This window comes from Ruegeria sp. BH6 (assembly GCF_056538105.1).
Genome location: NZ_JBQFSR010000003.1, coordinates 1 through 115343, shown reverse-complemented (window position 1 = coordinate 115343; position 115343 = coordinate 1). Strand labels below are relative to the sequence as shown.

At 55.5% G+C, this 115343-nt stretch carries 96 protein-coding genes, 1 tRNA gene and 1 pseudogene; 55 read left to right on the top strand and 43 right to left on the bottom strand.

What is annotated here, in order from left to right; all coding sequences use genetic code 11:
• Positions 1-189: 189 nt before the first annotated feature.
• The 10 genes from ACR0B8_RS08515 (at position 190) to ACR0B8_RS08470 (ending at position 11589) form a co-directional block, all read left to right on the top strand.
• A complete protein-coding gene (locus ACR0B8_RS08515) occupies positions 190-804 on the top strand; it encodes a response regulator transcription factor (protein ID WP_170350203.1) in 615 nt (204 codons plus the stop codon).
• Between the two features lie 114 nt (positions 805-918).
• Positions 919-2400, top strand: coding sequence for a GumC family protein (locus ACR0B8_RS08510; protein ID WP_226688871.1), 1482 nt, complete (start codon positions 919-921; stop codon positions 2398-2400).
• 5 nt (positions 2401-2405) lie between these two features.
• On the top strand, positions 2406-3674 hold the full coding sequence (locus ACR0B8_RS08505; RefSeq protein ID WP_480658445.1) for an O-antigen ligase domain-containing protein: 1269 nt from the start codon (positions 2406-2408) through the stop codon (positions 3672-3674).
• 443 nt (positions 3675-4117) lie between these two features.
• The gene (locus ACR0B8_RS08500; RefSeq protein WP_480658406.1) at positions 4118-5239 is read left to right on the top strand and encodes an aromatic ring-hydroxylating oxygenase subunit alpha; all 1122 of its coding nucleotides are present in this window, start codon (positions 4118-4120) and stop codon (positions 5237-5239) included.
• Positions 5236-6771, top strand: coding sequence for a choline-sulfatase (gene betC / locus ACR0B8_RS08495; protein WP_170359469.1), 1536 nt, complete (start codon positions 5236-5238; stop codon positions 6769-6771). The genes ACR0B8_RS08500 and betC overlap by 4 nt, the downstream gene beginning before the upstream one ends.
• Entirely contained in the window at positions 6768-7562 is a 795-nt protein-coding gene (locus tag ACR0B8_RS08490) for an SDR family NAD(P)-dependent oxidoreductase (protein WP_170359467.1), read from the top strand. The genes betC and ACR0B8_RS08490 overlap by 4 nt, the downstream gene beginning before the upstream one ends.
• Positions 7562-8494 (top strand): 3,5-dioxohexanoate:acetyl-CoA acetone transferase, encoded by a 933-nt coding sequence (gene kce, locus ACR0B8_RS08485; RefSeq protein ID WP_170359465.1) that lies wholly within the window; start codon positions 7562-7564, stop codon positions 8492-8494. Before ACR0B8_RS08490 ends, kce begins: the two co-directional genes overlap by 1 nt.
• A gap of 10 nt (positions 8495-8504) precedes the next feature.
• Positions 8505-9923: an aminobutyraldehyde dehydrogenase gene (locus ACR0B8_RS08480; RefSeq protein WP_170359463.1), complete on the top strand. Its 1419-nt coding sequence runs from the start codon at positions 8505-8507 to the stop codon at positions 9921-9923.
• Positions 9923-10657: an SDR family NAD(P)-dependent oxidoreductase gene (locus ACR0B8_RS08475; RefSeq protein ID WP_170359460.1), complete on the top strand. Its 735-nt coding sequence runs from the start codon at positions 9923-9925 to the stop codon at positions 10655-10657. The genes ACR0B8_RS08480 and ACR0B8_RS08475 overlap by 1 nt, the downstream gene beginning before the upstream one ends.
• Entirely contained in the window at positions 10657-11589 is a 933-nt protein-coding gene (locus ACR0B8_RS08470) for a 3-hydroxyacyl-CoA dehydrogenase NAD-binding domain-containing protein (protein WP_170359458.1), read from the top strand. Before ACR0B8_RS08475 ends, ACR0B8_RS08470 begins: the two co-directional genes overlap by 1 nt.
• Here ACR0B8_RS08470 and ACR0B8_RS08465 read toward each other — a convergent pair.
• Positions 11567-12415, bottom strand: a complete 849-nt coding sequence (locus ACR0B8_RS08465) for a GlxA family transcriptional regulator (RefSeq protein ID WP_226688868.1) — start codon at positions 12413-12415, stop codon at positions 11567-11569. The genes ACR0B8_RS08470 and ACR0B8_RS08465 overlap by 23 nt on opposite strands.
• A gap of 1112 nt (positions 12416-13527) precedes the next feature.
• Between ACR0B8_RS08465 and ACR0B8_RS08460 the strand changes: the two genes are divergently transcribed.
• From ACR0B8_RS08460 to ACR0B8_RS08450, 3 genes are read left to right on the top strand one after another with little or no spacing between them, the layout of a single operon-like run.
• On the top strand, positions 13528-15462 hold the full coding sequence (locus ACR0B8_RS08460) for a PrkA family serine protein kinase (RefSeq protein ID WP_170359454.1): 1935 nt from the start codon (positions 13528-13530) through the stop codon (positions 15460-15462).
• Between the two features lie 15 nt (positions 15463-15477).
• Positions 15478-16800, top strand: coding sequence for a YeaH/YhbH family protein (locus ACR0B8_RS08455; protein WP_170350197.1), 1323 nt, complete (start codon positions 15478-15480; stop codon positions 16798-16800).
• Positions 16793-18277 (top strand): SpoVR family protein, encoded by a 1485-nt coding sequence (locus tag ACR0B8_RS08450; protein ID WP_170359452.1) that lies wholly within the window; start codon positions 16793-16795, stop codon positions 18275-18277. Before ACR0B8_RS08455 ends, ACR0B8_RS08450 begins: the two co-directional genes overlap by 8 nt.
• A gap of 629 nt (positions 18278-18906) precedes the next feature.
• Here ACR0B8_RS08450 and ACR0B8_RS08445 read toward each other — a convergent pair.
• Entirely contained in the window at positions 18907-19800 is an 894-nt protein-coding gene (locus ACR0B8_RS08445) for a dimethylarginine dimethylaminohydrolase family protein (RefSeq protein ID WP_170359450.1), read from the bottom strand.
• A gap of 116 nt (positions 19801-19916) precedes the next feature.
• Here ACR0B8_RS08445 and ACR0B8_RS08440 point away from each other — a divergent pair, with 116 nt between their 5' ends.
• Positions 19917-20879 carry a LysR family transcriptional regulator gene (locus ACR0B8_RS08440; RefSeq protein ID WP_170359447.1) on the top strand — a complete coding sequence of 321 codons (963 nt, stop codon included), beginning with the start codon at positions 19917-19919 and terminating at the stop codon, positions 20877-20879.
• Between the two features lie 164 nt (positions 20880-21043).
• On the opposite strand, the gene ACR0B8_RS08435 is transcribed toward ACR0B8_RS08440, so the two are convergent.
• The 9 genes from ACR0B8_RS08435 to ACR0B8_RS08395 all read right to left on the bottom strand — a co-directional run bounded on the left by ACR0B8_RS08435 (position 21044) and on the right by ACR0B8_RS08395 (position 32328).
• Positions 21044-22444: a TRAP transporter large permease gene (locus tag ACR0B8_RS08435; RefSeq protein ID WP_226688866.1), complete on the bottom strand. Its 1401-nt coding sequence runs from the start codon at positions 22442-22444 to the stop codon at positions 21044-21046.
• Between the two features lie 11 nt (positions 22445-22455).
• Positions 22456-23088, bottom strand: coding sequence for a TRAP transporter small permease subunit (locus ACR0B8_RS08430; RefSeq protein WP_425082380.1), 633 nt, complete (start codon positions 23086-23088; stop codon positions 22456-22458).
• 67 nt (positions 23089-23155) lie between these two features.
• Positions 23156-24166, bottom strand: a complete 1011-nt coding sequence (dctP, locus tag ACR0B8_RS08425; protein ID WP_480658411.1) for a TRAP transporter substrate-binding protein DctP — start codon at positions 24164-24166, stop codon at positions 23156-23158.
• 125 nt (positions 24167-24291) lie between these two features.
• Positions 24292-25632 (bottom strand): sigma-54-dependent transcriptional regulator, encoded by a 1341-nt coding sequence (locus tag ACR0B8_RS08420; RefSeq protein WP_480658412.1) that lies wholly within the window; start codon positions 25630-25632, stop codon positions 24292-24294.
• Entirely contained in the window at positions 25629-27359 is a 1731-nt protein-coding gene (locus ACR0B8_RS08415) for a sensor histidine kinase (protein ID WP_480658414.1), read from the bottom strand. The genes ACR0B8_RS08420 and ACR0B8_RS08415 overlap by 4 nt, the downstream gene beginning before the upstream one ends.
• Before the next feature lie 358 nt (positions 27360-27717).
• Positions 27718-29235 carry an AMP-binding protein gene (locus ACR0B8_RS08410; RefSeq protein WP_226688861.1) on the bottom strand — a complete coding sequence of 506 codons (1518 nt, stop codon included), beginning with the start codon at positions 29233-29235 and terminating at the stop codon, positions 27718-27720.
• A 425-nt stretch (positions 29236-29660) separates the two neighbouring features.
• Positions 29661-30056 (bottom strand): hypothetical protein, encoded by a 396-nt coding sequence (locus ACR0B8_RS08405; RefSeq protein ID WP_170350186.1) that lies wholly within the window; start codon positions 30054-30056, stop codon positions 29661-29663.
• Between the two features lie 941 nt (positions 30057-30997).
• Positions 30998-31567: a chloramphenicol phosphotransferase CPT family protein gene (locus tag ACR0B8_RS08400; protein ID WP_170359438.1), complete on the bottom strand. Its 570-nt coding sequence runs from the start codon at positions 31565-31567 to the stop codon at positions 30998-31000.
• Positions 31568-31602: 35 nt separating this feature from the next.
• Positions 31603-32328 (bottom strand): TetR/AcrR family transcriptional regulator, encoded by a 726-nt coding sequence (locus ACR0B8_RS08395; RefSeq protein ID WP_170359436.1) that lies wholly within the window; start codon positions 32326-32328, stop codon positions 31603-31605.
• A gap of 402 nt (positions 32329-32730) precedes the next feature.
• Here ACR0B8_RS08395 and ACR0B8_RS08390 point away from each other — a divergent pair, with 402 nt between their 5' ends.
• The 4 genes from ACR0B8_RS08390 to ACR0B8_RS08375 all read left to right on the top strand — a co-directional run bounded on the left by ACR0B8_RS08390 (position 32731) and on the right by ACR0B8_RS08375 (position 35643).
• Complete coding sequence (locus ACR0B8_RS08390; protein ID WP_226688859.1) at positions 32731-33924, top strand: NAD(P)-dependent alcohol dehydrogenase; 1194 nt, start codon at positions 32731-32733, stop codon at positions 33922-33924.
• Between the two features lie 113 nt (positions 33925-34037).
• A complete protein-coding gene (locus ACR0B8_RS08385) occupies positions 34038-34418 on the top strand; it encodes a hypothetical protein (protein WP_170359432.1) in 381 nt (126 codons plus the stop codon).
• Positions 34419-34561: 143 nt separating this feature from the next.
• Positions 34562-35065 (top strand): outer membrane protein, encoded by a 504-nt coding sequence (locus ACR0B8_RS08380; RefSeq protein ID WP_170359431.1) that lies wholly within the window; start codon positions 34562-34564, stop codon positions 35063-35065.
• A gap of 80 nt (positions 35066-35145) precedes the next feature.
• Entirely contained in the window at positions 35146-35643 is a 498-nt protein-coding gene (locus ACR0B8_RS08375) for a GNAT family N-acetyltransferase (RefSeq protein WP_170359429.1), read from the top strand.
• Between the two features lie 271 nt (positions 35644-35914).
• Here the strand turns inward: ACR0B8_RS08375 and ACR0B8_RS08370 are convergent, their stop codons facing one another.
• Complete coding sequence (locus ACR0B8_RS08370) at positions 35915-36607, bottom strand: Crp/Fnr family transcriptional regulator (RefSeq protein WP_170350179.1); 693 nt, start codon at positions 36605-36607, stop codon at positions 35915-35917.
• Positions 36608-36785: 178 nt separating this feature from the next.
• On the opposite strand from ACR0B8_RS08370, the gene hemA reads away from it, so the two are divergent.
• Positions 36786-38009 carry a 5-aminolevulinate synthase gene (gene hemA, locus ACR0B8_RS08365; RefSeq protein ID WP_226688858.1) on the top strand — a complete coding sequence of 408 codons (1224 nt, stop codon included), beginning with the start codon at positions 36786-36788 and terminating at the stop codon, positions 38007-38009.
• Positions 38010-38065: 56 nt separating this feature from the next.
• Here hemA and ACR0B8_RS08360 read toward each other — a convergent pair whose 3' ends face one another.
• The 7 genes from ACR0B8_RS08360 to ACR0B8_RS08330 form a co-directional block, all read right to left on the bottom strand.
• On the bottom strand, positions 38066-38314 hold the full coding sequence (locus tag ACR0B8_RS08360) for a cytochrome C oxidase subunit IV family protein (protein WP_226688857.1): 249 nt from the start codon (positions 38312-38314) through the stop codon (positions 38066-38068).
• 5 nt (positions 38315-38319) lie between these two features.
• Positions 38320-38868, bottom strand: a complete 549-nt coding sequence (locus ACR0B8_RS08355; protein ID WP_226688856.1) for a cytochrome c oxidase subunit 3 — start codon at positions 38866-38868, stop codon at positions 38320-38322.
• Positions 38865-40787 (bottom strand): nitric oxide reductase activation protein NorD, encoded by a 1923-nt coding sequence (locus ACR0B8_RS08350; RefSeq protein WP_226688855.1) that lies wholly within the window; start codon positions 40785-40787, stop codon positions 38865-38867. Before ACR0B8_RS08350 ends, ACR0B8_RS08355 begins: the two co-directional genes overlap by 4 nt.
• Positions 40788-40796: 9 nt before the next feature.
• Positions 40797-41606 (bottom strand): CbbQ/NirQ/NorQ/GpvN family protein, encoded by an 810-nt coding sequence (locus ACR0B8_RS08345; RefSeq protein ID WP_226688854.1) that lies wholly within the window; start codon positions 41604-41606, stop codon positions 40797-40799.
• 5 nt (positions 41607-41611) lie between these two features.
• The gene (locus ACR0B8_RS08340; RefSeq protein ID WP_170350173.1) at positions 41612-42979 is read right to left on the bottom strand and encodes a cbb3-type cytochrome c oxidase subunit I; all 1368 of its coding nucleotides are present in this window, start codon (positions 42977-42979) and stop codon (positions 41612-41614) included.
• A 16-nt stretch (positions 42980-42995) separates the two neighbouring features.
• Entirely contained in the window at positions 42996-43445 is a 450-nt protein-coding gene (locus ACR0B8_RS08335) for a c-type cytochrome (protein WP_170350172.1), read from the bottom strand.
• A gap of 99 nt (positions 43446-43544) precedes the next feature.
• Complete coding sequence (locus ACR0B8_RS08330; RefSeq protein ID WP_170359419.1) at positions 43545-44726, bottom strand: NnrS family protein; 1182 nt, start codon at positions 44724-44726, stop codon at positions 43545-43547.
• A gap of 237 nt (positions 44727-44963) precedes the next feature.
• On the opposite strand from ACR0B8_RS08330, the gene ACR0B8_RS08325 reads away from it, so the two are divergent.
• The 20 genes from ACR0B8_RS08325 to ACR0B8_RS08230 all read left to right on the top strand — a co-directional run bounded on the left by ACR0B8_RS08325 (position 44964) and on the right by ACR0B8_RS08230 (position 65355).
• On the top strand, positions 44964-46640 hold the full coding sequence (locus tag ACR0B8_RS08325; RefSeq protein ID WP_170359417.1) for a cytochrome D1 domain-containing protein: 1677 nt from the start codon (positions 44964-44966) through the stop codon (positions 46638-46640).
• A 123-nt stretch (positions 46641-46763) separates the two neighbouring features.
• Complete coding sequence (locus tag ACR0B8_RS08320; RefSeq protein ID WP_170578418.1) at positions 46764-48548, top strand: NapC/NirT family cytochrome c; 1785 nt, start codon at positions 46764-46766, stop codon at positions 48546-48548.
• A gap of 56 nt (positions 48549-48604) precedes the next feature.
• Positions 48605-49006: a cupredoxin domain-containing protein gene (locus tag ACR0B8_RS08315; protein ID WP_480658420.1), complete on the top strand. Its 402-nt coding sequence runs from the start codon at positions 48605-48607 to the stop codon at positions 49004-49006.
• 188 nt (positions 49007-49194) lie between these two features.
• On the top strand, positions 49195-49956 hold the full coding sequence (cobA, locus tag ACR0B8_RS08310) for a uroporphyrinogen-III C-methyltransferase (RefSeq protein ID WP_170359413.1): 762 nt from the start codon (positions 49195-49197) through the stop codon (positions 49954-49956).
• Positions 49957-50002: 46 nt separating this feature from the next.
• Positions 50003-50311: a c-type cytochrome gene (locus ACR0B8_RS08305; RefSeq protein ID WP_254438747.1), complete on the top strand. Its 309-nt coding sequence runs from the start codon at positions 50003-50005 to the stop codon at positions 50309-50311.
• Positions 50308-51453: a cytochrome D1 domain-containing protein gene (locus ACR0B8_RS08300; protein WP_170359410.1), complete on the top strand. Its 1146-nt coding sequence runs from the start codon at positions 50308-50310 to the stop codon at positions 51451-51453. Before ACR0B8_RS08305 ends, ACR0B8_RS08300 begins: the two co-directional genes overlap by 4 nt.
• Positions 51454-51457: 4 nt before the next feature.
• Entirely contained in the window at positions 51458-52447 is a 990-nt protein-coding gene (gene ahbB / locus ACR0B8_RS08295; RefSeq protein WP_170359408.1) for a siroheme decarboxylase subunit beta, read from the top strand.
• Positions 52444-52893: an Lrp/AsnC family transcriptional regulator gene (locus ACR0B8_RS08290; RefSeq protein WP_170359406.1), complete on the top strand. Its 450-nt coding sequence runs from the start codon at positions 52444-52446 to the stop codon at positions 52891-52893. Before ahbB (ACR0B8_RS08295) ends, ACR0B8_RS08290 begins: the two co-directional genes overlap by 4 nt.
• A complete protein-coding gene (ahbB, locus tag ACR0B8_RS08285; RefSeq protein WP_170350163.1) occupies positions 52890-53372 on the top strand; it encodes a siroheme decarboxylase subunit beta in 483 nt (160 codons plus the stop codon). The genes ACR0B8_RS08290 and ahbB (ACR0B8_RS08285) overlap by 4 nt, the downstream gene beginning before the upstream one ends.
• Before the next feature lie 3 nt (positions 53373-53375).
• On the top strand, positions 53376-54590 hold the full coding sequence (gene nirJ, locus ACR0B8_RS08280; RefSeq protein ID WP_170359403.1) for a heme d1 biosynthesis radical SAM protein NirJ: 1215 nt from the start codon (positions 53376-53378) through the stop codon (positions 54588-54590).
• On the top strand, positions 54565-56118 hold the full coding sequence (locus tag ACR0B8_RS08275) for a nitrite reductase (protein WP_226688852.1): 1554 nt from the start codon (positions 54565-54567) through the stop codon (positions 56116-56118). Before nirJ ends, ACR0B8_RS08275 begins: the two co-directional genes overlap by 26 nt.
• On the top strand, positions 56075-56338 hold the full coding sequence (locus ACR0B8_RS08270) for a hypothetical protein (protein WP_170350160.1): 264 nt from the start codon (positions 56075-56077) through the stop codon (positions 56336-56338). The genes ACR0B8_RS08275 and ACR0B8_RS08270 overlap by 44 nt, the downstream gene beginning before the upstream one ends.
• A gap of 148 nt (positions 56339-56486) precedes the next feature.
• Positions 56487-56891 carry a DUF2946 family protein gene (locus ACR0B8_RS08265; protein ID WP_226688851.1) on the top strand — a complete coding sequence of 135 codons (405 nt, stop codon included), beginning with the start codon at positions 56487-56489 and terminating at the stop codon, positions 56889-56891.
• A gap of 44 nt (positions 56892-56935) precedes the next feature.
• Positions 56936-59059, top strand: coding sequence for a NosR/NirI family protein (locus ACR0B8_RS08260; RefSeq protein WP_174821564.1), 2124 nt, complete (start codon positions 56936-56938; stop codon positions 59057-59059).
• 16 nt (positions 59060-59075) lie between these two features.
• Positions 59076-60983 (top strand): TAT-dependent nitrous-oxide reductase, encoded by a 1908-nt coding sequence (gene nosZ / locus ACR0B8_RS08255; RefSeq protein WP_170359395.1) that lies wholly within the window; start codon positions 59076-59078, stop codon positions 60981-60983.
• A gap of 3 nt (positions 60984-60986) precedes the next feature.
• Positions 60987-62243 carry a nitrous oxide reductase family maturation protein NosD gene (locus ACR0B8_RS08250; RefSeq protein WP_226688850.1) on the top strand — a complete coding sequence of 419 codons (1257 nt, stop codon included), beginning with the start codon at positions 60987-60989 and terminating at the stop codon, positions 62241-62243.
• Complete coding sequence (locus tag ACR0B8_RS08245; RefSeq protein WP_226688849.1) at positions 62233-63126, top strand: ABC transporter ATP-binding protein; 894 nt, start codon at positions 62233-62235, stop codon at positions 63124-63126. Before ACR0B8_RS08250 ends, ACR0B8_RS08245 begins: the two co-directional genes overlap by 11 nt.
• Positions 63123-63944 carry an ABC transporter permease gene (locus ACR0B8_RS08240; RefSeq protein WP_170359390.1) on the top strand — a complete coding sequence of 274 codons (822 nt, stop codon included), beginning with the start codon at positions 63123-63125 and terminating at the stop codon, positions 63942-63944. Before ACR0B8_RS08245 ends, ACR0B8_RS08240 begins: the two co-directional genes overlap by 4 nt.
• On the top strand, positions 63941-64456 hold the full coding sequence (locus ACR0B8_RS08235; RefSeq protein WP_170359388.1) for a nitrous oxide reductase accessory protein NosL: 516 nt from the start codon (positions 63941-63943) through the stop codon (positions 64454-64456). Before ACR0B8_RS08240 ends, ACR0B8_RS08235 begins: the two co-directional genes overlap by 4 nt.
• Positions 64453-65355, top strand: a complete 903-nt coding sequence (locus tag ACR0B8_RS08230) for an FAD:protein FMN transferase (RefSeq protein WP_170359386.1) — start codon at positions 64453-64455, stop codon at positions 65353-65355. Before ACR0B8_RS08235 ends, ACR0B8_RS08230 begins: the two co-directional genes overlap by 4 nt.
• 121 nt (positions 65356-65476) lie before the next feature.
• Here ACR0B8_RS08230 and ACR0B8_RS08225 read toward each other — a convergent pair.
• Positions 65477-65566 (bottom strand) — tRNA-Ser (locus ACR0B8_RS08225).
• 115 nt (positions 65567-65681) lie between these two features.
• On the opposite strand from ACR0B8_RS08225, the gene ACR0B8_RS08220 reads away from it, so the two are divergent.
• The gene (locus ACR0B8_RS08220; RefSeq protein WP_226688848.1) at positions 65682-66107 is read left to right on the top strand and encodes a hypothetical protein; all 426 of its coding nucleotides are present in this window, start codon (positions 65682-65684) and stop codon (positions 66105-66107) included.
• Between the two features lie 389 nt (positions 66108-66496).
• On the opposite strand, the gene ACR0B8_RS08215 is transcribed toward ACR0B8_RS08220, so the two are convergent.
• The 3 genes from ACR0B8_RS08215 to ACR0B8_RS08205 all read right to left on the bottom strand — a co-directional run bounded on the left by ACR0B8_RS08215 (position 66497) and on the right by ACR0B8_RS08205 (position 68655).
• Positions 66497-67126, bottom strand: a complete 630-nt coding sequence (locus ACR0B8_RS08215; protein ID WP_226688847.1) for a hypothetical protein — start codon at positions 67124-67126, stop codon at positions 66497-66499.
• 504 nt (positions 67127-67630) lie between these two features.
• Complete coding sequence (locus tag ACR0B8_RS08210; RefSeq protein ID WP_226688846.1) at positions 67631-68383, bottom strand: BRO-N domain-containing protein; 753 nt, start codon at positions 68381-68383, stop codon at positions 67631-67633.
• Positions 68380-68655 (bottom strand): hypothetical protein, encoded by a 276-nt coding sequence (locus ACR0B8_RS08205; RefSeq protein WP_226688845.1) that lies wholly within the window; start codon positions 68653-68655, stop codon positions 68380-68382. Before ACR0B8_RS08205 ends, ACR0B8_RS08210 begins: the two co-directional genes overlap by 4 nt.
• A 434-nt stretch (positions 68656-69089) precedes the next feature.
• Between ACR0B8_RS08205 and ACR0B8_RS08200 the strand changes: the two genes are divergently transcribed.
• From ACR0B8_RS08200 to ACR0B8_RS08190, 3 genes are all read left to right on the top strand, one after another.
• On the top strand, positions 69090-69419 hold the full coding sequence (locus ACR0B8_RS08200; protein WP_226688844.1) for a helix-turn-helix domain-containing protein: 330 nt from the start codon (positions 69090-69092) through the stop codon (positions 69417-69419).
• A 177-nt stretch (positions 69420-69596) separates the two neighbouring features.
• On the top strand, positions 69597-70124 hold the full coding sequence (locus ACR0B8_RS08195; protein WP_226688843.1) for a PBECR2 nuclease fold domain-containing protein: 528 nt from the start codon (positions 69597-69599) through the stop codon (positions 70122-70124).
• A 24-nt stretch (positions 70125-70148) separates the two neighbouring features.
• Positions 70149-70508, top strand: coding sequence for an outer membrane protein assembly factor BamE (locus tag ACR0B8_RS08190; protein ID WP_226688842.1), 360 nt, complete (start codon positions 70149-70151; stop codon positions 70506-70508).
• Between the two features lie 523 nt (positions 70509-71031).
• On the opposite strand, the gene ACR0B8_RS08185 is transcribed toward ACR0B8_RS08190, so the two are convergent.
• The 15 genes from ACR0B8_RS08185 to ACR0B8_RS08115 form a co-directional block, all read right to left on the bottom strand.
• Positions 71032-72192 carry a hypothetical protein gene (locus ACR0B8_RS08185; RefSeq protein WP_226688841.1) on the bottom strand — a complete coding sequence of 387 codons (1161 nt, stop codon included), beginning with the start codon at positions 72190-72192 and terminating at the stop codon, positions 71032-71034.
• An 810-nt stretch (positions 72193-73002) separates the two neighbouring features.
• Positions 73003-73557 (bottom strand): TadE/TadG family type IV pilus assembly protein, encoded by a 555-nt coding sequence (locus ACR0B8_RS08180; protein ID WP_170397597.1) that lies wholly within the window; start codon positions 73555-73557, stop codon positions 73003-73005.
• 4 nt (positions 73558-73561) lie between these two features.
• A complete protein-coding gene (locus tag ACR0B8_RS08175) occupies positions 73562-74038 on the bottom strand; it encodes a TadE/TadG family type IV pilus assembly protein (protein ID WP_319003461.1) in 477 nt (158 codons plus the stop codon).
• 53 nt (positions 74039-74091) lie between these two features.
• Positions 74092-75750: a TadE/TadG family type IV pilus assembly protein gene (locus ACR0B8_RS08170; protein ID WP_170507026.1), complete on the bottom strand. Its 1659-nt coding sequence runs from the start codon at positions 75748-75750 to the stop codon at positions 74092-74094.
• Positions 75751-76655: 905 nt separating this feature from the next.
• Positions 76656-78071 carry an FAD-binding oxidoreductase gene (locus ACR0B8_RS08165; RefSeq protein ID WP_480658428.1) on the bottom strand — a complete coding sequence of 472 codons (1416 nt, stop codon included), beginning with the start codon at positions 78069-78071 and terminating at the stop codon, positions 76656-76658.
• 117 nt (positions 78072-78188) lie between these two features.
• Positions 78189-78446, bottom strand: a complete 258-nt coding sequence (locus ACR0B8_RS08160; RefSeq protein ID WP_010443373.1) for a DUF4242 domain-containing protein — start codon at positions 78444-78446, stop codon at positions 78189-78191.
• A 26-nt stretch (positions 78447-78472) separates the two neighbouring features.
• Positions 78473-82072: an adenylate/guanylate cyclase domain-containing protein gene (locus ACR0B8_RS08155; RefSeq protein WP_226688839.1), complete on the bottom strand. Its 3600-nt coding sequence runs from the start codon at positions 82070-82072 to the stop codon at positions 78473-78475.
• Positions 82073-82506: 434 nt separating this feature from the next.
• Positions 82507-82752 carry a hypothetical protein gene (locus ACR0B8_RS08150; RefSeq protein ID WP_480658430.1) on the bottom strand — a complete coding sequence of 82 codons (246 nt, stop codon included), beginning with the start codon at positions 82750-82752 and terminating at the stop codon, positions 82507-82509.
• A gap of 173 nt (positions 82753-82925) precedes the next feature.
• Positions 82926-84656, bottom strand: a complete 1731-nt coding sequence (locus ACR0B8_RS08145; RefSeq protein WP_226688837.1) for a cache domain-containing protein — start codon at positions 84654-84656, stop codon at positions 82926-82928.
• A 43-nt stretch (positions 84657-84699) separates the two neighbouring features.
• On the bottom strand, positions 84700-85845 hold the full coding sequence (locus ACR0B8_RS08140) for an ABC transporter substrate-binding protein (protein ID WP_217354387.1): 1146 nt from the start codon (positions 85843-85845) through the stop codon (positions 84700-84702).
• A gap of 133 nt (positions 85846-85978) precedes the next feature.
• Complete coding sequence (locus ACR0B8_RS08135) at positions 85979-87169, bottom strand: adenylate/guanylate cyclase domain-containing protein (RefSeq protein WP_226688836.1); 1191 nt, start codon at positions 87167-87169, stop codon at positions 85979-85981.
• Between the two features lie 453 nt (positions 87170-87622).
• Positions 87623-88576: a BMP family protein gene (locus ACR0B8_RS08130; protein WP_226688835.1), complete on the bottom strand. Its 954-nt coding sequence runs from the start codon at positions 88574-88576 to the stop codon at positions 87623-87625.
• 89 nt (positions 88577-88665) lie between these two features.
• On the bottom strand, positions 88666-89598 hold the full coding sequence (locus ACR0B8_RS08125; protein ID WP_226688834.1) for an ABC transporter permease: 933 nt from the start codon (positions 89596-89598) through the stop codon (positions 88666-88668).
• A 3-nt stretch (positions 89599-89601) separates the two neighbouring features.
• Positions 89602-90687 (bottom strand): ABC transporter permease, encoded by a 1086-nt coding sequence (locus ACR0B8_RS08120; RefSeq protein WP_226688833.1) that lies wholly within the window; start codon positions 90685-90687, stop codon positions 89602-89604.
• Positions 90684-92213, bottom strand: coding sequence for an ABC transporter ATP-binding protein (locus tag ACR0B8_RS08115; protein WP_226688832.1), 1530 nt, complete (start codon positions 92211-92213; stop codon positions 90684-90686). Before ACR0B8_RS08115 ends, ACR0B8_RS08120 begins: the two co-directional genes overlap by 4 nt.
• 163 nt (positions 92214-92376) lie before the next feature.
• Here ACR0B8_RS08115 and gcvA point away from each other — a divergent pair, with 163 nt between their 5' ends.
• From gcvA to ACR0B8_RS08085, 6 genes are all read left to right on the top strand, one after another.
• Positions 92377-93303 carry a transcriptional regulator GcvA gene (gene gcvA / locus ACR0B8_RS08110; protein WP_170348315.1) on the top strand — a complete coding sequence of 309 codons (927 nt, stop codon included), beginning with the start codon at positions 92377-92379 and terminating at the stop codon, positions 93301-93303.
• Between the two features lie 97 nt (positions 93304-93400).
• Complete coding sequence (locus ACR0B8_RS08105) at positions 93401-94084, top strand: DUF1989 domain-containing protein (protein WP_226688831.1); 684 nt, start codon at positions 93401-93403, stop codon at positions 94082-94084.
• Entirely contained in the window at positions 94074-95585 is a 1512-nt protein-coding gene (locus tag ACR0B8_RS08100; protein ID WP_480658435.1) for an amidohydrolase family protein, read from the top strand. The genes ACR0B8_RS08105 and ACR0B8_RS08100 overlap by 11 nt, the downstream gene beginning before the upstream one ends.
• Positions 95586-95600: 15 nt before the next feature.
• Positions 95601-96488 carry a polysaccharide deacetylase family protein gene (locus ACR0B8_RS08095; protein ID WP_226688829.1) on the top strand — a complete coding sequence of 296 codons (888 nt, stop codon included), beginning with the start codon at positions 95601-95603 and terminating at the stop codon, positions 96486-96488.
• Complete coding sequence (locus ACR0B8_RS08090) at positions 96485-97756, top strand: amidase family protein (protein ID WP_226688828.1); 1272 nt, start codon at positions 96485-96487, stop codon at positions 97754-97756. Before ACR0B8_RS08095 ends, ACR0B8_RS08090 begins: the two co-directional genes overlap by 4 nt.
• A gap of 95 nt (positions 97757-97851) precedes the next feature.
• Positions 97852-98511, top strand: a complete 660-nt coding sequence (locus ACR0B8_RS08085; RefSeq protein WP_226688827.1) for an FMN-dependent NADH-azoreductase — start codon at positions 97852-97854, stop codon at positions 98509-98511.
• Positions 98512-99220: 709 nt separating this feature from the next.
• Here ACR0B8_RS08085 and ACR0B8_RS08080 read toward each other — a convergent pair.
• Both ACR0B8_RS08080 and ACR0B8_RS08075 read right to left on the bottom strand, forming a co-directional pair.
• A complete protein-coding gene (locus tag ACR0B8_RS08080) occupies positions 99221-100225 on the bottom strand; it encodes a hypothetical protein (protein WP_226688826.1) in 1005 nt (334 codons plus the stop codon).
• 458 nt (positions 100226-100683) lie between these two features.
• A complete protein-coding gene (locus ACR0B8_RS08075; RefSeq protein ID WP_226688825.1) occupies positions 100684-100956 on the bottom strand; it encodes a type II toxin-antitoxin system HicB family antitoxin in 273 nt (90 codons plus the stop codon).
• A 700-nt stretch (positions 100957-101656) separates the two neighbouring features.
• Here ACR0B8_RS08075 and ACR0B8_RS08070 point away from each other — a divergent pair.
• Both ACR0B8_RS08070 and ACR0B8_RS08065 read left to right on the top strand, forming a co-directional pair.
• The gene (locus ACR0B8_RS08070; RefSeq protein WP_170359384.1) at positions 101657-102529 is read left to right on the top strand and encodes a FecR family protein; all 873 of its coding nucleotides are present in this window, start codon (positions 101657-101659) and stop codon (positions 102527-102529) included.
• 106 nt (positions 102530-102635) lie between these two features.
• On the top strand, positions 102636-104870 hold the full coding sequence (locus tag ACR0B8_RS08065; protein ID WP_170359382.1) for a CHASE2 domain-containing protein: 2235 nt from the start codon (positions 102636-102638) through the stop codon (positions 104868-104870).
• Between the two features lie 18 nt (positions 104871-104888).
• On the opposite strand, the gene ACR0B8_RS08060 is transcribed toward ACR0B8_RS08065, so the two are convergent.
• From ACR0B8_RS08060 to ACR0B8_RS08050, 3 genes and pseudogenes are all read right to left on the bottom strand, one after another.
• Positions 104889-108074, bottom strand: coding sequence for an ATP-binding protein (locus ACR0B8_RS08060; RefSeq protein WP_170359380.1), 3186 nt, complete (start codon positions 108072-108074; stop codon positions 104889-104891).
• 136 nt (positions 108075-108210) lie between these two features.
• Positions 108211-108981 (bottom strand): annotated as a pseudogene (locus tag ACR0B8_RS08055) (pyridoxine 5'-phosphate synthase).
• Between the two features lie 9 nt (positions 108982-108990).
• On the bottom strand, positions 108991-109641 hold the full coding sequence (locus ACR0B8_RS08050; RefSeq protein ID WP_170359376.1) for a pyridoxamine 5'-phosphate oxidase family protein: 651 nt from the start codon (positions 109639-109641) through the stop codon (positions 108991-108993).
• A gap of 93 nt (positions 109642-109734) precedes the next feature.
• Between ACR0B8_RS08050 and pdxR the strand changes: the two genes are divergently transcribed.
• The 4 genes from pdxR (at position 109735) to ACR0B8_RS08030 (ending at position 115144) form a co-directional block, all read left to right on the top strand.
• Entirely contained in the window at positions 109735-111138 is a 1404-nt protein-coding gene (pdxR, locus tag ACR0B8_RS08045; protein WP_480658439.1) for a MocR-like pyridoxine biosynthesis transcription factor PdxR, read from the top strand.
• 140 nt (positions 111139-111278) lie between these two features.
• Complete coding sequence (locus ACR0B8_RS08040) at positions 111279-113198, top strand: DUF3604 domain-containing protein (RefSeq protein ID WP_480658441.1); 1920 nt, start codon at positions 111279-111281, stop codon at positions 113196-113198.
• Between the two features lie 126 nt (positions 113199-113324).
• Positions 113325-114146, top strand: coding sequence for a peptidyl-prolyl cis-trans isomerase (locus ACR0B8_RS08035; RefSeq protein ID WP_170359370.1), 822 nt, complete (start codon positions 113325-113327; stop codon positions 114144-114146).
• Positions 114143-115144, top strand: a complete 1002-nt coding sequence (locus tag ACR0B8_RS08030) for a HupE/UreJ family protein (RefSeq protein ID WP_170359367.1) — start codon at positions 114143-114145, stop codon at positions 115142-115144. The genes ACR0B8_RS08035 and ACR0B8_RS08030 overlap by 4 nt, the downstream gene beginning before the upstream one ends.
• The last annotated feature ends 199 nt before the right edge of the window (positions 115145-115343 follow it).

Below are 115343 nucleotides of genomic sequence, written 5' to 3'. Positions count from 1 at the left end.
TAGGCGAGCATCCGGAGAGGGATCGGAGAATAGGTCTATTCAAACGACCCCGCAGCACATAGCGTGGTGAAAACGGCCCGCTGACCTATCCGATTGGATATTCACCTGTCCGTCAGGAAGGCTTCATGCCATGGGTTCAATGATTTATTAACGCATTTGGGTGTGTTTGGGGGCAGGCGGAGGTTTGAAATGAAAGTTCTTATTGCTGACGACCACGAGCTTATTTTGGACACGCTCGTTGCCTTCATAGATGCAGCAGGCGGGATCGAGGTGGAGACCGCGCCGGATTTCCCAGCCGCGAAAACTTTGATTGAGAACGACGGAGCCTTTGATCTGGTTCTTCTGGACCTGAACATGCCCGGCATGAACGGGTTGGCCGGACTTGAAACCTGCATCGCTTTGGACGGTGCCCAGCATGTGGCCCTGTTTACCGGCGACACCTCGCGTGATCTGGCGCAACGCGCGCTAGAGCTTGGTGCAGCCGGTTTCGTCCCAAAAACTTTACCGGCTAAATCTCTGGTCAACGCGATCCGCTTTATGGCGATGGGGGAACAATACCTTCCTGCGGGTTTCATGAACGCAGAGCAGCCGGAAGACTCCCACCCCATGGCTCAAAAACTGACAGAGCGTGAGCGGCAAGTTCTGAAAGGGCTGACTGAGGGCAAATCCAACAAGGAAATCGCTCGTGATCTGGATCTGTCAGAGCCGACGATCAAACTGCATATGAAGACTTTGTACCGTAAAGTTGGTGTCAGCAATCGAACGCAGGCCGCCCTGGCCGCGCGCGAGGCTGGGTTGTTCTAGGCCTCACTATCCGAAGGGATAGGGGACGCTCCCAATCCCCTCGGCCCCTAGCCTGCTGAGCGAATGATCAGCAATCAGATGCGGTGTATCACCCTTGTAAGAAAGGGTTTTTCCATGCCGCAACAGATTTCGAACTCCTCTGAGTCCACGCGCGACATGCAATTTCTGCATTGGGTGCGCATTTCCCGATCCAATTTCAGAACGCTCGGGTGGCGTCGCTTCGTAAAGGGCGGGCGCCTTAGCGATGTAGGCCGCCTGCCCCGTTACGTGGCATTATACCTTCTTGGGGCGAGTTGCATCTGGGCCCCGATCAGCGGTTATTTGGCGACCGCGCCTGTCAAATACACCTCTCACGCATCATTGATCCTGCCAGGATCTGGCGCTTCGGCATCGGTCAATCTGGCCAATATCGGTCAGGCATCCTCATACGCGAATTCCGCCTTTGCCAACGGGTCAATCAGCCCGACCGAGACGTATAAACGTTTGTTGTCGGCCGACCGTATCCTCGACGCGGCAGCCAAGGCGGTAGAGGCTGACCGGGACGCGTTTGGAAAGCCGCGGGTGCAACTGGTCGATCAAACCAGCCTGATCCATATCGAGCTTCAGGCGGCCTCTCCGGCAGACGCTCAGCAATATGGTGACGCCTTGGTGGCCGCCTTTTTCGCTGAGATTGACGCCCTGCGCGCCGATGAAATTACCACTCGCGAGGCCAGCAATACCGGCGCGATCGAGGACTACACGCGCGCAATTCAGGCCACGCGGGCCGAGATCAAACAGCTGCAGTCGCAAAGCGGTCTGATATCGGTCGCGCAATACCAAGAGCAGGTCGCCGCTAATGACCGTGCAAAGCAGGAACTGCGAAAGCAGGAGAGCGAGCTGGCACGCCAATCGGAACGTGTCGCCGCGCTTCAAGTCGCGTTGAATCTGCCCTCTGACGCAGCGGCGGCAACGCTGAAACTCTATGCTGATGCGCAGTACCTATCGTTGCTTGAGGATGTGTCGGTGGGGGCTGCAAAGCTGGCGCAAGCCGACGCGACCTACGGATCGCGCCACCCAATCTATGTGAATGCCCAAAACGACTATGAAGGAGCGCGTTCGGTTGCTTTAAGACGCGCGGCGCAGGTGACTGGTCTTAAGGTCGAGCAGCTCGGTGGACTGGATCGCGCGCCGGAAGGGCAACGGGCGCAGTTGCTCAGCGAGTTGGTGCGCGAAGATGCCTTGCGCGCCGGATTGGAAGAGCATGTCGCGACACAGCGCGCACAAGTTCGTCTGGAAACCCTGCGCCTGTCAAACCTCGCCCCCATCGCCGCTGAATTGGAGGACCGGCAGAGAGATTTCGCCGTGGCAGAAGCCGTGTTCGCCTCTGCCATCGCTCGGTCCGAGTCGAAAAAAACCGATGTCTATGCCTCCTATCCCTTGATCCAAGTGCTGGAGAACCCGTCTCTGCCGACTCGCCCGTCTTCGCCGAACAAGAAGATCTCGATTGCCGCCGGGATCGTTGCAAGCCTTATGCTGCTGATGGGTTTGGTTCTGGCATGGATCCGAAACCCGCTGATCTCAAAACTGCTAAAAGACCAGAAAGAGGCCGCAGTTTGACGCGTGTGGCCCCTCAAACGCCAGCCGAAAAGATCGTCTGGTGTACGCTGATCTGGACATGGCCGTTCTACGGGCTTGGCGCGCTGTATGTTGTCGGTCCGGTGCTAGGTTGGATGTTGGCTGCGATAGCCGCGGTGTCACTTTATCTCGGCCCGGCGATCCGCTTGGATATGCGTGCAACGGGCCCTGTACCTGCTCTGGTCTGGATCTGGAGCGTTGGCATGCTGGTGATGCTGGTCTCACTATGGGCAGGCCACGCGGATTGGAACCTCGGCACCACCAATACGATCAAATCGAGTATCGGATGGGCAAAGGGTTGGGCGCTGATCCCGTTGTTTATCCTAGCAGGGGCGGTTTTGCCAATACGGCGCGAGGTTTTGGTCAGAGGGCAATGCGTGGTGGGCCTTTGGACCTTGTGCCTTCTGCCGTTGCTCATTGCCGCCCCCTATGCCGGTTTGCCGCATATTCTGTTTACATCTCCCCTTAAAGCAGTGGGCGGCCCGGGACCTGAATATTTCTCGGTCTACCTGTATACAATCGACCCCGCCAGCGGCACGCCGCGGTGGCAGTTCTTTGCGCCCTGGTCGCCATTCGCGGCCTTGTTGGGCGTCTGCATGGTCCTATTTGCCCTGGAAGAAAAGCACCGCAGCTGGAAGGTCATCGGCTTGGCTGCCGGAGTTGTGATGATCCTTATGTCCAAGTCCCGAATGGGCATGGTTGGATTGGTGATCTGCTCGCTGTCACCCAGCCTCTTGCCACTTGTCGCCCGCAGCTCGGGGTGGATTCTTTTGTCTGCAGTCACCACCGCCGTAGCCGTTTGGGGCGCAGTCTTTGTTGAGTTCGGCAACCGAGCCCTTTACAGCTTCAAATCCGCGCGCGCCGACAGTACCCGCGTACGCGAAACTCTGCAGCGTATTGCGTATGAGCGCTGGCAATCGGATGCGGTGGTTTTCGGGCACGGCACAGTCAGACCCGGAGCGCATCTTGTTGAGTACATGCCGATAGGCAGCCATCACACCTGGTACGGGTTGCTATTCGTGAAAGGGCTGACCGGATTTACAGCGTTTCTCGTTCCTTTCCTCGTTCACTTAGCAATCGTCACCCTGGACGCCATAAAGTCGGAACGCGGGAGGCTGCCGCTCGGACTGTTGCTCACAGTTCTCCTGCTGACCTTTGGAGAGAACGTTGAAATCCAAACCTATCTCCTCTGGCCGACTCTACTGATGCTCGGATTGCATTTGCGTGAGGTCAAATCATTGCGTCTGGGAAGCTGATGTGCCGCTAGGATTGTTGCGACGCCAGCGTAGTGTCAGCGGTCACTCTATTGGGTCGGGTCCTTCACTGCTGCTAGGGACATATTGACCATGTAAAGTGAGTACTTTCACATCGGGTATCCGCCCTGTTGGTTTTTTAACGGCTGCCGCAAAGCGCGGAAAGCGGACGTTCACCTAATACACTGGAAGGCAGGTTTGTCCGCAGAGCAGACACCCATTTAAGTTGCAGCGAAGGTCCGCTCCGAGCACATACTCACCAATGCTGCGCTTTGAACAAATGACCGCTACGTAGTCACCAGTGAAATCTGGATCCGCATATGCAACCAATATCTTGACTATGATTTCGGCGGTCCGGCTCAATCTAAAAACATCAAAATTCTGACCAATTATGCATATCTCAGATTTGTAAATGGAATACTCTATGCCAACCTTGGAGGAACCACATGACAGATTCTGATACGATTTCTCTTGGCTATGACCCCGATCCATCGCGTTCCAGTTCACTGCGAGCGGAGGCCTACACGGAAGAAAAGTGGTTTGACGCTGATCTCAAGGCCATCATCTCCAAGACCTGGCAGTGGGTCTGTCATGTGGAAAAAACCCGCGAGCCAGGGTCCTACGTTACAATCGAGATTGCAGGGAAGCCTATTGCCGTTGTGCGCGACAAGGAGGGCACGTTGCGCGCTTTCTACAACGTCTGCAAGCACCGCGCCCACGAACTGCTTTCTGGCGAAGGAAACACAACTCGGATCATGTGCCCTTACCATGCTTGGGTTTACAAGTTGGACGGGCAGTTGGCCCGCGCGCCCCACACCGAGAACCTTGAAGGTTTTCGCACGGATGAGATTTGCCTCGACGCGGTGCAAGTCGAAGAGTTTTGCGGATTTGTATTCGTCAATCTGGACCCAAAGGCACCCTCTTTGGCGCAGCAGTCAGGCAATCTGGAAACTGAAGTGCGCCACTGGGCACCGGACGTGGATCAACTGACCTTCGGGCACCGATTGACCTATGACATCAAATCAAACTGGAAGAACGTCGTTGATAACTTTCTTGAGTGTTATCACTGCCCGACGGCGCATAAGGATTTCTGTGATCTTGTTGACATGGATACTTACAAGGTCACAACCTATGGCATTTATTCCAGTCACATGGCCGATGCGGGAAACAGCCCCAATGCCGCATATGACGTGTCGAACGCTACGGTCAAAACCCATGCGGTTTGGTGGCTTTATCCGACAACTTGCCTGATGCGGTATCCGGGTCGGTCCAGCATGATCGTGCTCAACATCATCCCTGTCGGGCCGGACCGGACGTTGGAGACCTATGACTTTTTCCTCGAAACGCCTGAGCCCGACGCGATGGAGCTGGATGCCATTCGCTATTTGGATGAGGTGCTGCAGGTTGAAGACATCAGTCTTGTCGAATCTGTGCAGCGCGGTATGAGCACACCTGCTTTCACCCAAGGCAGGATCGTCAATGACCCGGATGGGTCGGGCAAATCTGAGCATGCGGTGCATCACTTTCATGGGCTGGTTCTGGATGCCTACGCCAAGGGTGCAACGTGACGCGGGCAAATATCCTTGTGATCATGGCGGATCAATTGGCCCCACATTTCACGGGGGCTTACGGGCATAGCGTTGCCAAGACCCCGCATCTTGATGCGCTAGCGGCGCGCGGGATGCGCTTTGATGCGGCCTATTGTAATTCGCCGCTTTGCGCGCCGTCGCGGTTCGCCTTTATGTCGGGCCAACACATCTCCCGTATCGCGGCCTATGACAATGCATCAGAATTCAAGGCGTCTGTTCCTACCTTCGCGCATTACCTAAAGTCGCTGGGCTATCGCACGTGCCTGTCAGGTAAGATGCACTTTGTCGGCCCTGATCAGATGCACGGGTTCGAAGACCGCGTGACGACCGATATTTACCCGTCGGACTTTGCATGGACGCCCGACTGGGAAGCCCCCGATGAGCGGATCGATAAGTGGTATCATAACATGCAGACCGTCAAGGAAAGCGGTCTGGCGCATGCGACGTTCCAGATTGATTACGATGATGAGGTTGGCTTTGCCGCCAAACGGTGGCTTTTCGATGCGGCACGTGACAAAGCGCTAGGGCATGATGCGCCCTTTGCGATGGTTGCCAGCTTCATTCATCCGCATGATCCATATGTCGCCCGCCCCGAATGGTGGAACCTCTATTCAGACGACGACATCGACATGCCGGCCTTTACGCCTGCTTTGGATGATCAGGACCCGTTCTCGCGCCGCCTGATGGATGGGATCGAAGCGTCCTATGTGCCGCTGACAGAGGAAGAGGTGCGCCGCGCGCGCCGCGCATATCTGGCGAATGTCAGCTACTTTGACAGCAAGATCGGCGAACTGGTTCAAACGCTCGAAGAGATTGAAGAGCTGGACAATACAATCGTGATCGTCACGGCAGATCACGGCGACATGCTGGGCGAACGTGGGCTGTGGTACAAGATGAATTTCTTTGAACATTCGGCCCGCGTGCCGTTGGTCATGGCGGGACCTGGCGTGGCGGTTGGGACAGCGCGAAACGCTGTGTCGCTCGTGGATATGTTGCCAACGTTTATTGAGATCGCTGGCGGTAGTGAAAGCATGATCGGCGAACCTATAGATGGCCGAAGCCTTATGCCCTTGGCGCGGGGCGAGGACGACCCCGTTGATGAGGCAATCGGCGAGTATTGCGCTGAAATGACGGGCTTTCCCGTCATCATGATCCGGCGTGGTTCATTGAAATACATCCACTGCGATAGCGATCCACCACAGCTGTATGATCTGAGCGTTGATCCGTTGGAGACAAGAAATCTGGCCTCCGACCTCAGTTACAATGAGGCCGCTCAAGCCTTTGCTGATGAAGTTGCCGCGCGGTGGGATGGCAAGGCATTGCGTACAAAGATCATTGCAACCCAAAAATCCCGGCGCGCGCTGCATGCCGCGATGGAAGCAGGCGCAAGTGTGCCTTGGGACTACAACCCACCATCCGACGCGAGCAAGCAATATGTGCGTAACGATATGGATTGGACCATTGCGGCCAAGCGTTACCGTTATCCCCCTTTGAAGGACCAAGACCAATGATGCTGAATGGAAAAATTGCCCTCGTTACAGGGGCAAGGGGTGGAATCGGACGTGCGATTGTGGCGCGTTTCGTCAAAGAAGGTGCGACAGTTTACGCCGCAGACCTGACGCTCGAAGGGTCACTGGACAGGCATGACGATGACGGCAGCCACTTTGTAAAGCTCGACGTAACAAAGGAGGCGGACGCAATCGCCGCGATGGATCAGGTCCGCAACGCTCATGGCAAGCTTGACGTCTTGGTGAACGCGGCAGGGATCGAGATTGAAAAGACGGTCGAAAACACCACGCTGGAGGAATGGAACCAAAGCTTTGCGGTGAATTCCACGGGTACTTTTCTAACCTCAAAATACGCCATTCCATTGATGCGCGAAGCCGCGAAATCTGGCAACAGCGCTAGCTTGATCAACTTTGGGTCTTACGATGGGTTCATCGCTGACCCCGGCCTTGCCGCTTATTGTGCAACCAAGGGGGCGGTGCATGCGCTAACCCGTGCAATGGCCTGCGACCATGGCCCTGAGGGTATCCGCGTCAATGCGATCTGCCCCGGCTATATTGATACTCCGATGCTGCAGAGTTTCTTCAACGGTGACGGATCTGGCGGCGGGGGGGGCAACATCGAAACACTTCAAAAAGCTGTCCGGGACGTGCACCCGATGCGTACCTACGGAACGCCAACGGACATTGCCAATCTGGTCAATTGGCTGGCCAGCGACGAGGCGCGCTATGCCTCTGGTCAGCTTTGGGTTTTGGACGGGGGGCTGTCTGCACAAGTGCAACAGATGAAATTGTAATGCCCAAGTCAGTCATCATCACCTGTGCGCCAACGGGCGGCATTCACACGCCGTCAATGTCGCCCCACCTGCCGATCACACCTGCCGAAATTGCAACAGCAAGCTTTGAAGCGGCAGAGGCTGGCGCGTCTATCATCCATCTGCACGCGCGACATCCCGAGACCGGCAAGCCAGATCCCAGACCTGAATTGTTTCAGCAATTTCTGCCTGTGATCAAACAATCCACTGACGCGGTGGTGAATGTCTCAACCGGCGGCGGATTGGGCATGTCGATGGACGAACGTCTGTTGGCCGCGACTTCGACGAGCCCGGAAATGGCCTCGCTCAATATGGGCAGCATGAACTTTGGCATCTTCCCGATGCTTCAGAAATACACGGAATTTCAGCACGATTGGGAACGTCCATTCCTTGAGATGACGGAAGACTTCATTTTTCCCAATACGTTCAAGACCATTCGATATGCGATTGAGAAACTGGGGGGTGATCATGGCACCAAGTTTGAGTTTGAATGCTATGATCTGGGCCATCTCTACAACGTCAAATGGTTCGTGGATCAAGGGCTTATCAAACCGCCGTTCTTCATCCAGATGGTCTTTGGCATTTTAGGAGGCGTTGGCGCTGACCCTGATCATCTGACCCATATGCACAATACGGCGGACAAACTTTTTGGCGCTGAAAACTATGAATGGTCTGTACTGGCAGCAGGACGGCACCAAATGCCTTTCGCTACACAAAGCGCAATGCGCGGTGGCAATCTGCGTGTCGGGCTCGAAGACAGTCTCTTTATCGGCAAGGGAGAGCTTGCCACATCGAATGCCGAGCAAGTGAGCCGCATTCGCACAATCATCGAAAATCTGGGCCTTTCAGTTGCGACACCGGCAGAAGCACGCGAACGCCTCGCACTAAAAGGCGGCGATCGGGTTGGGTTTTAGAGAGGACCACATGCAGACAAAGATGTTAATCAATGGCGAAATGGTTGAAGGGGGCGGCACGCCGATCTTTGTCGTGAACCCAGCCACGGGCGAAGAGATTTGCAAGATCAATTCCGCGACGTCCGAACAGGCAAGCGCTGCGGCCGCAGGGGCCCACGAAGCCTTTGAGACATTTGGCCAGACCAGCCCTGCAGAACGTTCTGAGCTTTTGACCAATATCGCAACTGTCTTGGAAGAGCATGTCGAGGAACTGGCAGAGCTGGAAAGCTTGGATGCCGGTAAGCCCTGGCCCTCGGCTTTGGATGACGAAATGCCGTTGACGCTGGACACATTCAAGTTCTTTGCCGGTGCGGCGCGCACGATGTCTGCCGTTGCTGCGGGCGAATATGTGGCCGGTCATACCAGCATGATCCGCAAAGATCCGGTTGGCCCCGTAGCCGCGATTGCGCCATGGAACTATCCGCTGATGATGGCGGCCTGGAAACTGGCAGCGCCATTGGCAGCTGGCTGCCCGGTCACGCTGAAGCCCTCGCAGCTGACGCCGCTTTCCACGCTGAAAGCCGCCGAGCTGATCGCAGGTGTTGCGCCCAAAGGGGTGGTAAACGTGCTGCACGGCCCCGGTCGTGAGATTGGCGAGCAGATGATCAACGATCCACGGACCGAGGCGATCTCGATCACGGGTTCCAACGCGACGGGTTCTGCCGCGATGGCTGCAGCCTCTCGTCAAATCCGCCATGTGCATCTGGAACTGGGCGGAAAAGCCCCGGTCATTGTTTTTGACGATGCTGATATCGATGCGGTTGCCGAAACTGTGCGCTATGGTTCGTTCTTCAACGCCGGTCAGGACTGTGCACAGCCCTGCCGTTTGCTTGTCGCTGATGAGGTCTATGACAAGGTCGTCGCCGCCGTTGTTGATCAGGTCAGCCAGATCAAAGTTGGGGCTCAAAAGGCCGAAGGCACCGAAATGGGGCCGATCATCTCGGCCGCGCAACGCAACGTTGTAGCGGGGTTTGTCGACCGAGCGCGCGATAACTGCGACGTTGTATTTGGAGGCAACATGATCGACGGACCAGGTTTCTTTTATGAACCCACCGTGCTGATAAATGTGGCGCATGATGCCGAGGTATTCTGCAACGAGATCTTCGGTCCTGTCGTGACCATCTCGCGGTTTGGCGACGAAGAAGAGGCGCTCAAGGTGGCAAATGCAGGCCCGTTTGGTTTGGCCTCATCCGTCTGGACCAACAATACCGGTCGCTCGATGCGGATGTCTTCGAAGTTGCGCTATGGCTTTACGTGGGTGAACACGCATGGTGTTGCCACGCCTGAAATGCCTTGGGCCGCGATGAAGAGCTCTGGCACTGGTTGTGATATGTCGGTCTACGCCTTGGACGCTTATACCGCCGTGCGCCATGTGATGGTCGCGCACTGATGCGGTTGGCTGGCAAACGCGCTTTCGTTACAGGCGGCAGGCAGGGCATTGGGCGCGCTATCGTAGAGGCCTTCATGGCCGAGAGTGCGGACGTTATCACCTGTGGTCGGGGACCAAAGCCGGATGGTTTGAGTACTGATTGGATATCTTTGGATGTGTCAGATGCCGTCGCCGTTGGCGAAGCTGCGCAAGAGCTGGGTGTATTGGACGTCATCGTAAACAACGCCGGCGTCCAGGTTGAAAAGACTGTTGTGGACAGCACTGATGCCGATTGGGATTTGGTTATGGGAGCGAATGCAAAGGGCGTTTTCAATGTATGCCGGGCACTCATTCCGCAAATGCAGGAGGGTGGCTCCATTATCAACATCGGGTCGATCTCGGGCAATGTCGCGGACCCGTCGATGGCACTCTATAATGCGTCAAAGTCTTTTGTGCACGGGCTCACCAGGTCCATCGCGGTGGATCACGGACCGGCAATTCGCTGCAATGCGATCTGTCCGGGCTGGATTGAAACCGGCATGCTAGATGCAGGGTTTGAGCTTGCCCAAGACCCTCAGAAAGCGAAGACCGACGCATTGGCACGGCACGCGGTCAAACGCTTTGGCAAACCTGCTGACATAGCAGCAATGGCTTTGTGGTTGGCCTCTGACGATGCATCGTTTGCAACGGGCCAATTGTTTACTGTTGACGGTGGCATGACAGCGGCCTCTCCTCTTAATCCGGGGTTGTTCTGATGTCTCAGATTGAAAGAACCGCCATTCTTGGAGCCGGCGTGATCGGGGCAAGCTGGGCCGCATTGTTCCTCGCCTCGGGCCGGAACGTAACTGTCTTTGATCCTGACGAAAACGCTGAGAACGCCGTGCGTTCCTACGTTGAAAACGCATGGCCTGCGCTGGAAGACCTAGGCCTAACTGAGCGCGCGACACCTGACGCCATCACCTTTGTGGCGACCGCTGCCGCGGCCGTCACAGAGGCGCAATTCGTTCAGGAAAACGCGCCTGAGCGGTTGCCCATCAAGCATGCAATCTATGCGGAAATTGAGCCCGCGCTGGCTGCTGACGCAATTGTCTCCAGCTCGACATCGGGTCTGACGCTCGAAGCGCTCCAAGAAGGGTGGCGCGATCCCGCGCCGCTTATTCTTGGCCACCCCTTCAACCCGCCGCATCTGATCCCGCTGGTGGAACTGACAGCGAATAAGGCCACCGGATCAGACATTCTGGACCGCACAGAAGCGTTCTACAATGACATCGGGAAAGTCACGATCCGCATCAAGAAAGGCATGCCGGGGCATGTAGCCAACCGGTTGCAGGCCGCAGTTTGGCGAGAGGCCGTTCATATGGCCGTTGAAGGTGTTGCCAGCGTCAAAGACATAGACAAAGCGATGTGGGCCGGACCGGGATTGCGTTGGGCCGCAATGGGGCCAACCACTCTTTTTCACTTGGGCGCGGGCGCAGGCGGTTTGCAGGCTTTTTGTGACCACTTCAAAGACACGTTCAACAGCTGGTGGGACGATCTGGGTGATCCACGCTTAGACGATGATGTGATCAGAAAACTGGTCGATGAAATGACAGCGCATGCACACGGGCAAAGCACCGAGGAACTCTCAGCGCAGCGTGATGAGATGCTCACAGCTATGCAGAAGGCTACGAGACACCTTCGGACCTGATGTCAGGCTTGAACATTGGCCAGGCGCGAAACTCGAACGGCACACGACCTTCAATGCGATCAGCAGTGGGCGTCAGGCCGAACCGGTTGCGGTAAGCGCGGCTGAAATGCACTTGACCGTTGAACCCCGACGCCTCTGCAATCTCGCTGAATTTCAGCTCGGTTTGCGTGACGAGGCCACGCGCTCGATCAAGGCGGATATCTCGGTAGTATTCAACGGGTGACTTTTGGACATACTGCCGGAACAATCGGCCCAGTTGCCGCTGCGAAACGCCTAACTGTTGAGATATAGCGGGAATTGACAACGTGGTCTCCAAATGCGCTTCCATAAGGTCGATCGCATCCCGGACAACGCCAGATGTTACATACCCAAGCGGTTCCACATCCTTGGGGTTTTGTGACTGACCTTCCCCACGCACATCATGGTGAAACAGATACCGCGCTGAGGCGTTCGCGATGCTTTCGCCAGCTACGGAATGGACAAATCTCAAGCCAAGGTCGGTTGCCGCTGATCCTCCACAACATGTGAAGATCTTGCCATCTGTTACAAACATGTTCTCAGATACCGTCGTGTCCGGTGCAATTTCGGCGAAGGCATCGATGTGCTCATAATGGACCGTCGCAGTTTTGCCCTTTAGCAATCCAGCCTGCGCGAGCACAATTGCACCCGTATCCAACCCACCAACTATTGCACCGCCTGCATCCCATTTTTGAAGAGCCGCCTTGAACTGGCGTGTCCCGTGGCGTTCAGGCGTCCAGCTTGTACTTACGAGAACGAGCCAAGGCTTGCCCCTGACCACGTTTGCCAAAGGGGCAGTATCAACCACCAGGCCGCTGCTGGATTCGATGTGACCACCAACCTCCGAAACATAGGTCCAGGAAAACCGCACTAATCCTGACAGGTAATTCGCAGTTCTAAAAGGATCGATGAAAGATGTCGTTGCCGAAACGTTGAAATGCGGGCTCACCAAAACAACGATGCCTAACGTTTGATCAATTGATTTCGCCATGGCTGATTTTGTAAAGTAAGGTCCAAAAATATCAAATCGATTTCTTTTCTTTCATTTGTTTGGTGTCTCTTAGAGATCCAAAACCAACAGCTTGCCGGGGACAGAAAGCAGTCCTGCAGTAGTTTAGAAGCACCACAAGCAGACCTTGGCGCAAATTTGACGAAGGCCCGCTCTGTCCGCATAGCGGTCGTTTGTTGCAACTTGCTTGAATGTCTACTTTGCGAACAAAGCTGCCATTGATTGTCCAACGCAATCGGCACTCGAATTACCTCGGTCGGTGAGTAATCCGCATTAAACTTTTTCACTTTCCAACCGGCGTCAGTTCTATTGACACCATACTTATTGGTCACCCAGCGATATGGTAGTGTTCTCGCGCAGACAACACGTTGGATCGCGAATTGACCGTGTTTAGGTTTTCCCCTGCGAAGTATCCCCACCTATAATGGACTGCCACCAGCAAACGTAGTGGCAAGCGCTGTCAACGATGTCGTCGCCCTGGGTGGGCCCTATGCCGGATGCATGGGGCTGGAGGCCGATGCACAGAGGCACGTCAAAAACCAGAACCTAGTGTCGGATCGAATAACCTGGGAAATCGGATGGTGAAGATGGGACGCCGCCTCGCGCGCACCGCCGTTAGGGACGTCCCGCGAGAGGTCGAACTTGAGTTCGCTCGAAACTGGGCCGCAAATGTTCCGCAGCCCGATCACGAGAGGTTTCTACTCACACTAACGTTGGCGCGACCAAGCCGGCAAAAAGGGTCGCGTAGTGGAAGATATTGCAGGCGTCAAACAATACTAATTTCAAAGGAGCAACGAACGGGAAACAAATTGTGATTAGAAATTAGATAATTACGGACCAGTTTTGTGGTAGACTAGGATGAACTTAGCGCGCTGGGACGAAGGAGTACGAAACCTAGAGGAACTTTTAAAATGGAGATTTTCGAGCAGTTTGCAGAAGAGTATGGGCGGACAAAGCTCATCGAAATGACATTGCAGGACTATTTGCTGGAATGTCGTGAAGACCCAACTATGCGGGCTACCGCAGCCGAGCGGATGATCGCCGCGATAGGCGAGCCCGAGCTTATTGATACCAGTCAGGATGCTCGGCTCAGTCGCATATTTCTTAATCGAACAATCAAGCGATACAAGCCCTTCCAGGACATATATGGCGTCGAAGAAACCATCGAGCGCATCGTTGGCTTTTTCCGCCATGCCAGCCAGGGTCTCGAGGAACGCAAGCAAATCCTCTATCTGTTGGGCCCAGTCGGTGGGGGCAAGTCAACGCTTGCCGAGATTCTTAAGAACCTGATGGAGCGGCAGCCGATTTATGTACTGAAGGCGGATGACCAGATTAGCCCAATCTTTGAGTCGCCGCTTGGCCTTTTCGACCGTGCGCGGATGGGGGATATGCTAGAGAACAAATACAATATCCCCAAACGGTTGTTGAACGGATTGATTTCGCCCTGGGCTGTCAAACGCCTGCAGGAATTTGACGGCGATATTTCCAGATTTTCGGTTGTCAAACTCTACCCGTCGAAACTGCGCCAGATTTGCGTTGCGAAGACTGAACCGGGCGATGAAAACAACCAGGACATCTCTTCGCTTGTCGGAAAACTCGATATTCGCAAGCTGGAGGAATTCAGCCAGAACGACCCAGACGCCTATTCCTATTCCGGTGCTCTGAACCGCACCACGCAGGGGTTGATGGAATTCGTTGAGATGTTCAAGGCGCCGATCAAGGTCTTGCATCCGTTGCTGACCGCCACGCAAGAGGGGTCTTATGCTGGTACGGAGAATATCGGTGCTTTCCCCTTCCAGGGTGTGATAGTTGCGCATTCGAATGAAGCGGAATGGCAGCAGTTCAAAAACAACAAGAACAACGAGGCCTTTCTGGATCGGATCAGTTTGGTCAAGGTTCCCTATTGCCTACGTGCCTCGGATGAATCCCAGATTTACGAGAAGTTGCTTGAGGAAAGCAGCCTAGGTGAATCTCCCTGCGCACCCGAGACGCTGTCTATCCTGAGCCAGTTCAGTGTTTTGACTCGGCTAAAAGAGCATGAAAATTCGCCAACATTTTCTAAGCTCCGCGTCTATGATGGTGAAACACTGAAGGATACCGATCCCAAAGCGCGGTCAGTGCAGGAATATCGGGATGCGGCCGGGGTGGACGAGGGGATGACGGGCACATCGACCCGCTTTGCCTTCAAAGTGCTGTCCGAGACCTTCAATCACGACACCGAGGAAGTGGGCGCCGACCCGGTTCATCTGCTTTATGTTCTTGAACAGGCGGTGAAACGCGAGCAATTCCCCGACGAGATTGAAAGCCGGTATCTATCTTTCATGAAAGACGATCTGTCGCCGCGATACGCGGAGTTTATCGGCAACGAGATCCAAAAAGCCTATCTGGAATCCTATTCTGACTTTGGTCAGAACCTTTTTGACAGGTACATCTCTTTTGCAGATGCATGGATCGAAGATCAGGACTTCAAGGATCCGGATACCGGCCAGATTCTCAATCGCGGCGTTCTGGAACAGGAGCTTGAAAAGATCGAAAAACCGGCCGGAATTTCCAATCCCAAGGATTTCCGAAACGAAGTGGTCAAATTCGTGCTGCGCGCGCGGGCCAACAACCGCGGTCGTAACCCTGACTGGCGCAAATATGAAAAGTTAAGAAGGGTTATCGAAAAGCGCATGTTCGGCCAAATTCAGGATCTTCTGCCTGTCATCAGCTTTGGCGCTAAGCGGGACAAGGAAACCGAAGCCAAGCATAACGAGTTCATTGATCGCATGATCGGCCGCGGCTACACGCGCCGTCAGGTCAGGCGCCTGGTTGAATGGTACATGCGGGTCAACAAGGCAGGATGAGGAGTCTATGCTCAAATGGCCCATTTCATCGATCGAAGGCTAAACCCCAAGGATAAGAACCTTGGGAACCGCAGGCGGTTTCTGCGTCGGGTTCGATCTGCCGTCAAAGAGGCGGTTGACGAAAGTGTCCGGCGTCGGAAAATCGCTGATGTCGACCAGCAGGAAAACATCTCGGTATCGTCAGAAGGGATCGGGGAGCCGCATTTTCAACATGACAGCAAAGGTGGTTCCAGACACCGGGTTCTAACCGGAAACAAGACGTTCAAGGCAGGTGACCGGCTTAAGAAACCCCCGTCGGGTCAGGATGGGCAAGGTGGACGTGAGGGGGCACCCGATGGAGAGGGCGAAGACGAGTTCATGTTCGTCCTGTCGCGGGACGAGTTTCTTTCCATGTTCTTCGAGGATCTCGAACTGCCCGACATGGTAAAACGCAGTCTGAAAGAGGTTGCCGTCTCCAAACCGCACCGCATGGGATATACTGCCGCTGGGACGCCCGCCAACCTCAGTGTTTCGCGAACAATGCGCAATGCGTTCGGGCGACGTCTCGCAATGCGGCGCCCGACAAACACCGAGATACAGGCTCTTACGCAACAGGTTGAAGAATTGGAGGCGTTGGAAAAACCAGATGCGGCGCGAAAGGCGGAAAGGCAGTTGCTGCGCGAGCAGCTCGACAAGATGCTACGGCGACGTAAGATCATTCCCTACATTGATCCGCTGGACGTACGTTACAAGTATTTTGAGATGCGCCCCGAACCGGCAGCTAATGCGGTGATGTTCTGCCTGATGGACGTTTCGGCCTCGATGGGAGAGCGGGAGAAGAGCCTTGCTAAGCAGTTCTTCGTCCTGCTGCATCTTTTTCTCAAGCAACGCTACGACAAGATCGAACTAGTATTTATCCGCCACACGCAGATTGCTGCGGAAGTCGATGAAGATACCTTCTTTCACTCCCGCCAAACCGGTGGGACGGTCGTGAGCAGCGCGCTTAACGAGATGAAAAAGATTATCGAAGCCCGCTATCCGTCCGCACTGTGGAATATCTATGCCGCGCAGGCATCGGATGGTGAAAATTTCAGCGGAGATTCGCAACTGTGCGCCGACCTGCTGAACAGTGAACTGATGAAGTGGTGCCAATATTTCGCCTATACGGAGATCGTCGACGAGACCGAAGCCAATCTGATGAACAGCGAAGACAATGGTATGGAGCTGTGGCGCTCGTACCGACAGGTCGCAGAGGCTTGGCCAAACTTCGCCATGAAACGGATCGCGCGCGCCAGTGACATCTACCCTGTTCTGCACGAGTTGTTTGCGCGCAAGACGAACGGAGTTTCCAATGGCTGATCGGACCGAAGTTAGGGTGCCGCTGTTTGAAGGCGCAGAATGGGATTTCGAGACCATCCAGCGCAGCTTTGACGCGATCGAATCTGTGGCGATTGATGATCTCGAACTTGACGTCTATCCCAACCAGATAGAAATCATCTCGTATCAGCAAATGCTGGATGCCTATTCGTCGACCGGGATGCCGCTCATGTATAGGCACTGGTCCTTCGGGAAGCGTTTCGTTCACGAAGAAAAAGCCTACAGCAAGGGCGCAAACGGTCTTGCCTATGAGATCGTCATCAATTCCGATCCCTGTATTTCGTACTGCCTCGAAGACAACACTATGGCGCTTCAGGTCCTTGTGATTGCCCACGCGGCCTTTGGGCACAATCATTTCTTCAAGAACAATCACCTGTTTCGTCAGTGGAGTGATGCACAGGGTATTCTCGACTACCTCGACTACGCGCGCGGCTTTATTGCCCAATGCGAAGAACAGCACGGGGAACGCGAGGTTGAGCAATTGCTGGACGCCGCCCACGCGCTCATGCCGTCCAGCGTTTTCCGGCATAGGCGCCCGCCCCACTCATCGCTCGCGGATGAGAGAACCAGACAGCGTGAGCGGCGTATCGAGGAGGAAAGGGCGGTACACTATTTGTGGGACGCCTTCGATCATCCCACACAGTCATCGAAAACCGATGAAGAGGCGCGGAAACGCAAGCGTGAAATGGGGTTGCCAGAAGAAAACCTGCTTTTTTTCGTTGAACGCCACAGCCCGGTTCTGGAGTCTTGGCAACGTGAAGTTTTGCGTATCGTTCGCAACATAGCTCAGTATTTCTATCCGCAGCGCCAAACCAAAGTGATGAATGAAGGGTGCGCCTGCTTCGTTCACTATTACATCACCAACGAGCTGCACCGCGCCGGTCTGCTGACGGATGGCGCCATGCTGGAAATATTGCACAGTCATACCAATGTGCTGACGCAGCCCGGCTTTGACGCTCCGAACGCGATGGGGATCAACCCTTATGCGCTGGGTTTCGCGATGATGCAGGATATCCAGCGCATCTGCACCGACCCGACCGAGGAGGACCGGGAATGGTTTCCGGACATAGCGGGAAGCGGCGCGTGGCGCGATATATTAAAGGATGCCTGGGCCAACTATCGGGACGAGAGCTTCGTGCAACAGTTCCTCAGCCCCAATGTCATGCGCCGATTCCGCATGTTTTCACTGACCGATGACGAGGGGAAACCTTTCTACACAGTCGACGCAATTCATGACGAGCGCGGTTATCACCAAGTGCGCGACACCTTGGCGCACGGTTTCGACGTTTCGGAACACGATCCCGATATTCAGATCGTTGACGTAGATTTGATGGGCGATCGTCACCTCAGGTTAAATCACTCCGTGCGCAATGGTGTGCCGTTGAACAAAAAGGCGTCCGAAGCGACTTTAGGCTATCTGCAGCAAATCTGGGGTTTTGATGTGGCGTTTGAAAACTAGGTTCGGGACCCATTGATATCCGCTTTGCGGCGTGATTCATCGTTCAAAGAATGAGCGGTGACCTATCTGATCTTCTCTGGCTGAGCCATGCGCAGATGGTGCGTCTGCAGTCCTGTTTCCCAAAGCCCCACGCCAATCTTAGGACGACAGCGGACAGCGACAGTACCAAAGCATTTTGATCAAGATAATGTCGCGCGGATATCGACGCGCTATGGAAAGATTGCGCCGAGTTATTGTTATCTTCACGTTTGGGACAGCGATGCTTCTGTTGTACCGAAGGTTAATGCAACAAAACCGCGTCAAGAAACCCACCGATCTGGGGCGATCCACAGGTCACTTCAACCTAATAACTGAACGGGGCCAGTTCTTTAGCAACCCGAAGCCCATCCACTTCCGAACGGCTTAGCGCCAATTCCAGATCAAAGCTCGCTGCGCAAACGCCTGAACTCAGCATGGCAGGCGCAAACAGTGATCCATCTTCCTTGCCCCAGTTGGCAACATCTATCAGAGCGTCCGTTTAGGTATGGTGATCTTAAAAAAGTGAACAATCTCCACCAGGCTGTGCCCCGATTTATGTCATGCCCATCGGACATTGCCGCGGACGATCAACTTTAATGCCCAGATATTGGTCATGCGGCCTCGCGATGCAGGGCCTGACACAGGCAGTGAACGCCACCGCCGCCCAAGGTGAACATTGACATATCAGGATCATAGACCTGGAACCCAAGGGCCCGCATTTTTGCGTTTAGGTCGGTAGCACCAGCCATAGACAGTACCTTGCTATCCCCTAGCGCCACCAGATTAACCCCGAGGTTTTTGGCTTCGCGGAACTCGACATCAACTATTTCAATGCCCCATCCTTTGATAACATCCACCAACCAAGGCTCCATCGCGTCAATGCAGGCCACGGCAAGTTTCTCGGCCAACGGAACGATTAACCCGTCCATGTGGACAAACTCGCGACTGATCGGGGCAACGACTGCCTCCCAACCCTCGGCGCGTACAAATTCGGCTACTTGTTCCGATCCCTCTTGCTCAGACCGCTCACCACAATAGCCAATTAGAACACGGCCAGGTTCGATGATGTTGAAATCACCGCCTTCAAAGTGTCCTGCGGTCGCAAATTTCCAAATCGGGATATTGTTGTCCTGATAAAATTTTATCGCGGTGGCATAATCCGCACGCCGACACTTCAACTGCATATGGCAAATCAAAGCGCCCCAGGGGGTCATCGCCGAGCTGTCACGGGCGAAGAAATTGCGGTGAAGGACCGGATCACTGTCCAGATAGTGACAGTTCACGCCGTTTTCTTCGTAAATCGACACCATTTCAGCATGTTGTGACATCGCCTGTTGTAGATCAAAGGTCGCGCCGGTTTTGTGCGCATTGGCCAACGTCCGACCGATCAATGGGCCTGCTTCAACCCATTTGAAGTATTCAGGACGACCAAGCAGAACATCCGTAAGTTTTGCGTAGTCATTGTTGATTCCCCATTTGGGCGCATTTTCCGCGTTCAACGCCATGGTGCCATTTCCTCTGGTCTCATTCCTGGTATTGCAAAGCTTGGCACGGCAATTAAAATTATAAAATTACAAAGTAAGAGATATTACTTGCATAAGTATACAAGTAAAGGTCATGTATGCTGCCTCCTTCCTTATCGAAAGCCGACATTCATCTGCTGCACGTGTTTTCTGTCGTCGTTGAAGCACGCGGTTTCTCGGCAGCACAAGTTGTTTTGAACGTGTCCGCGTCGACGATTTCGCGCCAGATATCCGATCTCGAAATGCGCTTGGGTCTGAGACTGTGCCAGCGAGGACGCAAGGGGTTCCGCCTAACCGACAAAGGAGAAATCGTCTATGCAGCCTCTCGCAAGCTCTTTGCAGCATTGGATCTGTTTGGTGAAACCGTAGACGGGACGCGCGGGAAACTGGTCGGTCGGTTGACTATCGGAGCAATCGACAATTGGGTTTTCAATGACAACGCGCCTATCGTACCAGCTTTGTCAGAGTTTGCTCGTATTGCGCCAGATGTGGCCATCGAATTGCATTCAATTGCGCCTGGCGATATCGAGATAGGGGTTCAGGACGGACATATCGCTTTAGGCATCGGAGTGTTCCACAATAAAAAACCGGGGTTGATATATGAGCCGCTGAAAACGGAACGAATTGGCCTGTATTGTGGACAAACCCATCCTTTATTCAAAGCAGAACCGAAGGCCGCCGTTGATGAATTTCTTTCTCAGGCAAACTTTTGCAATCGTGCCTATTTGAACGAACAAAAAGTTGCGCCGGTTTCACGCGGCTTACGCTCTACAGCCAAAGCGCATCAGATCGAAGGCGTTGCCATGTTGGTGCTGACTGGTCGTTTCATCGGCTATCTTCCCGAAGGCTTGGCTGATATCTGGGTACGTCAGGGACGAATGCGCTCAGTCGGAAATGGTCGGTTCGATCAGAAGTCGCATATCACGCTCGTTCGCAAACGTGGTGACGAACCAAATCTGGTGGTTAAGACCTTCACAGAACTACTTGTACGCGCATGTAAATCTGATCTGTCTTCAGATTCCTCTCTGTGGGCAAGGTCTGCTACTCTCCCTAAAGGCTGATTGTCTTGCGCTCGCAGCGAATGACCGCTTTCCGCCCGAACTCTCACGTGTATCCAACGGCCCGAACCGGCCATTGAACAAGTCTCATGTATTCTGCAGTGCAGCTGATCGATGCAGACCTTAGCTGCACCGGCATACCGCACCCCAAAATCATTCCATGTCATTCAAACCTGACCAGGAAGCCATAGGACGATAGCAGGGAAGGCAACGAGCATCGCGATTGTTGCAGCATCCGCCAGAAAGAAAGGTGTTACACCTTTAAAAACATCCTGAACGCTTAGGTCATCACGAACGCCGGCCACGACAAAGCAATTCAGCCCAATAGGTGGGGTGATCAGGCAAAACTCGGCCATTTTAACAACCAGAATACCAAACCAGATAGCGCACATAGGCCCAGACATACCGAAGGTACTTTCGGCGGCGCTTACGGTTTCGCCACCGTTCAACGCCATGACCGCGGGGTAAACTACCGGCAACGTCAGCAGCAGCATACCTATCGCATCCATGAACATGCCCAGTACAGCGTAAGCCAGAAGAATACAGATCAGGATCAGCATCGGAGACATCTCAAGCGAGGTAATCCAGTCGGAGAACGCACTTGGCAGTTCGGCGAACCCAAGAAAACGAACGTAGACCAAAACGCCCCAGATGATCGTGAAAATCATGACGCTCAGCTTGGCAGTTTCCAAAAGCGCGTCTTTGAGCTCGGACCAGCGCATGCCTTGATACAGCGCCATCAGGAACACCACAAATGCTCCAATTGCGCCGCCTTCGGTTGGCGTACCCCAAGCATCGCCGCCGAACGGGTTGTAGACAAAGAAGATAATGGTGACGACGACAATCACGATGGGCAATGCGGGCGGCAACGAGAGGAAACGTTCTTTCCATGTAAATCCGGTGACTGCGGGACCAAATCCTTTGATCACGACGGCCATGCCAATGATCAGCAAGCCATAGATCACAGCCGAGAACATGCCCGGGATAAATCCCGCCAACAGCAGTTTGCCCACGTCCTGCTCGACGATAATCGCGTAGATGACCAGAATGGCCGAAGGCGGGATGAGCGAAGCGAGTGTACCGCCTGCAGCGACGACACCTGCAGCAAAACGCTTGTCGTATCCGATCTTCAGCATCTCGGGGATGGCGATACGGGCGAACACAGCGGAAGTGGCGACCGAGGCTCCGGATACCGCGGCAAACCCAGCGGTTGCGAAAACGGTCGAAACCGCCAGCCCACCGGGGACCCACGCCAGCCAACGCTTCGCGGCTTCGAACAGTGCCTTGGTCAGGCCCGCGTAATAGGCGAGGTAACCAATCAGGATGAAAGTCGGGATAAGGCTCAACGCCTGGCTTGAAATCTTGGAGTGCGGCACCTGCCCCGCTGTTTTGACGGCCACAGTCACAGCCTTGCCGAACCGCGCCGGGTCATAACCAAACTTGGCCCAGAAGATCCAGATTAGACCAACCATGCCAGCTGTCGCTGCGGCGAAGGCCACGCGCATCCCCAGCACCACAAGAACAAGCATACCGCCCGAGATGATCAGACCAATATCAATGGGTTCCATCAGATTAAACCTCAGTTATCGTGGCCCGAGACGTGCTCGGCTTCCATTGCAGCTTGAGTGGCTGCGTCAGCTATCAGCGGGACGGCAATAGGTGCTTGATCGGGGTGCCGGATCGCGCGACCGTAGGCCCAGAGCTGTAAAGAAAGCCTTAGGCAAAGCACGCTAAAGGCAACGGGGGCCAACAGCTTTGCGGGCCACAGCGGGATACCTATGTCGATGGAGCTGTCGCGGCTCCAGAGTGGAGCACCAAAGTCAAAGCTGCGTGCGAAATGCGCCCAGCTCCCCCAGATCAGCATGACGATCAACGCCAGAATGACAGCGGTGGTGATGAACTCAACGATATAGAGTGTCCGGCCTCTAAGCGCTCCAACAACCATGTCCATTCGGATATGACCGCCATCACGCTGCGCATAGGAAATCCCCATGAAGGCGATTAACGGCATGGCCTGCTCGATCCAGTCCACGTAACCGGGAAGTGGCGCATTGGCGAAATTCCGACCACCAACGGAGACTACGGCCATGACCATCAGCGAGAAAACCGCAAGACCGCTGATCAGGGCCAGAAAGCTTTCCAGTTTGTAGAGATGTTGATCGAGAATGCTGAGACGGCTGTCGTCAGACAGCACCTGGGATGACCCGGCCATCGTTGTACTCCGCTGTCAGGGGAAAAGGCACCCGACGCCAGCTAGGCGACGCCGGGCAGTGAGTGGATTAGCTGCCGTTTGCGATCTTCCCGGTCACAAGGTCATAAAGCTCTTGTGCTGGCAGGCCACGCTCGGTGTTTTCTGCAATCCAGGCCTCGGCCGCGGGGGCGGCAGCGGCTTCTTTGAACGCTGTGATTTCTTCATCGCTGAAAGTGACCCGTTCGATGCCGCGTTGATCCAGCTCAGGGCCCCACGCTTCCATCGTTTTGGTCTGGTAGTGGCTCACGTAGTGATCCAGTGCCTCTTCCACCGATCCCAGCAGAGCTTCGCGGTGTTCGTCAGACAGATCTTCCAGTGCCAGCGTGTTCACCACGACAGGGCAGTTGACGGTGCCGGGGTTGAGGTTCGTCGTCCACCACGTGCCATTCTCAATGGTGCCGAAGGACATATGCGCGTGTGGCGCAAAGCTGACCGCTTTGACGATGCCGCTGTCCATTGCCTGACGCACTTCGGATGCAGACATCGAGGTCGGAACTGCTCCAACCGTCTCCATCGCCTTGCCGATGCCACCAGTCGCCCGAACGCTCAGACCTTCAAAATCGGTTAGGGATTTGGGTGCTTCACCGACACCAACAAGGTTGTACTGCGGCAGCGGAGACGGCATCAGCAGAGTCGCGTCCCAGCGGGCCAGATCTTCGACAACGGCCGGATGTTGATAAACGGCCATCGACAGGTCGACTTCCTGTTCAAGGGATGTCACGCCCAAAAACGGCAGTTCCAAGACAGTGATCGAAGGGTTCTTATCGCGGTGATAGCCAGCGCAGAACTGGGCCATTTCAAACGCACCAATCGAAATCCCATCGAGGTTTTCTTTGTTCTTCGACAGGCCACCATAGCTGATGTTGAGCGTGAACTCACCGCCCGTCTTTTCGTTCACCAGCTCCGCAAGTTTCTCGACGTGTTCGGTAAAGGCACGACGCTTGCCCCACAGGGAAACGTTCCATTCGACAGCCAGTGCTTCGGATGCAACGGTCAGCGACAAAGCTGCAATGGCCGCCCGGTTAAGATGTTTGCGCATAGTGGCTCCTCCCAGATCACGCAATGTGTTTGGGCAGAGTATTCAGGATGCGCAGCAGCCTGCCTATGAAGGAAAATGCGCGAGGAATTTCTGTTTCCCTGCGGATATCCGCAGAGTGGTTTCGCTTACAACAGCGCCTCCTTATCGAGACCGAGTTTGACGATCTTTTCGTTGAGCGTCCGTCGGCCGATCCCAAGCGCTTCGGCGGCGGCATCCATGCGGCCTTTATGCGCCTTGATGGCTTTGCCGATGAGCTCGCGTTCAAAAGCAGCAACCGCTTCGCGTAGGGTATCCGGCACTTCGTCGAAGTGCTGATCGCTTTGGATGGCCTGGGCCATCGACCCTCCTCCGCGTCGGGCCGCCAAAATGCGCCGTTCGCAGACATGGCGCAATTCACGCACATTGCCGGGCCAGCTATGTGAAAGCAGAGCGGCCAAATCGTCCTGATCGAGTTCTGGCGCGTCTATCTCATAAACCTTTGCGTATTCGTTCAAGAAATGCGTTGCCAACAGAACCAGATCATCCCGTCTTTGACGTAGCGGAGGTAGAGACAGGACGACAGTATTCAATCGAAACAAAAGGTCCTGACGCAAGCGGCCTTCGTCTGCTGCCAGTACAACGTCTTCGTTGGTTGCTGATACGACTCTGAAGCTTACCGGCACCGGTGACACAGCCCCCACCGGCAGCACCTGCTGATCTTCGAGGACCCTCAGTAGCTTGGCCTGCGCCGCTGGTGGGCACGAGCAGATTTCGTCCAGAAACAAGGTCCCTCCCGACGCCGCCGCAAGCCTTCCGTCGGATTCACCCGCGATGCCGAACATTTCCGCTTCAAACGTATCGGCCGACAATGCAGCGCAATTCAGCGCCAGAAACGGTGCCTCCGGCGAGCGGCCCAAATCATGTAAAGCGTGAGCAACCAGCTCTTTCCCGGTGCCCGTATCTCCCTGCAACAAAACCGCAACCGATGTATCAGCAAGATCAAGTACTTCTTGTCGCAAGTCTGTAATGGCGTCTGTTTGGCCCAGCAGGATGCGGTCAAGGCCTGACAGCTTGAACAGCCGGTCTTTGAGGCGGGCATTGCTTCTTCGCATTCTGTTTTGTTCAGCTGCGTGCCTCAGGACCGTAAGCAATCGCCGTGGTTCATATGGCTTTTCGATGAACCCGTACGCCCCGTCCTGTATGGCCTGAACCGCCATCGGGATGTCACCATGTGCCGAAATCAATACAACCGGAGGCGCCACTTGTCTGTCCAGACTGGCCAGCAATTCAAGCCCCGACATACCCGGCATACGCACATCGGACAGAATGACATCGGGCGACGCGCTGGCCAGATACTCCATCACGTGGGTCGCGCGCGACAGGGCGCTAACAGTCCAGCCGGCGGCTTCGAGCAACTCGACAAGAGACTGTCTCATTGATTTATCATCATCGACGACCAGAACTTTAAAGGGTTGCCGCTGGGTCATTCGTTCGTTTCGTTAGTAATTGAGGCCGTCGGGAAGGTGACACGAAAAACTGTTCCGCCGCCATCACGATTTCGGGCCGTCATCTTGCCATCGTGATCTTTGACAATGCTGGTGGAAATGGCCAGTCCCAAGCCCATGCCTCTCCCGCTCTCTCTTGTGGTTACAAATGGCTCTTGCAACTCAGCCAGCGTTGCCTCACCCAACCCGTGACCGTTGTCCTGAATTTCCAACACCGCTTCATCATCAGTAGCTTTGACAGCGATATGGATTTCAGGTGCATCCACTTCGTCCATCGCGTCAATCGCATTGCGCAAAAGATTAGTGATGACTTGTTCGATCCGCAGTGCACTGCCCCGGATAAAAACCGGACCGGTCGGCGCATCAACTGAGATTTTCACCTGGCCCTGCTCGATGTTTGGCGCAACCAGAGCCAATGCGGCATTGACCGAGGTGCATAAGTCTACGTCGTCGAACGCCTCGCTCTCTGAGCGCGCGAAGAACCGCAATTGGCGCGTGATCCCTTCCATCCTGTCGACCAGACTTCCAATTTTTTGTGGTAGCTTAGACCCACTGGAAGATGAGATCTCTTCTGCCACCAAGTGATTGCGCATCGCAGCGATCGGCTGGCCCAGTTCATGCGTGACCGACGCGGATAGTTGCCCCAAAGCCGCTAGTCGGCTTGCGCGCTCCAACTCGCCCTGAGTGCGTTGGAGGCTCCGCTCGGCTGTCTTGCGGTCGTCGATTTCGATGGCGAGCCTTTCATTTGCCTCGCGTAGCTTTGCTTCTTCCTCTTCGGACCGCACCAAGGCTGCGCTTACGCGCCTTGCGCGTTGTATCTGGAAAAAGATAAATGTAAGCCCCGCCAAAAGGACAAAAACTGCAGTTACAAGCCAACTGCGCGCTACGGCCTGATCGTCACTTGCAAAATAGTGAAGCGACCAGCCATGGGGTAAATCCGTAGCTGCAAGATGCAGACGCTTCGTCCCCGCAATTCTGGCCTGATCTCCCGGCAACTCAATCCAGTCCAACGCATCTAAGTCTTGCCCCGGGAACTGCCTGGCATCTCGAATCCGTTCTTGCTGTGGTTCTGACAATGGCGTCAACGCGCGATATTGCCAGTTCGAGTTCGAAGAAAGCAGAACAACGCCGTCTTCATTGGCCAAAAGAACCTGTTCGCCCGAGTTTTTCCAACTATCCTGAAGATTGGAGAAATCGATCTTAATCGCTATGACGCCAGTTGAAGCGCCCTGGTCGTCAAGCACTGCGTTGGCGATGAAGTATCCTGGCAGACCAGTCGTTGCCCCGATGGCATAGAAGCGGCCCTGTTCACCAGAAATGGCAGTTTGGAAATACGGACGGAAAGCGTAGTTCTGGCCAACAAAGCTCCCAGTGTTGCGGTAGTTCGATGCGGAAATCGTGATCCCGTCTTCGTCCATCAAGTAGATCGCATCCAGCCCCGCCTGTTCCGCAAAATCCTCGAGGCGTCGGTTCAAAGTTCCGGTGCCGTCCCCTTCAGCTGTTCCAATTACAAAGGAATCCTGTGACAGCACATATGTGAGGTGGGAAAATCGTTCGAGTTCGCTGTTTACCGAGCTTTGGTAAAGAGAGAGCCGGCCCTGAGCTTTCGAAAGCTCCTCCGAAACGAAGTACTGGTAAGAAACCAAATAAAGGCCAATGCTGGCGGCAATGGCTATCAAAATACCTACAATATACGAAGCTGATCGCATCGAATGCCCATGAACTGCGACGGCATAGGATCACAGTAGGTATTAGCCGTCCATCCCAAGAGTACTAAACTAACATTTGGATGTTTAGGCCAAACAAGAATGACCGAGTAATTAGAGAACGCGAAGCAATGAACGAACATGCCGAAACAACTATTTGCATTCCGCAAGCAGATTCGGCCCAGAGCCGACATCCAACCATTTGTTTCGATGCTGCGGTCGCAGCCCGCATTGCAGACTTTCGCCGCGAACACAAAATCCCGTTCAAACCGAACTTACACAACGCGGGATAAACCGTCGTTCTCTGCCTGGTAGAATTGGCATGCAGTTGAACGAAGGAGCTTGCCTTCGAGAAGCTTGATCACGCACCGCTGACACTCGCTTGGCGAAGCAGAAACCTCTGAATTTTACCGCTGGGTGTCTTCGGCAGTTCTTTGACGAATTCGATAAGCCGAGGATAGGCGTGAGCAGAAAGGCGCTGTTTGACATAGTCCTTCAACTCCGCGGCCAACGCATCATTACCTTCTGTGCCATCCGCCAGTACGACTACCGCTTTCACTATTTCGGTCCGTTCCTTGTCAGGAACGCCTACGACCGCCGTTTCCGTTACAGAGGGATGTTCGATCAGAGCGCTTTCAACGTCAAACGGTCCGATGCGATAACCCGAAGAGGTGATAACGTCGTCGTTCCGACCAACGAACGTTATACATCCGTGTTCATCCCGCTCCACTGTGTCCCCAGTAAGATAGTATCCGTTCTCGATCGATTTGGTGCCCATGTTTAGGTAGCCGCTAAAGAACAAGAGAGGTGAATCCGCAATGTTGACGGCCAATTGACCTGGCTCATTGAAGTCGGCGATGCTGCCGTCCTCAGCCAGAACCTCAACCCTGTATCCTGGCATCACATAGCCAGCCGATCCCGGGCGTACCGGATGTTCGAGCCCGTGATGATTATTCACCAGCATACCCGTTTCCGTCTGCCCATAATGATCCTTAATCGGCGCATTCAGTTCGGTCTCGAACCAACGGATGACTTCGGGGTTCAGTGGCTCGCCTGCGCTGCTGATGCAACGGATCTGATCGCGCAACTGTGACGCGCGCTCGGTTCCCGCGGCGATGATTAGTCGAAACGCAGTAGGCGCGCCTGCAAAGTTAGTCACGCCCAATTTCGAAATCACGTCATATGTACTGTCCACTGTGAAAGGCCCTTCGACCAGAGTGGTTGCATGTCCCAATAGTAGCGGGCCGATCAATGCATAGTAGAGTCCATAGGCCCAGCCTGGATCGGCTATATTCCAGAAAACATCCTCATGTTGCAGGCCGATCCCTTCGACCATGTAAGATCGAAAGGCAGCCAGAGCCTTTAGGGGCACGGGCACTCCTTTGGCGGGACCTGTAGTTCCAGATGTCGCCATCATGAACATCAGATCATCGACGTTCCGCAAAACAGGGACGAACTCAGGCGATTGCGCGGCCATCACCTGGCGGAAATCAATGTCTCCCGCAATAACCCCTTGTCTCGTTTCCACAATCGTCGCGACAGGCGGACAACTTTCCACTCCGTCGAGCTTGATGCGGTTCGCGGCGTCAGTCACAACCAACTTCGCGCCACTCATGGTCAAACGGTCCTGAATGGCCTTGGGCCCAAAGGCTGTAAACAAAGGCTGATAGGCCGCGCCAGCCAAGAGGGTGCCGAGAACAACTGTCACAAGATCCGGGGTGCGAGGTAACAGACCTGCCACGATGTCACCGGGTTGGATGCCTTGTTCTTCCAGCAAGTTGGCGAAACGCGCAGCTTCTTCGCGCAACTCTGCAAAATTGCGCGTCTCATGGTGCCCATCCAATGCAACCCAGTTCAAAGCACGGGGATTGCCCTGCAAATGGGCGTCACAACATTCTACGCATGCATTTATCCCGTCGCTGAAGTTGCCAAAAAGGAAGACTTTACCAGCTCCAGGTCAAATTTCTCCACCGTTTTGGAGTATTCTGGGGAAGTCTCAGTGTCAGAACTCGTTTCCATCAAAACGTATTCCTCCAAGTGCAGCCCTTAATTACCTTGCACTTAAACAGGTCGAATTTCCACGTTGGAAATTACGCGAACATCAGCGCAACGTGAGTGGTCCATTTGTCCCGAACCAAAGCTCGGTTTGTGTTACATAGCAACCATCGGGTGTTGCGCAGCATCTGCATAGTTTCGGCTTCAGTTTGCGACGCCAACGGCCCATTTCAGACATTCGAGTAAAGCATAATTTGAGATGACCGCTTCCGCCGAGTTGACCTCCGAGTATTGCGAAATATCGGACGGCTACGGCCCTTCACAGATCAGCGGGAAGGCACCGACTTCTGGTATCGTGAGTGTGCCCACGGTGACGAAATCGTCACCTTCGACGGCTGTTATCAATCGAACCGAGGCAACGATCCGGCTATATTCAGGATCGGCGAAGTCGATGACAGTGTGCATATCGACATCGGCCCCCTGCGCCACGATGATTGGTATCGCACCATCAACTTCTGTTAAGCTCCAGTGTTTGCTGTCTGCGTGAATGGTCGCACTCACGACCGCGAGTCCAGGGACAGTTCCCAATCCGACAGCAACAACTGCGCCTGATCCATCAGGGGCTTCGCAATACAACTCAACAGTTGCGAATGCCGAGGTTGCCGAGAAGAAAGCAAACAGCGCCAGCGCAGAAGTCCTGATCATGAAGATTTCCCTTCGTTCGCAATCCGACCTAAAATACATTTTGGGTTCACTGTTCTCAACAAGCGTGTCTCAACACGGGTCAAAGACAAGGAAACACCGGCATCCACAGACCACTACGTTGCCCCAAATTATTGGCATCGAACGGCTAGAAGTTAATTGAATCCGTTAAGAGTTTGAGCATTGTAGCGGACATTCGACTTCAGCACAGCGACCGAAGCAATAATACCCCAGGCTGCGACGTGGCACGACCCAAAAGAGACGTTGGCCAAGGGCTGTGGTGTTGCAGTGCAGCTTCCCGAAAGCAGACATTTCCAGCTCACATCAAACCAACTTCACCTCGGATAGACCAGCTTATCTGCGTTTGCTGCGGCCCACTCGTGCATCGCGCGAAGCAACCCGTCACGCATGAAATACTTGTCGGAGAAGCTCTAGAGCGCGGCAGCCTATGCCACGGCTGGTGCAGATGGAATCTTTGTTCCGGGACTGACGATTGTTTTGGTGAGTGCTAAATTCCCTTTACAAACCGACCGCCGGTCTAGATATACAGACCAGCGGTCTGTATTGATGGATTCGGAAAACCACTAAAGCCTGACCGCCCTCTCACCTCGTGAGTACTTAAAACAAAAACGCCGGTCGCTCCACGACACCCATTTCGTGGACGCATTAGCTGTGCCCGAAATTGAAAGCTCGAAACATGCATCATAATACAATTCGTGCCCCGCGCAGTATTTTGGAGTTCTGCGCCCGTCAGTTGCGTCGAATTTGGCAACACTCAGGAGATTTTCGAAAAAGAAATGGCTCAGTAGGAAATCCCAACACTACAACACCATTGTCCGACCACATGCGCCGAGACGTTGGGTTGATTGAGCGAGGGCCGGATGATCGTTCGCATTGGTGGTCATATTGACGTGGTCAGCGATGGGATTGTGTATCTTCGCAACCTACAGGTTCAAATTTTCCTTTATCAACTCTGCGCATGCAATTGGCGAGGCATCTTCTGTATTCACCGATAAGTCATATTTCATCCCATCATGAACACGCTCGAATTGCCATCTGGAAAGCCCGAGCGTCCGGTCGCCTCGCTTTCGTTCCCGTGCCTCCAGCACGTCCAGCGAAGCAAACAAACCAACCATGTAAAAATCATACGGCTCCAGTAAGCTTTGATATTCAGCTACCGCGCTCGCAGACCCGGCTTCCGTGTTTCCAAACAACACTTCGTCAACAATCAAATTATTCCCGGTGCGCGCCATTGCAGCAACTGAACGGCGCATTCCGGAAAGTGCGCGACTGGCTGTTGGTCCGACCCGTGCGAAGGTCACTGCTTTCCCGCCCACCACACGCTTTTCAAAACTCAATCCATCTGGATCACCAGCAAGCCGCTCTGGCAACATTGCCAGGAAGGCATCCATTTCGATGTGAAGGAACGGTAGTGTCGTAATGTTCTGAAGCGCTTTTGCGATAGAACTTTTACCAACGCTCCCTACTCCGTTTAGGAGAATTACTGTCGCCATAGGTCTCGTGACTGATTGATCGCTGCCAAGGTCCGTTATTTGGCTGTGGAAGGGGGTGAAGGCACAGTTTCCATCGTAACATCCACCGCTTCCGGCCATCCAAAATCTGTTGTCCCATCCGGCAGACCCAGAATTCGGTCGAGTGTTAGAAATTGCATATCGATCGCCGCCTGTAAATTGCGTGCGGCTTCATCTGCTATGTCAGTTCCCCGGGCGTCGATGGCGCGCAGCAATGCAAAATCAAAGAAGTTCATAAGGAAGAGTATAAGCTCTGCCGCCGTATCAACATCGGCGACAGTGAACGTTCCTTCGTCACAGCCCTTCTGGATGATTTTGGTCAGGACCGGCATGGCACCAGTTCTGACCCTGCGCTTGAATTGTTCGAGCAGGAACAGGTTTTTGTCCTGGTTCATGATCTTGAACATCTCGACCTGGCCTGGGTAGTCATGCTCGCGCAGGTAGTTTGCCCTTAGATGGGTGAAGTTATGCAACAGATCGAGTGCCGAAGATTTCTCGTCAGAGGCAACAACAGCCATTTGCGCGAACACGCCTTCTGCCATGCCATCCAATACCCCGAACAAAAGCTCATCCTTGGATTTGAAGTGGTGATAGAAGCCACCTTTCGAAACACCGGCCAGATCCAGCACATCCTGAATGGTCGTATCTTCGAAACCTTTCGAAAAGAACAACATTTGCGCACACCCCAGTAACTGCGCGCGCCGCGCCTCTGGCTGCATATTCTTCCGCTTCGTAGGTTTCATACATTTTCCCCTTGCAAACCGACCGACGGTCTGCAATTACAGACCTGCGGTCGGTTTATATCCCGACTCATCTGGCAGGACAACGAAATTCACCTGCCGCCCCGAATTAAATGATGCGCTGATGCAGCCCAAGACCGCAAGCTACAACGCTTCGCGCGCCCAGTTGAGTTGTGTCTACTACACAGGATCGAATGCCATGAATGCTCTTGTCTGCAGGGATATTTCAATATCCGAGTTACGCCAAGCATCTCGGCTGGCTGGTATCCGGGATTTGCTTGAACTTCTGGTCAGGCTTTCCCTGGACTGGGACGAAGCCAGGCGATCTTTGTCTCAAACAAGTCCGCAGACTTGGCTCGTAAATCCGTTCTCCCTCAATTGATCCAAACCTCTCAGGAGAGAAACATGTTGGACAATGTAAGGGCGCTTTCCACGGTTTACCGCGCAGCCAAAAGCATGACGGCAATCGCTTTGACAGAGTTGCCTGAGCCTGGGAATGTCGCGGAAGCATTGCAATTGGTGAACGTGCCCGTGCCAAGACCTTCGCGCCACCAAGTCGCGATTCAGCTGTTCGCTTCATCACTGCATGTCGATGAAATTTATGCGGCTCAGGGCACCGCTCTTGGTCGTTTCTTCGGGCCTAAACGCGCTTCGGCAAATTCCCCCTACGTCATGGGGACTTCGGTGTCAGGGGTCGTTGTCGCAACTGGTCAGGACGCAACCCGGTTCAATGTTGGAGACGAAGTGATCGTCGTTCCCAACGAGCTTGGCGAAAACGGGTCTTGGGCAACCTACCGATGCGTGTCACAGGACTACGTGATGCACAAACCCCGGGCCCTGTCACATGTCGAAGCCGCAGCCGCAATGCTATCGGGTTGCGTTGCATGGGGCACGATCAACGCTGCGCGCGTCGAAAAAGGTGACCATTGCATGGTAGTTGGGGCATCGGGTGCCATCGGATCCCTGATGGTTCAGTTCCTCAAAGCAAAGGGCGCAATCGTGACCGGGGTTTGCAGCGGCGCGAATGCCGATCTGGTGCGCACGTTGGGTGCAGATCACACGATCGACTACAACGTCACCAGTTTTGGTTCGCAGGGCCAAAACACCTACGACAGGGTCTTTGATCTGGTAGGCGGTCGGGACATCGAGGCCGCAGCGTACCGAATACTGAAACGCAATGGCCGGTTCGTCACGATTGTTGGCCCAGTGCGCCACATTGGTGAACGCAAGCTGTCCAGGGCCGAGTTTCTTCTGGGTGTTGGGCACATTGTTTGCCGCAGTATCGCAACACGGTTCCGCGGTCCTCGGTATCGTTTTTGTGCCTCCTTGCCACGGAACAACGCCTATGCAGCAATACTGAGCATCGCAAAGCACAACATACGCTCTCCCATTGAAGCCGAGATTCCATTCGATCTGCCGCAAATCCAGGCCGCAATCAGAACTCTGACGTCCCATCGGACAAGAGGTCGGATCATCATCAATTTTGAGGCCGAAAAACAATTAGGCCAGGCTGCAATCGGTTTTAGACCTGAAGCGCAACTCAATCGGTCATTGTTCTGGCAAAACTCACAACCCAATCAAGATACGGTAATAATATGAAAAACCTCTGGAAATATCCGGGATCGGGAAATCCTAATTCTTCGGAATCCCCTCGCAACGAAAGTACTCCAGCTCAATGCACAGCGAACTGTGTTTGGCCCGTGCGGTCAATAGTGGTCGCGTTTACCCTTGGCGCCGCGCTGAGTGGGTGTGCCGCCAACATGGCCGCAAAAGGCAGTGATGGTCCAGACCTGAGCGTCGTCAGCCAGGAGGCCACCCGGATGGATGTCGAACGGCAGTTGGGGTCGCCTGAGCAGCTACAGCAACAAGCCAATGGTGATTGGGTGGCCGTCTATGACGTCGAACCCCGGACAAAGCCAAACCTTGCTCGGGCGGCAGGCCACGGAACGCTGGACCTCTTTACCTTCGGGCTCTGGGAGGTTGTCGGTGGGCCTTTGGAAGTGGCCCATGCGCGGCGGGTTCTCGTCACTGCACGATATGACGACGCGGGAAAACTGCTGCAACTGACCAGCAAGTCCAAACCCATCCTTTGATCTGAGGGTGGGGCACCGCCGACCTGCAATAGGCCGGCGTTAAATCCAACACCCCGACGAACAGCAAGCCATCCCCGTTGAACCATAGTGCAGGTCCAGCGGGCAGATACCCCTGTCCACACAAACAAGAAAACGGACTAAAAATGAAGACTGTAACATTGATCACACTGGCCGCTATGGCTCCCACGATATGTTTGGCAGACGAAAGCTGGACCGGCTTCAATGCTGGTTTGCAGCTATCCACGGTTGATGTTTCCCAAGACGAAAAAGACAACGGAAACGCAGCGTTGGGCCTCCACGCCGGATATCTTCAAAATTTTGACGGCTATGTAGTTGGCGGTGAACTGACTTATGATGCGGGCGCTGAGCTTGTGTCTTACAACAAAACCAAAAAGGTCGATACGATACGCCTGAAGTTCAAAGGCGGACACGTATTTGGCCGGACGTATCTGTACGGCGTCATTGGATATGCGAACATCGATGGCGGTTCCATCAGTGAAGATGGCTACTCTGCTGGCGTTGGCGTTACGTATCGCGCAACGGACAGAGTTCTGGTCGGCCTTGAGTACCTGCGAGACACATATGACACGTCAGCTGACGACATCACAGCTGACTCTGTCGCGCTTCGGGTGTCTTACAAGTTCTGACAGAAGGCGTTTGAGAGCCTGACACAAGCGGGGGACAGTCAATTGCCCCCACTCATAATTCAATTCTCGGGAGCCACCAGGTGACTGAAATACCAACGCTTGAGACTGAACGACTGCTACTTCGACCACCAATAATGGCAGACTGGCCCGACTATCTTGCGCTGATGACATCAGAGCGCTCAAAGTTCATGGGAGGCCCGGTCTCTAACCGCATGACCTGGGGGATTTTCTGTCATGACATAGCTCAGTGGACCCTCATGGGGCACGGGGCACTGATGATGGAAGACCGTGTTTCAGGAGCGTGCCTTGGGCAGGTTAGCATCAACTCCGGACCGCTTTTCCCCGAACCCGAATTGGGCTGGTTTGTCTATGCTGATGCCGAAGGAAAAGGCTATGCGTTTGAAGCTGCGCGAACGCTGCGAGATTGGGCCTGTACATGGAACGTAACCCAGTCGCTCGTCAGTTATATCGATCCGAACAACTTCCGCTCCTGCCGCCTTGCAGAGCGGCTTGGAGGAATTTTGGATTCAAATGCCGAGCGAGATGACCCCAATGATCTCGTCTACAGGTACCATTGAGCTGCGCAAACAACTCCCCGGACCATTCGTGCGAGGGTCACCTTCATCAGTCGCCCGATCAGACCGTCATCCCCAACATCCTTTGCTTTTTGATTGTCCCGGTATCAAGGGGCGCAACGCAGCCCTGTCTTCTTTTATCTGTTGGAAATACCGGATCACGGGCCGGGTTGTCGCAACCTATGTGCGGCAATATGGGGGTACAAAACCTCAGTCAGACAATGACCAGCATCCTCAGCCCCCCGCGGAAAACCCGAAACGCCCGTCGGGCTGATCATTTGTCCGACGGATCACTTTCAGCATAATCCCGCAGACGCTCGATATCAGAGATTACGGCGTGGTTGCGGTTGATTTGCACACCTACCGTTTTTAACCGCGAAAACGCCCGGCTAAGGCTTTCCGGCTTCATCCCTAGACGCCCGGCGATCAGCATTTTGTCATAAGGTAGCTCTACGTCGCAGCCATCGGGTTTGGCGTCACACAGGTTCAGAAGAAACTCTGCCACCCGCTGCGCACCCGTCTGCGCCTTGAGCTGCTCCAGCTGTGCCACCAGCGAATGCAGATGCGTGAACGTGGACGCCAGAATGGAAACGCCGATCTCGGGGTCTTCTTTCATCAACGACAACAGCAAAGGGCTTGGGATATGCATCACGTCGCAGGCCGAAACGGCCTCGGCAGAAACGGGGTAAGGGACGTTTCGCAGCGCGACGGCCTCACCAAAACTTTCGCCGCGGGTAAAGACGCTGACCACTGCCTCGGCCCCCGTTGGGGACATGCGGAACAACTTGACCCAACCGGCAAGAACTACGTGGACGGCCTTGGCCTCTTCTTCCTGTAGAAAGATCGTTTCGCCCCGATCATAGCTACGCCAAATTGCGTGGCTCAGCAGTGTATCGACATGCTGGTCCGGCAAACTCTTGAGCAAAAGCGATTGCCGCGCGATCGCTTTTTGTGCTTCGTGTGCCACGGAGTTTCCCCTTTTCCCTGGTCGATCGTCCGACCGGTACGTCCTTTTTCGCAAGGCTATGCCAAAGCTCTGCCCGGCGCGCCAGCCTTTTCCTGCTTCAACTTGACTATTGTCATGTTGCAGGCGTCACCATGCACATAAATTCGGCCCAAAGCCAGCAATCCGGGGAGCCAGTATAATGGACTACGAGCGATTTTTCACCCAGAGCCTGGACGATCTACGGGACGAAGGAAACTATCGTGTTTTTATCGACCTGCAACGCCGCTGCGGATCATTCCCAAACGCACGTCAAACCGACGGGGCGGTACAGCGCGACGTACGTATCTGGTGTTCGAACGACTATCTGGGCATGGGGCAGCATCCGGCGGTGACCGGGGCGATGCATAACGCGCTGGACCGGTGCGGAGCTGGTGCTGGCGGCACCCGGAACATCTCGGGCACCACACACGATCACGTCCTGCTTGAGGCCGAACTGGCCGATCTGCACGGCAAAGAGGCAGCGCTTCTGTTCACCTCTGGCTATGTTTCGAACTGGGCGGCCCTTGGCACCCTTGCTGCGAAAATCCCCGGCCTTATCGTTTTCTCGGACGCGCTGAACCACGCCTCGATGATCGAAGGCATCCGGCATTCGCGCGCGCAAAAGGTGATCTGGAAGCACAACGACCTTGAAGACCTCGAGGCGAAGCTGGCTGCTGCCGATCCTGACGCCCCCAAGATGATCGCCTTTGAATCCGTCTATTCGATGGACGGAGATATCGCGCCGATCCAAGAGATTTGCGATCTGGCCGACAAATACGGCGCGATGACCTATCTGGATGAGGTTCATGCCGTCGGTCTTTACGGCCCGCGCGGTGGCGGCATTGCCGAACACGAAGGTCTGATGGATCGACTGACCGTGATCGAGGGCACGTTGGGCAAAGCCTTTGGTGTGGTTGGTGGCTATATCGCGGCCTCAGCCGCACTTTGTGATTTTGTGCGCAGCTTTGCCAGCGGGTTTATCTTTACCACCGCCTTGCCCCCGTCGATTGCGGCGGGCGCTGCGGCCTCGATCCGGCACCTGAAACAGTCGAATACCGAACGCGATCAGCAGAAGTCCCGCGTGGCGCAGGTGCGTGCCCGGTTGGATGCAGAAGGCATTCCGCATCTGCCCAACCCCAGCCACATCATCCCGGTGATGGTGGGTGATCCGGTGAAATGCAAATTCATCTCGGACACGCTGCTTGAAGAATTCGGTATCTACATCCAGCCGATCAACTACCCCACTGTCCCCAAAGGAACCGAGCGTCTGCGGATCACCCCTTCTCCGGTGCATACGGACGAAGATATCAAACATCTGGTCGGCGCGCTGTCAGCCCTATGGCAACGCTGCCAGATCGCGCGGATGCCGATGGCTGCACAGTAAACAAAGCGCTCCTTGCTTGAAAAACTGCCGCCCAGATCGGGCGGCTTTTTTCTGCTTCAAACGAGGTAGAGGGCAAAGATCAGCACCGAAAACCCGGTTAGAACCATGGTGAATCCGCGCAACCAGGCTGGGCTTCTAGCAAGGTCCAGATACTGCGCAAGGATTACGCGCGTCTTGATCAGTGCAAGCAACAGAATGCCACCCCCCATGACCGCAGCCGGCACCGGCAACAAGGTCAATACCGCTGAGCCGACACTTAGCCCCAAAAGGGCAAGCCAGGCCCGTGTCAGAGTGTTGTCCCCCATCGCCCTTATCCCAACAGATAGATCACCGGAAACAGCATAATCCAGACCAGGTCGACCATGTGCCAGAACTGCGCGCCCGCCTCGATATTGCGTGCGTCATCCCGCCAGGACACCAGTATCAGAATGCCGACCCCGGCCAGAACATGGGCCGCGTGAAAACCAGTCAGAAGGTAGTAGAACAGGAAGAAGGGATGCGTTTCATAATTGATCCCCTGCGCCATTTTATCCGCGTATTCCGTGCCTTTGATGATCAGGAAAACAACGCCCAGAAGGGCCGCGCCGATCAAGGCCATGCGCGCCGCCGCACGCCGCGCGACCTGTCGCCAGTGCAGCGCCTGTGCGGCCAGATACCCCGATGTGACCAGAACCGCTGTGTTAAACGCCGCTCCAGTGCGATGCAGATGTGACTGCGCCTCGGCAAAACCCGCCGGGTCGGTCAGACGCACGCCCATAAAGGCGATCATCCCAGCGCCAAACACCAGAAGTTCCGAGACGATCAGAACCCACATCAGCAACTCGCCCGGAAGCTCGTCGATCAGAGAAGCATCGCTCATGCGCCGACCAGTTGGCGATAGATTTGCGGCAAAGCCATCGTCAGGCGGTGCGGGTCAGGGATCACCGCAAAACCGCCTTGCCCGAACATACGCGGGAACCAACTTTTGCCGGTTTTGTCGATGGTGACACCAAAGACCGATTGCCCGGCGCGACGCGCTTCGCGGACGGCCATGCACGTGTCTTCGATACCATGGCGACCCTCATAGTGATCCAGGTCGTTCGGCTTGCCATCGGTGATCACCAGCAGCAGCCGGCGCTTGCGCGATTGATCCGCCAAATCGGCCGAGCAATGCCGGATTGCCGCCCCAAGCCGTGTGTAATGCCCCGGGCGCAATGACGCAATTCGCTGTTCGACCGTTCCGCCCATTGGCTCATCAAACCGCTTGCAGCGCTGCACATAAACACGCTGACGTTTCAGAGAACTGAAGGCGTGGATCGCAAAGTCATCCCCACAAGCATTTAACCCCCACGCCAACGCGGCCAGCGCCTCGCGTTCAATATCGATCACGGCGCGGCCTGTGACTGCGCTTTCGGTGGATCGGCTGACATCCAGCAGGATCGAGACCGCCAGATCGCGAGCTTCGGGACGGGATTGCTGCCAGATGCGCTCGTTGCCTTCGCCACAAGCCAGACGTTCAGTCTCGGCACGCACGGCGGCTTCGATATCCAACTGGTCGCCGTCCAGATGGCCGCGCGTCATAACCCGACCGGGGCGCAGCGCCTCGAACTGGCGTTTCACCGCGCGGATGCGGCGGGCAGTGGCCGGGTCCTTGCCAAACTCGGCTGCGTCTTCGCGGATATCGGCATCCGACAACAGGACATTCACATGGTCTGGCAAGTACTGCCCGGTGCGCACGTCCCATTCGGGATAAAGGATACGGCCCGACAGACGCTCGCGATTCACATCCTCGGGCGCCAGATCCAGGTGCAGCTTCAGCTTGGTGGGCGGTGCCTTCGAGATTTGGCCCAGCCCGATCTCTTCCTGATCGTCGGCCGCCTTTTTGGCATTGTCGGGATCGTCATCATCGACCCGGCGGTTCAGGTTCAGAAACTCGGCCCAACTGAGGATCGCCTCGAATTTGTGCAGGATCAGGCTGTCTTTCCGCTCAGCCTGATCAGATTTACGACGGCGGGCGCGGTGGGTTTTCTCACCCGATTCCTCGGGCGGGCCTTCGGTATCGGGGTTTTCCACCTCGTTATGTTCCGAAAAGCCAACAGCGCGCAGTTCGGGCCACAGGGGGACCGGGCGAAAACGCTGATACCCGCGCGGGGCAGACAGGCTGTCATCCAGCTCCAGCAGCTGTTCCGCCTTGGCAGACAGCGATGCCGGATCACCCAGCATATGGCGAACCAGTTCTTCCAGCGCGGCTTCGACCGGCGGCAGGTTAGGGATATCACGTTGGTGCAGCAGACCCTTGCACAGTTCGGTATAAAGGGGGAGCAAGCCGGGCGCGTTTTCCAGCGTGGCCTCGACCATCTGTCGCGCAGCGATCAGCGCATGCAGGTCGGCCCGCAGGGGGTCATCCTCATCAATTCGGGTGTCGGCATGGGCCGCAACGGCTGCCAGCCAGACATATAGCGCGCCGTTGGCTTCGCGCGCCGGGAAAACGGCCAGACGGTCCGGCAGGCGCAATACCTCGCCATCGAACGAAGCACGCGGCATCAGCTCGGCCTCGGTTCCCAAGCGGCGACGCCAGCTTAACCGGTGGCGTGAAATTTCGGGTGAGACCGGGCGTAATTCAACGCCCGGACTACCCCCAAGCCCTCGGAAGAGGACTGCCAGCCGCCCCGCGACCTCAGAAAGGTCGACCGCGGCTCCAACATGCACCTCAGGTGCATCGAGGCGGCTGGCAAGGGTGTGCCACAGTTTCCCGATCGTTTCTTCGGGTTCCCATGGCTCAAAATCGATCTTGACCATTGGCCGGCCTCACCCAAAGACAGCCGTGACAAGATCGAGGAGCCCGCGTTTGATATCCTCGTCATCAGTCAGAGGTTCGATCATTGCGGCAAGAATGGCGCGGTCCGTCGACATACCCTGTGCGATCAGCGTCGCAGCATAGACAACCAGTCGGGTAGAAACGCCTTCCTCAAGATCCTGACCCTTGAGCCCCCGCAGTTTGTTCGCCAACCGGATCAGCGGTTTGCAGCGCTCAAGCGCCAGGCCACTTTCCTGGGCGACAACCTCGGCCTCCATCTCAGGCGACGGAAAGTCGAATTCCAGCGAAATGAACCGCTGCCGGGTCGAAGGTTTCAGGGTTTTCAGGATATTCTGGTAGCCGGGATTGTAGGATGCCACCAGCAAGAAGCCGGGCGCGGCTTCCAGTTCTTCGCCGGTGCGATCAATCGGCAGAATGCGCCGGTCGTCAGTCAAAGGGTGCAGCACGACGGTCACGTCCTTGCGGGCCTCGACCACCTCATCCAGGTAACAGATTGCGCCTTCGCGCACTGCGCGGGTCAGCGGGCCATCGACCCAGACGGTTTCCCCGCCTTTCAGCAAATAGCGGCCAATCAGGTCGGCAGCGGCCAGATCATCATGGCAGGCGACAGTATAAAGCGGGCGGCCAAGCTGCGCGGCCATATGGGCCACAAAGCGGGTCTTGCCGCAACCTGTCGGCCCTTTCAGCAGAACCGGCAGATCGTTGTTATAGGCGGCGGTGAACACATCGCATTCATCGCCCTGGGGCAGGTAGAAGGGGGCGTTTGCCGCCCCCGTTCCCATTTGTATGGAGCCATCCATTTGCATTACTCCGCAGGGGTTTCGGCTGCGCCGGGTTCGATGACCTCTTTCCGAGGCACCCAGATCGAGTAGACGAACAGCAGCGCACCAAGGACCACGACTACACCAGACCCAAAGCGCATCCAGTAGAAGATCGCGATCTGATCCTGCACGTCCATGAAGTAGTCACCGATCACACGTTGCATGTGCGTCTGCACGGTTCCGCCGAAGGTCAGCACGAAGGTCATGAAGACCATACCGCTGGTCATCAGCCAGAATGAACCCATGTTCAGCACCTGATTATACGGATCACGGTTTTTCAGGATCGGCATGGCATAGGTGAAGATCGCCAGGTTGAGGCAGACATAGGCGCCGTAAAAGGCCAGGTGACCGTGGGCCGCGGTAATCTGCGTGCCGTGGGTGTAATAGTTCACCCCGTGCAGCGTATGCAGGAAGCCCCAGACACCGGCACCAAAGAAGGCCAGCGTGGCACAGCCCAGCGACCACAGCAACGCGGCCTTGTTAGGGTGGTCCCGGCGGCCCTTCCAGACCATGACGAAGGCAAAGGCCATCATCGCAAAGAACGGGATCACCTCAAGGCTCGAGAAGATCGAACCGATCCACTGCCAATACGCTGGCGTACCGATCCAGTAGTAGTGGTGACCAGTCCCAAGGATGCCCGAGAACAGCGCTGCAGCGACGATGACATACAGCCATTTCTCAACCACCTCGCGGTCAACACCGGTCAGCTTCAGCATTAGGTAGGCCAGTATCGAGGCCATGATCAGTTCCCACACACCTTCGACCCACAAGTGAACAACATACCACCAGTATTGCTTGTCCAAGGCCAGGTTGCCGGGGTTGTAGAAGGCAAACAGGAACAACAGCGCCAGACCCCACAAACCCAACAAGAGGATGTTGGTGATCGCGGTCTTTTTGCCCTTCAGAACGGTCATCGACACGTTGTAAAGGAAGATCAGCGCGGCCACGACAATGCCGGCCTTGACCCATTTGGGTTGCTCAAGGAACTCGCGCCCCTCTTTGCCCAGCAGCCAGTTTCCTTCGAACAGGTTGAAGGTATAGGTCAGCACCACGCCCAACGTCCCCACAACCAGAATGATCAGTTGTAGATAGGCCAGCTTGGGTGAATGGATTTCACGTTCAGCCTCTTCCGGGATCAGGAAGTAGGCCGCGCCGAAGAAGCCCAGGATCAGCCAGACGATCAGCGCATTGGTGTGCAGCATCCGCACGATGTTGAACGGCAAAAGCTCGCTCAGGAAATTTGGTGATACATAGATCAGGCCAGCCAGAAGGCCACCCAGAACCTGTATCACGAACAGGGCCATGGCCACCGCAAAGTAGGCGTAGGCGATTTTTTGGGATTCGTATTTCATTGCTCCGTTCCCTTTCTCAGCCAGCCTCGTTGGGCGGCCAGTCCTGAGCGTCGATATTGTCCGTCCAGATCAGGAAGTTGGTCAGGTCGCGAATTTCTTCGTCGCTGAGGTTGAAATTGGGCATCTGCCGACGACCGGGAATGCCGGTCGGTTGTGCCTCCATCCAGCCCTTGAGGGATTCAAAGGCTGATTCCGGGTCGTCCAGCACACCCCAACGTGTCATCACGTTGCCGACTTCGGGGGCGAAATAGGCCCCTTCACCCAAGATCGTGTGACAGTTGATGCACGCGTGTTTTTCCCAGACGTGCTTGCCCCGAACCACACTTTCATCGAGTTTTGCCGAATTCTCGGAATTCACGATGTACCAGTGGGAATGGGCCGACAGGGCCAGAAATATTAGGATAAAGAACAGGGACCCGCCATAGAATATGTTGCGAGCCATGCTCTTGGTCATGACTTCTCGCATTGCGCTCTCCTTTGCGCAGTTTAGCTTGTCTAGCCAGAATGGCGGCTGGGCCGTAGGAGGGCCTTAACGAAAGTCAAGGCTGGCGGAAGTAAATGAAAATCATCCCTCCCGGCCCGTACGAGGGCCCGTCAGCGCAGGCCACATGGCGATCAGGTAAAGCGCAAAGGCACAGACCCACAGGCCGTCCGACAACAGCATCGCCACCATATAGCCTGCGTTCAGCTCGGCCCCGATCCAGCGTGACAGTGCAGCAACCGCCATCAGACCATAGGCCACGACCATCGGGGCGGGCGCGATTAGTGCACGGCCGCTGTGACCCAGCGCGGCGCGGCTCATGACTGCCAGGGTCATACCGCCCACACACCCTATGCCCAATACGTGCAGGGCGGCGATTTCATTGCCCAGACCCAGCACTGCCAGCCCCCACAAGATCAACCCCATCGCCAACATGCCTAGACCCAAATGCAGCGCCAGCAGAATTGGCTGCCGGGCGGCCCAGCGGCTGCGCCAATTGGCCATGCGCAGTATCTGAACCACCCCAAGGGCAAGCGCCAAAACCCCGGCCAACGGCCCTGCACCCAGCACCAGAACACCCAGCGGCAAGATCAGGGCCAGAACCATGCCTGCCTTGTCGAACAAGGCGACCGAAACCGGCCAGTCCGCCTCTGGGACCCCAGCGCGTTTCATGGCATTGCGGGTAAAGGCCGGAGTAATCCGACCACCCAAAATGGCGATCATCGCACACAACGCCAACAATCCCGCGCGCAGCCCAGTTTGCAGAGTGCCTTCAGTGATCCCAATCCATTGCAGATGTGTCATCATGTCCGCGACCCAGATCAAGCTCAGCAACAGCAGGAAAACCATGTTCTGCGGCTTGGGACGGCGGATCAGCTGCGTAGCTATTTTGGCCCCCAGAACCGGCACAAAGGCCAGATCGACCACCGCGACCAGAACTGGCGGCAATACACCTGAAAACCACATGGCCATCCGACCGGCCAACCACAGCCCGGCAGCCAGAGTGATAAAGTGCGCCCGCGCCTCGGGGGCGCCGGTCCAGTTCGGTACTGCGGTCAGAAAGAACCCGCCCAGCGCGGCCGTCGCATAGCCGAAAATCATCTCATGCGCGTGCCACATCGGCGGCGTCATACCGTAATCCGGCGCCATGTAAGGCACTGTCAGCCACAGCCCCCAGACCACGCCGACAAACAGGCCGTAGAGACCGGCAGACAGAAAGAAAACACGAAATCCTTCACCAAGAATGCGGGCGATGATTGTGGGCATGGCTGCTCTCCTCAACCGTTTTTTTCAGCCCTAGCAGCCAACCCGCGCAACGGACTTAACAAAAATCAATCCTCACGAAAAACATGCCTCTAAAACACAGATTTTATGACGGTTTTTTTCGCCATTTTTTCCTGCCGAACCCTTGAAATGGGCCCCTGGCGTTGACTTTCGTCAAGGAGCCGTCGGGCGCGATGTCTCACCCTTGGACCTGCCTCACCACGCAAATGGAGAGTGATCATGTCACTTGGAATCAGCTACAACAAAACTGGCCGCGCCTTTGGGGTCGGTTTGGCGATGCTGCTGGGCAGCGTCGCTGCGCCAACCTTCGCCGAAGAGCCAACCCTTAGCGAGGAAGCCTTTGAATCCTCCAAACAACTTTATTTCGAGCAATGCGCAGGCTGTCACGGCGTTCTACGTAAAGGTGCCACCGGCAAAAGTCTTGAACCGATGGTCAAAACCAAAAACGACGATGGCACCGTAACCGAATCCGGCACCCTAAAACTAGGTCAGGAACGGCTTGAAAAGATCATCGCCTGGGGAACCGAAGGCGGGATGAACAACTTCTCGGACATCATGACCGAGCAGGAAATAAAGGACATGGCGACCTACATCATGATGGAGCCGCCAAAGCCGCCTGAAATGTCGCTTGAACAGATGATGGCGACCCGCAAGGTCTATGTCGAAGAAGCCGATTATCCAACCGAGCCGCTGCATGGCCGTAACTGGGAAAACTTCTTTGTTGTCATCGAACGCGATGTGGGCAAAGTGGCCGTGATCGACGGCGACACGAAAGAGGTTCTGACACACATCCCGACCGGCTATGCCGTTCACGTTCTGAAAGCATCTGAACACCACGCATTGGAAGAGCCAGAACAGCCCGGGCGTTTCTGGTACACCATGGGCCGTGACGGCAAGATGACTAAGATCGACCTCTGGCAGACGCCAGACAAGATGTTGGTTTCCGAGGTCAAGATTGCCTATGACGCCCGCGACGTTGCCGTTTCTGGCGATGGCAAATACGTCATCGGTGGGGGCTATTGGCCGCCGCATTTCGCAATCGTCGACGCCCAGACCATGGAACCGGTCAAGGTCGTATCAACCCGCGGTGTGAACGTGGACGGGGATTACGTGGAAGAGGCCCGTGTGGCCGCAATCTACACAACTCCGAACGAACCCACCTGGATCGTTGCCGTGAAGGAATTGGGGCAGTTGTGGCAGGTCGATTATACCGATCTGGACAACCTGCGGATCGACAAGATCGACAGCGCCAAGTTCCTGCATGACGGGTTCTTTGACCCGACAGGCCGCTATTTCCAGATCGCCGCGAACGCTTCAAACAAGATGGTGGTTGTCGATACCGAAACCCACAAGCTAGAAGCGATGATCGACACAGCCGCGTTGCCGCACCCAGGTCCGGGTGCCAACTGGGTCGACCCAAATTGCGGCCCGGTTGCTGGTACGACACACCTTGGTGTGGGTACCGTGACCGTCTGGGGTAACGATCCCGAAAACCGCCCGGATGATGCCTGGAAAATCTGTTACGAAGTGGAAACCGACGGCCCCGGCCTGTTTGTCCGTACGCACCCGAATTCGGACTACATCTGGGCTGATCAGACCAAACACCCGGAACCTGAAGTTCAGCAATCGGTGCAGGTCATCTCGAAAGAGACCGGCGAGATCGTGAAAACCATCCAGATCACCGAAGACGAAGGCAGCGCCGCTGTTCACTTTGAATTCAACGCGGATGGTACTGAGGTCTGGGTTTCCAAGTGGAACCTGTCGGACTCGAAAGAACCTAACGGTCAGATCGTGATCTTCGACGCCGAGACGCTGGAAGAAATCGGCCGCATCGAAGGGCTTTATGCTCCGACCGGCAAATTCAACGTCTACAACCGTTCGAACCACGTAACCTGACGAGTTCGCAACCAAAACCGGAAAGGGCGGGCCCCTCGCCCGCCCTTTCCTTGTTTGACCAAACAGCCAAATCCACCGGCCTGCCACCCAGGGCCAGATAAGACAGCCAAACGGAGCCCGGATATGACTTCCGAACCGGAAAAAAAGAAACCAATTTGGCGCCGGTATTTCCTGTGGGGAATGCCCGTGGCCGGAATAGCCGTGGCCTTTGTCGCGGGCATCGTCTTTTGGGGCGGGTTCAACACCGCCATGGAAGCCACCAACACAAAGGAATTCTGTGTCTCGTGCCACGAGATGCGTGATTTCGTCTATGAGGAATACACCGGCACGATCCATGACGTGAACCGGTCTGGCGTGGGCGCGGTCTGTTCCGACTGCCACGTTCCCAAGGACTGGACCCACAAGATGATCCGCAAGATCAAGGCGTCCAAAGAGCTGTATGGCAAGCTGGTCGGCACCATCAACACCCGCGAAAAGTTTGAAGCCAAGCGCGTACATCTGGCGATGAATGAATGGGAGCGGATGAAATCCACGGACTCACGTGAATGCCGCAACTGCCACGATTTTGAATCGATGATGCCCGAGTTCCAGAAACCGCGCGCACGTCAGCAGCACCTGAATGCGATGGAGATCGGCCAGACCTGTATCGATTGTCACAAGGGGATCGCCCACTCGGACGCCCGTGATCGGGCCGATGAGGACTATCTGGAAAAGCTTGAGGCACCCAACCCGGCCTTCATTCGTGAAATCCCGCAGGAATACCTAACCAGCCTTGCGAAGATCGAAGCCAAGGAAGCTGCCGAAGCCGAGGCTGAAAAAGCAGCCAAAACCGCCCAGCAAGAGGCCGTTCAGGCACAGATCGCGGCCGCCGTAGACGCAGCCGTCGCCGAAGAACGCGCCAAGGCAAACGGCGAAGAAGCCGCAGCACCGGCAGGCGGCGGCAGTGATGTTGGCAGCAGCGTCGACTGGAATGCCGTTGCAAGCGCCGATCTGAAACTGTTCTACCCCGGGCAAGCCTCTTTTGAGTGGGTGCAGAACGGCAAGTTCCACGGCGGGGCCCGTCCCCTGACCAAGGGCGGCGATCAATGCTCGACCTGTCACGCCAAAGAACTGGATACGATCGGCAACAAGATCGTTGCGGGCGGTGATCTGGAACCAACCCCGATCCCCGGCAAACGTGGTGTGATCGATGCGACCGTGCAGGCCGCGCATGATGACGAGAACCTTTATATTCGCATGCAATGGCCGGATGCAGGCCATAACCCTGCCCCCTTCGTCGATGGCGGCAAGATGGACCCCGACAACCAGATCAAGGTCGCAATGATGATCACCGGTACCGGGATCGAGTTGGGCGATCAGGTAGGCTGCTGGGCCTCGTGCCACGCAGACAACAGCTATATGCCATTTGATCCGGGCGCTGACGCGATTGCCGCCAATGGGGATATCGCAGGCCGCCTGAGCACTCAGGACACTGTGACCAAATACATCAGCGAAAGCCGGACCGAGGTCGAAGTCAAAGGTCGCCGCGGCAAGGCATTGGGTGGCTGGGACAAGTTGGAGGCCGAGGCGCAGATCCAGCAATACCTGGCCGATGGCACTTACCTGGACCTGATGCGTGTCTATGCTGATGGCAGCGCCTCCAACGGTTATCTGTTGGAACAGCGCGTGGTCAATGACGGGGAAATTGCCGCCTCGGCCAATCTGTCCGGTGGCGTGTGGACCGTCGTCTTCTCGCGGCCACTGAACTCGGGTGCGCCCGGCGACGTGCCGCTGGAACCGGGTCAGACCTATACGGTGGGCTTTGCCATTCATGATGACTTTGCCGCCGCGCGGTTCCACCACGTTACGCTGAACACCAGCCTGGCGCTGGACGACGACAGCGCCAACATCAACGTGGTCAAACAATAACGGATAGGGGCCGGAAAACCCGGCCCCCGCCCTTTTTTGGAAAGGAGAGATGGATCATGAAACCCCACTGCCTTCTTCCTGCGCTTCTACTTCTCGCCCCACCCGTCTTGGCGGATGAAACCGCCGAGATTTGCGCCGAGGCTGAGCAACGCTATGTCGACTTGTTCGGGCAACCTTCGTCAGCCGTCGAAGACGCCGAAGTGGTGCTGATGTACAAATACAAATTCTGCCCCGGTCAGTTGACCGTGAAAGCAGGAACGACAGTGCGCTGGATGAACGTGGACAAACGCACCAGTCACAGTGTGCTGCTGAAAGGCGGCAGCGAACCCGAAAGCGACCGTTTGTTCCCTGAGGAATCCGTTGATCTGACATTCCTTACTCCAGGCCCGCAGGAATACCTGTGCGGGCCGCATTGGGAAACGCAGAACATGATCGGAATGATCACCGTAGAACCCTGAGCCGAGGCAAAAAATACAGGCAAGTCAAAGGAGCGCGGGCGCAAATCCCGCGCTCCTTAACTTTAGTCAAGGAAGCCGCGAGCAGAATCCGCCAACCTGTTCTCATGACACGCCCGGTTCGCCCAGCAACGTCCCTTTTCGCAGGCAAACCCGGGCTCGGAAGACATTCAGACCAAGCGAGTTTGCACATGAGCGGTAAGGTTTTTCTGATTGGCGCCGGCCCCGGCGACCCCGAACTCATGACCCTGCGTGCCTTGCGCATGCTGCAAGAGGCCGACGTGGTCGTCTATGACCGGCTGGTTTCGGACGACATCCTTGCCATGCATGCCGAAAAGGCGCGGCTGATTCCGGTCGGCAAGGCCCCCAAATGCCATACCGTACCGCAAGATCGCATCAATGAGATTCTGCTGGAAGAGGCCCGCGCCGGTCACACCGTTGCACGGCTGAAAGGCGGTGACCCGATGATCTTTGGCCGTGGCTCGGAAGAAGCGGCCTATCTTGTGGCCCATGGCGTCACGGTCGAGTACGCACCCGGCATCACGGCCGCGCAGGGGGCCTCCTGTTCGACCGGCGTGCCGCTGACCCATCGCGGGCTGGCAACCTCGGTCCAATATGTCACTGGCCACCGGCAGGAAGACAAGGTGCTGGACCTGGATTGGAAGCGGTTGGCCGATCCCGACTCGACGTTGGTGGTCTACATGGGCGTAGCCAACATTGGCCAAATCGCCATGGGGCTGATGACCGAGAACCTGCCCGGATCGACGCCCGTTCTGGCTGTCAGCAAAGCCACCACACGGGCCGAACGTCGCATCGTGTCCCGGTTGGACAGGCTGGCCACCGACGTGCGCAGCGCTGCACTTGAGGCACCCACTTTGTTCATCATCGGACAGGTGGTTTCGCTGTATGCCGAACGTTCGGTGGCCGAATTGATGGAACAAGCGCATGGCTAGGCTAGGTCACCGGACTGTTGCGCTTGGCAGGCAGAGCAGCCAACCGTTGACTTCGGTTCTGCTGGCCGGCGCGGTTGTGATCGCCACCTCGGCATTTGCCGCCGACACCTTGAACCCCGACGCCCTGAAACGGCTTGTCCATCAGGATTGCGGGTCGTGCCACGGGCTGTCGCTGAAGGGTGGCCTTGGTCCCGATCTTCGGTCCCAAACGCTGCAACACTATGATCCGGACGTGCTGACCGGCGTCATTCTCGATGGGATTCCCGACACGGCAATGCCCCCCTGGCGCCCCCTTATTACCGAGGAAGAGGCCGAATGGATCGCCCGTTACCTGCTGCAACAGGAGGCACAATGAAACAGCTTATTCTTGGCCTTGCCGCCACCCTGATGATGACCTCGGCGCATGCTGAACCAACCGCCACCGGTGATCTTGGTCTTGTGATCGAACGCGCCAAGGGTTCGGTCCTGTTGGTAGATCAATCCGACCGGGCCGCGCTGGCGCGGATCGAAGGGCTGGGCGATCTGTCCCATGCCTCGCTGGTCTATTCGCCCGACGAACGCTTTGCTTATGTGTTCGGGCGCGATGGCGGGCTGACCAAAGTCGATATCGTCACCCGACAGATCGTGAACCGCGTCGTACAGGCCGGTAACGCAATTGGTGGCGCAATTTCAGACGACGGACAGCTAGTCGCCGTGTCGAACTATGAACCCGGCGGCGTCCGTGTGTTCGACGCCAATACGCTTGAGTTGGTCGCAGATATCCCAACGGGTAGCAAAACAATCGGTCTGGTCGACGCGCCGGGCCGCAGGTTCGTCTTCACCATGTGGGACTCTGGCGAAACCTGGATTGCCGATTTCGCGACAGGCACGCCCGAGATCACCAAGATCCCCGATATGGGCAAAAACCCCTATGACGCGCTGATCACCGCCAATGGCCGCACCTATATCACTGGCCTTTTTGGCGAGGACGGGCTGACCGCGCTGGATCTCTGGGCCGAGGCCCCGGAACCGATCCGCGTCCTACCGGATTACGGGCGCGGGCAGGAAGAAATGCCTGTCTACAAGATGCCCCACCTGGAAGGTTGGGCGCTGACAGGCCGCGAATTCGTTCTACCCGCCGTGGGCCATCACGAGGTTCTTTGGATCGATGCCGACACTTTGACCGAAACCGGACGCACACAGACCCACGGTCAGCCGGTCTTTGCCATGGCCCGGCCCGACGGGCGGCAGGTCTGGGTGAATTTCGCCCATCCGCTGAACGATACGATTCAAGTGATCGACAGCGTCACCAAGGACATCATCCACGAATTCAAACCCGGTCCGGCGGTGTTGCATATGGAATTCACCCCGCGTGGGCACGAGGTCTGGATCAGCGTGCGCGATGCCAACAAGGTCATGGTTTATGACACGCAAACCTTTGAAAAGCTGCGCGAGATTGAAGCGGACAGCCCATCAGGCATCTTCTTCACCGCACGTGCGCACAGAACGGGGCTTTGAGACGATGGATCACATCACTGACCCGATCGACTGTCGCTTGCTGGACGAGTTTCAGCGCGATTTTCCCATAACCGACCATCCGTTTGAGGTACTTGGCGCAGCGTTGGGTCTGGACGAGGCCGAGGTCATCGATCGCCTGACCCGGATGCGCGCAACCGGTCGGATCACGCGGGTGGGTGCGACGATTGCACCGGGGGCAGTATCGGCCAGCACCCTGGCCGCCGTTGCCGCCCCCGAGGAACAGTTGGAAGAAATCGCCGCCCTGATCGACTCAGAACCCGGAGTGAACCACAATTACCAGCGCGAGGATACGTGGAACCTGTGGTTCGTTGCCACCGGGCCGGACCGGGAGCATGTGAACGATACCCTTGCCCGGATCGCCCGACGTACCGGGCTGCGGGTACTGGACCTGCGGCTGGTACGCCCATTCAATGTCGATCTTGGTTTTCGAATGTCGGGCGATTCCCGCAATGTGCCCGGCCCCCGCAAGGTGGATCGCTCGGCCATGCGGGACGGCGACCGCGCCCTGCTACAGGCGCTCAGTTCCGGCCTAGAACTGGTCGCGGAACCCTATACCGCGCTGGCCCGATCAATGAACCGATCCACGCCCGAGGTTCTGGCGCGGATCAAGGCGCTGCACGATGCCGGCATCATCTCGCGCCTCGGTGTCATCGTACGTCACCGGGCGCTGGGTTGGTCGGCCAATGCGATGGTGGTTTGGGACATGCCCGCCAGTCAGATCGACACCGCCGGCCCGGCGCTGGCCGCACATCCCGGCGTGACCCTGTGCTATGAACGTAACCCGGTCGAGGACGTCTGGCCTTACCGCCTGTATTCCATGATTCACGCCCGCTCGCGCAGCGAGGCGCAAGAAGTTCTGTCCGGCGCCGTTGCCCTGCCGGAACTGGCCGGTGCGCGCCACAAAGTTTTGTTTTCGACCCGCTGTTTCAAACAGACCGGCGCATTGATCCAACCAAAAGAGGCCGCCGCATGAGACTGGACGAAACCGACCGTGCAATCCTAAACCGAATGCAGGACGACCTGCAGTTGATCCCTCATCCCTATGCCGCGATTGCCACCGAACTTGGCATTCCGGAAAGCGAATTGCTGCACCGCCTCAGCCGCATGAAAGAGGAACGCATCATCACCCGCTTCGGTCCGTTTTTCGACGCGGCCGCCATGGGGGGTGCGTTCTGTCTGTGCGCCATGGCGGTGCCGGTCGAAAATTTCGAAACCGTCCTGACCAAAGTCAATGCGCACGCGGAGGTTGCCCATAATTATGAACGTACGCACCGGCTGAACATGTGGTTCGTACTGGCCACCGAAACGCCCGAGGGGATCGAGGCCACCGCTGATGCGATCGAACGGGAAACGGGGATCGAGGTTCTCCGTTTCCCCAAATTGCAGGAATTCTTCATCGGCTTCCGGGTAGCGGCATGATCGACGCAAAAGACAGAGAGATTATCGAGGCGCTGCAAGGCGGCCTGCCCCTGGTGCCCGCGCCCTATGCGCGGGTGGCCGAGCGTCTTGGCATGGACGAAGACGCGTTGCTGTTCCGCCTGGCCGAACTGAAATCGCGCGGCGTTATCCGTCGCATTGCCGCTGCTCCTAATCACTACAAACTGGGCATGACCTCGAACGGCATGACCGTGTGGGATGTGCAAAACGACCGTGTGACTGAACTGGGCACCCAGATCGGCGCGCTGCCCTTTGTCACCCACTGCTATGAACGCCCCCGCGCCCTGCCCGACTGGCCTTACAATTTGTTTGCCATGGTTCACGGCGCAGACCGTGACGAGGTCGAAGAAAAGCGCGCCGAGATCACCGCCATTCTCGGCGATGCATGTCGGGCTAAAGACATCCTCTATTCCACGCGCATTCTGAAAAAGACCGGGCTGCGCCTGAAAGCGAAAGGCTGAAACATGTTCCGCCTGACCGAATACATGCACCAACTCGTCACCCCGACCCCGGTGCGAAAACGCCGCCCCGGACCGGTGAAACCGGTGGTGATCTGGAACCTGACGCGGCGCTGCAATCTGAAATGCCGCCATTGCTACACCGTCTCGGCGGATGTTGCGTTCCCCGGTGAGCTCAGCCACGAGCAAGCCATGGTAACCCTTGAGGATCTGGGCCAATTTCGCGTCCCGGCCCTGATCCTCTCGGGTGGGGAACCGCTGGACCGGTTTGATTTCTTCGACATTGCCAAACGCGCCCGCGATCTGGTGCCGATGCTGGCGCTGTCGACCAACGGCACGCGGATTTACGATGAAACCGCTGATATGATTGCCGATGTGGGATTCAACTATGTCGGCATTTCGCTGGACGGGATCGGGGCCACAAATGACTGGTTCCGCGGCGTTGAAGGCGCCTTTGCCGACGCATTGCGCGGTGTGCGCGAATGTAAGAAACGCGGGATCAAAGTGGGCCTGCGATTTTGCCTGACCGAGGGCACTCAGCATCACCTGCCCGACCTGCTGCAACTGTGCGATGACGAAGGGGTCGACAAGTTCTACCTGTCGCATCTGGTCTATGCTGGGCGCGGCGACAAGAACCGGGGCGAAGATGCTGAACACCTGCGCACCCGTAACGGGCTGGACCTGCTGCTGGAGCGCGCGTGGGAGGCCGCCTCGGGCGGGCGCCCACTGGACATTGTGACCGGCAATAATGATGCAGATGCGGGGTACTTCCTGAACTGGGTGCGCACGCATTTCGATGCCGACAAGGCCGCTCATGTACGAGAACATCTCGCCGCGTGGGGCGGGAATTCCAGCGGATTGGGCGTGGCCAATATCGACAATCTGGGGCGCGTGCATCCCGATACGTATTGGTCCGACTACACGGTCGGCAACGTGAAGACCAAACCGTTCTCAGAGCTGTGGGCCAGCGAGGACCAGATGCTCTCTATGCTGCGCACCCGACCACGTCCGCTGAAAGGGCGCTGCGGGGCCTGCCAATTAAAGGACGTCTGTGGCGGCAATACTCGTATCCGGGCTTTGCAGGTGACCGGCGATCCCTGGGCCGAAGATCCGGCCTGCTATCTTTCCAATCAAGAAATCGGCGTGGATGACGCGGGCGAACGCCTTAAGGTCACGCCGTTCCGGGGGAAACGTCATGATCCGGCACATCAGTTCTTTTGACACGTTGAAAATAGGCACGCTCTGCTCGCTGCTGCTGGCTGGTTCAGCATGGGCCGACGCCCCGTCGGACTATGCCGAACACTGCGCCTCGTGCCATGGCGAGAACCGTTTGGGCGGTGTTGGCCCGGCCCTGATCCCCGAGACGCTGAAACGCATGCGCGGCCCGCGTGTGGCCGCCGTGATTGCCGAGGGGCGTACAGCCACCCAGATGCCCGCCTTTTCGCATGAACTTGACGCCTTGCAGATCGAAGAACTGGCGGGTTGGCTGAAATCCCCGCTGGAAACCAACCCCGAATGGGGCGAGGCCGAGATCATGGCCAGCCGTACGCTGGACGCAGAATACAGCCCGGTCGATGCTCCCGTCTGGGACAGCGACCCGATGAACATCACGCTGGCAGTCGAAACCGGCGATCACCACGTCAGCGTGTTGGACGGTGATAGGTTTGAAGTAATGGATCGGTTCGAAACTCCGTTCGCCGTCCACGGAGGCCCGAAGTTCAGCCCCGACGGGCGCTATGTTTTCATCATGTCGCGCGATGGTTGGGTTCAGAAATACGATATCTGGGCGCTGAAACAGGTGGGCCGCGTGCGCGCGGGGCTGAACAGCCGCAACATCGCCATGTCAGGTGATGGAAAATGGGTGGCCGTCGCCAATTACCTGCCCAACAGCCTGACCCTGCTGTCGACCAGCGACCTTTCGGTCGCCAAGGTCATCGAGATCAAAAGCAAAAAGGGCAATCCCAGCCGCGTTTCTGCCGTTTATCAGGCCCCGCCACGCGAAAGCTTTGTGCTAGCCCTGAAAGATGTTCCCGAGATTTGGGAAGTTTTTTACGGCGACAACCCGCCTCAGTTCGGACTGGGTCATGACTTCCGTATCGAAGGGCAGTTCAAGAACCCAAATCCCTTCCCGGTCCGCAAGATCACCACGCCTGACTATCTGGACGATTTCTTTTTCGACCAAAGCTATGAATACGTCATGGGTGCCTCGCGCGACGGCAAGGGCGGGCAAGTTATTGATCTGGTCATCGGTCAGAAAGTGGCTGATCTAGACCTGCCAGGTATGCCGCATCTGGGATCAGGCATCACGTGGCGGTACGGCGATACAACCGTGATGGCCACGCCGCACCTGACCGACGGCACCGTGTCTGTGATCGACATGCAGACATGGGAAACGGTCAAACGGATCAAGACCGAAGGGCCGGGTTTCTTCATGCGCAGTCATGAGAATTCTCCTTACGTCTGGGCCGATGTGTTCTTTGGACCCAACAAGGATGCGATGCACGTAATCGATAAGCAAAGCCTTGAAATCGTGAAGACTTTACGTCCAGCGCCGGGCAAAACCGTGGCCCATGTCGAATTCACCAAGGATGGGCGCCATGCACTGGTATCGATCTGGGAAGATGATGGTGCCGTGATCGTCTATGACGCGCAAACTCTGGAAGAGGTTCGCCGCTTGCCCATGCGCAAACCTTCGGGGAAATATAATGTCTGGAACAAAATCACCTTCTCGGAAGGTACCAGCCACTGAGGGCAAATGGCCGGTCTGGAAACTGGCCATCCTGCTCTACCCCGCCACGGCACTAACCGTGGCCATCAACCTGTTTCTGGCGGGTCTGGTTGCCAATGGTATGGGGCTTGGCGTGATCGCACCTGTAAGCGCAATCCTGTGGTCGATCCCGCTGGGCTTGCCCGCATCCTGGCTGGCCGGGCGCTGGTTGCGCGGGTTGATGGATGAAGCCGACGATTAGTCACAAATTTCGGATACCTGACCTAAGTCAAGTATCCGTCTGAGAGAATCCCGTAGGACAAAGGAAAGAACGCCGAGTTGGATTCTCCATGTCTGCCCCAGTCCCACTGCACACACTGTCTGTCCGCGCTTCACGCGCGGCGTGCGCCATGGCAGGCACCCTTCTTTTGCTGTTGCAACTGCTTAGTCCGGCGCTGGCGAGTCCCGGACAAAGCATGTGGGTTGAGATCTGCTCGGAGGCAGGCGCGGTCTGGGTTCAAGTGGACCTCGAAGAAGGGACCGAAGACCCAACCGCGCCCTGCCCGAAATGCGCCGACTGTGCCTTATGCGCCGTCACCGCTGCGGCACCCCTGCCAAACCTGCCGGAACTGAAGTCGGACGGGATTGTTCAGGTCGCTCGCTGCGATGACCGCAATCTAGTCAATTACTACCAAGTTAGGCGGTTATGGCCCGAAACCAGAGGCCCCCCGCACGCGCCCCAAGAAACATCCGAACGCGCCCCGCGCGCGTCCATGGCGTCAATCCAAGTAACCGGAGGTGCGCCGTGGTCGTAAGTCGCGCAACCCATATCCTGCTGGCCTTTGTCCTGTCCTGCCTGATGGCGATCAGCGCCCATGCCGACAGCCTTGCCAGCTTCCTGCCCGAGATTGAGCCCTCTGACCTTGCCCCCGGTGCCGATGCCTTTGGCCCGGTGCGCGATGACGTGCCTGTTGCTCCGGTTCTGAAAGGGGGCGAAACCGTCGCCTGGGCTTTCCTGACTTCGGATTTCGTGGGCACCACCGGCTATTCGGGCAAACCCATCCATGTGGTTGCCGCAATAAACGCTGATGCCGTGCTGACCGGTGTGCAACTGGTCAAACACTCGGAACCCATCGTACTGATCGGCATTCCCAATTCGCGCATGGTCGAGCTGACCGAAGGCTACACTGGTCTGGACTTGAAACACGAGGCCGCAACGGGTGGTGAGGGGCATGACCTCGACATCATCTCGGGTGCCACCGTGACCATCATGGTGATCGACGACAGCCTTGTGCGCGGCGGTATCAAAGTGGCCCGCGCGCTGGGTTTAGGTGGGCTGTCGCCATTACAGGCCGACGGGCCGAAACGCGAAGTCGATATGGCTAAGAACGCCATCTATGACTGGACCACCCTGTCTGGTGACGGCTCGATCCGGCGGCTGACGCTGGATGTCGGTCAGGTCAACGCCGCTTTTGAAGCTACCGGAGATCAGCGCGCCATCAAACGCCCGGAACCGGGCGAACCGGATGACACGTTTATCGATATGCATATGGCGTTGGTCTCGGTTCCCTCGATCGGGAAATCCCTGCTGGGTGAAGCCGAGTATCAAAACCTGGTCGAGTGGCTGGACGACGGCGAACAGGCCATTCTGGTACTGGGGCGCGGGGCTTACAGCTTCAAAGGCTCAGGCTATGTGCGCGGTGGGATCTTCGACCGGATTCAGCTGATCCAAGGCGACAATTCGGTCCGGTTCTTTGACAAGCAACAAGAGCGCCTAGGCAAGGTTGCGGCCGCTGATGCGCCCAGCTTCACCGAACTGGATATCTTTAAAATCCCAGCCGAGGCGGAGTTTGATCCCGCCGAGCCGTTCCGCCTGCAACTGCTGGTACAGCGGGCCGTGGGCGCAGTTGAGAAAACCTTCCTGACTTTCGATCTGGGCTACAAACTACCCGAGCAGTACCTACTGCCCGTAACCGCCCCTACCGTTGTTGACGACGCCACCGGCGAGGCCGCCGCCAAAGCCGCCCTGTGGAAGCGCATCTGGAAGGACCGCACAGTCGAAATTGGCGTCCTTGGCGTCATGCTGCTGGTCCTGACGGCGACGTTCTTCTTCCAGTTCCACGTGACGATGAACGCGAGGGTCTTCTATTGGTTCCGCATCGGGTACCTGACCATGACCCTGTTCTTCATCGGCTGGTACGCCAATGCGCAGCTGAGTGTGGTGAACCTGATGGCACTGGCTGGCAGCCTGCGGACCGGGTTCAGCTGGGACGCCTTCCTGCTGGATCCGCTGGTCTTCATCCAATGGTTTGCGGTCGCCGCCGCGCTGCTGTTCTGGGGGCGTGGGGCCTATTGCGGCTGGCTGTGCCCGTTTGGCGCTTTGCAGGAGTTGACCAATAAGATCGCGCGGGCATTGCGCATCCCGCAATGGACCCTGCCATGGGGCCTGAACGAACGGCTTTGGCCCGCGAAATACATGATCTTCCTGGGTCTTTTCGGCCTCAGCTTCGTCTCGATCCCGCTGGCCGAAACATATGCCGAGATTGAGCCCTTCAAGACCGCGATCATTCTGAAATTTATGCGCGACTGGCCGTTTGTGGTCTTTGCGCTGACCTTATTGGGGATTGGGCTGTTCATCGAACGGTTCTACTGCCGCTACCTCTGCCCGCTGGGCGGAGCGCTGGCGATCCCCGCCCGTATTCGCATGTTCGACTGGCTGCGCCGCTACAAGGAATGCGGCACCCCCTGTCAGACCTGCGCCAACGAATGCCCCGTTCAGGCCATCCACCCCACCGGTGAGATCAATCCGAACGAGTGCGTCACCTGCCTGCATTGTCAGGTGCTCTACCAGTCCGAGGACAAATGTCCCGTCGTTATCCGCCAACTGAAACGGCGGGCCAAGACAGGGTCGGTCGACCTCAAGACCCCCCTCGGACAGCCACCGGCGAACCATCCGAACGCCAAACCGCAATCCGTTTCCTAAAAAAGGAGGAACGAACATGTCGGAACATGACAACAAGCTGAACATCACACGCCGAGGGATGCTAGGTGCAACCGCAACTGGCGCGGTGCTGGCCGGGACCGGTCTGGGCTCGACCCTGATGACCGCGAAACAAGCCAGTGCTGCAGCCAACGCCAACCTGCAGCCTGGTGAGTTGGACGAATATTACGGTTTCTGGTCCTCAGGTCAGACTGGCGAGCTGCGCATCCTGGGCTTCCCGTCCATGCGCGAACTGATGCGCGTGCCAGTGTTCAACCGCTGCTCGGCCACCGGCTGGGGTCAGACCAATGAGTCGTTGAAAATCATGACCGACGGCCTGCTGCCTGAAACCAAAGAGTTTCTCGCCAAGCGTGGCATGAAAACCTATGACAACGGCGACCTGCACCACCCGCATATGTCGTTCACCGATGGCACCTACGATGGCCGCTACCTGTTCATGAATGACAAGGCCAACACCCGTGTCGCTCGCGTGCGCTGCGATGTGATGAAATGCGACAAGATCACCGAGATCCCGAACGCCAAGGCGATCCACGGTCTGCGTCCGCAGAAATTCCCGCGCACCGGCTATGTCTTTGCCAATGGTGAGGATGAAACCCCGCTGGTCAACGACGGCACAGTGCTGGACGATCCGTCGCAATACGTGAACATCTTCACTGCGCTTGACGGCGACACCATGGAAGTGGCGTGGCAGGTGATGGTGTCGGGCAACCTCGACAACACCGACTGCGACTATCAGGGCAAATACGCCTATTCGACCTCCTACAACTCGGAAATGGGTATGAACCTGGCCGAGATGACCGAGAACGAGCTGGACCACGTGGTTGTTTTCAACATCGCAGAAATCGAGGCGGGTATCGAGGCCGGTGACTATCAGGAACTGAAAGGCGTCAAGGTTCTGGACGGCCGTAAGGGTCAGAACAAGAAGTACACCCGTTACATTCCGATCCCGAACTCGCCGCACGGCATCAACACCGCGCCCGACGGCAAGCACGTCTGCATCAACGGTAAGCTGTCGCCGACCGTGTCGATCATGGACGTCACCAAACTGGACGCCTTGTTCGAAAGTGATGCCGACCCGCGGTCCTGCATCGTGGGTGAGCCGCAACTGGGTCTTGGCCCGCTTCACACCGCCTATGACGGTCAAGGCAATGCGTTCACCACGCTGTTCCTGGACAGCCAGATCGTGAAGTGGAACATCGAAAAGGCAATCGAGGCTTACGGTGGTGCTGATGTGGATCCGATCATCTCGAAGGTCGACGTGCACTATCAGCCGGGCCACAACTCGACCTCCATGGGTGAAACCAAGGATGCCGACGGAAAGTGGCTGATTTCGATGAACAAGTTCTCGAAAGACCGCTTCCTGAACGTGGGTCCGCTGAAGCCCGAGAACGAGCAGTTGATCGACATCTCGTCCAACGAGATGAAAGTGGTTCACGACGGTCCGACATTTGCCGAGCCGCATGACTCGATCATCGTTCGCAGCGACATCGTCAACCCGGTAAACGTCTGGGATCGCGCCGATGTTACATGGGAAGACGCCCGCAAACAGGCCGAGGCCGATGGCATTGATCTGGAAGAAGGCGCCGAAGAACCCATCCGGGACGGCAACAAGGTGCGGGTCTACATGACATCGCAGGCTCCGACCTTCAGCCTGGAAAAGTTCACCGTCAAACAGGGTGACGAGGTGACGGTTTACATCACCAACCTCGATGACGTGGACGACGTGACCCACGGCTTCTGCCTAGGTAACTACGGCATCGCAATGGAAGTTGCACCGCTGGCAACCGCCTCCGTCACCTTCACAGCCGACCGTCCGGGCGTACACTGGTTCTATTGCCAGTGGTTCTGCCACGCACTGCACATGGAAATGCGCGGTCGGATGTTGGTCGAACCGCAGGGAGCATAACCCATGCGTTGGCCTCTGCTCATACCGCTCCTGCTTGGCTCGCCCCTATGGGCGGCGGACTGGGATGTGCCCAACCGGGCGGGGGCCATTAATGAAACACTGGCGCAGGCGGCGGATGGGGACACCCTCCGCCTGAGCCCCGGTGTTTACACCGAAACGCTTGTGCTGGACCGGCCCGTCACCATCGATGGGCTGGGACAAGCCACCATTGACGGCCAGAGCACGGGAAGCGTCATCACCGTGACCGGACCGGGCGTGACCGTACGCGGTCTGACGGTGATCGGCTCGGGCTCAAGCCATGACGGGATCGACAGCGGCATCCAACTGACCAAAACGGCCAAAGCGCCGGTGGTCGAAGACAATGTGTTGTTGGGCAACCTTTATGGCGTCGACATTCACGGTGCCAAGGACAGCATCGTGCGTGGCAACCAGATCGAAGGTCGGCAAGACCGGCGGATGAATGACCGTGGCAATGGTGTCTATGTCTGGAACGCGCCGGGCGCGCGGGTTGAAGACAACGACATCCGGTACGGGCGCGACGGGATCTTTGTGAACTCGTCGAAAAAGAACACCTTCACAGGCAACCTGTTCCGCGACCTGCGGTTCGCCGTGCATTACATGTATGCGGACAATTCGGTCGTCAGCGACAATGTCTCGATCGGTAATGATCTCGGCTACGCGGTTATGTTCACCACAAACGTGACCGTGGCCAACAACGTGTCCATCGGTGACCGCGAACATGGCGTGATGCTGAACTACGCCAATAAAAGCACCATCACCGGCAATGTAGTAAAAGGTGCCAAGGAAAAGTGCACCTTCCTGTATAATTCAAATAAGAACGAATTCACCGACAACTGGTTCCAGGGATGCGGCATCGGCATCCACTTTACCGCTGGCAGCGAACGCAACCGCATCGTTGGCAACTCTTTCATCGGGAACCGGACACAGGTGAAATACGTCTCGACCAAATGGGTCGAGTGGTCCGAAGACGGGCGCGGCAACTACTGGTCAGATTTCGCCGCATATGATGTGGATGGCAACGGCATCGCCGATGCCCCCTATCGCCCCAACGACTCGATGGACCATGTGCTGTGGACCCAACCCTCAGCCAAACTGCTGCTCGGCTCCCCCGCCGTGCAGCTGGTGCGCTGGTCGCAATCTGCCTTTCCGGCCCTGTTGCCGGGCGGCGTGATGGACAGCAACCCATTGATGCAAGCCCCTGAACCCCCAGCTATGAAAAAGGTGCCTCATGACGGATAAGGCCCTAGTTATCGACCATGTCAGCAAGGACCGCGGAAAAACTCGCGTTCTTGACGATATCAACCTGTCTCTTGCCCCCGGACAGCGCGTGGCGCTGCTGGGCCATAACGGCGCGGGCAAGTCGACCCTGATCAAATCCATCCTCGGCCTGACGCCGATCCATGGCGGAGCCATTCGGATCGGAGACGCCACCCCCGGCAGCGAACAAGCGCGGCGCGAGACCGCGTATCTACCCGAAGCGGTGTCGTTTCATCCCGCTTTAACCGGACGGGAACAGCTAACACTGTTTGCGAAATTGTCGGGAACCAAAGCCGATGTGCCCGGCCTGCTGAACCGTGTCGGTCTCAGCGATGCGCTGGATCGCCGGATCGGAACGTATTCCAAAGGGATGCGGCAACGTCTGGGCTTGGCTCAAGTTCTGTTGGGTCAGCCGAAAGTGGCGCTGCTGGATGAGCCCACCTCGGGGCTAGACCCCATTTCGCGGCAAGACCTTTACGCCATCATTGACGAGTTGGCAGCGAAAGGTACCGCCGTCCTGATCGCATCCCACGCGCTGACCGAGGTTGAAGCCCGCACCGACCGCATCGCCATCATGCGCAAAGGCCGGATGGTGGCTGATGATACGTTGACCAACCTGTCGGCCCTAGCTGGTCTGCCGATCCGCCTGCGCGTGCGCGCAAGCACCAACCCCGAAGCGCTGGCCGCGGCATTGGGTGGCGACCGGATCAATGGCGCATCCGTTGAGTTGCTGTGTTCCCCAGATGACAAAATGGAGGCCCTGCGCCGGATCGCCGGAATGGGCGATGCCGTGGCGGATGTGGAAATGACCCCACCCAAGTTGGAAGACCTCTATCGCCACTACGCACAGGAGGATTTGCAATGACCCGCTTCCTCGCCATCACCCGCACCGAAATGCTGATCCTGCGCCGCAACCGCTGGCTGCTGGTGGCCACCCTGATCATGGTGCTGTTCGCCTTGGCGCTAACCTTTGCAGGCAGCGCGCCTACCGGTACGCTGGGCGTCGATATGCTGACCGTCTCGGTTGCCTCGATGACTACGTTGTCAGTATATCTTGCCCCCTTACTGGCGTTGATGATCGCTTTTGATGCCATCGCAGGTGACGTGGACCGGGGCAGCTTATCGCTGCTGCTATCCTATCCGGCGGGGCGTGGAGAAATCCTGTTGGGCAAATTCACCGCCCATCTGGCCGCACTTGCCTTTGCCATGACCGTCGGCTTTGGCACCGCTGGTGCAGTGGCCGCATGGTTCGGCGGCGCGGGGCCAGAAAGCCTGATGGCATTGCTACGCCTAATCCTCACATCCATCCTGCTGGGCGCCGTGTTTCTGGCGCTGGGTTACCTGCTGTCTGCCCTGGCTAGGGGCGCCACGGCAGCAGCAGGTTTGTCGGCCGGGCTCTGGCTGGTCTTTGTCGTCCTTTATGATCTGGGCTTGTTGGGAGCCGTCGTCATGGACAAGGGCGGCACCTTCACCCAATCCGTCTTTCCGTGGGTGATGGTAGCCAACCCGGCCGACGCATTCCGTTTGTGGAACATCGCCGCGACCGAAGGCGTTGCGATGGCGTCCGGCATGACCGGGGCCGCGCAGGCACTGCCCGTCTGGGCCGCTCCTGCCTCCCTGCTGATCTGGCCGGTATTGGGCTTTGTCCTCGCCCGCGCCGCGTTTCGGAGGGTCGAGCCATGAAACGTCTTGCTTTGATCGCGTTTGTCGCGCTGGCGGCCTGCAAGGAAGAGATCGCCGAGGCCCCTGACCCAGTGGACTTGACCCCCGATGCGCTAAGCTTTTTCTGCCAGATGAACATCGCTGAACATGGTGGCCCCAAAGGTCAGATCCATCTGGAAGGCTACCCTACACCTCTGTTCTTCGCCCAAGTGCGCGACATGGTGGCCTACCTTAAAAGCCCCGAGCGTGATGCACCCATTGCAGCGGTCTATGTCAGCGATATGGGCGCCGCGCCCAACTGGCAACAGCCGGGTGTTTCCAACTGGATCGCCGCCGAGGGTGCGACCTTTGTGGTCGGAGCCAATGTTGCGGGCGGCATGGGCGCGCGCGAGGTGGTGCCCTTTGCAGACCCCGCTGCCGCTGAAACCTTTATTGGCCAGTACGGTGGCAATCTGCTGCCTCTGTCCGACATTCCCGACACCGAGGTTCTGGGCCCCGTTGATCTGGACCTGAAACTGGAGACCCCCTCATGACTGCCCTCTCCCGCCGCCGGTTTCTGACCATGTCCGCCGCTTGTGCCGCCTTTCCCGCGGGTGCTAAGTCTGCCCCTACGGCTCACTGGCACGGGGTCGCGCTGGGGGCCTCGGCCAGCTTGCGACTTGAGGGGCTGACGGACACACAGGCCGCGCCAATCATCACCGCGGTCGAAGCCGAAGTGAACCGGCTTGAGAACATCTTCAGCCTGTACCGACCGCAATCCGAACTCAGCCGCCTGAACCGCGACGGGCAACTGCCAGCCCCAGCCCCCGAACTGCTGAACGTCCTCAGCCTGTGTTCGGCCTTGCACGAGGCCACAGATGGAGTTTTTGATCCTTCAATTCAACCGCTCTGGTCCGCGCTGGCCAATGGGGCGACCGCGCAAGACGTCCATTCCGCCCGAAAATCCATTGGATGGTCTCGCGTTTTAATCGGGTCCGACATGATCCGCCTGCCCCAACCCGGTGTTTCAGCACTGACGCTGAACGGTATCGCACAAGGCGCCATTACCGACCGCATCGCGGCTTTGCTGGCTTCGCACGGTCTACGCGATGTATTGGTAAATATGGGGGAAATCGCCGCCCTTGGCCATCGCCAAGACGGGCAAGCCTGGCAAGTCGGACTGGCCGGACCCAGCAGAGAAGTTCTCAAATCCATCGAATTAAGCGATCGTGCCGTTGCAACCTCGGACGCAGGCAACCTCATGCTGACCAATGATCAAGGCCACATCCTGAACCCGCAAGACGAGGTAGCAACGAACCACATAGTATCGGTCTCAGCCCCCAGCGCAGCCATCGCCGACGGGCTGTCCACGGCCTTGTGCGCGTTGCCTGAAACGCGCGTTGACGCCGCGATCAGATCATTCCCCGAGGCGCGCAAAGAAATGTACATCTGAAAAAACTTCGGTGGTCATCCTAGTAAGCGAGGCCATTGGCTTTCCAATAAGCCAAACCATCAATTGCCCACAACGGCTTACAACATAAGCCTTTGTTCCGACCGCATCTAAAAATGGTGGGTGGCGGAGACGAAGGGATTCGAACCCTCGAGACCCTTCCGGGCCTACTCCCTTAGCAGGGGAGCGCCTTCGACCACTCGGCCACGTCTCCGCCGGTGGGTGTAGTCGATAAGAGCCAATAAACACAAGGCTTTTCGCGCAAAAAAAATGAGAAAAGCTGTTTCACAGTATTTAGTGATTTTCATCTATATTCTGTGACGTTTGGAGTGCTTGCACCAAATTTTGGTGCAAAACTGGTGCAAGCGTTCCTGACCCGTTCTCGTTTTCGATCAGGCAAAAAACACCTCGCGGAGCTTGGCCTCCAGATCCGCCAAGGTTCTGGAATTGTAGAGCCTGAAGTCCGGGCGGAACTCAAACGCCTCGGAGAGATGATCGCCGAGCGCCTCGATTCGGCGGCGACCTTCCACAATTCAACTCCTGCTTTGATTTATTTTGATACGCCGCTCGTTAGCCACACCGCAGATCCGCCTGATAGAGGACTTGGTCGCTCAGGCTCCGCAAAATCGACGGAGGCCAAACCGCATCGCCAAACCCATCTGCCAACCATAGTCGAGCACCGCCGGCGCCAAGTCTTTTCCAACGAAACCCAAGTGCCGTACACTGTTTGCCAGGGCATTAGCGCGAATGTTTGATCTGGCCTTAATGTCTGGCGTTTCCACTACTCTTCTGTTTAACCAAACCATCGCCTCCAATCGCCTTTCCGGGTCTCCAAAGTGGAGAACTCTATTCAATTCCCGCGTGTTGTGAAAAAAGGCTCCCTCTCCGGTCCCAAGCGATGAGCCCCTTGTTTTTGCCCCTCCCCCACCTAAGGAGTTTTCCGAGCAGAGGGGCGGCGCAGGACACCTTGACCGGTCACTTTTTAACCTTGTCAAATCTGTTGCGCGATTGCGGTCCTACAAGTCAAAATTTTCACGACAAAGCGATCCTAACTCCGCCTCACCCGGGCTGAAAGTCCCAGTTTATCAGCGAGCAGCTCCAGTTTCTCTTCAGCGGCTTCGGTCAGCGTATCGCGCTGCTTAGACTAAACCGACCAACCAAATCGACGCAGGATCTCGGCCATTGAGAGCCCGTCGATCAGAATTCCGTTGATCAGAGCAACGGCGGTGATCGGGCGTCGCTCTGCATGCCGATCATTGCCTCGGCGCGGCAACAGCACCACGCGCGGCACACCGCGTACAAAATCCCGACAGGTAGGATCCCACTTCCAGCGGTTGACAAGGCCGTGAACCATCCGGACCAACATCACATCCTGAACACGCGATGTTGCGCCGCCATCGCTGATCCCGCCCGTTCCGCCCGAGATCTCGGCCTCAATCGAGAGTGTCGCACCTTTCATGCCGCCGATCCGCTCGACGGCAACAAGATAGCGCATCGCTGCAAGACGGCGACCGTCATGGTCATGATAGCGCGATAGGAATGAAGGGGCGCGGCGACGGACCGTCTTCTCCCCGCCTTCAGTCTTGACCTCAGCCGACCCGGAGACACGGTCGCTGATCTCGATCAGGTCCACGGCACCCGCCGCAAGGTTTGGCTCCGGGAAGTCGCCACCAACTTTGCCGACCGCCTGACGCCGGGCCGCGCCCGCCGCAATCAGATCAAGATTAAGCACCGCAATAAACCCGGCAGGCGTTGAATAGGTTGGTTGGTGCATCTCAAACCCTCATGAAGTTAACGGTCCAGAATACATCACAAAATATTGTGACTTCCACACCTTTAAATCTACACAAAGGGACTGACTTAATCCCTTTCAGGGACTAATCAGGGATTAGAGAGGGACTGACATATATTTACAAAGCATTGACTTATAATAGAAAAATACAAATCAGGGACTGACAGACTGAAAACCTCGCGCCACGCATGAGGCCGCCTCGCGTCCCGCGCCCCTACCCCTTGCAGAAGTAAAAGAACCTGCGGATTTCAGTCCCATCGGTCCCTGATAAGGTGCAACACGATGAAATAAAAAGGCAATTTCATCGAAGGTCCGTCGAAACAAGTCCCTGTTTCGGTCCCGATCAGGGACCGAAATAATCCCAACGCCGATTATTCTTTTGCAGAGGGGTGCGGGGAGTTGGCCGCGCGGCCTCGGCCGGAACTGGCCCACCTGGCCACTGCCCCGATCCGAGGGAGAGGTTAATCCCGCCCGGATCGGGGTGCGTCAGGCGCTCAGAAGCAACCCGCTATAGCCCGTGTCAGATCGCTTGTGGTGCCAAAACTGCGCACCCGTCTCCGGCTGACGATAGGCAAGCGACAGCGCCCGCAAGGCATTGGACGCCTCGCGCCGCCCCATGCGCGGCAGATCATGCGCCTCAATATAGGACAGCAGCGCATCCAGCAGATCACGTGAACGCGTGAAATCCTCATGCGATCCCGTGACCTTGCATTTATCCCTTACAAACAAGGCCAAAGGCGTGTCTGTCAGATTGTCGGGATCAGCCTCAGGATTAAAAAGATCGAGCAATTCACTATCGACCCAAAACTGCCGAGCCGCCTCGCTGCCCCAAGTCAATCGAATTTCTCTACACGCTGAGAGCGCCTGATCAATAGCATCCTCCCGGTGCAACGCAGTTGCCGAGTCAGTTGTCAGCGACGCGAACTGACCCGTTTTGCGTATCTCTGGCAGCACCTCACTCGTGACCCATTTGCGGAACCTCTTCGCCTCTGGCTTACGGCTGGAAAAAGCCAGAGAATAAAGACCGCTCTCCGGGATGATGGACATTTGCTGCTCACCACCGGGGGTGTCGGTTGAACCGACGCCCTTTTCGTCATCGTCAAGTTTCGACAACGCATCGCGACTATTTGCAATGCCAAGGACACGACACACGTCCGCCGCGACAAACCATGGCTCAGCATTTCGCTCAATTACCCGAACAAGATGGTCCTCGAATGCGAAATTGACTATTTCCTTCATTGAGAGCCTCCTTGGAATTCGAGTATTTTCGCCTGAATTTCCGGTTGGGTTTTAAAAATCTCTGTCCACAGATTGTCGGATTTTTCGTGCGCTTCAAAAAGCGCGCTCGCCAACAAACCTGACATTCCTTCAATCATGCTGAGCAATTTGGTTGGCTCTAGATTACTTTCATTTATAGCCAAATGATGGATTGCTCTGGCCTGAGCATAAGATTTGGAAAGCAAGAGAGTCAGATCTTCTGTAGTCTCAATCGGGTTAATTTTACCGCACATATGTAATCTCCTTAAGCAGGCTTTCCCGGTAGACCCCAGAAGAACACCTCTGGCGGCCAGACGAACAGGGTTGAGACTACCGCTCGTAGGATACGGCCCGCTAAAAAGCGGCCCAGAACGTCTGACCATAGAGAAAGCCGCAAAAAAGTGCGGCTTTGGGCACCTACGAAGAAACGGGGTCTCAATCCCGGCGGCGGATTCTGCCGACGCGTGGTCACGGTAGTCCGCTGATGGCTGCATGGCAAGAGATTAAAACTCGTTCTCTGTACTCATCATCATTGGCCCCAGCCGAAGCCACATTTTGGTTAGTCACAACAGTAGGGCACAATGCTCTAACGTCGCTAAGTGGTTTAGGGTATTCACTACTTTCCTGCGTAACAATATTATGTGAAAATCCCAAAACTATTCATTAACTAGCAAAATATTGTGATCCAGTGAAAAAAACTGACCCTAGATTAGAGATCGTACGACAAAACCTTCGCGTAGCTTTTGCGTTGAAGAAGACATCCGCTGCAGAAGTAAGTAAGAAAGCTGGACTCGGCATCAACACCTTAGGAACGTTCGTTAACGGGAATGGGTCTATTAGTTATACAAACCTCCTGCGGGTCTGCGACGAACTCCAAATTCCAATCGGGATTCTTCATATCTCCGGCTCGGTCACCCCAGGTAGATTGGAACTACAGGGCGCATTTGATAAATTGACTGCAGATCAGCTTGCCGACCTGTTGCTCGAGATGAAGCATCTTCAACTCAAGAAAGCTTAGACTAAACACCCTAGCGTTGGCTTTCCGCCCGGAATACTTGACCGCTCTAGATCGGCGTCCGTTCGCTTTTGATCGAAAATTGCAACCATGCCTGTTGACCTGGTCGTCGCCGTCTCACGGTGAAAAACTACCACAGCGCAAGTTTGTAGTGCGTCGGTTTCGGGTGAGCGGATCGAGGTGCCCGAGGGGGTCGACTTTGGTTTAGTTTATCAGCCGGACAATACGTGGGAGCGCGGGAGCGCACCGCTCGAGCTGCAGAAACCGTTTAACCTTACACAACCGGAGCTGGCATTATCGGTCTCGCCACCGCTCGATCAACTAGGGCGGTCGTTCACCGCACCCCAATTAGCAAAGGGGGACGAACCTGAGTTTTATGTGCGTCGCTTCCTGCAACCCTTCGATATAGATACCGGACGTGGCACGGTCTTCCGGGATCGGGTTGGGCAAGCTGTCGTTATCTCGGACCAGCTGTTCCGGAATGCAGATCGCGGTAGGAAAGTTTTGAAGCTCGGGCGTAAGGTCGATATCAAGGGTCTGACAAAGGCAATCTTTGGCCCCGGCGAAATCTGGGTTGTAGATGCCTCACTAGGGGGCAAGGCTGGGACGAAAAACGAAAGTGTATCTCGCCTCACCTTCTCAATTGATGTGGTTCTTCCACATGACAAAGACCAGCGTTCTCGGGTCGGAAAAGTCAAAACTTCATAATTTCACAATAGGGAGAGTAGTTAGTTGGCTAATACTATTGATAGTGCTGCGCTACTACTGCTGCCTGTACTGATCGCGTTAACCGGATGTCAATCGGTGAACGGTCAGGTCAAAACTGAAAATAGTTCCAGCAGTATCGCTTCAGGTGAATTCACAACGATAGCTGAAAAGCCTGTTTCTCCCGGTATGACGAGGGCTGAAGTTCTAGAAATTCTTGGGCCACCCATAGAAACCGAAAAGGCAACCATTAGCGCCGTCAGATGCGATTTTTTCGCAATAATAGACGGGGGTTCCGAAAGACATTTAATCGTCTTTTATTTGGACGATGTGGCAAATAGTGTGGTCTGGACATCTCCCGTGGGCTGTTACCTCTTCATTGTGTGAATGCCTATAAAAGCCTGCGAACAGCTTTCTGGTTTGAACCTTTTGGAAAACTGTAGATCAACAATAACGAGTGACTAATTTATAGGTGGGTTCATACCCCATCCCGTATTGGTGATTTCCGTGAAAGGCGCGGTCAGTTGAATCTACCATGATTTCGTCTCCTAAAATCAGAAGGCGACAGCGTTGAAGCATGAGTGCCAAGCGTATCGGGTATTCGACGCGGAGGCGTTGTTAGTCGGTCGGGTCACATTTCTGCCGGAAGATAAGATTTTGGCGATGGCTGAAGGTCAACAATAAGGAGCGTAGATGTCTGCTTTGCGGACAAAGCAGTCATTCGACCGAACTCGTAGGATGACCGCACCGAGCCCAAAGGGGACATGGTTGTTTCGCGAAAGTTGTGTTTTAGATCGTCACCAAAGCGGCGATAGTGCTACCCATTTCGTAAATCTGGTGCAATCCAACAGCATGCCGTAATGTGGAAAAAAGCGCCTAAATCCTTGGCCTCGGGCCTCTAACTTTACGTTTATCCGTTACTTGCAAATTCGTCTTCCGCCTCTCCACCCGGGGTTTGATCTACTTCCTCCGGTTCTCCATCAACATCATCGTCCTCCTGGCCGTCGGCATAAACGCTTCCGTCATCCGAAATGCCAAGTGTGGATTTTACCGATTCTTCATCGGGATTGGAGGCACGGACCGCGCCGAGGACGCGGTCTTGCTGTTCCTCCGCGACGATTTTGTCCTCAGAAAAGTCGCCTTTGTAATGTCCCAACAAACTGGCCTCCGCGTCATGCACCGCCTCCGCAGCCGCCAACTGATCGCCCGTCGGTTGCCCTATCGTATTTCCGTCCTCATCTGTTGTTACGTCGTGCGCATCTTTCACCGCTTGTGCGGTTTCCAAATCTTCAGGCGCAATCGTACCGGGAGTGGACGCCTCATCGGCAAGAACCTGTTCAGCTTCCTCCAGCGTCATTGGAGCCGTGTCCAAATAATCATACGCCGCAGCAATTTCCTTCACTTCTTCAGGGCTCAAGTCGTAATCTTCACCCATGACATGATTGAAATTTGCGTCGGCTACGGCAAGGCCAGCGGCCAGGCTCACCGGCCCTGTACCTTTCGCATACTGTCCGTTCGCGATATGCGCAAGTTTTGCATTTACACTGGAGTTAATAGCGCCATTCAGTTTGCCAAGGTTGCGAGGGGCAAGCGTATCATCATCAAGAATTTTTGTTTTTCTGCTTGATGGCTTCAGGGATTTGTTCACACTCGCTATATTTGTTCGCGTTGATGTGGTCCGCGTCATATTTCCTTTGAATAGACCTTTGACTCCGTTTTGCTTCAGGTTGCGGCTTAATGCCTGAAAATCTTCCTTCACAGCCCGCCCCAAACGTCTGCCATTCTTTGCCTTAAGACCCTTGCTGGCAGATTTGGTGCTTGTCCTGTTCAATGATTTTTCGGAACCCCAACCCTTTTTGGCGCCGCCATCAGCGCTTTTACCACCGCTTTTGCCGCCCTTCCCGCCACCATTGCCATCTCCATTACCCCCTTTTCCACCTCCCTTACCTCCACCTTTGCCGTTACCATTATTTGCGTATGCGTAATCGGCGGCGAAAACGGTTACGATTGGCGCGACTACAAATGCAGACAGTACGAGTGCAGAGACGCTCACTTTAAGGAAGTTTAACACGACAGAAATCCTTTTCGTTTAAAGAAATAGGAACTAGTGACGGCATAGAGACGCCCCCAAAGAAAGTGTTGCTCAAATCTGCCCAAAATACGGCAACCATCCGGCGTTAAGTAGTGGGTATTTTTAATTTATTATTAACGACTTAACCTTTATCTCCAAAAGAATCACTTAAGAAAAAATCGTTAACAATTGCAGTGTTCTAAGTTTTTTTGTTTCCAGCGACAGCCTCTAAATCCCTCAAAAATTGAAATAATTGACACGTTAACTCTCGGTTAATGTGGGATCTGAGATGAATAAATAGTTTTTTACGAGTTGACTATGGTAAAGCAAAGAAAAAGGGAGCTATTCCCACCATTAAACAATGCCGAGATCGAATCAATTGATCTGAATAGGAATAGCTCCCTAAAGCATGTGAAAAGAAAGGCTTTATTGGTTGTCCCAATATTGTTGTATTTTCTTCTATTGGTCTACTCTCTAAGTAGAGCGACCGTAGCAAGCTATGTATCGATCCTGTTAAATTGACTTTATTTACTGCGCGCTCGCAGCGCGAAAATCGACGCGTCGCATCCTTCTTAGGTTCTTGTCAAAAGGACTTGAATGGCGATCGCTTGTTCAAGGGGCTAACCTAAGAGCCCCCCTGCGCGCCTCAAGAACAAAACTGTAGGATTAGCGAAAGACAGAAACAAAGCATGTGGCTAGCAGGCTAACACTCAGTCCAGCAGATCGGGCTTGTCCTCCATGACAAACGATTTCACCTTTCAAGCCCTTTTCCTTTGACAGTGCGACGCCTTGCATCAACGACAAACTGCCTTAAACGTTCCCTTTGATATTGTTTGCAAAGCGCGGCCGGGTGAAAATGAAGTTTTCAAGTTCGATGTTGCCCAAGCCTACACTAAAAAAGGGGACAAACGTGTTGGACGTCTCGACAAGGATGAGTGTGTTCTGATCCGATATCGGGGGCAGGGCATCTTTGTATTGACCAATATTGGCGTCCGTCAGCTTTTCGGTGAAGCCACCGCGAATTGCAGACCAGTTTACCGAGTGGCTGTTGGAGGCCTCATCATAAAGAACTAACGAAATTCGGATTTTCAGATCGGTTTGATTGGCCACCATCAAGCTGAACATTTCTTCCATCGAGTCGATGTAAGTATTGTTGATTTCTCGGGTTTCGCGAGAAATCAGGTCACCAATCGTATGCGCTGCTTTGATGTTTGAGGCACTCTGCCTGTAGGCTTCGAAAAATGTGTACCCCGCCATGAGCGTCCAAAAGAGCATTGGAGTTATGATGACTGCCTCTAGGGCAATCGAGCCGTCTTCCCGTGCTCGGAATTGATTCGGGCGTCGCATTAGAAGTCGCTTGATCATGATACTAACTAGGCTCCTGCACGAAGACGGTTGTAGCGGTCAAGGCGTACTGGCCTTCTTCGTTGACCAATGCCTTGCTCATTGCGGATGTTGGAAAAATGGGGTTGATCTTGGCGCAGGCCCGAAGAACCATCAACTCGTTCTCGAGGCCGTTTTGAAAAGTTCGTACAGGGCGAGCCACTTCTGAGAGGTCAGTACAGTCGGGGACAGTTGGTACTGTGATAGCGGCAAACGGATCCTGCCGGATCATTTCCAGGCGCACGTTGGTTTCGCAATTGCTGATAAAACCGGCACGACTACAGATGAGAGCCTTGATTTCGTCGTGTTGTGGACTGACGCCGGTGTTCAGCCGGATGTCGCGCACTGTTAGATCGACGGCGCGCTCTAGTTGTGCGTGTTTCAAGGTTACAAAGCCAAGCTCTACCCCCGAAAGAACCAAAAACAAGATAGCCGGGAAGACGAGAGCAAACTCGACGGTCACGTTTCCATATTCATGGCAACGGAACCTAGCAAGAGCGGAAATCGACCTACGCATCATTGTGTCAACCTCAACATACGGACAGAGGATGCGATCGAGGTAAAGGCATCTGTGAGGTCAGGAGCCGACGCATCGTAATAATGACTGGCGGAGCTTGCGCAATTTTCCAGTACCTTTTTGCCGTTCGCCGGGGCGTTGACGCTGACACTAAAGACAATCACGCCTTCATCCTTGGCGGCCTTGCACACGTGTTTGGTGCGCTGATCCTTGGCGGTTGACTCTTTCTTGCTGAACGCACTGGCCTCCCATTGACCATAGGCACTTGGCGACTGGGTGAAAATGTTGTTCTCGATGTATTCCAACGACACGTTTTTCAGCAGCTGAACGTAGGACAATTGCACCGCTTTTCCCGGTTCGTCTTCATTCACGCATTCTGTTTTGCTGCCCTTTGTCGTACAACGCGAATTTCCATCGCCGTATGCGTGATCTTGCCAGCTATTGTCGTGCGGCCACCAGTACATGGGGGTGCCATTCGACTGATAGACCGAGAAGCGATCGGCGTCCTCATTGTACCATATATCCGACATCGTGGTGCGCATCGACGGGTTGAGCATGTGCTGGTCAGTATTGTCTCCGTCGGAAACCAGGATCAGAACCTTTAGGACGTTGCTGTTGTAAGGCAGAGGACGGTTGTCGAATGTTTCCGGAACGATACCGTCACCACCTTTGGCTACGGGGGTGGCAAGGCTCTCGATGACCGGCTGTGTACCGGGATCCAGCAGGATAAGACCCCAATTCGCGCCATTGTCCAGGCCCGAGTCCTCGTCAACAACCGGATTGGCGATCTTGGTGAGGCCGTCGACGTAGTCATGAAGCACGGTTTCATTGTTTTGGAATGGTAGGATCGCCGATCCAGCGCGGATTGGGCAGACAGGATGTTCAATCGGCTCTTTTGTCTCGGTGTAAGGGTCGAAATGAGCCGTTTGTTCCAGCACTCTGGTCAGAGAAAGATCAGGCTTGCTGAATTCGTTGTCGATAAAGTTGACACAGTGCGAGTGACCATGGAAACGGTCGAGGTTGTAGTATTTCAGCAAATCCGCGCCAGCGTTAACCTGGCTGGAATATGGGATCAGTGAGAAAGAAATCTCGTTGCTCCAACTCCCGTTTTTCGTTCCAATCTGTGAAATGATGCTTTTCGTAGCATTTTGCAGTGCTGGAAGGTCAATCGAGGTCGAAACGTCCATGGCAATTGAGATTTCGGCCAAACCGACGCTTTCCTCGGCAGTACTTGCCGCCGGGGCACTCAGTGTATCGACGCCGGAAAGGTGCATGAATTGGGTCGGAAACTCGGACAAGGCCGTCGCCGACACCTCACGATAACCAACGTCGTTGACCACATTGATGCTGGTCACATGTTCCAGAAGACCCGCCGTTTCTAGGTATGAACGAACGACAGATTCTGGTTCTCCCTTTTGATCAAGGTCCGCCGCGGCCAAAACAGACCTGTCCAGCGTGTACTGCAAGTCTGCACGTTTGTTCTCAAAGCGCATGTAATCAATGCCCATGCCCACCGTGGCGATGATGCACAAAAACATAAAGAGGGCGAAAATGGTAAGAGCACCACTCTCGTCACTGGCAAAATGTCGAACACCTTTCCGCGTGCGAACTGAAGGGGAAACGCAATTGCTTATTGATCTCTCGAAATCCATGGGCATGAGTTATCCTCTCTTGGCCGAGGGAACCGGCCACAAGATTGTTCTTAGTGAATACACCTCGACAAACGCAGGAAGTGCGATTGCGGAAACTCTTAACCGTAACAAATTTCAGCAACTTTCTGACCCGTAGAAATAAAGGCCAGCGGCGAGCTGCAACCGTCACCAATAAGCGTGTGGCTCAAAAACGGTCAAAATGTGGCGGCTCTTCGGTCATTGGGTGTGGTTATTTTTAATCGAAAATAATAGTGAGTTAATTTTGGGTTAAAGAATATAATTAGTGGTTTTAAAACAATTTATTGGAAGATATTTTATCTGCTCTCGACAGGCGAGGGAGAGAGCTGCGCCCGTTGTTAATCATGGTTAAAATCATGATAAGTTAATCGAAAAATGGCTTTATAAAATAGAAATAGGAAGAAACATTGGATTGGCTCGTCCAATATTGCAGCACTTTCTTCTATTGACCATTATTCCTTATTAAGAAGTTTGTCGCCAGCTATGTATCGATTCTGCCTTAGAAGACGCCTTTTCGCTCAGATGTACAATGGGGCCCCTCGCTTTTAGGCGCGACAACGAAAGATCACTCTGTTCGTCAGCTCTGTATGCCGAGCAATCATTCAATTGATTTTGGAGCTCTGCGCCGCAGCAAACGGCACCTATGTCCGCGTAGCAGTCATTGATGCTCTGTGCAGCGAATGGCTGCTCCGAGCCCATAGCGGACACATACGCATATTGCATTTCTTGGCCGTATCTACGGAAACCACAACCCATTGGGTGCATGATCACCAGCGCGATCGTCGCTTGGATGCTCCACTTGGCCTGAAAACTAGCCAACGAGGAATGCGGCGTGACGCCAAAGCAAAACAATCAGCATCAATCTGGATCAATTTATGCAGTTCTGAATTTCATCACGCAGGCAAGATATTGTGGTTTACCCTGAACAAGTTGGTGGGGTCGTATGTGCCCTTGATCCTAGAAAGCTTCTCACCGTTGTCCCCATATGCTCCTGCCATGTGGTCTGCTTCGTCCTCGGGCATAAAGTTGACATACGCACTTCCAGTCGCATGCGGTTGCATCTGGTCGTAAAGATCTCGCGCCCAAGCAATGCACTCGGCATCCTTGCTGGGATCCTCCCAACGCGTGTGAACATTCATGATGAAGTGAGCAGACCTTTGGGGATAAGCGGTAGAACCGGCCTCGACGCGCGCCATTGCTCCGCCCACATGGGCAATAAAAACTTCACACGCCGGGTCAGGAAGGCTGGAAATCGCTTCCAAGAGTCCTGAGATTGCATCCGAAGAAAGTGCATCGAAATCATGGCTCTTCCAGTAGTTCCTGGCGCCTGGCGTCAACAAAGGATCAAAGGCGGCCTGCCAGTCTACGAACATGTGGGGAGATATCACATCGGCGATTGGTTCACCTAGCGCGCGCAATGCCGCCATAGCTTTTTCACCTTCCTCCATCGACCCGCTATAGCAGGCTGCAAAGATCAACACCTCTCGCCCATGCCACTCAACTGGCAGGAACGGTAGAGGAGGCGCTTTTCGCATCACGCTCCAGACGGTCAGCTCATCCGGGGAATTGTCAGCAATCGTAGCAAATTCAGCGAGGAGCTCTGGCGCATTTTCTATCGGATGAACAATGAGGCCAGACAGGACATCGGGTCCTAGCTCATGCAGTTGGAATTCAAATGAGGTTACGACACCAAAGTTTCCACCCCCACCGCGGATAGCCCAGAAAAGTTCCGGGTGGCTTGTAGGGGATGCGGTTACAATGGCTCCGTCCGCAGTCACGACTTCCGCTGAGAGCAGGTTGTCGATCGTCATGCCAAATTTCCGGGTGGTCCATCCAAAACCGCCGCCAAGGGTAAGGCCCGCAATACCCGTGGTCGAGTTGATGCCAACAGGAACGGTAAGCCCATGCGCCTGGGTTTCACGATCCACATCTCCTAGCAGTGCACCCGGTCCAACCCGAGCAGTCTTGTTGACAGGATCTACGTGAACCGACCGCATTTGGGACAGATCGAGCATGACTGTTTCATCTGCGACAGCGTGCCCTGCAATCTGATGCCCACCCGACCGAACCGACATTACGAGGCCAGTGTCTCGTACGAAATTCACTGCCTTCTGCACATCGCTTGCCCCCAGAGCGCGGATCACGAAACCTGGGTAACGTTCGAACATGCTGTTCCACGTTGTTCTTGCGTCTTCGTATTCCGGGGTGCCTTTCTGGTAGACCCCGCCGCGAAGTGATGCATCAAGAGCGTCCAAGGTGTCTTGATGCACAATAGCTGTACTTCCGTCGAGTGTTTTCAGGTCAAACATGCGTAAGCCTCCCAATAGTCAGGTCAGGCTTCTTGCAGGGCTGCCTCAGCTAATTGCTATTTCCGTCGCGTTGTCTCGCGAAGTCGTTTCATTGAGGTGGGTAAAAATGGCTGCTGATCAGGCAAATATTGCCGGATCAATCCGATCCACAGGTGTTATGACATCGGCAGGAATATTCAGTCGCTCAGCCGCCTTTCTGAGGCTCTCCTCATCAGGGGCTTCGTACAAGCAGTATGTTTTGCGCTTATCTGCGCTGAGGAATGAAAAAATCCATTCGACGCCGACTTCGTCATTGATTTCTTTGATGTGAATTTTGTCATCTTCACTGACGTTTAGCTGCTCGGCAAAATTTCTTTCAATTATGTATCTAGGCATTAAGTCCCCCAAACAGTTTAAGTACCTTAACTCGCTACTCCTTCGAGCTTTGACCTTAGGGAAACCATACCCAATTTCTGCGAAATTGCCAACGCTTCCCCTTCCAGTTGAAACGCCTGTTCCACATCATTCGGGCGTCCCCGTCGCCTCAATGCGGATGCATAAGCCGCCTTGCTGTGAGCAATCCAGGGTGGGCATTTCATGCGCGTGTCAATTTCTATAGCCTTCTGGAACATCATATCTGTAGCATTCCAGTCTTTTAATACCGTGCCCAGACTGCCGAGGCGTCGCGCAGCTGCACCTGCGCATACTGTCGTTGCCCCTGCGGTGATCGTCAGCTCTTCGTACGGAGCCAGTATTTCATAGAGTTTCTTGGCATGTTCCTGATGCTCAATGGCGACACATATGTCGGCTAAATAGGATAGTGTCGTTGAATACATGGCGTCGAGTGGGAGATCGAAGCCATTGTCGGCCATTTCATTCAGTATACGTTCAGCACGTTCCTTGTACCCGAGCTCAGCTGCGATAAGGCCAAATCCTGGTTTCCACGAAATATCTTCGGGACTGTCCGTCATCAATTTCTTGATCACAGGTGCGACCTCGTGCAGCCGGTTTTGCTCGCGGCGGATAGTGAACATCTGAACCCCGTAGACGCCCTCAACATGCTCCCCATGGGTCTTTCGACCGATCTTCACGGCCTCGGTGGCGTGTTTTTCCGCTTGGCCAAAATCGCCGTCCATAATTGCAACCATGGCCTGTGCGTGTTTCTGAACCCAGTAGAGTTGCAAATGATTGTCCTTTTCCGAAATCTCGGTGAGCAAGCCCAGAGAATGGTCCATCAACTCACGGTCTGCCATCTCGGCACCTACAAACAAGCTGAGAGTCCGGTCTCGACCCTGATCGATACTGCCAAGATGCTCGGCCACACCATGCATAGCCTCCAGATTTTCGCGCCAATCGCGGGTTTCTCTTCCCTTACGCGCAACAAAGGGTGCCCCAAAATGCATCATCATTACTGAGAACTGGGATTTATAGTCGCCCAATTTTGCGGCCAGTTCCATGGATTGCTGGCCGAAGCGGGCACCTTCGGAAAACTGACCTACAAACATATGGGCGCGCGCAAGTTGGCTCATCAATCTGCACCGACGGACATCATCATCATCGGGCAAATCTTTCAGCGCATTATCGCAGAGTTCGATCGCCTCGCTGTGCCTTTCGCTGGACATCATGCATGAGTCAGCGAAGTGGTTGGCCGCGTCAGCGGCTAGTTCCACGTTGTGCACCGCCCGGGCCGCGTTGGAAGCGTCTTTAAGAACTGCTATGCCTTTAGGCAATTGGCCCAGGCTGTCATGGCTGCGGCCGACCAGGATTTTGCCTTTAATCAATTCTGTATTGGGGTCTGAGCCAAGTTTTTCAGCAGCTCTTAAAGTTTCCTTGGCGTTCGTCATCGCTTCTTGGCTGGCAGATCGCGCCAACGCCATTTCTGTCGCGGTCTGCCATTTTTCGAACGCGGCACTCCAGTCCTCAGCCTCTGAAAGGTGGCGCGCGACGAGTTCGGGGCGACGCTCGATCTCAGATGACCTTATCCCCATCAAGGCACGCGCTACGTCTGCGTGCTGTTGTTTCCGGGTTGAATTCAGCATGGATTGATAGGCGGTATCGCGAATAAGGGCGTGGCGGAAAACGAAATGCCCGCGATTGTGCCCACTTTCAAAGATCAAGCCTGTTCGAGAAAGTTCTTCGAGCCATTTGTTGATATCAGTTTCTTCAAGGCCCTTCGCGGCACATAATATGCTCGGCTCAAACTCCCGGCCAATAACCGATCCAGTAAGGGCGACCTGTTTAGCCTCTGGTGAAACTGCGTCGAGCCGCGCCATCAACGCGCCTTTCAATGACGATGGTATGTGGCCGTGCCCATGCTCGCCGGATTCGACAATGGCTCGGGTCACTTCTTCCACGAACAATGGAACCCCATCGGTTTTTTCAATTATTGTAGAGATCAGAGCGTCGTCCGGTCTCTTGCCTGTAATATTTTCGACAAGGTTTGAGACATGCGCAGAATCGAACCGGCGCAAAACCAGAGACTGAACGTGCGTGTCCCCACTATCACGGGTCAATTCCCACCCGGGTCTATGGGTTATCAGGATCATCAGAGGAAGATCGGTGCATATCGACTTAAACCGCTCCAACAAGGCTTGTGTGGAAGGATCGATCCAATGAGCATCCTCTACGCAAAGAATAACCGGGTGCACGCTTGCCCGTACCTGCACTGTGTGGATCAATGTTTGGATTGTTATGTCGCGCTGCTCTTGCGGTGACATCTCGAGCACCTTTTGGGCAAGCGCACTACGAGGTGCGACCAACGCTGCAAAGACAGGCAGAACTTGTTCCCAGTCCAACCCTGGTCGTCCTTCAAGCATTTTTCTGACATGCTCAAGGATCAGATTGTCATCAAAGTCGGGTTCAACACCCGCATCCTGGGATATTCGTTGGGCTACCGGATGAAAGGGGCTGCTGCTGAGATAGGGGGAACAGTTCAGCCTTATGACATCGACTTCGTCGTTTTCGGTGATTTCTGCAAGGAATTCCTCTGTAAGCCGCGACTTTCCTATTCCGGCTTCACCGGAGAGCAAAACAACGTCTCCGTGGCCATTCTGAGCACGTTGCCATGATTGCAGTAAAATTCCCTTTTCGTAGTTCCGCCCAACCATGACGCTGTCGACATCGTCTCGATGTGAGGCCCGAAACCGGCTTTCCGCACTGCGTTCTGACATCACTTTCTGCAGATTACGTGGTTCAGCAAACCCCTTGAGCTCTGCCTGCCCAAGAGATTTGAACTCGAATATCCGATGTAAAGCTGTCTCGGTTTCCTCAACTGACAAAACGACTGAGTTTGGCTCAGCATGTTCTTGAATCCGAGCCGCAAGGTTGACGACCGGACCAGTCATGGCCCCCTCCTCATATGTGTTTTCGCCAACGGTATCGCCGACCACAACATCACCGCTCGCAACTCCCAGTCTGACTGACAAAGGCTCTCCGTCAGGCGTTTTGAGTTCTTTGACACGGTGAACAGACTCAAGACTGGCTTTTACCGCCCGAATCGCGTGATCTTCGTAAGCCCGCGGCCATCCGAAAAACACGAGAAGACCATCGCCCAAGTACTTTGCAACGTAGCCACCATATCGGCTTACGGCTCCTGCAACGGCATCTTGGTAGTTCTGTAGCAAGTCCCGCATGTCTTCGGGATCAAAGCGATTCGTAAGTTCAGTCGAACCTACAAGATCGGCAAACACAACAGTTACATGACGCCTCTCTGCAGTAGGTGGTTCAACATGCTTTTGTTTGCGCAGATCATCACTTTGTGAATTGTCTGAGGTGGACGCTTGTTCGCCTTCGGGCGTTTTTTCACGAGCTGCTTGTGACGGGGAGGTTGCGTTCTGTTGGTCGACTAGCTCGTGAATTGCGGCAAGAATGATTTTGCGATGACCAAGGCTTACTCCGAGCTCTTTTAAGTCGTCGCCAGATAGTAGTGGCAGAACACGCGCATCGATATCGTTTTCCGCAAAAACATCTGCGTACTGACTCAGGTCGAGATCGTTTAACCATTTGTCTATTCCAGCCGACATCTTTGGATCATGCTGAGATACGCGACACTAATCAAGAAAACGCTTTCAAAATGAACTGACTATTCAATGAATGGCGTCTGTTTCATTTTTTCTTCAGGTCACTCTACAATTCCGGCTCTTGCCACCGTGTTCTAGATTTACACGACTGGCTGATTGGCTGCACTCGTTTGATGTTTTGCCTTTAAAGGCGACTTTGTCTCGCACACGAGACATCGAGTAACTTTCAACGAATGACGGCTCTGCGAGACGAAGCTACCTGACGCAGACGCAGCGAAGTTGCTTCAAACAGGTCGTACAACTTTATCAAAACACCCGGACCACACAGTTCCCTCGGGTCCAGACCCTCAGTGCCCCAGTATTCAGACCCATGAAACAACGACAAATAATTCATTGACTTGAAGCCCAGGCATCCCGATGGGTTCAGCTCAAATATCTCACTCCGGTATCTCGCAACTGAAACTGTCTGGGGAACTCGGATCGCCAGAGCCGTCATACGTCACAACGGTCGGGTGCGCACAGATGATCCGCCCGCCTTGACCGGTTGGCTCGCAGGTGACTGGATGGACATAAGCTGCATCCAAAAGCTCTGGTGCTACGCCAGTGTCCAGCCACTCTTCCAGCGCAGCGATGTAGTTGGTAGCGTCCGGCCCAGGCCCGTTCTGGCAAAGAGTTACACCCAAACCTGCCGTTGTTCAACTTCCGGTGAAGGTCCAGTTTTAGGCGTGTAAACCCGCCACCAACAAATCATTTAGACAGATTGAATTGGTTCCAATTGCTTCCGCTAGAGCTACAAGCGGCAAGTATCGAATTGAAGCGTCTGGCAATCCAGTTCCTAGTCAGATGGGATGCTAAACTAACTGTGAGAAACGCTGAATACGACGAGTTGTTTCTCGTAGCCTTTAAATCTGCGGCTACCGAGTGAGACCAACGAAAACTTTTCACGCGCAGCCTCCGCCAAAACTGGATCGAGGAGGATTTGATCATTTTCAGCAGATGAACACAGTCTCGAAGCCAAATTCACGACATTGCCGATGGCAGTGTATTCGACGCGTCCCTCATACCCAATTCGACCGACCGTTGCCTGGCCGGTCGCAAGTCCAACTCCGAACCCGAGTTCATAACCGCAGGAACGCCACTGGGAGACGAGCCTTTGAACTTCCGTCTGCATGTCGATTGCCATGTCCACCGCACGTATTGCTGGCTGTGCACATCGTACCGGCGCATTTAAAAGTATCATCAGCCCGTCTCCCGAAAAATTCGTCAACGTGGCCTCATAGCGTGTGATTATGGAGCCGAGTGTCTCATGGTAATCAGATAACACCCGCATTATCTCGTCAGGTTCTGATCTGGCTGAGAAAGCGGTAAAGCCGCGAAGGTCGCAAAAGACGACGACAACTTCCGCTCGCTGTCCTGCAAGCACGCTTTCATCTCCTGACTTTTCAACTAACTCGGCGACTTGCGGCGCGAGGAAGCGCTTCAGCCTAGCGATCCGTTCTGATCGTTCTTGAGATACAGCGAGTTCGCTGGCCATAAGATTGAACCGGTTCGCGAGCAGTTCCAGTTCATCGCCCGTGGCGATTTCAATGCGATAGCCAAAATCGCCGGCGCCGATGTGGTCAGCGCCTTTTTCTAGTTTGCCAATGGGACCGGCCATGCGCCGAGCGAGCCAATAGGCAATCAAAGCGGAGAACGCGGCGGCTGCAAGCAGCAGCCCTGCTGTACGCAACAAGGCAGAATAGATCGGTGCAAATGCTTCAGACAGTGGTTGCTCGACGAAAACCACCCATCCTGCTCCCGAGACGGCCGACATAGTAATTAAGACAGTTCCATCGAACGTGTCTTTTGCGACGACGGCATTTCCTTCCGCCTCATCAATTTTCCGTTGCAAATCGCGCATGGCGAGCAAGGTCACATCATCAGTGCCGCGCAGAACACGACTGATGTCAGGGTGTGCGACAAGCTTATAGGTTTCATCCAAAATAAAGGCTTGGCCGCTATTTCCCACTTGAATGGCCGATATTACATCCCAGATGAGTTTTAGATTGATCTCGGCGATCACGACGCCGGCAGACTTGCGATTGCCGGCCAGACCGATTGTCATGTGCGGCTCTGACTCTTGGTGATAGATGACCGGACCGTACCATAACTGTGCGGACCGCGCTCCAGATACCGCTGGATCACTGGACCGATCAATCCCACTCGCGATTCTGTTCAGTTCGATCCGGGAGACGAAGAGTTGTTCAATACCGTTACCATCTATGAGCGTGATGCTCACGACAGCTGGAACCTGGCGTAGAACTCCCAAAGCATCGAATCTGTGTTGATCGAGAGTTTCTGCTGACCAGTTTAGCCGAACGGTCCAACTGAGTTGGTTTTCGATAGTTTCGAGAAATGCATCAATCCGGGCGGCCGCTGAATTCGCCTCCGTCCGCAAAAGTGAGTTAAGCAAGGCGCGTTGGTCGCGATAGCCGAACCATGCGTCGCTCACTCCAGTTGTTAGAAGCGGAACACTGACAGCAACAAACAAAACAAAGAAGTATTTCCGGAACAGAGACCGACGTGGTTTGCCGCGCTTACCTTCCACGGCTACGCTGCACCAATCGAAGCAAATGCCCTGCAGTTGAGCTTCATTCGATCACCTCGTCCGCCAGAAGTAACAACCCTTGCGGCACGTCTACACCAAGGGTCTCTGCCGTCTTCAGGTTGATCGACAGGCTGAAAGTAGTTGGTTGCTCAATTGGCAAGTCGCCCGGATTTGCACCGCGCAAGATTTGGTCCACGTAGAAGGCGAGCCGATGGATCATCGTGTAATAATCCGAAGAATAGGCCATCAAAAAGCCAACTGGCGTGAACCAACCACCCCACCCCATCGACGGCAGACCATGATCCAGAGAGAGTTCGGCAATCTTTGTAGCTTGATTAGCAAGCATCAAGTCGGGCAGCACGAAGACTGCCTGGGCGCCGTCGGCTTTCATCTGCGAGAACGCCTCCACTATATCGTCAGGTTCACGAACTTGGTATATCGTCGCAGTGATACCTAGCCGTGAAGCGGCCCGTTTCGCATCCTCTTCAAAAGGCATGTAAGCCACGTTCGGATTGGCGAGGACGCCGACATTTGTCAGTTCTGGAAGCAACTCTACCAGTAGTTCCAGCCGCTTGGCGGTGAGTTCTGTGGCATAGTAGGTGACGCCCGTAACGTTACCTCCCGGATTCGCAAGACTCTGTGCCAGACCTCCGTCTACCGGATCGCCACTGATGATCATCACCATCGGGATAGTGGACGTTTCGGTGCGCACGGCGCGGGCCACCGGCTCCGAGTCCCCGACAATGACATCCAATGGAAGTTGCGCGAGATCGGCCGCTGCCGATGTTAGTCCTTCGTAACTTTTGCCTGCACTCCGGCACTCAATCAAGACAGATTCGCCTGGCTCGTATCCGAGCTCGCCCAGCCCTCGCAAGAAGGGACCAGAGCTATTCGACAGCCACGCCTCTTCACACGCCGACCAGGTTAGCAAACCGATCCGAGGAATCGTTTCTGTGTCAGACTGACCGACTGCGCCGCAGGGCAAAGCCACAATCAGTGCGCTTATCCAATGAAGAAATTTTTGACTGATTGGCCTCATAGATTCGAATCCCACGTGCGTCTTTTTCCGCCAGTTGCCGACGTTCAAAAAACATTGTGCTCTTGCGTGGCCGGTCAACCCAGCAATCGAAACAAATTTGTAGTTTAAGCTAACCGAGACCACCGTCTTTTGAAAGTGACGTGGTTTCAAGTATCCTCGAAGCAACGCGATAGTTGACCGTCTGGTAAGTCCGCGTCTGTTGAGTTCGAGCATGGTGCAGCGAAAGTCGGTGTTTCTCGATCCAGTCTTTCGTCCAGTGCGCGGCGAAAGTGTTGGGAGAGCCCTATGCGGAAGTTGCCCGCCCAGTAAGCCACCAGGTCTTAACCTCGCCCATACCCTTCACTTCAATGGTTCCGCGTTCTTCGAAAGTATATTCGGTCTTTAGTTCTTCGTGGGCCAGACCAGTTAACTGAATGCGGCCCGGTTCGCCGTGGCTCTCCATTCGGCTTGCAATGTTCACAGTTTCGCCCCAGACATCATAAAAAAGTTTTTTGGTCCCGATTACCCCCGCAATGGCGGGGCCGGCATGCAAGCCAATACGTAGCTGCAACCCGTCGGTAAACTCGGGCGACATGTCTTGCACGGCGGCCTGCATGTCGAGCGCCATCTCGGCGATGCACTGAACCGGGTCGCCCACGGGAGAAGGCGTCCCCGCGGCAACCATGTAGGCGTCGCCAATGGTCTTGATCTTTTCCAGCTTATGTTTTGCCGCAAGGTGGTCGAAAGTGGAAAAGATACGGTTGAGGAAGCTTACAAGATCGGTCGGTGCCATCCGGGCTGAGCACTGGGTGAAACCGACGATGTCGGCATATAAGATCGCAATGTGATCGAGGCTGTCAGCGATGATCTGATCCGGTGCGTCTTTGAGGCGTCCCGCGATTTCAGTCGGAAGCAAGTTGTAGAGAAGGTCTTCGGAACGGGCATGTTCGGCCTCCAGCGCATCGTCCGACTTGCGCATCTCTGTAACAAAGAAAGCGGTAGTCGCCGCTAGGATCAACAGCAATAAAGCTGCATTCAATATTGCCATACCCGTTTCGCTTCCGACGACAATAGTTCCGGGAAGCTGATCTCGCAAAGCCGTGCAAGCCAGATATGCCAAGCCGGAAAGGGCCGCAAAGCTATTCGCCGCGTGTCGGGCCGACCTAGGAAAGACAAGGTAGGGGATGACTGTCCCAAGCAAGAAGAACTGATGCGCACCCGAGGCATATCCAAAGGTCAATGCAACAAATAACATGTGCAATAGAAAGACTGTCGAAATCAAAAGTGCAGCGGCACCGTGCCTGTTGCGACGAAGCAGGAGCAGAGCAAGCAAAAACAAGACACTGACGATAGCGTTTTCGACAGTAACAAACCTCTCTCCCACGAAGACATTAGCTACAGTCCATATGGCGTTTGCCATAAAACCAAGAAGCGCCACAATATTCGCGGCTCGCGTGTGCTTGGCATCTCGAATTTCACTCAGAAGTACCCGCATGATTTCCGCCTCTCAGGCATTTTGTGGCTTGGCTGAATGATCCGACACAAATGTTCAGTTACACAAGACCAATAGGTCCGCATTGTCCCGCTCAGCAGACCTTGATGCCGTCTGACGCGACACGAAGACCCACGCAAACCGTCGGATGACCGCTGTGAGCCCAGTTTGACCGATGCTGCAATACGCATGGATGTCTGGTCACAGATTTTGCAAGGATGATGTTGATTGAGCGTTTTACATGGTTGGATCTTAGGCAGACCTGGATTTGTTCATTTTCCGGTGTTGTCGAACTGATAACCAGGAATAGAAAGCATAGCCAATCCGGAGAAATTGGGGGTAACGCAATCCCACGCGGTACAAGCGAAAGGCGTCAATCATTGATTTCTCTAACTATAAAAAATGCCCCCAGACTTGGGGGCGAGAGTTTTAGGAGGAGCGATTATTAGGGATGTCTTATTGTGGATGTACAACCAAAGTGCCGGACTTCATGGCGACGATCAGTTTGTTGACTTCATCCACAACGCCGACCGGGATATCTGGGTGGAACGACCCGATCCGCATGGCCAGTTCATTGCCCACATCCGCCCGGTAGAGCGCACCTTCCAGTTTTCCAGCAGCTGCCAGTTCCAGGTAAGACCGCATGTTGCCTCGGACATCCAGAATAGCGGACTGCAGGATTTCCGGCCATTCGTTGATCGCATCACGATAGATGCCGATGCCATAAACGCCTTTTTCCTGAACGGCCTGCATGGAACCCAGCGTTGCGCTGTCCATTGTCGGCCAGACGACATCGGCGCCTTGGGAAATTTGGTTCAAAGCAGCTTCCTTGCCCTTGGCGATGTCATCCCAGTCGCCAGTCCAGGTAACCAGAACTCGGATCTCCGGATTGGCCGCTTTGGCGCCCGCTTCGTAGCCGGCGACCGTGTCGGTCGTGAATTTGAACTGCTGCGCGGCGATGATGCCGATGGTGCCTGTGTCTGACATAGAGCCTGCGACGTAGCCCATCAGATAAGCGATTTGGCTGAAATAGAAATCCGCGTTGGCAATGTTGTCTTTGGTGCCCAGTCCGTTGTTCACCATGAACATGGTTTCCGGGAAGCGTGCTGCGACACGTTCCACTGCGTCCTGGAATTCTCCGCCGTGACCGATCACAAGGTCATACCCCCGGCGTGCGTAGTCGCTCAGGACTTCGATTTGTTCCGGCTGATGCACGCTTTCGGAAAAAGCGGCTTCAAAGCCAAGCACTTCACCTGCCTTGGTGAGACCTTCGAATCCGGCCTGGTTCCAGCCATTATCAGAAATCGATCCGGGCATAACGATCGCGGCGCGTTCGATCCCCTCAGCGGCCGCGGGCCCGGCCAACATCAGTGCCGCAAACCCCGCCAATAGTTTGGACTTCAATTGCATTGTTGTTCTCCCATATTGGATATGTGTTTTCAGGGTGACGGGAGGATCGCGACGTGAAAAACGATGGTTTCTCACGTCACGGCTGAGATTTATCGATGCTCTCGGTCGTAGGGCAGTCCGACGCTTGCAGGTGCGCTGGCCTTGGCGCCGAGGACCACGAGTGCGATGAGCGATGCGAGGTAAGGCAAGATCAGGAAGAGCTGATAGGGAATCTCTGGCGAGGTGAATTGCAGTTTGAATTGCACCGCATCACAGAAGCCGAAGAAAAGCGCCGCGCAGATCGCGCCGATGGGCGACCAACGTCCTAAGATGATTGCCGCAAGCGCAATGAAGCCTTTGCCCGCGCTCATGCCTTCCGCAAACACATAGACTTGCGACAAGACCAGATGCACTCCGGCCAGCGCCGCGAGGGCTCCGCTGACTGCAATCGCGAGATATTGCATGCGAAAGACAGGAACCCCGGCCAAGTCCGCGGCCTTCGGGTTTTCGCCAACGGCGCGTAGGTCCAGACCCTTGTGGGATTTCATCAGCCAGAACCAGGCTGCTATTGCCAATCCGATCAATAGGTAGAACAGCGGATCCTGGGAAAACAGGGACGGGCCAACGACGGGAAAATCTGACAAGAAGGGAATATTGATCTGCGAGAACCCATTTACCCGCGCCCCTCCGGCCTGAGCCCCGAATATCTGACGGGACAGAAAAGCTGTGAGTCCGGCCAGCAGCAGGTTGAGCGCGATACCGCCAACCAGCTGGTTGATGCGCAGCCGGATCGACATATACCCAAGTAGCAGGCCTGAGATCAGGCCGCAAATGATCCCGCATCCGAGCCCGATCATGGCGGAGCCCGTTGCGAAAGAACCAGCAGCGGCGCCAAGCGCTCCGGCGAGGATCTGACCTTCGAGGCCGATGTTGTACAGCCCGCCACGTTCCGCAATCACCCCGCCAAGGGCAGCAAAAGCAATTGGCGTACCCAATCGGGCGGTTCCGGCAAGGACGTCGCCCAGCAAAACAAGATCAATCATAGCCTATGCCTCTTTCTTTTGGCGTTGTGTTTGGCGGCGCAGCCGCAGGTTTTTTGCCAGGGGTTTCAGAATGGATGTTGACCTGGTTCGCGGTGTCACGAGGGCGGCGGCGACCAGAACCACAACGAGCCCCTCGACCACTTCGATGACGGAACTGTCGACCCCGACGGCACGTTGCATCGTTCCCGCGCCGGCAGAAAGCCCGGCAAGGAACAGCGCGGTCAAAGGCGCGACAATTGGGTTAAGAGCCGCAAGGAAGGCGACGACAATTCCGTCATAGCCGTAGCCATCGCTAAACAGGTGGAACAGGCGGTACTTCAACCCGATTACCTCAATTGCGCCGGCCATGCCTGCAAGGCTGCCGCCAATCAACATGGCGCGGATGACGGTCTTTTTCTGGTCCACACCGGCATAGGTCGCAGCGCGGGCATTGCGCCCCACAAGGTCCAGTTGGAAGCCCGATGGCGTAAAGCGCAGCCAGAAATACAAGATAACCGTCATGGCTAGCCCGAATACAAAGCCCACATGGGTATCAGATCGCGGCATCAGAATAGGCAGGCGATAGGCTTCTGAGACTTCCTCTGAATAAGGATATGGCGCGCCTTCGGCCAATAGCGGCCCGGCCACGGCGTAGCTGACGATGTGGATCGCAATGAAGTTCATCAGCAGCGTTACAATCACCTCATTCGTGCCCCGATAGGCTTTGAGATACGCGGGAATTGCCGCCCAGAACGCCCCGCCGCCGGCGGCGGCGATAAATATCAGTGGCACGCCCAATAGACCGGGCAGATCGGGGATCGCCAAAGCAAAGACGGTGCCGAACAACCCACCAATATAGATCTGCCCCTCGCCACCGATGTTGAACACACCGGCGCGCATCGGAATGATCACGGCCAGCCCTGCTAGAAGCATCGGCGAGGCTTTGACCAAAGTATTGGAGAAACCCCAGTAATTCAGGAAGGATTCCAGAAACAGAACCTTATAGGCCTCAAACGGGTTGTGCCCGTCGAGCAGGATTAGCACGCCGCCAAAGCTCAGCGCTAAAAGTAAAGCAATCGCAATCCGGCGTTGCATGATAAATCTGTTCATTGTACCTCCTCCGGCGATGCGGTCATCAAGAGCCCGATGTCTTGAAGAGTTGTGTTTTCTGGATCGACAACACCCGTGATCCGGCCAAAGGCCATCACGGCGACGCGGTCAGAGATGTCGAGCACATGTTCAAGTTCAGTGGAGATATAGAGAACCCCCACTCCGCTTTGGGCGACGGCACGGATCTGGTTCTGAACAAATTTTGTTGCGCCGACATCAAGCCCTTTAGTCGGCTGTACGACGACCAAAAGATTGCGCGCCCGGGCCACTTCGCGGGCCAGAACGATCTTTTGTTGATTGCCACCGGATAGAGCCGAGGCGTTCAATTTTGGGTCAGGGGGCCTAATGTCAAAGGCCGCGACCACGTCGCTTGCGATCTCGTGCATCGCGCGCCGGGAAATCAGACCGCCAGAAATGAACCTGTCTTCGCCAATGGATCGAAAGGCTATATTTTCTTCGACACTGAGCGACAGGACCAAGCCTTCGGCATGGCGGTCCTCGGGAACGAAGCCTATGCCATCTGCAATGCGCGAAGCGATGGAGGCGCTTGATATCTCCGTGCTATTAAGGTGGATGGCGCCGCTGGTTTGCCTTTTTAGGCCGGTGATCACCTCGCTCAACTCCGTCTGGCCATTGCCGTCGATCCCTGCGATTCCAAGGATTTCGCCAGCCTTCACGGAAAGGGTCAGATCCCGCAGGATTTCCGCGCCGCCTGGATCCATCAGGCAGACATCAGAGACAACCAGAGCGTCCGATGCTGAGCTGGTGTCGTTGCGCGTTCTTTTGGCCTTGGGCGTCTCGACCGTTTCGCCGGTCGGCTTGTCTCCCATCATAAGCGCTGACATTTGGGCCATGGGCGTGGTCGCAACCGGAAGAATTCCCTCGACACGCCCATGGCGCATTATCATGACGCGATCGGCAATTTTGCGGATTTCATCGAGCTTGTGGCTGATGAAAAAGACGAGGCAGCCGTTGGCAACTAGCTTGCGCACCCCTTTGAGAAACGGCGCGACTTCGGTCGGGGCAAGAACGCTGGTGGGTTCATCCAGGATCAGGATCGATACATCGCGAAACAGCGCCTTAAGGATCTCCACCCTTTGCTTCATGCCCACAGGCATTTCCGTGACGCGGATGTCGAAATCGACGCTAAAGTCAAAGTCGCTACAAAGCTGCCGAATGCGCGCCCGCGCTTCGGCACCCCTCTTTGTGCTGGGTAAGCCGATCAAAATGTTCTCTTCGGCGGTCATTGCGCCGACCAGGCTGAAATGCTGGTGGATCATGCCGATCCCATACTCAATAGCTTTTGCTGGGCTGGTCACCGAAACAGGTGTTCCGCCCAGTTTGATTTCACCGCTATCGGGCTGATACAGACCGATCAAAACGCTTGCGAACGTGGTTTTCCCCGCTCCGTTCTCGCCCAAAATCGCAATGCACTCGCCCTTCGAGGCCAGCAGATTGACGTTGTGCAATGCACGAACGGCGCCAAACGACTTGTCGATGCCGGTGACTTTAAAAAATGGATCCAAGACAACCTCCCAACTTTCACGCAAATTCAAGAGAGAATGCCCTATCTTCTCAAATTAGATGTTTTCACCTCACGGCTGAGAATTTCGCCCACATGTGAACTGGTAATCGGGTTAAAGTGGAGCGACGAAATAGCATCGCATCAGGAGAGAAAAGCCGCGCGTTATGGCGAAGATACCGTCGTTGAAAAGTATTCAGGCCTTCGAAGCGGCCTGCCGGCATCTGAGTTTCAAGGATGCCGCCGATGAACTATGCGTCACTCCGACTGCCATTTCCCATCAGATTAAATCGCTGGAGGATCAACTTGGGGTGCCCCTGTTTCACCGGCTGACCCGCGCCTTGAAACTGACGGAGGATGGGGCCAACTACGCGCCCCACATCATTGAGGCCTTCAAAAACATTGAAGCCGCCTCTCTCGCGCTGGAGGAAGACGACCTTGCGGGCACATTGACAATCTCAACAACCGGGTCTTTTGCCGCCAATTGGCTTAGCCCGCGGCTGCGAGGCTTTTACGAGAAATACCCGGATATCTCGGTAAGGGTTCTGTCTAGTGACCAACTGGTGGATTTCAAATCCAGCGATGTGGATGTGGCTATTCGGTATGGCTTTGGCGATTATCCTGACAGCAATGTGGCTTGGGTCTTGAATGACTGGGTGGCCCCTGTCTGTAGCGTGGAAAAGGCGAAGTCACTGGGTTCCCCCGAAGATCTTCTGAAGTCTCGTCTGATCGAATACCAATGGAGCGGGTTTTCTGATGCGGATCCGAGTTGGGAGCGATGGATGGACGCGGCTGGCTTGCAAACTAGTGACGTCGAGCCCTATGTCACCTATTCCGAGGAACACATCTGCTTGCTGACGGCAAGCGATGGTCATGGTGTGGCCTTGGTCAGCCTTTTGGCCGCCGCGCGTTTTCTGGAACGCAATATGCTGGTCGCCCCCTTTGACGCGGCATTGAAGAACAAGAGCTATTTTCTCGTCTGCCCGGAAACTTACGCCAATCGTGCACGCGTTCGTGTGTTCCGGGAATGGCTATTGGACCAAGCAGATGAGTTTCGCGACAGCGTCGTCGGTCAAAGGTTTTTTGAAGAATAGCGCGTCTGCAACGATCTAATCCGTCGCTTGAATTTTTGTCATTTCTAAATTGCCGAGAAGCATGCGTTTCTGAACCCCTAATCAGGAGTTCTTGCGCATGCATAGTTTTGACCCTTCCCAACCCGATGGTTTCAATCAAACTCTGGACAGCACGGTCTCTGCCCACGGCGTCCCGGTCATTGCAGAACGGTATACAGTGCCAGCACGTTGCGGTGTCGCGGCGCGTTTGGAAGCTGGGCAGACTTTGACCATCACCAACCCGACCGGCTGGCAAGTCTGCGATTTCTGGGCGTTCAATGCAGCAGAGCTGCATGAATATTTGTCTATGCCGCATGTGCATACGGATCTTCTTTCTGTTTTCCCAAAGGTCGGTGACAGGTTGGTCAGCAATCTGCGCAATCCACTTCTGACGCTGACCCAAGACACATCGCCGGGTGTTCATGACACAACGATCGCAGCTTGCGATGCCAACCGGTACAGGCAATTGGGCGTCACTGACTATCACGACAATTGCGCCGACAACTTGAGGCAGGCTTTGCTTGCTATCGGGAAAAAAGCACCGCATGTGCCAGCGCCCTTCAATCTGTGGATGAACGTACCAGTTCACCCTGATGGCAGCCTTTCCTGGGCTGCCCCAGTGTCAAAACCGGGGAATAGCATGACCTTCAAAGCTGAGATGCCAGTCTACGCCGTGATGTCGGCCTGCCCGCAGGATATCACTCCAGTCAATGGGGACAAAGGCAAACCGAGCGCGCTGGAATTTGTTGTTCATGACGGCTGATGGCGGCGACATATTTTCTGCCCGCTGGATCATCGAAGATGCCTTTCACAGTCACAACGACTTCGCGCTTTATGTTCTAGACGGCAGAATAGGTGGCTTGGCGCCTCTGGCCGTATTGAAGTCACGTTATCCCAGCGCAAGGGTGCACTTGGACACAAACACGGCGATCCTGCCGGGGTTTGTGAATGCGCATCACCATTGCTATGGGGTCAACCTAATCAACCAAGGGATACGGGATGACCTATTAGAGCCTTGGATTTTCGCCTCCGCTGGCACAATCGACGTTGCGCCGCGCCTCGCCACCGAATACTCGGCAATGCGCTTGCTGAAGAATGGGGTAACGGCTGTTGTGGATGCCTGCACCGCGGGTCAGACCGCGGCCCTTGCTGAAGCGAAGATAAGGGACAAAATCGCTGCATATAATGGGCTTGGCCTGTCCTGTGCCATCGCGCCGGGCGAGAGATGGCACAACCAGCTTGTGCATCCATATGGGCAAAGCCAGTCATTTCTGACCACTTTGCCAGAGGTTCTGCGATGCAAACTGCATCGCCAGCACGTTGCGCGCACACGTATTGAACCGCAAAGCTTAGTGCGGCTTCTGTCCCGGATGCATGGCGAATACGCGGCTTCTGAATGCGCTGATGTGTGGTTTGGTCCCACGGCACCGCATTGGACGGGCCGAGAGACTCTGCGCGACATCACCAGGGAGGTTCGCGAAAGCGGCCAGCGCATTCACACCCATGCCGAGGAGTCTCGGTTGCAACACCTGTCGGCTACAGCCTGGAGTTTTCAGGGTGCCATCGCAGAGTTGGGCAAAGCTGGCCTGCTCACTGACGGCTTATCATTGGCGCATATGGTATGGGCGGACGAAAAAGATCTGGCGCGAGTGGCCGAGGCGCGCGCGCATATCGTGTGCAATCCTAGCTCCAATTTGCGGCTGCGGTCCGGGATTGCACCCGCGCCATTGATGAAGCGGATGGGCATCAACCTCGCACTGGGGATGGATGGGACCAGCCTGGCAAGTGATGACGATATGTTCGACGAAATGCGTCTGGCGCAAAGCCTTTATTGGTCAAGTGATCGGGCGAACCCTAGCCTGACCGCGAAGGATGTTTTCGACATGGCCACTATGGGTGGCGCGCGTTTGATGGGAATGGATCAAAGCATCGGAAGCCTGTCCGTCGGCAAACGCGCCGACTTTGTGATCCTGCGCCTGGACCGTCTTGAAGGTCCCTGGCTGGACCCCGGCATTGATCCGGTTGAGCTGTTGGTCAGCTCGGCAAAATCCACGGATATCTATAGCGTCTTCAACGGCGGACAACTGGCCGTTTCGCACGGCGAGGCCAAAAGGTGCGACGAAAAGAAAATTCTTCAAAACATCACCGACGGCATGCAGCGCGCCGCGGATCAAAGGCTGAGTGCCAGCGAATATGCCGCCGTCAAATCCGCATTGCAGCGCTGGTATGACGATTGGCTGACGAACAACGCCCCGCAATTGTGACAGAGGAGCTAGACCATGCAGAAGAAAATAATCTGGCCAAACGGCGCACGATGCGCCTGTGCGATCACCTTTGATATCGATGCGGACAGCCTGATCCATATCGCAAAGCCGGTCGACGGGCATGATCGCCTCTATCCGATCTCCATGGGGCGTTACGGGCCGACGGTTGCCATCCCTCGGATTCTAGAAACCTACAAGCGTCTCGGGTTGAAACAATCCTTCTTCGCCCCCGGATGGGTCGTGGAGCAATATCCAGATGCTATGCAAGCCATCCTGAAAGATGGTCATGAAATCGGTCATCATGGCTATTTGCACGAAGACCCGACAAACCACAGCGCGTCTGAACAAACCTATTGGTTTGAACGCGCGCTGGAGTCGCATAAGCGGGTTCTGGGCAATGTGCCAAAAGGCTATCGCGCACCGGTTTACAATGTGACGCAAGCCGTCATCGACCTGCTGAACAAGCATGAATTCGACTATGACAGTTCGCTGATGGCGGATGATGTGCCATACCTCATGCGATCCGGCGGCCGGACTTTGGTCGAACTTCCATCGCACTGGGGGACCGACGACTGGCCGCAATTCGCCCATTTTGAGGAGATTGGCTACATGATGCCCGTCGCCGGGCCACGCGCCGGGCTGACCCCATTTTGGGAGGAATTCGAAGCCCAATACGAAGAAGGTGGCTTCTGGATCGGCATCTGGCATCCGTTCCTGACCGGGCGTTTGGCGCGGTGGCGGCAGGTGGAAGACTGGATGGAATCTATCTTGAACAGGGGTAACGTCTGGTTCGCGACTCTCGGAGAGATCGCGCAGCACGTGCGCATGCAATATAAGGCAGACCGGCAAAGCGTACGGGTTGAAGAACTGCCTTATTATCAGACTCCGGTTCTGACGGCATGAATATCCTTCAACGGGCGCGCGACTTCCTGGATTCGCTCGACGCGCATCGCGAGATATTCCTTAGCGTTGCGCCAGATAGACTGTTGCAGGATGCTCGATCCGCCGCCGCGCGGCAGGCCGAAGGAAGGCTGCTTGGCCCGTTGGACGGCCAGTTTCTTGCGGTGAAGGCCAATATCGACGTGCAAGCGCTCCGAAGCCATGCGGGGTCTTTGGCCATCGATCCTCAACCAGCAGACAATGACGCTCCAATCGTGGCCAGGCTCCGTTCTGCGGGCGCGATCATTCTGGGCCATGTGAACATGTCGGAGTTCGCCTTCTCCGGGCTCGGAGTTAATCCGCATTTCGGCACCCCTCTGAATGCTTTGGATAGCACAATGGTGCCTGGAGGGTCCTCGAGCGGATCGGCGTCAGCCGTTGCCTTGGGCTTGGCCGACATCGCCTTGGGCACAGATACCTCCGGCTCCGTGCGCATTCCGGCCGCCTGTCAGGGCTTGGTGGGGTTTCGCCCAACCATGGACCGCTACGAAGGCGCTGGGATTTTACCTCTGGCACCTTCCTTGGATACGCCAGGCTCACTCGCTTTGAAAGTCAGTAAAATATGCGCCGTGGATCGCGTTTTGTCGGATTGCAAAGAAACCGGGCACTCATGCCGTCAAATTCTGTGCCTGAGGGAAGATGCCCTCGTGGGATTTACCCCTGAAATCAAGGCAATGTACGAACAGGTCCTGCAGCATTTGTCCGAGCATGGCGTCGAATTGGAAAGGGTTGATATCCGAAGTTTCACTCGTGTCACGGAGGTCTTCCAAACCTGCGGAACGCTGGTGAGTGCCGAAGCCTTTCGTCTTCTGCCAAGTTTGGTCGGAGACCGGCAGGCCAGACTGGACCCAAATGTGCAGGATCGCCTTGCTCAGGCGGCTTCAATCCTTGGCACAGATCTGCAGGCCTTGCTGGAAATCCGGCGGGCCCTCATCCTGGACTTTGGCAAGGAACTGGCAGGGAAGATGTTGCTTTACCCGACATTGCCGTCGAACCCGCCGTCGGTTCTGGCTGTGACCCGCGATAAAGGGGTCTTTGCACGGGAAAACGCCCTTATCCTGTCGGTATCGATGAAAGCCGCTTTCCTCAATGCCCCAACAATTTCCATTCAATTTGGAGAACGGAGACCGGGGGTCAGCCTATCCCTGAGCGGCGGAGCAAACAGGGACGCGGATGTACTTGCGACGGCGTCTTATCTGGAGAAGATTTTTTCAGCGATTGGAGATGGCTGAGGTCATTTCACTCCATTCAGAATTCTCTTCATTTGTACCTGCGCGTCACTGGCTTCACCTTTGAATGGTTCATTGCAAACTGACTAGGTGACAAGATGACCACAATCCTGAGAATTGACGCCAGCGTGCGCCACACCGACAACCCTGTTGCGGCCTATAACTCCATTTCCCGCGCTTTGGCGGACAGTTTCGTGGAAGAGTGGAAAACGGTTGATCCCGACGTTGAAATAATTGTGCGTGACGTCGGAATGACCCCGCCAGATTTCATTTCTAACGATTGGATCGCGTCCGTCTTTACAGCAGAAGAGGAACGCACTCCTGAACAGAGCGCTTTGGTCAGCTTGTCTGATACGCTGATTGATGAACTCGACCGCTCCGACATCCTGCTGATTTCGACGCCCATGTACAACTACGGCATGCCCGCAGCCCTTAAGGCTTGGTTTGATCAGATCATCCGGATCAACAAGACATTTACGTTTGATTTGGCGCGTGGCGACTTCCCTCTGGAACCGATCATGTCCGGAAAAACCCTGGTGCTGCTGACATCGGCTGGCGAATTCGGTTTTGAGGACGGTGGGATTCGCAATGACTCGGGTCACCTTTCTGCGCATATCAGCACATTGCGCAAGTACCTGGGCGCAGAACGCATGTTCGAAGCTGCGGCCGAGTACCAGGAATTCGCTGATGAGCGTCACGAAGCTTCCGTCGCCTCAGCTCAGTCCCAGGCTCGTCACATTGCGCGTGAGCTTGCCTAACCGTTAGCCAGTTTATGGAAAGTAGAACCTGATGAAATGAACAGGTTCTACATTTCCAACTGATCACAGCTCAAGGTGTGAGGCAGGTGGTTGTGTCCTGCGCCCTTACCTGAGTGGCTCAAGTCGCTAAAGATACGAAACGGCAGCGAATGTAGTTGTAAACCTTCATTTCGGATTGGCAGACAGTTTTTACCAATTTCTTGAATCAACATCCCCTTATTCGAACTCCTGGTTCGAAAGCGGAAATTGCTACGCTGCGTTTGAACGGCAGATTTGTCCCGCAAAGCCGGCGCTCACTCCTTATCGTTGATCTTCGAAGCAGCAAAAAAGCTCGTATAACTAGCAAACGATGCGATATGCCCTCTCATCTGCGATACGTTAGAAAATAGCTTTACTTTCGCCCCGACCTTCATTCAGGCCCTCCAGGCGTATTCTACAGAATTGCCGTGCAGTCTCGGCTTGCCTTCAAGACAATCCCTCACTGATTTCAGACACAGTCTTTTCGCCGGTTATTTAACCTAGCCGGACCCGCCGGGCGGCATAGATACGCGCTCTAGAATACCGCGATAGTGGCAAATTTGTTCTTTACATCGCCAATATCGGTGGCCTCGGGCTGTTTCTGCTTGCGTCGTGCTGATCATTTCGTAGAACTTCTGAAGATTTCGTTTTCCAAAGATTGAATTTGAAGCCCGCTTCCGGAAGCGGGCACTCATGGACACTTCGAAGGGTCCGCTTGGCATACTGTTAGTCGGTGCCTTTGCTTGATCAGATCAGCCTCAGCTTTTAATTCATTTGCTTGCTCGGTTACGGTCGATCCCTGAGCCTCATCAATGACCGCCGAAGCCAACGCACCAGCGTCCCCAGCGCCTGATTTCGCGGCATATCGAAGCGTTTCCAGCGACCCGGAGTCCGCAAATTCGATCACCAACTCCTGGCTTCCAAAAGCTGCTTTGCGGGGAATTGGAATGCCGTATTCGTTGCCCGGCAATGCCATCAACGCGGCGCCTTCCCAGATTTTTTCACCCTTGAGATCAGATTGTACAGCAAAGTTGACCCGTGTAAGTTGCCGGGCGATCAATACATTGGTCTGATCTTCGTTGTTATTGTCCACTGGATGTTTCAGTCGCGAATAGTTCGCCGCGCTTATGCGAGTGAACAAGTTTCCTAGGTGCTTCTCAAGCTTCAAGTGATGAACGAGACTGCCATCAACTGGTTTGATTTCTTGGATATTGGTGCTGGGAACAGTCAACTCTTTCGAGTACTGAAGTGTCAGAAGGCCAGTGTTTTTGTTCTTCTTATCTTCAATGTATTTGCAAGCATTGAATTCCTCTCCATCTTCCTTGTCAAGAATTCGTGATCGTCCCGCTGCTACTACGGTCAAAACTGACTCAACTACCTGTTTCGCCGTTCCAGTCTGTGTGGAATTTAAGCTCTTTAATCTTCCATCCTCAAAAAACTGGACCTTGACATCAGGATCCGAAAACGGACCCGAAAATTGCTGAAAATCCAAGACGTGCTGTGAGGTAGTATCAGCCGAATTGGTTAAAATCGGAGCAACAGAATTCAAAACAACCAACTCATCAAGTGAGTTGCATGTTACAGACCGAGTTACATCGACCCGTATGTCGGTCTTGGTAAGGTAGTAGTTTGATGACACTTCGGGGATCTTCCCGCAGCTCGATATGACCAGAATGAGTGCCAGTAATCTCTTCATAGCAATAATTCTCTCCACAGGGGTCGTTGTGCCTACACTTGGCAAACTATCATCAAGTTAAGGCATTTATATGCAATTCTCGGTTGATAGCTTCGCCCCTGTTGCAATCCTGACAAACCATCTTACCAGCCCCATTCCTGAAATGTCCGGTCCATCTTGTCGATCGCATTCTGCAACGGCACGCGTTGTACCCGCCCGAACCAGAGCAGATGCCATAGGGCCAACAAGCAAATCGGAGCGGGCCTAGCACACGGAGACAGAAGCCACGCAGTGTACTGCGTAGAAAGCGAGATAGAATGATTTCGATTTTTGGTAAGCCCGACGCACTGCGTCCGCGGAAGCAATTTGGCGAAACAAGATTTCATTACGTACGGCCAATTCCAGAAATGCAGAAACACTTCCGATTGTCACCACTACTGCCGCTTGTTCGACTGCATTCCACAGGTCCCGTTCGACACTCACGTTCTTGCGTACCTTGATTGTGTCGTGCGGTATGAATGGGACAGAGAGCAGATGGCCCCCTCTGTCAGTTCTTCAGCCACCTCAACGCGAATGGCTTGGAGGTCGCGCGCCACGCGCAGATCATCGAGATCCGAAAAATAGTAATCGAGTGCCGAAATGGCGTTCTCGATAACATCCCCCGACTCATCGGCAGCGGCGAAGCAGTTCGGTACGTCTGGAAAACACACGTCATAGGCGGAATAGGCGCGGCCTTTCTGAGGTGGGTGCATTGAGCGCTGGAGGCGGATTTCGATTGAACATGTTTGAACCCTTCCTTGTGTTTGGATGGGTTCTTTCTGGCGCGCCCCGCGTGACAATCGCGACGCGCGCGAGAGTTGGTGCAAAACGGGTGCAGGCGCGGTGCGCGCTTTACTTAGACATTTGATTTTAATGGGATTTTTTGAAGTGGCGCGGCCCTTAGCAGGGGAGCGCCTTCGACCACTCGGCCACGTCTCCGCTGGCGGGTATATCCTTGCCTGTCACCCGGATACAAGGCGATTTTCTATGCCTTGCTCACTTTTCTCAAATTCGTCGCAAACGCACACGCAATCAGCGAAATTTCGACGCTCTTGAAGACGGATATAAGCAGTCGTAATTGCGCGAAGGAATTCTTCAAACTACTCAATATGACGCGCTCTGAACTGAAAACTTGCCAAATACACGGGCTATAAGGCATATTTGTATAGATTTATTAGCGTATAATTCAAAAATACGAATTTATTGAGGGGCAAACCGAGCGGTGGGCGCGATGCGCTCAGTACCTATCTGTGGGGGAAGGACGTTAGGTTGGCTTGGTTGAAATCGTTACTCGTTATTTGTTGTGTTTTGCTTCTGCCTTCGCAGGCCTTAGCCAACATAGGAAAAGTCATCGGCGTCGAACAAGGCGCTGAAATAACACGCGCAGGGAAATCGCAGCCGTTGCGAACAGGGATGGAAGTTGCATCTGGCGATTCCATATCCACCGACGGCAGCGGTCTGGTTCAGTTGGTTTTCGTCGATGAAACCAAGATCGCGATTGGCCCGAATGCTCGGATGACACTGGATGTGACAATGCTGCGCGGCAACAAAAAGGCCAAGAACTTCGCGGTTCAGGCCCTTGGCGGCAGCTTTCGCTTTATCTCTGGCAAAAGTAAAAAGCGCGCCTACTCGATTCAAACGCCCACTGCGACCATGGCCGTACGCGGAACGACTTTTGACATATGGGTCGCGCCCGGCGCGCAAAGCGCCATGCTGATTTTACAGGGCCGGGTAGAAATGTGTGGTCAGAACGGCATTTGCCAAGAGACCGGGCGCAAATGCAACCTTCTCGCCACCACACAGAGTGGACGTATCGGGCGCTCTGTCGATCAGGAAAGTTACGAACAAGCGGTGAAAGAAGGGTTCCCCTTTGTTCAGTCACAAGAGCAATTGCTGATTCCATTGCAAACAGACGTGACGGGCTGCGGCAGGGACGCCGTGCCACCTCTGCCGCAACGATCAGAGGTCCCTGCATCAGGCCCTGACTGGGGACCGCGTGAGGTTCAAAGCGCTGGGGCCTCCGGGTCGTCCCCGTCAAACAGCGTCGGCGTCGGCAGCGGCAATGGCGGCAGCGTCGGCAGCAGCACTGGCAGCAGCAACGGCAGTGGCGGTAATGTCGGAAACGGTAGCGGCAGTGGCGATGGCAGTGGCGGCTCGATCGGCGGCGGTTCCGGCAGCGGCGGGCCAGGCAGCGGTGGCACGATTGGTGGTGGCGGAACAGGGGGATTTGGCGGCGGTAGCGGCAGTGGCACCACTGGCGGTAACGGCGGCAATAGCGGCGGTTGAGCAAACACAGGCCCCGCTGCATGACATCAGATCAGTCGTTGCCGCAGAAAAATGCGCACATCCCGTTCAGGTCCGTCCGGGCTGACCACGACATTCGGAGGCAAACGTGACCGGGAAGCCCAAAGAACGAACAGGGCGGCGGCGGGCCTTCCAGCTGGTAGGGCTGGGCCTGATCCTTTTCGGGTGTTTTATCCGGGTTCTCGATCCGTATCCGGTGCGGATGACGCGGCTGATCTATTTCGACATTCTGCAACGCATCTCACCACGCGAATACAACCCTGATCTGCCTGTCCGCGTTGTGGATATCGACGAACAGTCGCTGGCAAACTGGGGGCAATGGCCCTGGCCCCGAACCCTTTTGGCACAGATGGTCCAGAACCTGGGCGAATATGGTGCCGCCGCTATCGCCTTTGACATTTTGTTCGTCGAACCTGACAGGTTCTCGCCTGCGCGGTTGCTGGAAGAACCCTCGCTCTCTGGGGTGCTGTCAGTTGAGCGCCACGCCGAGAAGCTGGACCATGACGTGCTGTTCGGAATGGAGATCGCCAATTGGCCGGTTGTATTGGGCGCGGCAGCCCGACAATCCAGCGACGGCAGGCACGTTACGCCGATGGCCGGGATCATCGAAATAGGGGAATCGCCGACCTCGGGGCTGGTTACTGTTCCTTATTGGACCCCACCAGCCTCACCGCTGGATCGAACGGCAGCAGGCATCGGAGGGGTCAATGTCTCACCCCTTGGCGGTATGGGCATCGTGCGCCGCGTGCCTATTTTGTGGGGCGGGCCGGATGGTGCGCTGCCGGGGCTGGGGATTGAGGCGCTAAGGGTTGCCATAGACGAACCCGTCATCATTGCCGAAGGCATGCCGGATGAGGCCGGTATCATGCTGGCGGTCGAGATTGGTCAATTCCGCCTGCCAACCACCGAAAACGGCGAGGTCTGGGTCAGATACAGGCGCGATAACCCGGACCTGTATCTGTCAGCTGATGATATCATGCAGCCACAGGACAATCCCGATCTGCGCGCCGAAATCGAAGGGCGGATCATTCTGGTCGGCACGTCGGCCGCCGGATTGTTTGACATGCACCAGACACCTTTGGGTGAATCTGTTCCGGGCGTGTCGATCCATGCGCAAATTCTTGAACAGGTCCTGACCGACGAAATGCTAAGCCGCTCGGATGTGACGTCGGCGCTCGAACTGCTGTCTTTCGTCATTCTTGGCGTAGTGGTCACGGCCGTCATGGCGCGGTTCGGGGCGGTTGCGTCATTTGTTGCAGGTGGCGTTGCTGCGGCGGTTGTCCTTGGCATCAGTTGGCTGGCATTCCAGCACCAGTTGGTTCTGTTCGACGTTACCTTTCCGCTGATGGGGGGCATGGCTAATTTCGGCCTGCTGGCGGGCTATCTGTTCATCTCGACCGAGCGCGAAAAACGTGTGATCCGACAGATCTTTTCCCACTATGTCGCGCCCGAGATTCTGGACGAAATTGAGGTGTCTGGGCATCAGCTTCAACTGGGCGGTGAAACACAGGAGATCACCGTCATGTTTTCGGATATACGAGGCTTTACGCCTTTGTCCGAGTCAGTTTCGGCCACCGATCTTGTCACCTTGCTGAATCAACTTTTTTCTCAGATCGGCGACCAGATATTGCTGGAACGGGGCACCATAGACAAATTCATCGGCGATGCGGTAATGGCGTTTTGGAACGCTCCCCTGCCGGTCGAAGATCACCCATGCCGTGCCGCAAAGGCGGCGCTGTTGATGCGACGGGCGCTGGTAGAGTTCAACGCCTCGGACGTCATGCAGGGGCGGCCGCCGATTGCGCTGGCGACCGGTTGCGCCACGGGTCGGGCCTGCGTCGGTAATATCGGGTCAAAGCGCAGGTTCAACTATACCGTCATCGGGGATGTGGTGAACGTCGCCGCACGGATCGAACAAAGCTGCCGCCATGTGGACTATGACATCGTTGTCTCAAGTTCGGTGTATGAGAAAACGCGGCACGAAATGGCGATGCTTGAGGCCGGGTATGTCGACCTTAAGGGACGAACTGACCTGGAACCCGTTTTCGTGCTGGTTGGCAATCAAGACGTACTGGAAACCCCTGAATTTCAGAAATTGGAAACAACCCACCAAAGGCTGATCGCGGCTATTCGGGACCGGCACCCTCAGGTTCGGATTGAACGAATATGCGAGGATTGCATCGAACAAGCCCACCATATCGAACCCGGATTGATGAAGTTCTATTACGCGCTGTCCGGCAGGGCCGCCGATTTCCGGTCGGATTTCCAATCCAATCAGTTGATCTTCAGCCACCAAAGGCGCGCCCGAAAACCATCAGCCTGAGCAGTTCGAATGGATGGGCTATGCCATTTCCGCCAACGCCATATCAATGCGTGTCAGCATCGGAGATCGCCCTGCAGACTCGACGATGACGCGGGCCCGGCTTAGATGCTCGATAGCCTGCGCCTTGTTTTTTTTCGCCTTGTACAGCAGCCCCATGATCATATCACAGCGCGCGATATAGTGGCCCTTTTGGTCGAACTGAGGGTTCTTGCGCACCTGCTCGACCATCGCGATCAGACGGTTTTTTCCAAACAGCATAACAAAAAAAATCAAACGGAAATTTCGAAACAGAACCCCCAGCGAACCGCCGCCTTCACCTGTTAGGATGGCCAGATACATCTCGCACAGAAACAGACGGGCCCAGTCAGCGGATATCTGAGTGCCCTCGTCGGTACGTTTCTGAATGGCGCATTCAATCTGGCGCAACCCGTCCGTGATCCGACCGTTCAGCGCATAGGCCACCCCCAGCATCGCCGCGGGCCCGAAGGTGAACAGCGTCCACCCCTTTTCGTTGCAGGCCTTGATGTGGTTTTGAACCACCTCAGTCGCCCCTGGCATTTCCAGCGGCACCATGGCTCCTACTCTGGCTGCTTCGGCTATGGCCAGCTCAAATTCGACCTTTGATGCTTTGCGCGCCTTCTCAGCCATTTCAAGCGCCAGTTCGTGATCATCGGTGACCATCGCGATCAGCGCCTTCATGGCGGTTCCATAGCCCAGCGCACGCGGGTCGTTTTTGGCTTTTCCCAAGGCGATCATCCGATCTGATGCGGCATGCGCCCGCGCCACCCGCCCCCGTGTCAGTTCGTTCCACCCAACAGTGGCCTGATAAAAATTGTGGATATAGGCGTCGTCGATCTGTTCCAGCACAGCCTCGACTTCGCGTTTTCGCGCCTCGAAACGGTCATTGTCGATCGGCGCGTGATAGATTGAGACCGAAAGCTCATTCACCATGGCATACGCCTTGGAGGCCGGGTCATTCAGACGACTGGCCATGTCTGTAAGTTCCTGTTGAACCCAATGCGCCTCGTGGTATTTGCCATTGCAGACCAGACAAGAGACATAATGGTGCAGGAACAGCGCGTGATCCTGACTGTCACCGATCTTTTGCAGGATCGGACGCACTGTCCCAGCTAGTTCGATAATCTTTTTGACCCGCAGTGAGATATTGGAACACAGCGCAAAACTGGCCATGAATCCGGCAAATTCTGCATCTGTGGCACAACTTGGGTCGTTTTGGTACAGCTCAAGAGCGTCCACAAAGTACCGGTTGGCTTCGTCCAGTGAATAAACGCCGAGGCATTTATCACCAGCCATGGCACTGTAGTGAAACGCCTGATCTGCCCGATCGGTCTGTCCATAGTGAAAGGCCAGCACCTCGGCGGCCTCGTGCAACCGGTTGGCGTTGCGCATCACCAACGCCTCGGCAATGGCAAGATGCAGGTCGGACCGGCGGGACAGAACCAGGCTTTGATAGACCGAATCCCGCAGCAGAACATGTTTGAAGATATAATCCGACGAGTTCGGCTCGCGGTACAGCACATCCTGCGCTTGCAGCCGTTGTAGGGTGGCGCCGGTTGACTTGGTCGTCTCGGTGATCTGGGACAAAAGACCGGGATCAAAACGCCTACCAATCACGGCTGCAGCCTGCAGCAAGGCGCGATCTTCGGGATCAAGTCGTTCAATTCTGGCTGTCAAAAGACTGCGCATGGTGACGGGCAGCCCGCTGTCGCTGATATCCGCTTCGATATGGGCGCGGCCATTTTCGACGCGCAAAACTCCCTGATCCAGCAGAAAGCCCAAGATTTCTTCGCCAAATAGTGGATTACCGCCGGCACGGTCAGCCAGCTGTTCGGCCAACCCATCGGGCAGAGCGTCCACCCCAAGACGGTTTTGCGCCAGCGTGGCAAGGTCTTCGGCCCTCAGCGGGCGAAGCGCCACGGTTGTCACCCCGGCCATGTTTTGCCAACTGGGTGTGTATTCGGGTCGCCGTGTCTGGATGATCAGCAGGTTCGACAAGTTCGGAGCCTCGATCATATTCGCCAGCAAGTCCTTTGACGCGCTGTCGATCCAATGACCATCTTCGATCAGCAAAACAACCTGACCCCGCGCGCATTTCAGGCGCAGCAGCTCGGTCAGCAACTCGCGAATACGCAGACCGATCAGAACACCGTCGAGACCGTCCAGAACCCCCTCGGGCGGCGTGAGCCCCAGAAAGTTCATCATTAACCCAAGGTTCTGTTGCGTGAACAGCCCGGATGTTTTTAACCCGGTCTCAAGCTTGGCCCGAACCCGCTGCGGGTTGTCGGCATCAGTGATGAGAAATGAATTGCGCGTGATTTCCAGGAAGGGCAGAAACGGAACCTGCTGGCCATCGGCAAAGCAGTTTCCCGTCAGGACCGACACCTCGTCCGCAGGTAGGCGATGAAGAAACTCGAAAACCAGCCGCGTTTTGCCCAACCCCGGCTCGGCAACCAGGTCAATCACGGACCGGGTGTCTTTCGCCCGCTCCAGCGCGGTGGAGATCGTGCTTAGTTCATCTGTTCGGCCAACATAGCCGCTCAACCCTTGCGCCACTGATGCGTCGAACCGGGTTGCGTCGGGGTGAACGGTCTGCAACTGCCACAGCTTTTGCGGCGCGGACAGACCCTTGATCTGATGTTCGCCGAAAAAGCCAAGTTCGGTCACCCATTGGACCAGCCCCCGTGTGGTGTCGCAGATCAGGCTTCCACCCGGCGGGGCAAGATTTTCAAGCCGCGCGGCCAGATTCACTGTGCTGCCCACAGCAGTCGTCGGGCCGCTCTCGCCCTGGACAGCCGCCATCAGAACCGTACCGGAACTGATCCCCACACGCACCTTCGGGCGCACGCCGAAACGCGCTTCGATATCCGCGGCGGACGCTTCGAATGCCGCATGGATCGCCATAGCGGCCCGGCAGGCCCGCAGTGCCGTATCTTCGGTCGCGTCAGGAATGCCGAACAGCGCCATTATGCTGTCGCCAGCAAAATCGCGCACCGTTCCACCGTGGGCCTCGACCGCCCGGACCAGCGTATCGTAGGTCAGCCGAACAAAGCCCAACGCCTGTTCTTCCCCAAGCGATGCAACAATTGCGGTGTAGCCGACCATATCGGCAAACAGCACCGTGACCTGACGCCGTTGCTCGCTATCTGCTTGTTCCCGCTTAGGTTTATCCGCAATCTTCCCCATACCTGCAAAGGTGTACTACAGCCAATCCAGGCTCGCCAGTATTTGCAGATGAATTGCCGCAAAGGCTTATTCAAATAGCAGTGAAAATGTCACGACCAAAGCCGGGTGCGACCATAGTCGGCGACACCTGTCTGTTTCAGACAGTTTCCGCCCACAGATCATCTGCCTGAGGGATGCTGCAGACCCCAAGATACCGACGAACCGTCTCAGTCATTCCAAAGTTCAGAGCATCGCAAAACAACGCGTGCCCGATGGACACTTCGGCAATCGACGGGATCCGAGCGATCAGTTTGCGCGTGCCACTGACCGTCAGATCGTGGCCCGCATTGACCTTGAGCCCTTGCGCCGCAGCCGCGGTCGCTGCAGCGGCCAGACGGTCAAGTTCCTGCGTCTCGGCCACTGGGTCGTCTTAAGATCCGCCGAACGGGCCGGTGTAAAGTTCAACCCGATCTGTTCCGGTCATCGCCGCATGCGGCATGTGCGCTGCCTCGGGGTCGCAGAACAGGGATACGCGATGACCGTTCGCCTGTAACCCGGCAACCACATCCGCTAGTATCGCGCCCTGCGCCGGGAAATCCCAACCATGATCACTTGTCGCCTGACCCGGATCATCGGGAACCAACGTCACCTGGTCCGCGCGCACCTGCTGAACCAGCGACAGAAACCGTTCATCTGGATAGCCTTCGACATTCAATTCCCGGTCTGGAAAGTCCGCGTCAAGCATGGAGCGTAGCCCGCGCACATCATCGGGCCGGGTGTGGCGCTCATCCGGGCGGGGGTGCACCGTCACGCCCGCCGCGCCCGCGTTCAAGGCGATCCTTGCCAGACCTATCAAATCCGGCCAGGGGTGCTCTCGCCTGTTGCGCAGCAGGGCGGCAACATTCAGATTTACCGAAAGGTCCGTCATCACCCTGCCCTACAGCCGAAAGGATTGCACATGTTCGGGCGTCGGCACGCCATCGATGTTTCGGGGATCAGGAATAGGATCACCAACCGACGTGTGAACGGGAATGACCCCGGCCCAGATGGGCAGATCATAATCCTCTTCCTCGTCATTTGGACCGCCCGTGCGGACCTTGGCGCTGCCTTCCGATATATCCATGCCCAGCACCATTGTTGCCTTCAGATCCTGCGCGTGATCGGGCCGCAGGCTTTCATATCGCCCCGGGAACAGGCCGTTCACGAACCTGCCTAGCTTGTCCAGCTTTTCTGCCGGGTCTTCAACCTTGACCGCGGTGCCAAACAACGTGACCGACCGCGAGTTAACGGAATGATGCATACCGGACCGAGCCAGGACAAACCCGTCAAGAATTGCGACCGACAGACAAACCTGCGCATCGCGAGAATTGCGCAGCGCACGACTGGCCGAGGACCCGTGCCAATAAATGCGATTGCTCTCTCGCCATTGCAACGTCGGAGTGACAAAGGGCTTGCCATCAATCACATAACCCACGCTACACATGGGTTGCGCGTCCAGGATACTGTTGATGGTGGCACGGTCGAAATGCCCCCGCTCATGGGATCGACGCAGGCGGGATCTGTCGGTGATGTTCAAAGTCTCGTTCATGGTCATAGCTCGGGTTTGATCTTGCTATGACTGTAGTGCCCGAGTATTGGATGTTTTCAAATGTCCAGTTTTAAAACTTTTCCTGAGGCCAATTTGAATCGAGATCTTTTTGCGATCTCGGTGGATGCATCGCTGAAGACCTCGCTTCAGGCGCAACTGCTTGAGGCGCTGCGCGGTCTCATATCTAAGTCCTCTGACCTGGTCGGGACGCGGCTGCCAGCCAGCCGCACACTGGCATCCGAGTTGTCGATATCCAGAACAACGGTTCAGGCGGTTTATGACCAGATGATCAGCGAAGGGTATCTGGTCACCCGGCAAGGCAGCGGCACATTTGTGGCCAGCGAGATCACCCACCTGTCGCAACCGCAGCCCATCCCCCGCCCGGCGGGTCCAAAGACCCAGAAATGGCTGCCCTTTCAAACCGGTCTGCCGGATCAATCCCTGCTGCCGCACAAACAATGGGCACGCCACCTTGAACGCGCATGGCGCAACCCAACACCCGAGCTTTTGGCGCGAGCGGACCCTTTGGGTTGGTATCCGCTGCGCGCGGCCATCTCGGACCACGTTGCCGCGTGGCGACACTTGTCCTGTGATCCGGGGCAGATTGTGATCACCTCGGGCGCGCGCGAAGCCTTCGAGGTTATATTCCACGGGCTGCTTGGTGCGGGCAAACAGGTTGCGATCGAAGACCCATGCTGGCCGAAACTTCACGCGATTCTGAGGGATACAGGAAACTTAGCCTGCCCAGTACGTATCGATCAGGACGGGCTGGATGTGACAAGCCTTCCAGACAAGGCCCATGCCACTATCGTCACGCCTTCGCGGCATTATCCAACAGGGGTCAGCCTGCCCTTGCCCCGCCGGGTCGCCTTGCTGGATTGGGCCAGACAGACCGGTGCGGTGGTGATCGAGGACGACTACGACAGCGAATTCCGCTATCGGGGGCAACCTCTGCCATCGCTTTCGGGGTTGGATGTCCTCAATAACACGATCTACCTTGGCAGCTTTTCAAAACTCGTCAGCCCGGCACTGAGGATCGGGTATCTGGTTGTGCCCAAACGCATGCTGCAAAGCACGCGGACCTATCTTGATCGTGTGGGACCACGCGCCTCGCTGATCCCGCAACCCGCCTTGGCGACATTCATGAACAGCGGTGAATTCGCTATGCATTTACGACGCATGCGACGCGTTTATGCGCGACGTCAGAGCCATCTGCTCACCGCGCTCGCCCCCGCCTGTGACCTACTGGAGCTTCAGCCGGACTCGTCGGGCATGCATCTTTGCGTAGCACTTCGAGCGGCACTTGCAGACAGAATGTCCGACATTGAAATCAGCCAGCGGGCCGGGGAAAACGGACTGCGCATCAGCGCGCTGTCTGACCAATGTGTGTTGCCGCAAAAGATGCAGGGCTTACTGCTGGGGTACGCGGCGTTTGACGAAGATACACTTTCGGACGCGGCGGATCGGTTGGCTTCTCTTATACAGCTGCCACTTTGAAGCAAGCCATGCTGCCTACTGGATAATAGTCAAAAAGTTTTTCACACGTGAAGCACACAACATGATATCGTCAAATAAGAATATATATTCTCAGTATTTCACAAGCTGAATCCGCGAACTCTGTGAATGGGGAGGTTCACATGCTTCGACTGTCTGTCTGCTTACTTACTTTGGTCTCTGTCCCGGCAAGCGCTATTGCCGATGCCGTTCCCACCAAGGAAGCCGCCGAGGGAACCTTTGCCGAGCGTCCCTTTTCACCCTACGCCAACCGCACTTTCCCGGAGCGCCCGCTTTGGGGCGACACGCATCTGCATACGGGGCTGTCACTAGATGCGGGCGCATTCGGCAACACGCTGCTGCCTGACGACGCATGGCGATTTGCTAAAGGCGAGCAGGTGATTTCCTCCACCGGGCAACCAGTAAGACTGGCCAGACCGCTGGATTGGATGGTGCTGACCGATCATACTGACCTGATGGGTTTTGCCCCTGACTTACAAGCTGGCAAACCCGGCGTGATCTCAGACCCCAAGGGCCTGGAATGGTACGAAGGATACAAGGCCGGTGGCGAAGAAGCTGGTAAAGCAGCCTTCGATATTATCACAAATTTTTCTCAGATGACGCTGCCGGAAATTTTGCTGGAGTCCTACAGCCCGGGGGCCGATGCCTTTGCGTTCACCTGGGAACATATCGTCCTGGCCGCGGAGCGGCACAACGATCCCGGTCAATTCACCGCGTTTATCGGTTTCGAATGGACCTCGGTGCCCAAGGGCTTCAACCTGCACCGGAATGTTATGTTGCGCGACGGACCAATCCGCGCATTGCAGGTTGTTCCGCCGGTGACACAGCCACCCTACGGCAACACCGATCCCAAAGCGCTTTATTCTTGGCTGGAGGATTACGAAGCCAAAACCGGTGGCCGGGCGGTGGCTTTCGCCCACAACGGCAACTTATCAAACGGCTGGATGTTCCCAACCGAAGACACGTATCACGGTGGACAGGTTGACGAAGAATACGTCCAGAACCGCGCAAAGTGGGAGCCTCACTACGAGGTCACGCAAATCAAAGGAGACGGCGAGGCCCACCCGTATCTCAGCCCGGATGATCCCTTTGCCGACTATGAGAACTGGGATATTGGCAACCTCGATATCACCGAATTGAAAACCGAGGACATGCTAGCGGGCGAGTATGCGCGCGAAGCCCTCAAGCGCGGCCTGATGCTTGAAGAAAAGTTCGGCGTGAACCCCTATAAATTCGGCATGGGCGGCGCGACTGACAGCCATACTTCGCTGGCAACCGCCGAAGAAGACAACTTTTTCGGCAAATCTGTCAGTGTGGAACCGTCGCCCACCCGGATACAACATCCCTTTATTGCCAATGAGCTGGGCGAGATACCGGGCGATCTGCTGGTCGCTTCTGGCTACACTGCCGTTTGGGCCACCGACAACACACGCTCAGCCATTTTCGATGCGTTCAAGCGCCGCGAAACCTATGCGACCACCGGTCCTCGGATCGGTTTGCGTTTCTTTGGAGGCTGGGCGTTTGACGAGGGCGACCTTGAGACGCGCTTGCTGGCGGATGTCGGTTACACGAAAGGCGTACCCATGGGTGGTGACCTGCGCCCGCGCGAAGGGGATGGCGCACCGAATTTCCTGATTGGTGCCTTGCGCGACCCGATCGGTGCAAATCTGGATCGGGTTCAGGTCGTCAAAGGATGGCTGGATGCAGACGGGGCGATGCAGGAAAAGGTTTATAATGTCGCCTGGTCTGATGATCGGTCACAGGATGCAGATGGCAACCTACCCGAGGTCGGTAATACTGTGGATGTGGAAACCGCGAGCTGGAGCAATACCATCGGCGCGTCCGAGTTGATCACCGTTTGGTCCGACCCGGATTTCGACCCGAATGAACGGGCCTTTTATTACGTCAGGGTTCTGGAAATCCCCACCCCGCGTTGGTTGCTATACGACAAGTTGCGGTTTGGCATTGATCTGCCAGAAGACGCACAACTGATACATCAGGAACGCGCCTATTCCTCACCGATTTGGTACACTCCGGGGTGAATGGCCTTTTTCGAAGAACCACCACTGCGTTGGAATATAAGCGTAATTATTCTGCAGTCTGTTTGACTTATCCAAGGACCCGCCACTACTATTAAGGCGGGTCTGAAAGCGTCTTCGGAACTAAGCATGCATATTTTGAAAGAACCCCTGCTCCACTTTATTCTGATCGGAGCCGCCATCTTTGGCTGGTTTGCCATAGTGGGCCCAAAGGACGAAAGCGCTGAACGGGGTGATGCAATTGTTATCGACGACGCTGATGTCACGCTTTTGGTCACCCGCTTTGAAACAACCTGGAAACGCCCGCCCAATGACGTAGAGTTGCAGGTGCTGATCGACGCCCTGGTGCGCGAGGAAATCCTGGTGCGCGAGGCGCGCAACCTGGGGTTGGATCGCGGGGATCAGGTAATCCGGGCACGGTTGGCACAAAAGATGGATTTCCTGTCGGATGCAATCGCCGCCTCGGTAGACCCCGAAGATGCTGTGCTTGAAGCTTATGTCGCGGCAAACCCGGCACGTTTTACTAAACCTTGGCAGAAGGCATTCGATCAGGTGTATCTGGGCGATCAGCCGGTGCCCGAGGATGTGGACACCGCGCTTTCCGCACTAACGGCGGGCAGGGAATGGTCAGAGTTTGGTGTACGATCCCTGATGCCTCGATCAATGCCGCTGTCGCCCCCCGGCGCCGTCGATGCCGCATTTGGCCTGGGGTTTTCGGCTGCGCTGGTCCCATTAGAACCGGGCGTCTGGGCCGGGCCGATTCAATCGGGATATGGGATGCATCTGGTCCGTGTCACCGAAACGCGCCCCGAATATCTGCCGCCACTTACGGACATTCGCGATGCGGTTTTGATAGCATGGCGTCGGGACACGGCCGAGGAACTGGCGCAGGCGCAATACGAAACTCTTGCCGCGCAGTACCGGGTTGAAACACCGGGGTCCGGTGAATGAGGGCCCTGTTTTGCTTGATAATAGCGATCTGGTTGGCCTGCACCCCAAAGTCCGGCAATGCACACGCGCTTGACCCCGGATATCTGGACCTCCGCCAATTGACGCCAGGCACCTGGCAAGTGATGTGGCGCATACCGGATGTGAACGGCCAACCCATGAGGATTGACGCGATCCTGCCCGAAGCTTGCACCCCATCGCACGGTCCACCGCCGATCTTCGACTCGGTTGCTTGGGTGTCCTCGTGGGTTGCAGAATGCGGGGCTGAGATCGAAGGACAAACAGTCACAATCCGGGGCCTCGAACGACAAAACAACGATGTCCTTCTGCGCGTTCAGCCACTGGAATCTGCAATTGCCACCCTCCGGTTCACACCTGAAGAGCCGGCCCTGACTTTGCCAATAGATCCGACCACATGGTCCGTTTTCATCAGCTATTTCTGGCTTGGCTTCGAGCATATCCTGGAAGGGTGGGACCACCTACTGTTTGTCTTCGCCTTGTTCATTCTGGTGCGCGATCCGTGGCGGCTGGTCGGCGCAGTGACAGCCTTTACAGTCGCGCATTCGATCACGCTGGCATTAGCTACGCTGGGGGTGCTGCACGTTCCTGCCGCCCCGGTCGAAGCGGTGATTGCCCTGTCGATCGTTTTCCTGGCCCTGGAAATTCTCAAACACAAAGAAGGGCAGATCAGACTGTCCGAGCAATACCCATGGATTGTCTGCTTTTGTTTTGGCCTGCTACACGGGCTGGGTTTCGCCGGTGCCCTGTCCGAGATCGGCCTGCCCTCTCAGGATATCCCAGCTGCACTTCTGGCCTTTAACCTTGGGGTCGAGGCCGGACAACTTACCTTTATTGCGGGCCTGTCAGTAGGAATGTTTCTGTGGCGTCAGGTGGCGCGCTTTAATCCATCACGGCTGAGCGGGGTTACCCGACCAATCACTGGCTATGTCATCGGCAGCGTGTCGGTCTATTGGCTGGTCGAGCGTGTCAGTGGGTTTTAGGCTTTTGGTCCCAGAGGCTGAGGTCAACAGTCTTATTGAGTGTATTTGGTTTTCCGGCATTGAAGCTTTGTTTTGGATGAGGTTATTGCCTCTCACCCCATTGTTTTGTGGTTCTGACGGGTTGAGTGTGTTAAGCGATTGATCTTGGGGATCAATTGTAGTGTGACCGGGCTGTTCTGAGATTTTCTGACGCTGGTTG

What these genes read in the sequence shown, in the direction of transcription:
- ACR0B8_RS08135 (WP_226688836.1), bottom strand. Translation starts at nt 87,169, where the DNA reads ATGCGGGTACTTCTGAGTGAAATTCGAGATGCCAAGCACACGCGAGCC.
- ACR0B8_RS08130 (WP_226688835.1), bottom strand. Translation starts at nt 88,576, where the DNA reads ATGCAATTGAAGTCCAAACTATTGGCGGGGTTTGCGGCACTGATGTTG.
- gcvA (WP_170348315.1), top strand. Translation starts at nt 92,377, where the DNA reads ATGGCGAAGATACCGTCGTTGAAAAGTATTCAGGCCTTCGAAGCGGCC.
- ACR0B8_RS08345 (WP_226688854.1), bottom strand. Translation starts at nt 41,606, where the DNA reads ATGGATGGCTCCATACAAATGGGAACGGGGGCGGCAAACGCCCCCTTC.
- ACR0B8_RS08090 (WP_226688828.1), top strand. Translation starts at nt 96,485, where the DNA reads ATGAATATCCTTCAACGGGCGCGCGACTTCCTGGATTCGCTCGACGCG.
- ACR0B8_RS08155 (WP_226688839.1), bottom strand. Translation starts at nt 82,072, where the DNA reads ATGTCGGCTGGAATAGACAAATGGTTAAACGATCTCGACCTGAGTCAG.
- ACR0B8_RS08125 (WP_226688834.1), bottom strand. Translation starts at nt 89,598, where the DNA reads ATGATTGATCTTGTTTTGCTGGGCGACGTCCTTGCCGGAACCGCCCGA.
- ACR0B8_RS08360 (WP_226688857.1), bottom strand. Translation starts at nt 38,314, where the DNA reads ATGGGGGACAACACTCTGACACGGGCCTGGCTTGCCCTTTTGGGGCTA.
- ACR0B8_RS08400 (WP_170359438.1), bottom strand. Translation starts at nt 31,567, where the DNA reads ATGGCGACAGTAATTCTCCTAAACGGAGTAGGGAGCGTTGGTAAAAGT.
- ACR0B8_RS08300 (WP_170359410.1), top strand. Translation starts at nt 50,308, where the DNA reads ATGAAACAGCTTATTCTTGGCCTTGCCGCCACCCTGATGATGACCTCG.
- ACR0B8_RS08170 (WP_170507026.1), bottom strand. Translation starts at nt 75,750, where the DNA reads ATGCCCATGGATTTCGAGAGATCAATAAGCAATTGCGTTTCCCCTTCA.
- ACR0B8_RS08210 (WP_226688846.1), bottom strand. Translation starts at nt 68,383, where the DNA reads ATGAAGGAAATAGTCAATTTCGCATTCGAGGACCATCTTGTTCGGGTA.
- ACR0B8_RS08490 (WP_170359467.1), top strand. Translation starts at nt 6,768, where the DNA reads ATGATGCTGAATGGAAAAATTGCCCTCGTTACAGGGGCAAGGGGTGGA.
- ACR0B8_RS08445 (WP_170359450.1), bottom strand. Translation starts at nt 19,800, where the DNA reads ATGGCGTTGAACGCGGAAAATGCGCCCAAATGGGGAATCAACAATGAC.
- ACR0B8_RS08470 (WP_170359458.1), top strand. Translation starts at nt 10,657, where the DNA reads ATGTCTCAGATTGAAAGAACCGCCATTCTTGGAGCCGGCGTGATCGGG.
- ACR0B8_RS08165 (WP_480658428.1), bottom strand. Translation starts at nt 78,071, where the DNA reads ATGTTTGACCTGAAAACACTCGACGGAAGTACAGCTATTGTGCATCAA.
- ACR0B8_RS08105 (WP_226688831.1), top strand. Translation starts at nt 93,401, where the DNA reads ATGCATAGTTTTGACCCTTCCCAACCCGATGGTTTCAATCAAACTCTG.
- ACR0B8_RS08060 (WP_170359380.1), bottom strand. Translation starts at nt 108,074, where the DNA reads ATGGGGAAGATTGCGGATAAACCTAAGCGGGAACAAGCAGATAGCGAG.
- ACR0B8_RS08335 (WP_170350172.1), bottom strand. Translation starts at nt 43,445, where the DNA reads ATGCGAGAAGTCATGACCAAGAGCATGGCTCGCAACATATTCTATGGC.
- ACR0B8_RS08260 (WP_174821564.1), top strand. Translation starts at nt 56,936, where the DNA reads ATGGCGATCAGCGCCCATGCCGACAGCCTTGCCAGCTTCCTGCCCGAG.
- ACR0B8_RS08275 (WP_226688852.1), top strand. Translation starts at nt 54,565, where the DNA reads ATGATCCGGCACATCAGTTCTTTTGACACGTTGAAAATAGGCACGCTC.
- ACR0B8_RS08405 (WP_170350186.1), bottom strand. Translation starts at nt 30,056, where the DNA reads ATGATCAGGACTTCTGCGCTGGCGCTGTTTGCTTTCTTCTCGGCAACC.
- dctP (WP_480658411.1), bottom strand. Translation starts at nt 24,166, where the DNA reads ATGCGCAAACATCTTAACCGGGCGGCCATTGCAGCTTTGTCGCTGACC.
- ACR0B8_RS08515 (WP_170350203.1), top strand. Translation starts at nt 190, where the DNA reads ATGAAAGTTCTTATTGCTGACGACCACGAGCTTATTTTGGACACGCTC.
- ACR0B8_RS08290 (WP_170359406.1), top strand. Translation starts at nt 52,444, where the DNA reads ATGAGACTGGACGAAACCGACCGTGCAATCCTAAACCGAATGCAGGAC.
- ACR0B8_RS08205 (WP_226688845.1), bottom strand. Translation starts at nt 68,655, where the DNA reads ATGTGCGGTAAAATTAACCCGATTGAGACTACAGAAGATCTGACTCTC.
- ACR0B8_RS08450 (WP_170359452.1), top strand. Translation starts at nt 16,793, where the DNA reads ATGGCTGATCGGACCGAAGTTAGGGTGCCGCTGTTTGAAGGCGCAGAA.
- ACR0B8_RS08030 (WP_170359367.1), top strand. Translation starts at nt 114,143, where the DNA reads ATGAGGGCCCTGTTTTGCTTGATAATAGCGATCTGGTTGGCCTGCACC.
- ahbB (WP_170359408.1), top strand. Translation starts at nt 51,458, where the DNA reads ATGGATCACATCACTGACCCGATCGACTGTCGCTTGCTGGACGAGTTT.
- ACR0B8_RS08160 (WP_010443373.1), bottom strand. Translation starts at nt 78,446, where the DNA reads ATGCCTAGATACATAATTGAAAGAAATTTTGCCGAGCAGCTAAACGTC.
- ACR0B8_RS08500 (WP_480658406.1), top strand. Translation starts at nt 4,118, where the DNA reads ATGACAGATTCTGATACGATTTCTCTTGGCTATGACCCCGATCCATCG.
- ACR0B8_RS08320 (WP_170578418.1), top strand. Translation starts at nt 46,764, where the DNA reads ATGACTTCCGAACCGGAAAAAAAGAAACCAATTTGGCGCCGGTATTTC.
- ACR0B8_RS08440 (WP_170359447.1), top strand. Translation starts at nt 19,917, where the DNA reads ATGCTGCCTCCTTCCTTATCGAAAGCCGACATTCATCTGCTGCACGTG.
- ACR0B8_RS08080 (WP_226688826.1), bottom strand. Translation starts at nt 100,225, where the DNA reads ATGAAGAGATTACTGGCACTCATTCTGGTCATATCGAGCTGCGGGAAG.
- ACR0B8_RS08480 (WP_170359463.1), top strand. Translation starts at nt 8,505, where the DNA reads ATGCAGACAAAGATGTTAATCAATGGCGAAATGGTTGAAGGGGGCGGC.
- ACR0B8_RS08085 (WP_226688827.1), top strand. Translation starts at nt 97,852, where the DNA reads ATGACCACAATCCTGAGAATTGACGCCAGCGTGCGCCACACCGACAAC.
- ACR0B8_RS08475 (WP_170359460.1), top strand. Translation starts at nt 9,923, where the DNA reads ATGCGGTTGGCTGGCAAACGCGCTTTCGTTACAGGCGGCAGGCAGGGC.
- ACR0B8_RS08230 (WP_170359386.1), top strand. Translation starts at nt 64,453, where the DNA reads ATGACTGCCCTCTCCCGCCGCCGGTTTCTGACCATGTCCGCCGCTTGT.
- ACR0B8_RS08435 (WP_226688866.1), bottom strand. Translation starts at nt 22,444, where the DNA reads ATGGAACCCATTGATATTGGTCTGATCATCTCGGGCGGTATGCTTGTT.
- ACR0B8_RS08415 (WP_480658414.1), bottom strand. Translation starts at nt 27,359, where the DNA reads ATGCGATCAGCTTCGTATATTGTAGGTATTTTGATAGCCATTGCCGCC.
- ACR0B8_RS08510 (WP_226688871.1), top strand. Translation starts at nt 919, where the DNA reads ATGCCGCAACAGATTTCGAACTCCTCTGAGTCCACGCGCGACATGCAA.
- ACR0B8_RS08050 (WP_170359376.1), bottom strand. Translation starts at nt 109,641, where the DNA reads ATGAACGAGACTTTGAACATCACCGACAGATCCCGCCTGCGTCGATCC.
- ACR0B8_RS08325 (WP_170359417.1), top strand. Translation starts at nt 44,964, where the DNA reads ATGTCACTTGGAATCAGCTACAACAAAACTGGCCGCGCCTTTGGGGTC.
- ahbB (WP_170350163.1), top strand. Translation starts at nt 52,890, where the DNA reads ATGATCGACGCAAAAGACAGAGAGATTATCGAGGCGCTGCAAGGCGGC.
- ACR0B8_RS08120 (WP_226688833.1), bottom strand. Translation starts at nt 90,687, where the DNA reads ATGAACAGATTTATCATGCAACGCCGGATTGCGATTGCTTTACTTTTA.
- ACR0B8_RS08270 (WP_170350160.1), top strand. Translation starts at nt 56,075, where the DNA reads ATGTCTGGAACAAAATCACCTTCTCGGAAGGTACCAGCCACTGAGGGC.
- nosZ (WP_170359395.1), top strand. Translation starts at nt 59,076, where the DNA reads ATGTCGGAACATGACAACAAGCTGAACATCACACGCCGAGGGATGCTA.
- ACR0B8_RS08315 (WP_480658420.1), top strand. Translation starts at nt 48,605, where the DNA reads ATGAAACCCCACTGCCTTCTTCCTGCGCTTCTACTTCTCGCCCCACCC.
- kce (WP_170359465.1), top strand. Translation starts at nt 7,562, where the DNA reads ATGCCCAAGTCAGTCATCATCACCTGTGCGCCAACGGGCGGCATTCAC.
- nirJ (WP_170359403.1), top strand. Translation starts at nt 53,376, where the DNA reads ATGTTCCGCCTGACCGAATACATGCACCAACTCGTCACCCCGACCCCG.
- ACR0B8_RS08035 (WP_170359370.1), top strand. Translation starts at nt 113,325, where the DNA reads ATGCATATTTTGAAAGAACCCCTGCTCCACTTTATTCTGATCGGAGCC.
- ACR0B8_RS08215 (WP_226688847.1), bottom strand. Translation starts at nt 67,126, where the DNA reads ATGCACCAACCAACCTATTCAACGCCTGCCGGGTTTATTGCGGTGCTT.
- hemA (WP_226688858.1), top strand. Translation starts at nt 36,786, where the DNA reads ATGGACTACGAGCGATTTTTCACCCAGAGCCTGGACGATCTACGGGAC.
- ACR0B8_RS08235 (WP_170359388.1), top strand. Translation starts at nt 63,941, where the DNA reads ATGAAACGTCTTGCTTTGATCGCGTTTGTCGCGCTGGCGGCCTGCAAG.
- ACR0B8_RS08095 (WP_226688829.1), top strand. Translation starts at nt 95,601, where the DNA reads ATGCAGAAGAAAATAATCTGGCCAAACGGCGCACGATGCGCCTGTGCG.
- ACR0B8_RS08430 (WP_425082380.1), bottom strand. Translation starts at nt 23,088, where the DNA reads ATGGCCGGGTCATCCCAGGTGCTGTCTGACGACAGCCGTCTCAGCATT.
- ACR0B8_RS08455 (WP_170350197.1), top strand. Translation starts at nt 15,478, where the DNA reads ATGGCCCATTTCATCGATCGAAGGCTAAACCCCAAGGATAAGAACCTT.
- ACR0B8_RS08390 (WP_226688859.1), top strand. Translation starts at nt 32,731, where the DNA reads ATGTTGGACAATGTAAGGGCGCTTTCCACGGTTTACCGCGCAGCCAAA.
- ACR0B8_RS08460 (WP_170359454.1), top strand. Translation starts at nt 13,528, where the DNA reads ATGGAGATTTTCGAGCAGTTTGCAGAAGAGTATGGGCGGACAAAGCTC.
- cobA (WP_170359413.1), top strand. Translation starts at nt 49,195, where the DNA reads ATGAGCGGTAAGGTTTTTCTGATTGGCGCCGGCCCCGGCGACCCCGAA.
- ACR0B8_RS08250 (WP_226688850.1), top strand. Translation starts at nt 60,987, where the DNA reads ATGCGTTGGCCTCTGCTCATACCGCTCCTGCTTGGCTCGCCCCTATGG.
- ACR0B8_RS08340 (WP_170350173.1), bottom strand. Translation starts at nt 42,979, where the DNA reads ATGAAATACGAATCCCAAAAAATCGCCTACGCCTACTTTGCGGTGGCC.
- ACR0B8_RS08420 (WP_480658412.1), bottom strand. Translation starts at nt 25,632, where the DNA reads ATGACCCAGCGGCAACCCTTTAAAGTTCTGGTCGTCGATGATGATAAA.
- ACR0B8_RS08070 (WP_170359384.1), top strand. Translation starts at nt 101,657, where the DNA reads ATGGAAGTTGCATCTGGCGATTCCATATCCACCGACGGCAGCGGTCTG.
- ACR0B8_RS08355 (WP_226688856.1), bottom strand. Translation starts at nt 38,868, where the DNA reads ATGAGCGATGCTTCTCTGATCGACGAGCTTCCGGGCGAGTTGCTGATG.
- ACR0B8_RS08245 (WP_226688849.1), top strand. Translation starts at nt 62,233, where the DNA reads ATGACGGATAAGGCCCTAGTTATCGACCATGTCAGCAAGGACCGCGGA.
- ACR0B8_RS08265 (WP_226688851.1), top strand. Translation starts at nt 56,487, where the DNA reads ATGGCAGGCACCCTTCTTTTGCTGTTGCAACTGCTTAGTCCGGCGCTG.
- ACR0B8_RS08330 (WP_170359419.1), bottom strand. Translation starts at nt 44,726, where the DNA reads ATGCCCACAATCATCGCCCGCATTCTTGGTGAAGGATTTCGTGTTTTC.
- ACR0B8_RS08075 (WP_226688825.1), bottom strand. Translation starts at nt 100,956, where the DNA reads ATGCACCCACCTCAGAAAGGCCGCGCCTATTCCGCCTATGACGTGTGT.
- ACR0B8_RS08240 (WP_170359390.1), top strand. Translation starts at nt 63,123, where the DNA reads ATGACCCGCTTCCTCGCCATCACCCGCACCGAAATGCTGATCCTGCGC.
- ACR0B8_RS08180 (WP_170397597.1), bottom strand. Translation starts at nt 73,557, where the DNA reads ATGATCAAGCGACTTCTAATGCGACGCCCGAATCAATTCCGAGCACGG.
- ACR0B8_RS08040 (WP_480658441.1), top strand. Translation starts at nt 111,279, where the DNA reads ATGCTTCGACTGTCTGTCTGCTTACTTACTTTGGTCTCTGTCCCGGCA.
- ACR0B8_RS08100 (WP_480658435.1), top strand. Translation starts at nt 94,074, where the DNA reads ATGACGGCTGATGGCGGCGACATATTTTCTGCCCGCTGGATCATCGAA.
- ACR0B8_RS08350 (WP_226688855.1), bottom strand. Translation starts at nt 40,787, where the DNA reads ATGGTCAAGATCGATTTTGAGCCATGGGAACCCGAAGAAACGATCGGG.
- ACR0B8_RS08380 (WP_170359431.1), top strand. Translation starts at nt 34,562, where the DNA reads ATGAAGACTGTAACATTGATCACACTGGCCGCTATGGCTCCCACGATA.
- ACR0B8_RS08395 (WP_170359436.1), bottom strand. Translation starts at nt 32,328, where the DNA reads ATGAAACCTACGAAGCGGAAGAATATGCAGCCAGAGGCGCGGCGCGCG.